This is a genomic window from Vogesella margarita, from assembly GCF_028548475.1.
Taxonomy (GTDB): Bacteria; Pseudomonadota; Gammaproteobacteria; order Burkholderiales; family Chromobacteriaceae; genus Vogesella; species Vogesella margarita.
In genome coordinates this window covers 334290-446229 of sequence record NZ_JAQQLE010000002.1, presented here as the reverse complement: position 1 = coordinate 446229, position 111940 = coordinate 334290, and the positions used below count along the sequence as shown (strand labels likewise).

Below are 111940 nucleotides of genomic sequence, written 5' to 3'. Positions count from 1 at the left end.
TCCAGCTTGCCCTGCCAGCGATACACTGAACGGCACGGCGCCATGATATTGACGCAGGCGGCGAGTTGCTCGCCGACCAGCGTCTCCGCTATTTGTTGTGCCAGTGCCGCATCCGGCACATTGCACAGCACCATGATCACTTCCATCTGGATACCTGTTTTATGCGTGCGTTTCTGATCGTATTGTTGCTATACCCGTTTGCCGAGATCTTCTCGCTGATCACGCTGGCCGACGCCATCGGCGGCGGCTGGACCATCGCCTGGCTGCTGTTCACCCTGCTGCTCGGCGTGTCGATGATGCGCAACAGCAAGCTGGCCAGCCTGCTGACCATCGGCTCGGTGCTCAAGCAGGGCCAGGTGTCGCTGCTCGCCCTGCTGTGGCCGCTGCGTGTCATGCTGGCCGGCCTGCTGTTCGCCATTCCCGGCCTGATCAGCGACGTGCTGGCCCTGCTGCTGATGTTGCCGTGGCGCGGCCCGACACTGGCAAACATGGCACCGCCGTCGCCACCGCCCACCGCGGACGGCAGCGCCGGCGGCGACATCATCGAAGGCGAGTACCAGCGCGTGGACAAGACCGTCGACCCCAATTCACGACTGCATTAAGGACTGCAGGCGCGCCAGCGCCGTGGCGGCATCGATGCCGCGGATGGCGACGATCTTGTGACGGTTGCGCTCGCCGCTGAGCAGCGTCACCGACGACTTGGACACCGCCAGTGCCTGCGCCAGCCACAACAGCAGCGCGGCATTGGCCTTGCCCTCCACCGGCGGTGCGGCCAACCTGATCTTCAGCGCGTCGCCGTGTTCGCCGGCCAACGCCGTCTTGCGTGCGCCGGGCTGCAGGTGCAGGGTCAGCCGGATACCGTCCGGCTGCGAAGTTAACCAGGGGTTCATGGCCTGCCCCACCTCAAAAAGGCCATTGTAAATCGGACGTATACTGCAACGACACCCATAAAAACAGGAGATCACCATGGATATTGGAATCAGCGAACAGGATCGTACCCGTATTGCCGAAGGTCTGTCGAAACTGCTGGCCGACACCTACACCCTGTATCTGAAGACCCACTACTTCCACTGGAACGTCACCGGCCCGATGTTCCAGACCCTGCATCTGATGTTCGAACAGCAGTACAACGAGCTGGCGCTGGCCGTCGACCAGATCGCCGAGCGCATCCGTGCTCTTGGCCACATCGCCCCCGGCAGCTACGGCGACTACGCGCGCCTGACCTCGATCGCCGAAAGCCAGGGCGTGCCCAAGGCACAGGACATGATCCGCGAGCTGGTGCAGGCGCACGAGACGGTCTGCCGCACCGCACGTTCGCTGTTCCCGGTCGCCGAGCCTGCCAGCGACGAGCCGACCGCAGACCTGCTGACCCAGCGCCTGCAAGTGCATGAAAAGACAGCCTGGATGCTGCGCAGCCTGCTGGAAAGCTGAGGCCGCGACGCGCGTGATACACTGCCGCAAAGTGTAACCGCACGCTCACCATGACACGTTTCACACCTACGCCAGCGCCACCGGACAAATCGCTGTTTCATGCCGCGATCCTGGTGTCGCTGGCGCTGCATCTCCTGCTGCTGCTCGCCCTCGGCCGGCACGGCCTGCCCCGCATTCCGTCCTGGCAGCCGGCGGCGCTGCAAGTCACGCTGCTGGCGACCCCGCCGGCCAGCGCCCCACCGCCACTGGCCACGCAGCTGGCACAGCACGACAGCGAGGCCGGCAGCGCCGCCCCGGCAGTCAAACCTGCTCCGGCAACGCTCGCCGCTGCCACGGCCGCCGCCAGCACCAGGGCCACGCCGGCGCCGGCCGCCCCCAAGGCCGAGTCCGCCCCCGTGCTCAGCCGTGCCCAGTCCGGCTACACCACACCACCGCCAAGCCCAGAGCCTGCGCCGCGCAGCGCGCAGGACTGGCTGAGCCAGGCGCGGCAGCTGGGCAGCAGCGCCAATGCCGCCGGCGGCGAGGCGCAGGACAAGGCCAGGGCGATATTCGGCGTCAACGCCACCGGGGTCAGCTGGGCGCGCTACGTCGAAGACTGGCGCCTGAAGATCGAACGCATCGGCAAACGCAACTACCCGGCAGAAGCGCGGGCGCAGAACCTTTACGGCAGCCTGGAGCTGGCGGTGGTGATCCGCGCCGACGGCGCGCTGCAGGAAGTGCGCCTGCTGCGCAGCTCCGGCCAGCCGGTGCTGGATCAGGCCGCGCAGGACATCGTGCGCATGGCCGCCCCCTACGCCCCATTCCCGCCAACGTTGGCCGCAGAATTCCGCAGTCTGGAGGTGGTGCGCAAATGGAGCTTCACCACCGCCAACCAGCTCTCCGCCAATTGATACAGGATCCACCATGTTTGAAGTCAACCGCAGTGTCGTCATTCTGAAACCACGCCAACCGTTCGCCGACTGGCTGGGCAGCCTGCCCGGCGCGCCGACCGTGGCACTGGACGAACTGCGCCGCAACGGCAACGCGCTGCTGATCCCGCACGTCGACGACGTCGACCCCGCCGATTTCCTCGCCGAGCACTACCACGCGCTATTCAGCGCCGAGCTGGCCGACTGGTGCGAGGACGACACGCTGTGGCCGCCGGCGCTCAGCGCGGCGCTGTTCATGGACTGGTTCGACATCGACATCCACCCGGTGCTGACCGATCTGGTCAGCAGCCCGCTGGAACGCGAGGCGTTCCAGCCGTTCGATCTCGGTAGTCAGTAAACCCCGGTGCCGGCGGCTCAGCGCCGGCACGGCAACAACAAACTGACGCCACCTTGCCGGCAACGGCTTTTCCACACGAAGGGGAAATCATGACTCACAGCACCGGCATCAAGGTTCGCGGCTACCACCTCGACCTGTACGGCCACGTCAACAATGCGCGCTATCTGGAATTCCTGGAGGAAGCGCGCTGGACCTTCTTCGAGGAGCGCGCCGACCTGCCCGCCTTCCTCAGCTCCGGCATCGCGCTGATCGTGGTCAATATCAACATCGACTACCGCTACCCGGCGACCATGAACGACCAGCTGGCGATCGAGACCGCGGTCAAGTCGGTCGGCAACCGCAGCGCGGTCATCCACCAGTGCGTGAAGCTGGCCGGTAGCGACACGGTGGTGGCCGAGGCCGACGTCACCTTCGTCGCATTTGACGGCAAGCAGAACAAGGCGGTGGCGATCGAGGGTAAACTGCGGGAACTTCTGACCGGGCTGCAACACCAAGCCTGATCCTTACCGTCTTCGCAACAGGACAGACTCAGTCATGAAAAAATGGATACTGGCACTGGCCGGCATCGCCGTACTCGCCGTTGTCGCCTACCTCGCGCTGTTCAACAAGCCGCAGGCGCCGCAAGTCCACTACACCAACCTGTCGGGCCAGACCGCCAGCACCGACAGCCTGAAGGGCAAGGTGGTGCTGGTCAATTTCTGGGCCACCAGCTGCAGCGGCTGCATGGCCGAGATGCCGAAACTACGCACCACCCATGAGAAGTACGCCCCGCAGGGATACGAAACCGTGGCCGTGGCGATGAGCTATGATCCGCCCAATTACGTGCAGACCTACGTCAAGGACACCGCGCTGCCCTTCTTCGTGACGCTGGACAGCAGCGGCAGCATCGCCAAGGCCTTCGGCGAGGTACAGCTGACCCCGACCTCGGTGCTGATCGACAAGCAGGGCAACATCATCAAGCGCTATGTCGGCGAGCCGGACTTTGCCGAACTGCACCAGCTGATCGAGCAGAACCTGAAGGCCTGATCACACAGGCCGCAAAAAAGCCGTTGCCATCGAAGGATGGCAACGGCTTTTTTCATGCTGCCGTCAGTGGCAACGTTGGCCGCACACCGGGCAATCCGGATCGCGCGGCACCTTCAGCTGACGGAAGCTGCCGTCCAGCGCGTCGTACAGCGTCAGCTGTCCCAGCGCCGGACGGCGCCCGGCCAGCAGCTTGATCGCCTCCACCGCCTGCAGGCTGCCGATCACGCCGACCAGCGGCGCCAGCACGCCGAAGGTGGCGCACGGCCCGTCGCTGGCCTCGCCCTCGTCCGGGAACAGGCAGTGATAGCACGGCGATGCGTCGTCGCGGGTGTCGTACACCGCCAGCTGCCCGCTAAAGCGCACCGCGGCGCCGGACACCAGCGGCACCCCGGCCGCCACGCAGGCGCGGTTGATTGCGTGGCGGGTGGCGAAGTTGTCGGAGCAGTCCAGCACCAGGTCGTGTGCCGCCACTTCCGTCACCAGCCGCTCACCGGCCAGGCGCTCGGCCAGCAGCCGCAACTGCACGTCCGGATTGATGACGGCCAACCTTGCCGCCGCCGATTCCACCTTGCGCTGCCCCAGCGTGCCCATGTCGTGGATGATCTGCCGCTGCAGGTTGGTCAGCTCCACGGTGTCGTCGTCGACCAGCGTCAGCTGGCCAACACCGGCGCTGGCCAGGTACAGCAGCGCCGGCGCGCCGAGACCACCGGCGCCGACCACCAGCACCCGTGCGGCCAGCAGGCGTTGCTGGCCCTCGATGTCGATTTCCGGCAGCAGGATGTGCCGGCTGTAGCGCAGCAGGGCTGCGTCGTTCAGTTCTTGCGTCATGATGCAAAAATGGCCGCAAACGCGGCCATCTCCCTTGATCTTGATTCAGGTTTTATTCTTCCACACCCTTGCGGCTGAACTTGACGCCCAGCTGCTTCAGCTTGCGGTAGAGGTGGGTGCGCTCCAGGCCGACCTTTTGCGCCACCCGGCTCATATTGCCGTTTTCCAGCACGATGTGGTACTCGAAGTAGCGCCGTTCCAGCTGCTCGCGCAGTTCGCGCAGCGGCAGGCTGAAGTCGAAACCGGTTTCTTCCGCCGGCTTGTCGTGGCGGAACTGTGCCAGCACCTTGTTCACTTCCGGCGCGTCCAGCTCGCCGGATTCGGCGGTCAGCGCCAGGCTCTTGATGATGCTGCGCAGCTGCTCCAGGTTGCCCGGCCAGTCGTACTGGCGCAACGCGTTCAGCGCCGCCGTGGTCAGCTTGCGGCTGGGTACCTGCTTCGACTCCACCAGCTCGTGCAGGATCTGCTCGGCGATCGAGGTGATGTCTTCCGGGTGCTCGCGCAGCGCCGGGATCGGCACGATCACGCTGGACAGCGCGGTCAGCATGCGGTTGTCACACTCCGGATCGACCAGCAGCTCCTGCAGCGGACGGCTGCAGGAACAGATCAGCCGCACGTTGAAACGGTCCAGCTTGGACAGCAGGAACAACAAACCCTGCTGCGTGCGGCGGCTGTACTGCCCGATTTCCGGCAGGAACAGCACGCCGTTATTGGCCTTCTGCAGCAATTCCAGCGGCGCATCGGCCAGCTGCTCCACCTTGGCCGGGGTCACCCACGGCGTATTGCCCTGGTGGAAAAAGCGCGCCACCAGCTCGAAGCCGGCGCCGGACTCACCGGTCAGCAGCACCGGCGACTTCAGTTTCGATACCCGCTCCAGCTGCTTCTTCAGCTCCTGCACGGTTTCGCTCTTGCCCATCTTGTCGAGGTTGAGCGAGGTATTGGCCTGCATGTCGCCGTATTTCAGCGCGCGCTGCACCGTGGTCAGCAGTTTCTGCAGGGCGATCGGTTTTTCGAGGAAATCGAACGCGCCGATACGCGTGGCCTCGACGGCGGTGTCGATGCTGGCGTGACCGGACATCATCACCACCGGCATGTTCAGTTGTCCGGATTTGGCCCACTCCTTGAGCAGGGTGACGCCGTCGCAATCCGGCATCCAGATATCCAGCAGCACCAGCGCCGGTCGGGTCTGGTTGCGCAATTGACGAGCCACTTCGGCATTTTCAGCCAGCGCGACGGTATAGCCTTCGTCCTGCAAAATCTCCGAGAGAAGCTCCCGGATACCGATCTCGTCATCAACAATCAGAATATCGCTGCTTCGCATTAAGCCTCCAGCAAGGGCAGGGTGAGAAGGATGCGCGCACCGCCGCTCTGTGCATTGGCAAGGGTGATCTGTCCATGGTGTTCCTCCACTATCTTTTTCACCACGGCCAGCCCCAATCCTGTCCCCTTGGCCTTGTTGGTTACATAAGGCTCAAACGCACGGGGAAGGATGTCCGGACTGAAGCCAACACCGTTGTCCTCTACGCAGACGAGCACGTTCCTTCCTTCTAGTCGGGTGCTAATTTGAATCATCGGGATGTCAGCGTCAAGGATTGCATCTTGTGCGTTCTGCAAAAGATTGTGCAGCACCTGGCGCAGCAAAGCCGCATCCCCCATGACTGGCAAGGGTTGCAGGCTTAAATCCACCTTCAGTGCGGGGTTACTTTCGTACAGCACCAGCACCTCGCGCAGCAGCGTATTCAGCTCCAGTTTGACCAGTTTGATCTTCGGCGCCCGCGCGTAATCGCGGAAAGCGTCGACCATTCCCTTCAGCGCGGTCACCTGTTTGATGATGGTATCGGTGGCGCGCTTCAGCATTTCGGCATCCGACGGCTGCAGCTTGTCGGCCAGCTTCATCGCCAGCCGTTCCGCCGACAACTGGATCGGCGTCAGCGGGTTGCGGATCTCGTGCGCCAGCCGTTTCGCCACCTCGCCCCAAGCCGCATCGCGCTGCGCGCGCCCCAGCTCGGTAATATCGTCGAACACCACCACGTAGCCGGTGGCCGGCTGTTCCGGCAGGATGGCACCGCGCGCCACCAGCTGGCGCGGCCCCTGTGCGCCGAGGTAGTCGATCTGCTGCTGCCAGTCGTGCGGATTGGTGGTCGCCGCCTCGCGCAGGATGGTCTCCACCAGCGGCGACAGCTCCGGGCGCAGCACCGGCCACACCTGCAGCTCGTGGCCGGACAACTCGCCGAAGTCGACGCCGAGAATGCGCGAGGCACTGGTGTTGGCCGCGCGCAGCTGCCAGTTGTAGTCGAAGGCGATCACCCCGGTCGACAGGTTGGCGAGGATACTCTCCAGGTACAGCTTGCCGGACTCCAGCTGGCGCCGGCTCTCGTCGGCGGTCAGTCGCGCCTCGTCCAGCTGCTGCGTCATGCGGTTGAACATGGTGGTCAGGATGCCCAGCTCGTCCTTGCGGTACACCGGATGGCGCTTGGAAAAGTCGCCCTGCGCCACCGCGCGGGTACCGGCGGCCAGCTCCGACAGCGGCGCCGACAGGCGCTCGGAGATGAACAGCGCGAACGCCAGCGCCGCAGTCAGCGCCAGCAGGAACACCAGCGCCAACGTCAGCATGTAGAAGGTTTTCAGGCCGTCACGCGACAGCACCAGCTGCCGGTACTCGGCACGCGCGTCCTCGATCAGCTCGGCGTCGCGGGCAATGTCCACCGGCGCCGGCTGGATGATCTGGATGATCTGGGTCTGGTCGTTGGCGTAGCTGCGGTAGGACAGCAGCACCTTCAGCTCCAGCGTGCCGTCGGGCGCGCTGTCGATGATCTCGTGGCTCTTGCGCTGGCGCAGGCTGCGCAACACGTCCGGGTCCGGCGCCCTCGGCAGGTAGCGCACGTCGTCCGGCCCGGCAAAGCTCAGCAGGCGCCCCTGCTGGCTGTACACCGCGATTTCCTGCACCCCCAGCTGCTCGCGCATGCGCAGCAGCTGGCTGTTGAGGCTGTGCTCGCCGTAGTCGGCGATGTCGCGCGCCACCAGCCGCGACTTGCGGCCCAGATCGGACAGCACGAAGCCGAGCGCGTTGCGCCCCAGCTCCAGCCCGCGGTCGAGCGCGTTTTCCACCTCGACGTTGAACCAGCTTTCGATACTGCGCGTCAGGAACTGTGCGGAGACGGTGAACACCAGCATGCCCGGCAGCAGCGCGATCAGGGTGAACATCACCACCAGCTTCTGCGTCAGCTTGGCGCCGAACTCGCGGCTCTTCACCCGCCGGCGCAGACGCAGCATCTGCCGCGCCACCACCGCCAGCAGGCCGGCCAGGCCGAAAGCGTTGAGGCCGAACACCCACCAGTAGTACTCGGCCAGCTTGGAGGTGTTGCCGGTGGAAATCGCCAGCAGGTACAGCAGCACGAAGCCGAAGGCGGTGGCGATGACGGGATAGCGCATCAGTTGCCTCCCGACGGGGCGATGCCGTTCCAGCCGGAATCCATCGCCCAGTCATCGGCGCCCAGCGCGTTCAGCTGGAACGGGCGCGGCAGCTGGCCGAGGTCCAGCGCCAGCCGCAGCCGGCCGCGCAGCTGTTGCTGTTCCACCGGCGACCAGTCGGCGATGTCCATCACCTTCCAGCCGGCGATGCTGCCGACCGCGGCCAGCGCCTCGTCGAGCGAGGCGTAGTTCTTGGACAGGCCGCCGATGGTGACACGGTAGCGGCCGGTGAGCCCGTAGTAGCTCAGTTTGAAGCTGAGGCTGGCGGTCGGCTCGAACCAGCGCGACAGCTGCAGCCAGTAAGCCGAGCTGCGCGGCCGCGTCAGCTCGAAGGTCAGGCGGAAGGTCAGCGGCACGCCCTGCTGCAGCGCCTGCTGCAGTTGCGCGGGCAGCGTGATGCGGTAACGGCTGGCCACGCTGAGTGCGCCGTCCTGCGCCTCCAGCTGCAGTCGCTGCGCCACGATACCGTCGGCGGCGTGGCACAGCCCGGCCTGCATCAGCAGCAGCAGGCTGGCGAGCAGCAACAGCCGTTGCTTAAGCTTTTTCCAGCAGCGCGTAATAGAAGCCGTCATGGTCTGCCGAAGGCAAGAGTTGTTCGGAGCCGGCCAGGCGTGCATCCGGATGACGCTGCAGGAAGGCGTCCAGCTGTTGCTGGTTCTCTTCCGGCATGATCGAGCAGGTGGCGTACAGCAGCTTGCCGCCGCGGGCCAGCAGCGGCCACAGCGCGTCCACCATCGCCGCCTGTTGCTGCCCCAGCGCGGCGAAGTCTTCCGGCCGGCGCAGCCACTTGATGTCAGGATTGCGGCGCACCACGCCACTGGCCGAGCACGGCACGTCGGCGAGGATGCGGTCGAACGGCACGCCGTCCCACCAGCTGTCCGGCTTGGCGGCATCGGCTGCGGCCAACGTGGCCGTCAGCTGCAGGCGCGCCAGGTTCTCGGCCACCCGTTCCAGCCGTGTCGCGTCGATGTCCAGCGCGGTGAGCTGAATGTCGGCCAACTCCAGCAAATGACCGCTCTTGCCGCCGGGGGCGGCGCAGGCGTCCAGCACCCGCATGCCATCGGCGACCTCCAGCCGCAGCGCCGCCTGTTGCGCGCCGAAGTCCTGCACCGACACGCGGCCTTCGGCAAAACCCGGCAGGTCGCGCACATTGCACGGTGCATCCAGCTTCACCGCGTAGTCGCCGAGCGCCTTGGCGCCGCGACCGGACGCCTGCAGCGTCTCGACGTAGGCGGCGGCGGTGCCGTGACGGCGGTTGATGCGCAGCGTCATCGGCGGATGGCGGTTGCTCTTTTCCAGGATGTCGGTCCAGCGCGTCGGATAGGCGGCGCGCACCTTCTGCACCCACCAGCGTGGGTGGTTGTAGCGCGCCTCGTTGTCGGCCTGGGCATCGGCCAGCAGCTGATCCTTGTTGCGCAGGAAGTTGCGCAGCACGCCGTTAACCAGGCCCTTGAGGCGGCCGGCGGCCAGGTCCTGCGCCAGCGTCACCGCCTGGTCGACCACCGCGTACGGCGCGGCGCGGGTGTGGATCAGCTGGTACAGCGCCACCAGCAGCAGGCGCTCGACATCCACCGCCGGCAGCGGCTTGGGCACCAGTGCCCGCAGGATGAAGCGCAACTGGCCGAGATTGCGCAGGCTGCCGTAAGCGATGTCCTGCAGCGCGCCGCGCTCGCCGGGCGTCAGGGTCTCGCTGCGCTGGATATTGCCCAGCGCCTCGGTCAGGGTACGCCCTTCTTCTACACGCGCGATGATGCCCGCGGCCAACTCCTGGATTCGATGCATGTCAGTCTGGTTCTTTCCAATGAAACCGGCCACCGTTCGCACAGGGAACGGTGGCCGTTTTAAATAATGGTGCAATGATACCGGTCAGCGACCGTTGCGCGCTATCTGATTGAGGCGGGCAATGCGCTCCTCGGTGTGCGGGTGGGTGCGGAACAGGCTGCCGAGGCCGCCACCGGACAGTGGGTTGATGATCATCATCTGCGCCGTTTCCGGATGCGCCTCGGCCGCCGGCATGATGCGGCCCTGCGCGTAGTACTCGATCTTCTGCAGCGCGCTGGCCAGCGCCAGCGGATCGCCACTGATTTCGGCGCCGCCACGGTCGGCCTCGAATTCGCGTGCGCGAGAGATCGCCATCTGGATCAGGCTGGCCGCCAACGGTGCCAGCAGCGCCACCGCGATGCTGGCGATCGGGTTGGCCGGGCGCCCTTCCTCGTCGCGACCGCCGAAGAACATCGCGAAGTTGGCCAGCGCCGAGATGGCACCGGCCATGGTGGCGCTGATGGTGGAGATCAGCGTGTCGCGGTGCCTGACGTGGGCCAGCTCGTGCGCCATCACGCCGCGCAGCTCGCGGTAGTCCAGCATGCGCATGATGCCAGTGGTGGCCGCCACCGCAGCGTGCTCCGGATTACGGCCGGTGGCGAACGCGTTCGGCTGCTCCTCGTGGATCACGTACACCCGCGGCATCGGCATCTGCGCGCGCTGCGCCAGCTCGGCCACCATGTTGTACAGCTCCGGCGCGGTGCGGGCGTCGACCTCCTGCGCGTTGTACATGCGCAACACCATTTTGTCGGAGTTCCAGTAGGCAAACACGTTCATCGCGCCGCCGAACAAGAGCGCCAGCAGCATGCCGCTCTGGCCCCCGATCATGCCGCCTATCATCCCGAACAGCGCCACGATCGCCGCCATCAGGATGGTGGTTTTCAGCCAGTTAAAGCCCATCGCGTCCTCCTTTTTACAAGCCCATGTTCCCGATATGGGGCCATCGGCATTGGAATATCAAGCCCCGAGCAGGGTTCCCGCCAGCGCGCCGCGCCCGGCGACAAAGTCGCGTGCGGCCAACCTTTTGCCGCCGGCGGCCTGCAGCTGGGTCAGCACCAGCAGACCGCTACCTGTGCCGACCACCACGCCGTCGGCGTCGGCACGCAGCACTTCACCGGCCGGCGCCGTGCCGGCGACGGCGTGCGCCTGCCACAGCTTCAGCGCCTCGCCGCCCAAGAGCGTGTGCGCGCCCGGCGCCGGGTTGTAGGCGCGGATGGCGCGGGCGATGTCGGCCGCCGGCTGCATCCAGTCGATGCGCGCTTCTTCCTTGCTCAGCTTGGCGGCGTAGGTGACGCCCTCTTCCGGCTGTTTTCGGGCCACACAGGCATCCAGCCGCGCCAGGGTACCGACGATGGCCTCGGCACCGAGTGCGGCCAGCTTGTCGTGCAGGCTGGCGGCGGAGTCGTCGGCGGCAATCGGCAGCGGGTGGATGCTCAGCATGTCGCCGGTATCGAGGCCGACGTCCATCTGCATGATGGTGATGCCGGTTTCCGCGTCACCGGCGAGGATGGCGCGCTGGATCGGCGCCGCACCGCGCCAGCGCGGCAGCAGCGAGGCGTGGATGTTCAGGCAACCGCGCGCCGGCATGTCCAGCACCGCCTTGGGCAACAGCAGGCCGTAGGCGGCCACCACCATCGCTTCGGCCTGCACCTCGGCCACCAGCGCCTGCGCGTCCGGCGTCTTCAGCGTCAGCGGCTGCTCCACGCGCAGGCCGTGCTTGAGCGCCAGCTCCTTCACCGGGCTGGGCTTCAGCTTCATGCCGCGCCCGGCCGGGCGATCCGGCTGCGTCAGTACCAGCGCGATGTCGTGGCCGGCGTCAATCAGCGCCTGCAAGGCGGCGGCGGCGAATACCGGGGTGCCGGCAAAAATCAGTTTCATCGGGAATCCTCAAATGCGACGGGGCACGACTGGCGTGCCCCGCATCGGACTGCGGCCAACGTTGGCCGCACGCTTACAGGGTGTGCTTCTCGCGCTTTTTCAGCTTGGTGCGGATGCGGTTCTGCTTCAGGTCGGACAGGTATTCGACGAACACCTTGCCGTCGAGGTGGTCCACCTCGTGCTGCAGGCAGATCGCCAGCAGGCCGCCGGTCTCCAGCTCGAAGAACGCCCCCTTCGCGTCCTGCGCACGCACCTTGACGTGCTCGGCGCGGGTCACCTTGTCGTAGATGCCGGGCACCGACAGGCAGCCTTCCTCGTACACCGTCTCGCCGTCCTTTTGCAGGAACTCCGGGTTGATGAACACGCGCGGCTCGTTGCGGTCCTCGGAGATATCGATCACGATCAGGCGCTGGTGGAAGTCCACCTGCGTCGCCGCGAGGCCGATGCCCTTGGCCTCGTACATGGTCTCGAACATATTGTCGATCTGCTGCTGCAGCGCGCTGTCGAAGCTGGTTACCGGTTGCGCAACCTTGTGCAGGCGCGGGTCGGGATAATGCAGAATGTTGAGCAGTGCCATAATCAAACCGTTATTCCAGTTGTAGGATGCCGTGACAGGCAACGATAATGTTGCCAGCATCCGGTTTCACTATAAATTACTGAGCCAGTGCCGGTCAGGTGGGGTCATTCATCAATGTTTAAACCTATTATACCGCTCATCCTCGCGCTGGGCCTGTCCACCGCCGCATTTGCCGACACCCTGCAACTGCGGCCGGATGCGCCGCAACGCTACGTGGTCAAGCGCGGCGACACGCTGTGGGATATCTCCGGTCGCTACCTGACCGCGCCGTGGAAATGGCCGCAGCTGTGGAACATGAACCGCGACGAGGTGAAAAACCCGCACTGGATCTACCCCGGCAACGTGCTGTACCTGGAGATGGTCGACGGCAAGCCGCGCCTGCGCCTGGACCGCAGCGCGCTGCGCGTGGTCAAGCTGTCGCCGCAGGTGCGCGCCGAGCAGCTGGACAGCGCCATTCCCACCATCCCGGCCAAGATCATCGACCCCTTCCTCAAGCGCCCGCTGCTGATCGAGGACGAGGCCAGCTACCTGCAATCGCCCAAGATCATCGCCGGCCCCGACAACCGCGTGATCCTGTCCACCACCGACCGCGCCTACAGCCAGGGGCTGGATGCCGGCGGCCTGTGGCAGGCCTACCGCCTGGGGCGCACCATCACCGATCCGGACAGCGGCGAGGTGCTCGGCCACGAGGCCACCTACGGCGGCGACCTGATGGTTGACAAGCTGGACGAGGTGTCCACCCTCAGCGTGCGCAAGATCGCGGAAGAAGTGCTGGTCGGCGACCACCTGCTGAAGAGCCTGCCCGCACCGCTGCTCAACTACACCCCGCACGAGCCGCCGCCGGAGCTGGAAGGCCGCATCGTCACCAGCTACGCCGGTGTCAACGAGATCGGCCAGCAGTTCAACGTGCTGATCAACCGCGGCGCGCGTGACGGCGTCGAGGTCGGCCACGTGTTCGGCGTCTACCGCGCACCGCGCCAGATCAGCGTCGACAAGAAGCAGCAGGTCACCCTGCCCAGCGAGAAAGTCGGCCGCCTGATCGTGTTCCGCGTGTTCAACAAGGCGTCCTACGCGCTGGTGCTGGACGCCACCCAACCGATCATGATCAAGGACCGCATCGCGCAACCGTGACCCCGCAATCCCTGCTCGACTGGGCCACGCTGGCGCTGACCCCCGGCATCGGCCCGCAACGCTTCCTGCAGCTGCTGCAGCGCTTCGGCGATGCCGGCCACGCCTGCCGTGCCGGCCACGGCCAGCTCCGCGACCTCCTCGACAGCAAGACGCTGGCGGCACTGGACGCCGGTGACGGCGCCCGCGCCGCCGAGGCGGCGCTGCAATGGGCAGAGGGCACAGACTGCCACCTGCTGACGCTCAACGACGACGACTACCCGTGCCAGCTGGCCGAGGCCGGCAGCGCCCCGCCGCTACTGTTCGCCCGCGGCCGACGCGCCCTGCTCGCGCAGCCGATGCTGGCGGTGGTCGGCAGCCGCCACGCCACGCCGCAGGGCGCGGACAATGCCCGCGACTTTGCCCGAAGATTGGCCGCACACGGCTATAGCATCGTCAGCGGCCTGGCCGGCGGCATCGACGCCGCCGCGCACGAGGGCGCGCTGCACGAGGCGGCCAGCACCATCGCCGTGATCGGCACCGGCATCGACCGCGTCTATCCGGCGCGCAACCGCGAGCTGGCGCACCGCATCGCCGGCCACGGCCTGATCCTGTCCGAGTTCGCGCTCGGCACCCCACCCCTGGGCGGCCACTTCCCGCAGCGCAACCGCATCATCGCCGGCCTCGCCCGCGGCTGCCTGGTGGTCGAGGCCGCGCCGCAGAGCGGCTCGCTGATCACCGCGCGACTGGCGCTGGAAGCCGGCCGCGACGTGATGGCCATCCCCGGCTCCATCCACAACCCGCAGGCGCGCGGCTGCCACCGCCTGATCCGGGACGGCGCCCGGCTGGTGGAGAGCGCCGACGACGTGCTGGACGAGATCGGCCGCCTGCCTGCGGCCCCCGCCGCCAAGGCCACGGCCACGCCCGCCGCCAGCGATGCCGACGCACACCCGTTGCTGGCCGCCATCGGCTACGACCCGGTCGACAGCGACACCCTGGCGGCACGACTCAAGTTGACGGCAGGGGAGCTTTACGCGATGCTTCTTGAGCTTGAGCTGGCCGGACACATCGAAAGTCTGGACGGCGGGCGCTACCAGCGCCGATCACCGGCGCCAAGCCGTCCCACCTAACCCGATGATTAAATAACGATGTTTGATGTTCTCGCCTATCTTCTCGAAGAATTCAACGACCCTGCAGCCTGCCCGGAACGTGACGACCTCGGTCGCCAGCTGGCGGCGGCCGGCTTTGAAAACGAGGAAATCAGCGATGCGCTGGACTGGCTGGACGGCCTGAACCAGCTCAATGACGGCAGCTACGACGGCGCCGACGACGGCAGCGGTTTCCGCTGCTTCAGTGCGGAAGAAAACGACCGCCTCAGCGGCGAGATCCGCGGCCTGATCCTGTTCCTGGAAGCCAACGGCGCGCTGTCACCGGCGCAGCGCGAAATGCTGATCGACCGCCTGCTGGCGATGCCGGACGACGAGATCAGCCTGCCCACCGCCAAGCTGGCCGCACTGATGGTGCTGTGGGCACAAGGCGCGGAACTGCCGATCCTGCTAGGCGAAGACTTGCTGTGCGCACTGCACGGCGAACCCACGATGCAGTAAGCCCCGGCTGCGGACCTCAAAGGTTGGCCGCAGCGGAAAAACGCCCGATCAAGAGCGCAAACCTTGCGCTCTTGTTTTGTTTGATGAATACACAATATTGTCGTGCCCCCCGGCGCACTACCGAAAACAGACCGTTATGCCCTCAAACCTGCTGATTGTCGAATCGCCGTCCAAGGCGAAAACGCTGAAAAAATACCTGGGTCCGGACTTCGAAGTCCTCGCCTCCTACGGTCACGTCCGCGACCTGGTGCCGAAGAACGGCGCCGTCGATCCGGAAAAAGACTTCGCGATGAAATACCAGGTGGTGGCGCGCAACAGCAAGCACGTTGATGCCATCGTCAAGGCAGTGGGCGAGGTGGACCACGTCTATCTGGCGACTGACCCGGACCGCGAAGGCGAGGCCATTTCCTGGCACCTGGTCGAAATCCTCAACAAGAAAAAACTGCTCAAGGACAAGACCGCGCAGCGCGTGGTGTTCCACGAGATCACCAAGAACGCGGTGCTGGACGCCATCGCCAACCCGCGCGCCATCGCGCAGGACCTGGTCGACGCGCAGCAGGCGCGCCGCGCGCTGGACTACCTGGTCGGCTTCAACCTGTCGCCGCTGCTGTGGAAGAAGATCCGCCGCGGCCTATCCGCCGGCCGCGTGCAAAGCCCGGCGCTGCGCCTGATCTGCGAGCGCGAGAACGAGATCAAGGCCTTCGTCGAACAGGAATACTGGTCGGTACACCTCGACAGCCACAAGGGCCGCACCAAGTTCAGCGCCAAGCTGACCACGCTGGCCGGCAACAAGCTCGACCAGTTCGCGCTGCCGAACGAAGCGGAACAGGCTTCCGTGCTGGCACGCCTGCAGGGCCACGACGCGGTAGTCAGCAGCATCGAGAAGAAAAAGAAATCGCGCAGCCCGGCCGCGCCGTTCACCACCTCGACGCTGCAGCAGGAAGCAGTACGCAAGCTGGGCATGACCACCGACCGCGCGATGCGCACCGCGCAGCAGCTGTACGAAGGCGTGGACATCGGCCAGGGTACCGTCGGCCTGATCACCTATATGCGTACCGACTCGGTGGCGCTGGCCAATGAGGCGGTCGAGGAGATCCGCGGCTACATCGGCGAGCGCTTCGACGCCGAACACCTGCCGAAGAACCCGATCGCCTACAAGAACAAGTCCAAGAACGCGCAAGAGGCGCACGAGGCGGTGCGGCCAACCTCCATCCTACGCACGCCGGAGGCGATGAAGCCGTTCCTGACCTCCGACCAGTTCAAGCTCTACGACATGATCTGGAAACGGACGCTGGCCTGCCAGATGGCACCGGCCAAGTTCGACACCACCAGCGTGGACATCACCGTCGGCGAGGGCATCTTCCGCGCCAGCGGCCAGGTACTGGTGTTTGCCGGCTTCCTGTCGGTGTACGAGGAAGACGTGGACGACGCCGAGGACGAGGAAAACGCCAAGCTGCCGCTGCTGACCGAAGGCGACGCGCTGCCGGTGGACAAGCTGTACGGCGAGCAGCACTTCACCCAGCCACCGCCGCGCTTCTCCGAGGCCTCGCTGGTGAAATCGCTGGAAGAATTCGGCATCGGCCGCCCGTCCACCTACGCCAGCATCATCTCGACGCTGAAGGATCGCGAGTACGTGATCCTGGACAAGAAGCGCTTCTACCCGACCGACACCGGCGACATCGTCAACAAGTTCCTGACCGAGCACTTCGCCCAGTACGTGGACTACAACTTCACCGCCAAGCTGGAAAACCAGCTTGACGAGATCGCCAGCGGCACGCGCCAGTGGGTGCCGGTGATGGACAGCTTCTGGAAGGGCTTCCACAAGCAGATCGTGGAGAAGGAAGGCATCAGCCGCGCCGAGGTCACTACCGAAAGCCTGGACGAAGCCTGTCCGAAATGCAGCAAGCCGCTGTCGATCAAGTTCGGCAAGCGCGGCCGCTTCATCGCCTGTACCGGCTACCCGGACTGCGACTACACCCGCAACGTCGGTGAAACCGCGGAACAGGCCGCCGCCGAGGCCGAGGCGCCGACCATCATCGAAGACCGCACCTGCCCGGAATGCGGCGGCGAGCTGCACATCAAGAAGGGCCGCTACGGCAAGTTCATCGGCTGCGCCAACTATCCGAAGTGCAAGCACATCGAGCCGCTGGAAAAGCCGCGCGACACTGGCGTACAGTGCCCGGAGTGCAAGACCGGCAGCCTGATCGAGCGCAAGAGCCGCTACGGCAAGCTGTTCTACAGCTGCAATACCTATCCGAAGTGCAAGTACGCGACCTGGAACCCGCCGGTAGCGGAACCGTGCCCGCAGTGCCACTGGCCGATCCTGACCATCAAGACCACCAAGCGCCGCGGCACCGAGAAGGTGTGCCCGCAGAAGGAATGCGGCTACGCCGAGCAGATCGCGCCGCCGGAAGGCAAGGAAGAAGCCTGATCGCAGCCGGATCAGCAAGACAACGCCGCTGGAGCCCAGCGGCGTTTTTTATTGCCCGTCTATTTCCCGTCGCGCGTGCGGCCAACGTTGGCCGCAAAGAAAAACCGCCGCGAGGCAGGGCCGGGCGGCGGTGACGGAGTGAGGCGGGATCAGGCGCGGGGCACGATCTGCTGCACGCTGCCGTCCAGCGCCATCAGATAGCTCTCCACCTGCAACTGCGGATGCTTTTGCAGGATCGCCTTGCGCAGCGACATCAGCGTCTCCGCGTGGACGCGGGTTTCCTTGTCCGGGGCCTGGCCGAAGTCCTCGCCCAGCACCACCTTGTAGGCGCCGCAGTCGCGGTGGTCGAGCAGCATCACCTTGTGGATGTGGTGCAGGCTGATGGCGACGTCGAGGTGCTCCCAGAATGCGGTATTCCACGCCGGGAACTTGTCGGTCACCGCGCCGAGCGAGGCGCCGGCCAGCACGATGTGATCGTACTTGTCCTTCATGCCCTTGCCGGCCATGAAGCGCTCGGTGTCGTCGACCAGCCGGTAGTCCATGCACGACAGCAGCAATGCCTCGGTGCCGCCGGCAGCGTGCGCCGTGCGCGGCAAAAAGCTGCCCAGCAGCGCCGCAGCGCCGCCCATGGCCGCCAGTTTCACGAACTGGCGCCGGCCGACCGGCCGCGCCGCGCTGCCGTGGCAGTCAGCCGCCGGCCTCTGTGCTACTTGGCACATCGCATCCCCTCTCTCGTGTCCGCCCCTGCCGCAGCGTCTGCGGCGCGGCAGATCAGGCTTTCTTGACGAATTCCGACTTCAGCTGCATCGCGCCGATGCCGTCGATCTTGCAGTCGATGTCGTGATCGCCGTCGACCAGGCGGATGCTCTTCACCTTGGTGCCGACCTTGACCACCAAGGACGAGCCCTTGACCTTCAGGTCCTTGATCACGGTGACCGAATCGCCGTCCTGCAGCACATTGCCGTTGGCATCGCGTACCACGCGCTGCGGCTCGGCCTCTTCCGTGGCCGCGGCATCGGCGGACCACTCATGCGCGCACTCTGGGCAGACGAACATCGCGCCGTCCTGGTAGGTGAATTCCGAGCCGCACTGCGGGCATTGGGGCAAATTAGTCATGCTGTACCTATGTTTCTGAATGTGGCGACCGCCGCGCCGGCTGTGGCGACAGCAACAACCCTGCAAATCGTACGGTCTTTACGAGTGCCGTATTATCCGCCAGCCGCCCCCGTTTTCGCCAGCAAAAGGCGCAGCCCCGCCGCTGCCACTCACCGCGCCCGTGCCGCGGCACACCCCGTCCCGGCCCGTCGCCGCCCGACGGGTTTGACAACTTACTGATCAGTAAGTATCTTCGCCAGCAAGGCTGACACATAACCAATAATCAACAACTTGCCTTGCGGCCAACCCTGGCGGCAAGGCCGCAACCCACACGAGGGCAACACCATGACGGCTTATCCGCACCTGCTGGCACCACTGGATCTGGGCTTCACCACGCTGAAAAACCGCGTGCTGATGGGCTCGATGCACACCGGACTGGAAGAAGCGCCGCAGGGCTTCGAGAAGATGGCAGCGTTCTACACCGAGCGCGCGCGCGGCGGCGTCGCCCTGATCGTCACCGGCGGCGTCGGCCCCAACGAGGAAGGCCGTGTCGCCGAAGGCGCCTCGATGCTGGCGGATGCACACGAGGTGCCGCAGCACCGCGTCGTCACCGACGCGGTGCACGCCGCCGGCGGCAAGATCGCGCTGCAGATCCTGCACACCGGCCGCTACAGCTATCAGGAAAACCTGGTATCGGCGTCGCCGATCTGCGCGCCGATCAACTTCTACCGCCCGCGCGAAATGTCGGAAGACGACATCCGCCGCACCATCGCCGATTTCGCCCGCTGCGCCAAACTGGCGCAGGACGCCGGCTACGACGGCGTGGAGGTAATGGGCTCGGAAGGCTATTTGATCAACCAGTTCATCGTACGCCACACCAACAAGCGCACCGACGATTGGGGCGGCAGCTTCGACAACCGCATCCGCTTCGCGCTGGAGGTGCTGCGCGCGGTACGGGCCGCGGTCGGCGCCGAATTCATCATCATCTACCGGCTGTCGATGCTGGACCTCGTCAACGACGGCAGCAGCTGGGACGAGGTGGTGCAGCTGGCGCAGGAAGTGGAAAAGGCTGGCGCCACCCTGATCAACACCGGCATCGGCTGGCACGAGGCGCGGGTACCGACCATCGCCACCAGCGTGCCGCGCGGCGGCTTCGCCTGGGTGACCAAGAAACTGATGGGCAAGGTGGGCATCCCGCTGATCACCACCAACCGCATCAACACCCCCGAGGTGGCGGAAGACATCCTCGCCGGCGGCTGTGCCGACATGGTGTCGATGGCGCGCCCGTTCCTGGCCGACCCGGAATTCGTGCTCAAGGCCGCACAGGGTCGCAGCGACGAGATCAACACCTGCATCGGTTGCAACCAGGCCTGTCTCGACCACATTTTCCAGGGCAAGCTGACCTCCTGCCTCGTCAACCCGCGCGCCTGCCGCGAGACCGAACTCAACTACGTGAAAACCGCCACGCCGAAAAAACTGGCGGTGGTCGGCGCCGGCCCGGCCGGCATGGCGTTCGCCACCATCGCCGCCGAACGCGGCCACGCGGTGACGCTGTTCGATGCCGCCAGCGAGATCGGCGGCCAGTTCAACGTCGCCAAGCGCATTCCGGGCAAGGAAGAGTTTTACGAGACGCTGCGCTACTTCGCGCGCCGCATCGAGCTGACCGGCGTCACGCTGCGCCTGAACACCCGCGTGACGGCGGATGATCTGCAGGACTTTGACGAGGTGATCCTCGCCACCGGCATCGCGCCGCGCCTGCCAGCCATCCCCGGCATTGAGCACCCGAAGGTGCTGAGCTACCTCGACGTGCTCAAGCACGGCAAACCGGTTGGCCGCAGGGTGGCGATCATCGGTGCCGGCGGCATCGGCTTCGACACCGCCGAATTCCTCAGCCATGAGGGCCAGTCCAGCTCGCTGGATGCCGCCGCCTTCATGCGCGAGTGGGGCGTGGACATGGCACTGGCACACGCCGGAGGCCTCGCGCCGCAGGGGCCGCAGCCGCACCCCAGCCCGCGCCAGATTTACCTGCTGCAGCGCAAGAGCAGCAAGGTCGGCGACGGACTGGGCAAGACCACCGGCTGGATCCACCGTGCCAGCCTGCAGATGAAGAAGGTGCAGATGATCGCCGGCGTCGGCTACGACAGGATCGACGATGCCGGCCTGCACGTGACCATCAAGGGCGAGGCGCAGGTGCTGGAGGTCGACACCATCGTGATCTGCGCCGGACAGGATCCGCTGCGCGAACTGCAGCAGCCACTGATCGACGCCGGCAAGACGGTGCACCTGATCGGCGGTGCCGACGTCGCGGCCGAGCTGGATGCCAAGCGCGCCATCGACCAGGGCGCGCAACTGGCGTCGCGCATCTGAGCACCGGGCAGCGCCGCGTAGCCGGCACCGCCCTCCCCCCATTGCGGCCAACCTTGCACCAGGGTTGGCCGCAACACATCATGATTTCGGTATTTTGCGGCAACGCGACATTTCGATAGATTCCGCACCGCGTTTGCGCTAGATCAGTTCCCTTTTTTGCACCCGCTGCGTATTTGCTTCATCATGACAGGGGCAATTGCGCAATTAAATACCAATGTCATCACTTGTTCCCGTGTCCTTAATGCTGCCGTGCCACGCCAACCCGATGCCACCGAGACTGGACGAATGGCCAAGAACCTGCTGACCACCGCCCTGCTGTGGCTGTGCCTGCTGACCAGCGCCCACGCCGCGCTGGTGCTGGGCGTGGTGCCCTATATGTCGGCCCGCAAGCTGGCCACGCTGTACGAACCGCTGCGTGCCGAGCTGGAACGCAGCCTGCAACAAGCGGTGACGCTGGAAAGCGCCGCCGACTACCAGTCTTTCCTGGAGCGCACGCGCCAGGGACGCTACGACATCATCGCCACCTCGCCCTATTTCGGCCGCCTGGCCCAGCTGGAACAGGGCTACCGGCCGCTGGCGCGACCGTTGACCGATCTGGAGCCGCTGCTGGTCACCCGCCTTGACGGCATCCGCGAGCTGGCGCAGCTGCGCGGCCAGACGGTATCGACCAGCGACCGCCTCGCCAACCTGACCCTGGCGGCACAGCGCTACCTGCAGCAGGCTGGTTTTCGCCCCGGCCGCGACATCACCATCCACCCGACCGGCAGCCACGCCAATTCGCTGGCCGCACTGCTGGGCGGCGAGTCGGCCGCCGCCATCGTTTCGGTCACAGCACTGCACCAGTTCGGCGGCGACATCGACGGCAAGATCCGCATCCTGGCCCGGCTGCCGCACACCACGCCGCAGCTCTACCTCGGCCACCAGCGCCTCGGCAGCGTGCAACTGGCGCGCTTGCAGCAACAGCTGCAGACCTTTGCCAATGACACGCTGCAGGGTCGCGCCTTCAGCCGCGACCTCAACCACGGCGGCCTGCGACCGGTCAGTGCGCAGGACATGCGCGCGCTGGATCCTTACGTCCGCGACCTGAAAGGGCTGCTGCGATAATGCGCCTGCCGCTGCGTCCCCGTTCGCTGAAATGGGCCATCATCCCGGTGCTGCTGCTGATCCAGCTGCTGGTCTTTGCCGGCATCGCCTGGCAAAGCGCGCGCGTGCTGCAGGACATGGCGCAGGAGCAGGCAGAGCTGCGCAGCCGCAGCCTGCACAGCGAGCTGCAAGCGGCACTGATCGCGCCGCTGCTGGAGCGCGATTTCATCACCCTGCAAGAGATCGCCGGCGAGCTGACCCACGGCGGCGACATCGCCTACCTGATCATCCGCGACTCCAGCGGCAAGGAGCTGGCGCGCGCCGGCCTCGCCGACGGCGTGCAGCCGCAGGCGGACCGTTCGCTGCAGGACAGCGCCGACGACATACTCGACCTGCGCTTCAACATCAGCCAGGGCCAGATCCAGGCCGGCCTGCACCAGAGCGAAACCGGCCGCCTGCTGGCTGGCCTCGCGCAGCGCACCGGACCGCTGATCGTCGCCGGCATCATCCTCGCCACCGGCTGGATGATCTGGGTCACGCTGTGGCTGAGCCGGCGCCTGCAATACCTGGCGCAGGCCGCCGAGGCGCTGGGGCAAGGCCATCTGCTGACACGGGCGCCGGAAAGCCGCCACGACGAGATCGGCCGCCTCGGCGCCGCCTTCAACCGCATGGCGGCGGCGGTGCAGTCCGCCGACGAGCACTGGGCGAAGAGCCAGCGCTTTGCCGACATGCTGCTGATGGCGATCCCGATCCCGATGTTCTACAAGGACGCGCAGGGGCGTTTCCTTGGCTGCAATCCCGCCTTCACCCGCGCCACCGGCTACGCTCAGGGCGACATCCTCGGCAAGACCCCGGCCGAGCTGTGGCCGGCCGACATCGCCACCGTGCACTGCCTGCACGACAGCGCGCTGCTGGCCGGCCAGCCGCACCTCGACTACCAGGCCAGCATCGTCAGCCGGCACCAGCAGCGGCGCGAGGTGATCCTGTCCAAGGACGTGTTCTACGACGACCACGGCGACATCGCCGGCATCATCGGCGCCTGGAACGACATCACCGAGCAGAGCCGTGCCGAAGAACGGCTGCGGCTGCTGGCCGGCGTGTTCAAGCACTCCCTCGACGGCATCATCATTGCCGATGCCCGCGGCCGGCTGCTGGACGTCAACCGCGCCTGCTGCAGCATCACCGGCTACGAGCGCGACGAGCTGATCGGCCATACCCCGCGCAGGCTGCAGTCGACACGCCACGATCCGGCGTTCTACCTCGCGATGCGCGACAAGCTGCAAAGCAGCGGCCACTGGCAGGGCGAGATCTGGAACCGGCGCAAGAATGGCGAGGTGGCGCCGCTGCTGCTGTCGGTGTCGGTTATCCACGACCAGTCCGGCAATGTGCGCCACTACATCGCGGTATTCGCCGACATCACGGTGATGAAGGCGCAGGAAAGCCGCCTGGCGCAGATGGCGCACCACGACCCGCTCACCCACCTGCCCAACCGCGTGCTGCTGGCCGAGCGCATGCGGGAGGCCATCGCCCAGGCGCAGCGCAGCGGCCACTGGCTGGCGATCTGCTTCATGGATCTGGACGGCTTCAAGGCGGTCAACGACCGCCACGGCCACGAGGTCGGCGACCGCCTGCTGGTACAGGTCGCCGAGCGGCTGCAGCACACGCTGCAGGGCAGCGACACCCTGGCGCGCCTCGGCGGCGACGAGTTCGTGCTGCTGCTGTCCGGCCTGCCCGACCTGCAGACCTGCCGCCACAGCCTGCAGCGGGTGCTGGACACCGTTGCCCAGCCGGTGCAGCTGGGCGACATCCGCATCGAGATCTCGGCCAGCATCGGCGTCACGCTGTACCCGCAGGACGAGCAGGACCCGGACACCCTGCTGCGCCACGCCGACCAGGCGATGTACCAGGCCAAGGAAAAAGGCCGCAACGGCTACCAGATCTTCGACGCCGAGCACGACCGCCAGAGCCGTTTCCGCCAGGAAGGGCTGGGGCGGCTGGCGCAGGCGCTGCAGCAGGGCGAGCTGTGCCTGTTCTACCAGCCCAAGGTCAATATGCGCGACGGCAGCGTGGTCGGCGCCGAGGCGCTGATGCGCTGGCAGCACCCGGAACAGGGCCTGCTGACCCCGGCCCACTTCCTGGCCGACGCCGAAGGCAGCGCGCTGGATATCGCGCTCGGCGAATGGGTGATCCGCAGCGCGCTGGCGCAGATGCAGGCCTGGCAGGCGCAGGGCATGACGCTGCCGGTCAGCGTCAACATCTCCGCCCACCACCTGCAGCAGGACAACTTCGCCGAACGGCTGGCAACGCTGCTGGCGGAATACCCGGCACTGCCGGCCGGGATGCTGGAGATCGAGGTGCTGGAAAGCACCGCGCTGCAGGACATCACCCGCGTCGGCGCGCTGATGGCCACCTGCCGTGCGCTGGGGGTGGAATTCTCGCTCGACGACTTCGGCACCGGCTACTCCTCGCTGCTATACCTGAAACGCCTGCCGGCCGGCAAGCTGAAGATCGACCAGTCCTTCATCCGCGACATGCACGAGGACGGCGACGACCTCGCCATCGTGCAGGGCATCATCGGGCTGTCGGAGGCGTTCAACCGCTCGGTGGTGGCCGAGGGCGTGGAGAGCATCGAGCACGGCAGCCTGCTGCTGCACATCGGCTGCGACCACGCGCAGGGTTTCGGCATCGCGCGGCCGATGCCGGCGGACGCGCTGCCGGGCTGGGCGCAGCAATGGCAGGGCGCTGCCGCGTGGCAGCTGGCCAGCAAGCGGCGCTGGACCGGCGACGACACCCGGCTGTTCAACCTGGAGCTGGCGCACCGCCAGGCCAGCAACCGCCTGATCGACTGCCTGCAGCAAGGCGCGCGCGAGCTGCCGCCGCAGGAGCACGGCAACAGCTACCGCGACTTCGACAACTGGTATCACGGTGCCGGCAGCGCCTACTTCGGCCAGCACCCGCTGTACCGCCGCATCGGCCAGCTGCACCAGCAGCTGTACACCCTCAACGAGCGGGTGCTGACCTGGCGCCAGTTCGAGCTGCAGGACGCCGACGAGCACACCGTGAGCCAGCTGCAGCAGCTGCGCGACGAATTGCAGCAGCAGGTGCGCCTGCTGCTGGATGCGCCGGCTACCGCGGCGGCGGCGGCGAAGAGCGCCGCCGAAGTGATGATCTAAGCAAGCGATGATCTGAACGAGCGATGATCCGGCCCAGCGCCCCCGCCGCATCGGCGCCATCCCTGTCTCCCGCCCCAAGGTTGGCCGCAACGCCGTCAGCGCAGCGGCAGCGCCTTCATCAGTTCCGCCTCGCTCACCAGGCCGGCGATGCGCGCCAGCGGCCGGCCCTGCTCATCCAGCACCACGGTAAACGGCAGCCCGCCGCTGCGGTTGCCCAGCGCGCGCATCAGCGCGATGCCCTCGCCGTCGCTCATCAGCACCGGATAGCTGACCGGCAGCTGCTTCAGGTAGGCCGCCACCTCGCCCGGCTGGTCCAGCGCGATGCCGACGAAGCGCACCTGCCGTGCGGCCAACCTTGGCGCCAGCGCCGACAACAGCGGCATCTCCTTGCGGCACGGCGCGCACCAGGTAGCCCAGAAGTTCACCACCGTGGTCTTGCCCTGGTAGCGGGTAAAGCTGGCCGGCTGGCCGTTCAGCCCGGTCAGCACCGCGCTGTCCAGCAGGCCGCCGGCCACCGCGCCCAGCGGCGCCAGCAACAGGCCGCCCAGCAGCAGGCGGCGCGAAATCATGCGAGTTACAGACATTCTGTTTATTCCGTAGTAATGCGCCAGATAGCGTTAGATCACCGCCAGTACGCCACAGTTCAGCGCGGTGCGGCAGCGGCTTCGTGATAGAATGGTCGATTCCTCACCAGTTGACGCGCGAGCCATGTCCATTCTCGTCTGCGGGGCGCTTGCCTACGACACGCTGTTCCACTTCGAAGACCGCTTCGACAACCATATTCTGCCCGATCAGCTGCACAAGATCTCGACCACCTTCAAGGTGCCGACCATGCGCCGCGAGTTCGGCGGCCCGGCCGGCAACATCGCCTACAGCCTGTGCCTGCTCGGCGAGACGCCGCTGGTGATGGGCGCGGTGGGCGAGGACTTCGAGCCCTACCGCCAGCACCTGAAGCGTGCCGGCGTCGACGACCGCTTCATCCGCACCATCCGCGGCCAGTACACCTCGCAGTGCTTCGGCATCGCAGACAAGGACGGCAACCAGCTGATGGCCTTCCACCCCGGCGCGATGGACCACGCCACCGTCAACCACATCGCCGACGTGCCCGAGCGCGTCGAGGTGGCGATTGTCTCGCCCGGCGGCCACGCCGCCTTCCTGCAACACACCCGCGAGCTGCACGCGGCCGGTATCCCGTTCATCTTCGACCCCGGCCAGGAGCTGCCGCTGTTGTCGCGCGCGGAGCTGAACGAGATCGTGGAGCTGGCGACCTACGTCGCCATCAACGACTACGAGAGCGAGCTGATGCGCGAGCGCGCCGGCCTGCCGGTGGAAGTGCTGGCCGGCAAGGTCGAGGCGCTGATCGTGACCCGCGGCTCCAAGGGTGCCGAGATCTACGCCGACGACACCATCCACCTGATTCCACGGGTGCAGATGCCGATCAAGCCCATCGATCCGATGGGCTGCGGCGACGCCTTCCGCGCCGGCCTGCTGTACGGCATCCGCCAGGGGCTGGACTGGAAAACCACCGGCCGCCTCGCCAACGTCATCGGCGCGATCAAGGTCACCAGCCACGGCCCGCAGAACCACTTCTTCGACTGGGAAAAACTGCGCGCGCTGTACGAGCAGGCCTATAACGAACCGTGGCCGCTGTAAGCCGCCCGCGCTGAGCTCGATCCAGCGGCGCGATGGCAGGCCGGCAAGCACCGCAGACGACGGCGCTTGCCGGCCTGTTTGCATTCCGACTTGAATAAGCCCGGTTTCGACCCCACCATCCTGCAGTTAAACTGACACTCATCGATTGACGGGCAAGAGAGGGATTCATGACTGTACCGCACCTGACCACGGCACTCACCGGACCACTGCTGGAACTGGAGAGCCGCATCCTGGCGGCACAGCCGCACATCGAGCACTGGTTCCGCAAGCAGTGGAACAACCACGCCGCCCCGTTCTACGGCTCGGTGGACCTGCGCAACAGCGGCTTCAAGCTGGCGCCGGTGGACATGAACCTCTTTCCCGGCGGCTTCAACAACCTGAACCCGGACTTCCTGCCGCTGGCGGTCCAGGCGGCGCAAAGCGCGGTGGAGCGAGCCTGCCCGGAAGCCAAAAGCATCCTGCTGATCCCGGAAAACCACACCCGCAACACCTACTACCTGCAGAACGTGGCCGCGCTGGTGCACATCTTCCGGCAGGCCGGACTGACGGTGCGCCTGGGCTCGCTGAACCCGGAAATCACCGAACCGACGCAGCTGACTGCCGCCAATGGCGAGATCATCACCGTCGAGCCGCTGGAGCGGCGCGGCAACCGCGTGGTGCTGGCCGACGGCTTCAGCCCCTGCATCGTGCTGCTCAACAACGACCTGTCCGCCGGCCTGCCCGACCTGCTCAAGGGCATCGAACAGAACCTGCTGCCGCCGCTGCACGCCGGCTGGGCGGTGCGACGCAAGACCAACCACTTTGCCGCCTACGACAAGGTGGTCGCCGACTTCGCGCAGATGCTGTCGATCGACCCGTGGCTGATCAACCCCTACTTCTTCGCCGCCAAGGGCCTCGACTTCCAGTCGCGCCAGGGCGAGGACACGCTTGCCGAGCTGGTGGACCAGATGCTGGACAAGATCCGCGTCAAGTACCGCGAGTACGGCATCAGCCACGAGCCCTACGTGATCGTGAAGGCCGACGCCGGCACCTACGGCATGGGCATCATGAGCGTGAAGAGCGGCGACGAGGTGCGCGGCCTCAACCGCAAGGCACGCAACAAGATGGCGGTGGTGAAGGAAGGCCTGGAAGTGTCCGAGGTCATCGTACAGGAAGGCGTGTACACCTTCGAATGCGTCAACGACGGCGTCGCCGAGCCGGTGGTATACATGATGGACCGCTACGTGATCGGCGGCTTCTACCGCGTGCACACCGGGCGCGGCGTCGACGAGAACCTCAACGCCCCGGGCATGCAGTTCGTGCCGCTGTCGTTCGAAGAGCACTGCCTGCCCGACCACAAGGCGGCGCCGAACGACGCCCCCAACCGCTTCTACGCCTACGGCGTGATCGCGCGACTGGCGATGCTGGCCGCCGCGCTGGAGCTGGAAGACACCGACCCCGACGCCGAGTGAGGCCCGTATGAAAATCCTGTTCATTGCCGACCCGCTGGCCGGCTTCAAGATCAAGAAGGACAGCACCTTCGCGATGATGGAAGCGGCGGCGGCACGCCAGCACGCGATCTACTTCTGCGAGGCGCGCGACATCGCCGTCGAGGGCGGCCGCATCCAGGCCGACGTCGTCAGCGTCAGCCTCACCGGCAAGGACGGCAAGGACTGGTTCCGTGCCAGCGACGGCCAGCGCCTGCCGCTGAACGCGTTCAGCGCGGTGGTGATGCGCAAGGACCCGCCGTTCGACCTCGAATACCTGTACGCCACCCAGCTGCTGACGCTGGCCGAGGCCGAGGGCGCACGCGTGTTCAACAAGGGCCAGGCGCTGCGCGACTTCAACGAGAAGCTGGCCATCCTCAACTTCGCCGACTTCACCGCGCCGACGCTGGTCACCTCGCAGCCGTCGCGTATCCTGGCCTTCGTGCGCCAGCACCAGGACGCCATTCTCAAGCCGCTGGACGGCATGGGTGGCAGCAGCATCTTCCGCGCGCGGCCGGACGACCCGAACCTGAACGTGATCATCGAAACCCTGTCCGAGCAGGGCAAGCGCACCATCATGGCGCAGCGCTACATCCCGGAAATCCGTGACGGCGACAAGCGCATCCTGGTGATCGACGGCGTGCCGGTCGACTACTGCCTGGCGCGCATCCCGCAGGGCGGCGACAACCGCGGCAACCTTGCCGCCGGCGGCCGTGGCGAAGTGCGGCCGCTGAGCGCGCGCGACCGCGAGATCGCCGAGGGTCTGGCGCCGGAACTGAAACGGCGCGGCATCCTGCTGGCCGGGCTGGACGTGATCGGCAACTACCTGACCGAGGTCAACGTCACCAGCCCGACATGTTTCCGTGAAATCATGAACCACAGCGACATCGACGTCGCCGGCCTGTTCATCGATGCGCTGGAGCGCGCGGTGACGGAACGGCGCTGATGCGGCCAACCTTTCGCGGCACAAGGGCGGCACTGGCCGCCCTTGTCGCATCCGGCCTCACCGCCTGCAGCGAAGCGCCGCCGCCGTGGCAGCAGGAAAGCTACGTGTTCGGCACCCGCGTCGAACTGAAGCTCAACGCCGCCACGCCGCAGCAGGCGCAACAGGCCGCCGCGGCAGTGCTGGCCGAGCTGGACCGCCTGCACCGGCTGCTGCACCCGTGGCAGCCGGACAGCGACGCCGGCCGCCTGAACCGCGCCCTCGCCGCCGGCCAGCCGTACCGGCCGTCGCCGGAGCTGCTGGCACTGCTGCGCAGCGGCCAGGCGCTGGAGGCGCGCAGCGACGGACTGTTCTCGCCGGCCATCGGCCGGCTGGTGGCGCTGTGGGGTTTCCACCAGGACACGCCGGTCAGTACGGCCGTCGACATGGCGGCGCTGCAGGCGCTGGTGGCGAGCCGGCCGCGGCTGCGCGACCTCAACATCAGCGCCGACGGCGAGGTGCGCAGCGCCAAGACCACGGTGCAGGTCGACGTCGGCGGCATGGCCAAGGGCTGGGCGCTGGATCGCGCGCGCCGGCAATTGCAGGCCGCCGGCATCCGTTCAGCCTTGCTTAATATTGGCGGCAATATCATCGCGCTGGGGCAGAAAGCTGACGGCACACCGTGGCAGGTCGGCATCCGCCACCCGCGCCGCAACGAGGCGATGGCGACGCTGCCGCTGCACGACGGCGAGGCGATCGGCACCTCCGGCGACTACCAGCGCTACGTGCTGCGCGACGGTCGCCGCCATTGCCATCTGATCGACCCGCGCGACGGCAACAGCGACTGCAAGTTGCAGTCGGCGACGGTGCTGATCGCGCCGGCAAGCGACGCCGGACTGCGTTCCGATGTCGCCAGCAAACCGCTGTATCTGGATGGGCCAGGGTTGGCCGCACGCCATGCGCGCGCGCTGGGCGTGGCCGGCTGGCTGCTGATCGATGGACAGGGCCGCGCGTGGCTGAACCCCGCGCTGGCCGCACGGCTGAACTGGCGCGTGGCGCCGGACAGCATTACCGAAACAGGAAACGGATGACACCGCATCAAGAAAGCCCGTTCAAGGGCAAAACCGGCGTACGCCGCCTGCTGAACGCCTTCGGCTACTCGCTGGACGGCCTGCGCGCCGCCTACCGCCACGAGGACGCCTTCCGCCAGCTGTCGCTGCTGGCGCTGCTGCTGATACCGCTGGCGCTGTTCGTGGTCAACGCCTCCCCGCTGGCGCGAGCGTTGCTGGTGGCCAGCTCCATCGCCACGCTGATCATCGAGCTGTTCAATTCCGCGATCGAGGCGGCGGTGGACCACACCTCGCTGGAACGCCACCCGCTGGCCAAGCGCGCCAAGGACATGGGCAGCGCTGCGCAGCTGCTGGGCCTCGTCAACCTGCTGCTGGTCTGGGGACTGGTGCTATTTGGTTGAACGGCAGACGCGGTTAAGCCAGGCCAGCAGGTCGGCCTCGAACTCGGCGCGGTTGGTCTCGTGGTGCATCTCGTGGCGGGCGCCCGGATACACCGTCACCGTCACGTCGCGCAGCCCGGCCTTGCGGTAGCGCCGCGCCAGCTGGCCGAGGCCGAACTTGCCGAGGCTGACCGGGTCGCGGCTGCCGGCCTGCAGCCACACCGGGCAGTCGTGCAGGCCGCGCGCGGCGGCCTCGCCCTGCTCCAGCGCGATGATGCCGCCGAACAGGTCTATCCACAGCTGCGGCGTCGGAAACTGGCCGCACAGCGGATCGGCGAGAAAGGCGTCCACCTGCGCCGTGTCGCGCGACAGCCAGTCCAGCGTGGTGCGCGTCGGCATGAAGCCGAGATTGAAACTGCCGAATACCAGCGTCGTCATCAGCTGGCTGGGGCGATCGGCACCGCCCAACCTTGCGGCCAACCTTGCCACGCCGCGCATCAGCCGCGCCAGCATCCGCTGGCGATAGCCGGTGGCGGACAGCACCATGCCGGACAGGCGCTGGCCGTAGCGCAGGAAAAAGGCGCGCGCCACGAAGCTGCCCATGCTGTGGCCGTACAGCACCAGCGGCGTCTGCGGATGCTCCGCCGCGGCGTGATCGACCACCTCGCGCAGGTCGTCGACCACCAGCGACCAGCCGTCGTGCGCGGCGAACCAGCCCGGCACCGCCGCCTCGCGGCCGTGGCCGCGATGGTTGTGCGCGTAGACCTGGTAACCGGCGGCGGCCAGCCGCCCGGCCAGCACGTCGTAGCGCTCGGCGTGCTCGCTCAGGCCGTGGGCGATCACCAGCACGCCGCGCGGCGTCTGTTGCGTCGCCCACGACACGCCGTGGATCACGTGGCCATCGCTGGCCGTCAGCTGGAAAGGCTTCATCGCACACCCTGCAAGCGGGAATCAGAACTTGTCGGCACGCAGCACGCCGACATCGGACACGTAGAGGATCAGGCCGTAGTGCGGCAGGTAGGCCTGCTGGCAGTGCGCGGCGATCGCCTCGGCCACCGCCGCGTCGCACACCACGTCGACGCGGATATTGCCCTCGAACGACCAGCCGCCGCCCTGCACGCCATGGCTACCACCGCCGCGGGCATCGCTGACGGTATAGCCGTGGGCGCCGAGCTGCTGCAGCACCTTCACCAGCGGCGCTTCCAGCACCGCCTCGGTCACGATGGTCAACAGTTTCTTGGCATGAAAGGTCATGGCTCGCTCCTCAGGCATACAGCCATTGTGTCAGCATCCAGTACGTCGGGATACCGAGCAGCAGGTTGAACGGGAAAGTCACCCCCAGGCTGGCCGCCAGCGACAGCGCCGGGTTGGCCTCCGGCACCGCGATACGCATCGCGGCCGGGGCGGCGATATAGGATGACGAGGCGCACAGGGTCGCCAGCAGCAGCGCCCCGCCCGCCGACAGCCCCATCGCGTAGGCGCTGCCAAGGCCGATGCAGGCAAAGCCGAGCGGCACCAGCAGCCCGAACAGCACCACGAAGCTGCCCTGACGGCGCAGGCTACCGAGCTTGGCCGCGGTCAGCAGACCCATTTCCAGCAGGAACAGCGACAGCACCGGCTTGAACAGGTCGATATACAGCGGCGACAGGCTGACGATGCCCTTGGGCCCGGCCAGCCAGCCGATCACCAGCCCGCCCAGCAGCAGCACCATGCTCTTGCCGAGGAAGACCTCGTGCGCCAGCTGCCCCCAGCGCAGCTGTTGCCGGTCGCCCAGGCGCGCCAGCAGCACGCCGACCACCAGCGCCGGCATCTCCATCACCGCCAGGAACAGCGTCAGCTGCGGCTCGGCCTCGATGCCCTGCCGCGCGAGGAAGCTGGCGGCGACCGCGAAGGTCACCACGCTGACCGAGCCGTAGTGGGCGGCAGTAGCCGCCGCATCGACACGGCTCAGGCGCCAGCGCAGGACGGCGAAAGCCAGCAGCGTCAGCAGCGTGCCCAGCAGGATCACCAGCAGCACCTGCAGCAAGACCTGCGGGCTGCCGGTCTTCGCCAGCGCCACGCCGCCCTTCAGGCCGATGGCCAGCAGCAGGAATACCGACAGCGTCTCGTACAGCGCCGGCGGCAATTTCAGGTCGGAACGCGCCAGGGCCGCGAACAGCCCCAGCAGGAAAAACAGTACTACCGGATCCAAAGTCATGGCTCTCCTTTCGCCGGGTCAGGGTGTCCGCCGTCCGGCTGACGGCGGCGTCAGCTGGACAGGGCAGAGAGGGGGAAGTTTCATGCCGCGGCTCAGGCCTGCAGCGGCGAGAGGTCGTAGTTGCGGTTGATCAGCGAGGTCAGCACGTGGTCGCGCCAGGCACCGTTGAGGAACAGGTAGTCGCGCGCGTGACCCTCGATCTGGAAGCCCAGCCGCTTCAGCAGACCAGCGCTGCGCTCGTTCTCAGGCTGGTAGTTGGCCTGCACCCGGTGCAGGCGCAGCGTACCGAAGGCAAAGGCGATCACCGCCTCCACCGCCTCTCGCATCAGTCCCTGCCCCTGGTGCGCGTGGTCGATGTTGTAGCCCAGGTGGCAGCCCTGGAACACGCCGCGGTTGATATTGGACAGGCTGACGGTGCCGATCACGCGGCCGGCTTCCTTCTCCGGCATCACCAGGAAAAACGCGCCGCGGCTGTCCTTCCAGTCCATCTCGCGCTGGCGCATGCGCATCGCCCAGAACAGCTCGGTGTAGAACATCCCGCCCGGGATCGGATCCCAGGGTGCGAAGTGCTCGCGGTTGCGCACCTGATAATCCAGCATGGCACGCGCCCACGCACTCTCCGCCGGCAACAGGTGCAGACGCGCGGTGCTGAGCGATGGCTGGGTGGTTGGCATGTCAGTACTCCGGAAAACGCTAGAAATGGGGGGACAAGGTTGGCCGCAGGCCGCCGAAAGTGCGTCAGTATGCCATTGCCGGCGTCACCCCGCATCCGTGGCGCAGCTGGCATAGACAAACGCCCGTACCGGGGTACGGGCGTCAGGCGGCAAGCGACCGGGATCAGGCCTGGCCGGTCAGGCGCTCCAGCGCTTCGCGGTACTTGGCGGCGGTCTTCTCGCGCACGTCCAGCGGCACGGCCGGGGCCGGCGCCTGCTTGTTCCAGCCGGAGGCCTCCAGCCAGTCGCGCACGAACTGCTTGTCGAAGGACGGCGGGGTGCTGCCTTCGGCGTAGCTGTCCGCCGGCCAGAAACGGCTGGAATCCGGCGTCAGCGCCTCGTCCATCAGCACCAGGGTGCCGTCCTCGTCCAGGCCGAACTCGAACTTGGTGTCGCAGATGATGATGCCGCGGCGGGCCGCGAACTCGGCAGCAGTCTTGTACAGCAGGATGGCGGTGTCGCGCACCTTGGCCGCCAGCTCGGCGCCGACGATGGCCTCGCACTGCGCGTAGGTGATGTTCTCGTCATGGTCGCCCACCGCCGCCTTGGTGGACGGGGTGAAGATCGGTTCCGGCAGCTTGCTGGATTCCTTCAGGCCGGCAGGCAGCGCGATGCCGCACACGGTGCCGGACTTCTGGTATTCCTTCCAGCCAGAGCCGGCCAGGTAGCCGCGCACCACGGCTTCGATCATCACCGGCTTCAGGCGCTTGGCCACCACGCCGCGGCCGGCCACCAGCGGCAGGTCTTCCGCCGATACCACGTCTTCCGGCTTGTCGCCGGTCAGGTGGTTGGGCACCACGTCCTTCAGGGTGTCGAACCAGAAGTTGGAGATGGCGGTCAGGATCTGGCCCTTGCCCGGGATCGGGTCGTCCAGGATCACGTCGAACGCCGACAGGCGGTCGGAGGCGATCATCAGCATGCGCTTGTCGTCGATCTCGTACAGATCGCGCACCTTGCCGGAATAGATTTTCTTCAGGCTGGTCAGTTGGGTCATGAAACTTCCTTCACAAAGCAAACGGCGACGCCTTGTGGGCGTCGCCTGGATTCTTACAAGGTATCCTTCAGCGCGCGCGCCTGGTCCAGCGCGTCGTCAACGTTGGCCGCGAGCACGGTGAAGTGCCCCATCTTGCGGCCGGCACGCGCCTCTTTCTTGCCGTACAGGTGCAGGTGCGCGTTCGGAGCTTCCATCAGCACGTCCCACAGCGGCTCGCCGCCATCCTCGCGCCACACGTCGCCCAGCAGGTTGACCATCACCACCGGCGACAGCAGGTCGGTCTTGCCCGGCAACAGGCCGCACATGGCGCGCACCTGCTGCTGGTACTGGTCGGTGACGCAGGCGTCGATGGTGTAGTGGCCGGAGTTGTGCGGGCGCGGAGCGATCTCGTTGACCACCAGGCTGTCGTCGCCCAGCACGAAGAATTCCACCGCCAGCACGCCGATGTAGTCCAGCGCCTCGGCCAGCTTCACCGCGTACTGCTGCACGCGCGCGGCCAGTTCCGGCGCGATGCGCGCCGGAACGATGGATTCGTCGAGGATGCCATCCTTGTGGATGTTTTCCGACACCGGGAACACCGCCACCTGCGCACTGCTGGTGCGGGTGACGATGGCGGACACTTCCAGTTTCAGGTCCAGCATCTTTTCCAGCACACAGGCCTGGCCGCCGAGATCGGCGTAGGCGGCGCGGGCTTCGTCCGCGGTTTTCACGCGCACCTGGCCCTTGCCGTCGTAACCGAGACGCGCGGTCTTGAGGATGCCCGGCAGGTAGGGTTCCAGTTCGACCTGGATGTCGGCGACGCTCTCGATCGCCAGATACGGCGCGGTCGGCAGGCCGGCCTTGCGCACCCAGCTCTTCTCGGCGATGCGGTCCTGGGCGATGGCCACGCAGTCGCCGGACGGCGACACGCGGGTGCTCTTCGCCAGCTGGCGCATCGCGTCGGCGTTGACGTTCTCGAATTCGGTGGTCACCGCGGCGCAGCTTGCGGCCAACGTTTGCAACGCGGCGGCGTCATTGAACGGCGCGCACAGGTGCACGTCGGCAAAGTCGGCGGCCGGCGCGTTCGCGTCCGGGTCCAGCACGGTGACGCGGTAGCCCATGCGCTTGGCTGCGGTGACGAACATGCGGCCGAGCTGGCCGCCGCCGAGTATGCCCAGCATCGCCGGGGGCAGGATCGCCGCCATGTCAGTCCACCTCCGGCAGGCTCATCGCCAGCACGGTCTGTTCCTGTTGCTTGCGGAAGGCCTTCAGCTTGTCGGCCAGCTCCGGACGGGTGGTGGCCAGTTGCGCCACCGCGAACAGCGCGGCATTGGCGGCACCGGCTTCGCCGATGGCGAAGGTGGCCACCGGGATGCCCTTGGGCATCTGCACGATGGACAGTAGCGAATCTTCGCCGCGCAGGTATTTGGACGGCACCGGCACACCCAGCACCGGAACGTGGGTCTTGGCGGCCAGCATGCCCGGCAGGTGCGCGGCACCGCCGGCGCCAGCGATGATGGCCGTAAGACCACGCGCTTCGGCTTCTTCGGCGTACTGGAACAGCAGGTCGGGAGTGCGGTGTGCGGAGACGACGCGGGTTTCGAACGCGACACCGAAGTCCTTCAGCACGCGCGCGGCGTTCTGCATGACTTCCCAGTCGCTGTTGCTACCCATCACGATGCCAACTTCGATCATGGAGGCGGGTTCCATCAAGGAGGGGAAAAACGCGATTTTACCTGATTCGGCAAGGGCTTGCCGAGCTGACTTGCAGCTGGCGCCCGCACTGGCGCCACAAAAAAAGCGGCCGGCGGCCGCTTTTGACGTTTTCGGGGGCCGACCAAGCGACCGATTTACAGTTTTGCCAGCCGCTCGCGCGCCTTGGTCGCCGCCGCGCTGTTCGGGTACTGCTTGATCAGCTTGCGCAGGGTGACCTTGGCCTGGTCCTTCTGCTGCAGCTCGATCTGGTTTTCCGCCATCAGCCGCAGCGCCTCCGGCGCCCGCACGTGCGCCGGATACTGCTCGGCAAAGCGGCGGTGGATGTCGATGGCGGCGTCGTACTGCTTCAGGTAGGTGTGCGCCACGCCCAGCCAGTAGCTGGCTTCCTGCGCCTCGCTGTTGGCCGGAAACTTGTCCATCACCGCCTTCAGCTCCGGCACCGCGCGGGCAAACTCGCGGTTGCGCAGCGTCGCCAGCGCCTTGTTCAGCGCGTCCTGCGCCTGGCTGACCGGTGGTGCCGCCGGGGTCGCGGCAGCGTCCGCCTCGCCGCTCACCGCCGGGCTGCTGGCCGCCTGCTCCAGTTTGCCCAGGCGCAGATCGAGGTCGGCGTAGAGGTCGTTCTGCCGCTTCAGCGTTTCGCCCTGCTGATGCTGCAGCATCTCGTTCTGGCCGCGCAAGGCCGCCATTTCGCTGCGCAGGGAGGCCACTTCCTTGACCAGATCCAGCAGCCGCTCGTTGGACAGGCGCGCCTCGACCTCGGTCAGGCGCGCGCTGGTCTGCTGCTTGGCGGCGTCCAGCTCGCGGCGGGTCTGTTCGATATCGCTGGTGGTGGCGCAGGCACCCAGCAGCAGGCTGAGGGCGGCGACGGGCAACAGGCGGGGCAAGCTCATGGTGGCATCCTGAAATACCGCGCGGGACGGCGTGGCGCCATCCCGCTGGCGGTCAACACATTATTGCGGGTAGACGAAATCGGCGCGGCGGTTCTCGGCGTTGGCCGCCTCGCTGTCACCCTCGGCGCGCGGTTTTTCCTTGCCGAAGCTGACCGCCTCGATCTGTGCCGGCTTCACGCCCAGCACTTCCAGCGACTGCTTCACGCTTTCGGCGCGGCGCTGGCCCAGCGCCAGGTTGTACTCGCGGCTGCCGCGGGCGTCGGTATTGCCCTGCACCAGCACCTTGCTGCTGAAGCGGTTGAGGAAGGCGGCATTGCCTTCCACCACGCCGCGCTGGTCGTCCTTGACCACGGACTGGTCGAAGTCGAAGTACACGCTGTGGCCGTTGAGCAGTGCCTGGGCCGTGCGCTGATCCGGCGCCGCCTTCACTGCGGCCGCCAGCTGTGCAGCGCTGACACGGCCGCCCTGCAGCGCAGGCTCGCTACCGGTGACATCGACGGTGGCCACGCTCGGTGCGCTCGGCACGGTGGCGGCCGGCGGGTTGCTGACGACTGGTGCCGGGGTGCTGGCACACGCGGCCAAGAGCGCCGCCGCGATGGCGACGATAAATGGCGATTTTTTCATATTGCTCTCCTGCCTCGGATGGAATGGATTAACTGGCGCCATGATGCACGCAGCAGCGGGCGCCCATCAAGGATTGAATGGTCCCCAGGCCGGGTCCTGCACTTGGCCGCCGAGGGTGCCCAGCCGCACGCGGCCGGGATAGGCGGTGGCGGCGGCGTACAGCACGCTGCGGCCGCCCTCCTCGCTGGCGTAGAGCACCATCTTGCCGTTGGGGGCGAAGCTTGGCGATTCGTCGAAGGCGCTGTTGCTGATCAGGCGGTTGTCGCCGCTGGCCAGATCGAGCAGCATCACCTTGAAGCGGCCGCCTTCGCGGCGGACGTAGGCGATCTGGCGCCCATCGGGAGAGAACGTCGGCGACACGTTATAGTTCCCCTCGAAGGTGACACGGCGCGCGTTGCGGCCGCCGTCCAGCGCCTGCACGTACAGCTGCGGGCTGCCGCTGCGGTCGGATACGAACACGATCTGGCGGCCATCCGGGCTGAACGCCGGCTCGGTGTCGATGGCGTCGCTATAGGAAAAGCGCTGCAGGCCGCCGCCGTCGGCATTGATCAGGTACACCTGCGAATTGCCGCTGGTGGTCAGCACGATGGCCAGCCGCCGCCCATCTGGGCTCCACACCGGCGCCGAGTTGCTGCCGCGGAAGTTGGCCAGCACGCGGCGCTGGCCGCTGACCAGGTCCTGCACGTAGATCACCGGCTTTTGCAGCTCGAAGGAGACGTAGGCCAGGCGCGTGCCGTCCGGGCTCCACGCCGGCGACATGATGGGCTGGCGCGAGCGCAGCACCGTCTGTGCGCGACGGCCATCCATGTCGGCGATCTGCAGCCGGTATTCCTTGCCGCTCTGAGTGATGAAGGCGATGCGGCTGGAGAACAGGCTCTTCTCGCCCAGCAGCGCCTCGTACACCATGTCCGCCATGCGGTGCGCCATATCGCGCAGCTGCTCCGGCGCCAGGTCGAATTCCGCGCTCAGTTTCTGTTCGCGCGGGCTGACGGTATCGGCCCAGAACGTCAGCCGCACCCGTCCGCCCCCGAGGCTGACCAGCTTGCCGTACACCACCGCGCGCGCGCCGCGCTGCTGCCACGCCGCGGCGTTCAGCTGCGCCGGCGCCGGCAGCGCGTCGCCGGCGGCCGTATCCAGCAGGCTGAAGGCGCCGGTCATCGCCAGATCGCTCTTCACCGTCGCGGTGATCGCCTCCGGCAGCAGGCTCTCGCCCTGCAGCGGCACGATCGCCACCGGGTAGCGGTTGCTGCCGCCACCGATCACTTCCACGCTGAGGTCGGCATGGGCAAGGTTGGCCGCAGCGGTCATGCTCAGCAGTAACAGGGCAAACAGGCGCGGCCAGAAGCCGGAGACGGTGGCGGACAAGGCATTACTCCTTAGGACGGAAAGACATGGTCACGCGCCGGTAGTCGGCAAACGCCGCGCCCTTGGGCAGCGGCGGGAAACGGCGCATCTCGCGCACGGCGGCTTGCACCGCCTCATCGTACTGCGGGTTGCCGCTGCTGCGCAGCAGGCGGATCTGGCGCACTTCCAGCGACGGCAGGATCTCGATCTGCAGCACCACCTCCGGATTGCCTTTCAGCCCGTCGGGGATGACCACATAGGGGCGCACGCGGTTGCTCAGCGTCTGCGCGTACAGCGCCTTGGCGTCGGCCACGCCATTGCTGCTGCCGCCGGCGACGCCGCCCTGACCACCGCGCTGGCTCTGTTTGGCGTTGCCGGGACCGGGCGGCAGGTCCAGTTCCGCCAGCAGGTCGTTGTCCGCGCCTGGCGCCGGCTTGACGCTCGCCTTGCTGGCCGGCTTGGTGGTGGGCACGCTGGCCTTGGCCGGCGCAGGCACCGCTTTGGCGGCGGCCTTGGGCTGCATCTTCTCCGGCACCTTCTCCGGCACTTTTTCTGCCGGTTTCGGCTTGGGTTGCGGTTTTTCCGCGGCTACGGGGGGCGGCGGCGCCTTGGGCTGCGGCAGCGGGCGGCTGGCCTTCAGCTTGATATCGGCATCGGCCAGCAGCGGGGTAGCGGCCTGTGCCACCGGCGCGGCCGGGGGCGCGGCACGCACTTTCGGCGCAGGGGTCGGCGCACTCGGTGCGCCGCCGGCCCACAGCTCCACCGCCAGCGGCGGCGGCGTGTACACCGGCGCCGGCGCGTACAGCCACCACAGCGGCAGCAGCAGCGCCAGATGCAGCAGCAGCGACAGGCCCCATGCGCCGTAACCGATGGTGCTAGTCCGTGGCGGCATCAGTTGCCCTGCCGTACCGTCAGCGCGACGCGGGTGATGCCGGCCTGGTGCAGGCGGTCGGCCACCTTCACCACCTCGCTGTACTTGAGATCGCGGTGCGCGGTAACCACCACCGGGCGGTTGTCGCGCAGCCGTGCCTTGACCTCGGCGATCAGCACGTCAAGGTTGGCCGCAGGCTCGCGCTTGCCGCCCTCGCCCAGCAGGTAGCGACCATCGGCCTCGATGCTGATTTCCAGCGGCGTGCTGTCCACCTGTGCCGCGCGGGTGACGCTGGGCACCTCGATCACGCCGGGGGTGAACATCGGCGCCGTCACCATGAAGATCACCAGCAGCACCAGCATCACGTCGATATAGGGCACGACGTTCATCTGGTTCATCATTCGGCGCGGGCGTCGCTGCAGCATCGGGCATTCCTGTGGCTAGAGGGGGCGGCCGGCACGGCGGGCCGCCGGACAATCGGGTAATGACAGACCGCCGCGGCACGGCATCGGTTCCGCGGCGCCGGCATCAGCGGCGGGTCAGCAGGGTCATGCCGTCGCCGATCGGCAGCACCGACATCACCACCCGCGGGTCGTGTTTCAGGCTGGCATTGAAGGCCTGCATCGCCCGTACTGCCGGCGGGTCACCCGGCTTGGGACTGACCACACGACCGCTCAGGAAAATATTGTCGACCGCGATCACGCCGCCGGGGCGCACCAGCTGCAGGCAGGCTTCATAGTACTGCGGGTAGCTGGTCTTGTCGGCGTCGATGAAGGCGAGGTCGAAGCTGCCGCCCTGGCCGTCGTCCAGCAGCATCTGCAGGGTCTGCACCGCCGGCTGCACGTAGAGCGCTATGCTGTCCTCGACCCCGGCCTGGCGCCAGTAGTCGCGGGCGATGGTGGTGAATTCGACGCTCATGTCGCAGGCCACGGTGCGGCCCTGCTCACCCATGGCCAGCGCCACGGTCAGCGCGCTGTAGCCGGTGAACACGCCGATCTCCAGGTAGCGGCGCACGCCGAGCAGCTTAACCAGCCAGGCGAGGAACTGTCCCTGCTCCGGCGAAATCTGCATCTTGGCCATGCGGTGGGTGGCGGTGAACTCGCGCAGCGCGGTCTGCACCGGGTGCTCGGTGACACCGATCTGCAGCAGGTAGGCGGCAAGCTGGTCGTCAACGGCGATGGTCGTGCGGGTCATGCTTTACTCCAGAAAAGCACAACGCCCTTGCGGGCGTTGGTCGGCGATACGGCGGGCGCAGTTCTCAGTCCGGCTGGTACACGTACGGCTTCTGCGGCACCTTGGACGCGTTCCAGCGGCGCAGGTCCTCCAGATCCAGCTTGCGATCCCACCAGGTCAGGCGCAGCTCGCGGCGTTCGCTGTCTACCTGCGGGTTTTTCGCCAGGAAATCGTTCATGAATTGGGTGAATTCGGACTGGTACATGGTATGACCCCGGAAAATGATGGCCCGATTGTACTGCAAAACCGCGCCGCGTTCAGCTGTCGGCGAGGGGAAGGCCGCGCGCCAGCCGCCAGCGGAACACCGCGCCGACCAGCAGCAGGCCCAAGAGCAGCAGCCACACCAGCAACAGCGGCAGCCACAGCGAAATGCGGAAATCGCTGGCGCGTAGTGGCCGCTGCAGGCCGAGCCAGTAGCGCTGCTCGCCGACGATCACCACCTCGCGCACCTGCAGCATCGCCGGCCAAGCCACCGCCGGATGCGCATCGCCCATCAGCTGCAGCGCACGGTCGATATCCGGCTCCGCCAGCGGCGGCAACCAGCGCTGCGGCCGCAACCACAGCGCGATGAAACGCCGGTCGCTGGCGGCCAGCGGGTAGATGCTCAGTAGCTGCGCCTGCTCGCCCTCGCCTTGCAGCATCTGCACCTGCGGCTGGCCCTGGCGCAAGCGGCCAAGGTTGGCCGCCACCGCCGGCTGCCGCGCCAGATCCTGCCACGGCACCACGCCGGCCCCCAGGCGCAGCGGCACCACCTGTGTCACCAGCAGGCCGTCCTCGCTGTCGCGCAGCAGCGCCACCCGCTCCAGCGCCGGAAAGCGCTGCAGCACCATGCCCGCCTGCCACGACGGGATACGCTCGCCGGGCGTGTCGGCGAACTGCTGCACCAGCTCCAGCAGGTACTGGTGCAGCAGCAAGAGGTCGCGCGTCAGCAGTGCGGACTGCTGCTGCGCCTGCCGCTGCAGCGCCTGCTCGGCGTCGGCACGGCTGGCCTCCAACGCCAGGAAGCCGCTGCTGAACACCAGCGCCAGCCAGCCCAGCAACAACAGCAGCAGCTGCACGCTGCGGCCAACCCTGGCCCACGGCGCGTTCAGAGCAGGAACTCCCGCTTGTCGTGCTTCTCGATCAGCAGCCGCCACGCCTGCATCAGCTTCTGCAGCTTGTTGTTGGTCGGCGCTATCTGCCGCACCTTCTGCAGGTAGTCGTAGGCCTGGCGCACGTGGCTTTCATGCCAGCCCTTGAGGTGCACCTGGGCGATGACCGCGTTGACCAGGTTCAGCATCAGCTGGATGCTGTCCGGCATTTCTTCCAGCGCCTGCCGGAACATGGCGATCGCCTTGTCGTGCTCGCCGGCCTGCGCCTCGCGCACCGCCTTGTTGTTGAGGTCGACCATGCCCTGCACGTTGTGCATGATCAGGTCGGCGCCGGCGTCGGCCATGCCCAGCTGGTCGAACATCGTCGACAGCCGCTGCAGCAGCTGCTCGTTGTCGTGGTTGTTGCGGATCAGTTGGCCGGCGACATCGTCGCCCATCGCCTTCTGCCCCTGCGCGTAGCAGCTGCGCGCGAATTCCATCTTGTCCTCGGCCGACAGCTTGTCCAGCTGCGGCAGGCGCTCGGCGGCGGACTGCAGCAGTCTTTCCGCTTGTGCCTTGTTGCCGCTGTGCTGCTGGATCTGGCTGTCGAGCACGTCGGCCATCCACTCGCCTTCCGGCTTGTACTTGTAGTCGCGGCGCAGCGAGGCCAGCGTCTTTATCGCCTCGCCCTTCTCGCCGCAGGCCAGCTGCGTGCGCGCCAGCGTCGCGTACAGCACCGGGGTGCGGTGCCAGCTGGCCTTGGACAATTCCAGCGTGGTGCCGTAGGCGTCCTTCGCCTGCGCCAGGTCGCCGTTTTGCAGCGCCACCTCGGCCAGCGCCTTGTGGCGGCGCACCGTCGCCGGCGCCAGCTCGGTGGCGCGCTTGAGTACCTGCTGCGCCTGCGCCAGCTCGTGGTTGTCCTGGTACAGCCGCGCCAGCCAGTCGTAGGCCTCCATCACGTGCTCGTTTTCCATCACGATGTGGTGGAACATCGCCAGCGCCGGCTCCACCTGCTTCAGCGCAGCCAGCGACTTGGCCATCCCCAGCTGCGCCCACGGCAGCTCGCGTATCTTCAGCACCTGCTGGTACAGCGCGCGCGCGCTGTCGTAGTCGCCGATCTTCAGACTCAGGCTGCCCTTCAGCTTCATGAAGTCGAGGGTGAACTCGCTGCGCTCGGCGATCTTCTTGTTGCAGGCGTCGATGGCGGCCAGGTACTCGTGGTTCATCAGCGCCTCGTCGACGAAGCGGAAGGCGTCGCGGCGGCGCATCGCGCGCTCCAGGCGCTCGGCCAGCACCTCGCCGGTGAAGGGCTTGAGCAGGTAGTCGTCCGGCACCAGCTCGGCGGCGGAGATCACCTTGGCCGCGCGCCGTTCGCCGCTGACGATCATGAACACGCAGGACTGCTTCAGCAGGTTGCGCTCCTTCGCCTCCTCCAGCAGGTACAGGCCATCGTTGCCGTTGCCGAGGTCGAAATCGCACAGCACCACGTCGAAGTCGTAGCGCATTAGCTTCACCAGCGCGTCGCTGGCCTTGCCGGCGTACTCCACCCTCTCGGCGCCGAACGAGGCCAGTGTCATCGCCAGCGCGCGCTGCATCTCCGGCACGCTGTCGACGATCAGGAACTGCTTCTTGGCGTAAGGATTGTTATATTCCTTGTGATGCCGGCTTTTCTGCACGCTGGTGATGGCGTTGAAGGTCGAAGTGTGGATCGGCTGCTCGCTCATGCTCTGAATTCCCCTTTTCCGCCGTGGCGGATCGCGCTTACTGGACGCTGAGTTTGTCTTTGGCGTAGCGCAAATCCAGCCACTTGATGCCGTGCTCGGCAAAATTGATCTGCAGGCGCACGTCGTCGCCGGCGCCCTCGGCATTGATCACCACGCCGTCGCCGAACTTGGTGTGGTGCAGGCCCTGCCCCATCTTCCAGCCGCCAAGGTTGGCCGCAAGCGGCGCCGCCGCGATGCGGCCCTGCGCGTAGCCGTCGCGCGCCGGCGCGGCCGTCTTTTTCACGGTAGCAGACAAGGTCTGCAACAGCTCGGCCGGCAGCTCGTCGACAAAACGCGAGCGGATCGGGTAGCGGCTCTGGCCGTGCAGCATGCGGCTTTGCGCGCAGGACAGGTACAGGCGCTTGCGCGCGCGCGTCATCGCCACGTACATCAGCCGCCGCTCCTCCTCCAGCCCCTTGCCGTCGTTCATGCTGTTCTCGTGCGGGAACAAGCCCTCCTCCAGCCCGCCGACGAACACCGCGTCGAACTCCAGCCCCTTGGCCGCGTGCACCGTCATCAGCTGTAGCGCGTCGGCGCCGGCGTCGGCCTGGTGGTCGCCCGCTTCCAGGCTGGCCTGGGTCAGGAATTCGATCACCGCCATCGCCGGCTCCTGCGGCATAAAGCCCAGCGCGGCGTTGACCAGTTCGTCGAGGTTGGCGAGGCGCTCCTCGCCGTCTTTCTTGTCGGCCTCGTACATCGCGCGCAGGCCGGAAGCGTCGATGATCAGGCTGATAGTCTCCGCCAGGCTCAGCGCCTCGCAGCGCTGGCGCAGGCTGTCGATCAGGCGCACGAACTCGGCCAGCTTGCCGGCGGTGCGGCCGCCGCCGGCGCCGCACAGCGCCTGCCACAGGCTGACGCCCTGCTCGCGGCTGGCGGTCTGCAGGTTTTCCACGCTGCGCGCGCCGATGCCGCGCGCCGGCACGTTGATCACGCGCAGCAGCGCGTTGTCGTCCTCGGGGTTGGCCACCAGACGCAGATAGGCCAGCGCGTGCTTGATCTCCTGCCGCTCGAAGAAGCGCAGCCCGCCGTAGATGCGGTAGGCGACGCCGCTCTGCACCAGCACGTGTTCGAGGATGCGCGACTGCGCGTTGGAGCGGTACAGCACCGCCATGTCGGCGAGATTCCAGCCGTCGCGCGCCAGTGCCTTGACCTCGTCGACGATGAACTGCGCCTCCTCGCCGTCGGAGTAGGCCTCGTACAGGCGGATCTTGTCGCCGGGGCCGGCGTCGGTCCACAGGCTCTTGCCGAGGCGACCGTCGTTGCGCTCGATCAGCGCGTTGGCCGCGTCCAGGATCGTGCCGGCCGAGCGGTAGTTCTGCTCCAGCCGGATCGGACCGCTGACGCCGTAGTCGGACAGCAGCGCGCGCATATTGCCGACCTCGGCGCCGCGGAAGGCGTAGATCGACTGGTCGTCGTCGCCGACCGCGAACAGCGCGTTGTCCTGGCCGGCCAGCAGCTTCAGCCACGCGTACTGCAGGCGGTTGGTGTCCTGGAACTCGTCGACCAGCACGAAGCGGAAACGGTTGCGATAGTGCTCGGACAGCGCGGCATTGCGGCTGAGCACCTCGTAGCTGCGCAGCAACAGTTCGGCGAAATCGACCACGCCCTCGCGCTGGCACTGCGCGTCGTAGGCGGCGTACAGCTCGATCAGCTTGCGGGTGTACGGGTCGTGCGCCGACAGCTCGCCGGCGCGCACGCCGGACTCTTTCTGGCTGTTGATGAACTGCTGCACCTGCTTGGGCGGGAATTTCTCGTCGGAGATGTCGAGGCTCTTCAGCAGGCGCTTGATCGCCGACGACTGGTCGCCGGAGTCGAGAATCTGGAAGGTCTGCGGCAGGCCGGCATCGCGGTAGTGCACGCGCAGGAAGCGGTTGCACAGGCCGTGGAAGGTGCCGATCCACATGCTGCGCACATTGACCGGGATCATCGCCGCCAGCCGCGTCTGCATCTCGCGTGCCGCCTTGTTGGTGAAGGTCACCGCCAGAATGCCGGCCGGACTGGCCTGTCCGGTCTGCAGCAGCCAGGCGATGCGCGTGGTCAGCACCCGCGTCTTGCCGCTGCCGGCGCCGGCCAGCACCAGCGCGCTCTTGGCGGGCCAGGTGACGGCGGAGAGTTGTTCGGGATTGAGTCCGGCGAGCAGATCGTTATTCATGGGGCAGGCTTCGAGGTGACGCGCAAAACGCCGATTCTACACCAGCACCCGCCCGCACAAGGTTGGCCGCAACGCATTGCGGCCAACCTTGTCGCCGCCGGCACGCTCAATGGGCGTGAAAAAAGCCGTGCCGGCCGGCGCTGGCACGCTCCGGCGCCTCCTGCCGCCGCGCGCGGATGCCGTCCCACACCTTCTCGTGAAAGTAGTAGGCGACGGTGTTCACCAGCGGCTCCACCAGGGCCAGCAGGCTGGCGATGCCGAGGCTGCCGGTCAGCAGCCAGGCGACCGAGAACGCCACGCTGAAGTGGCAGAGGGCGAAGGTGACGGTCTTGAGCATGGTGGCCTCCGGCTGGCGGGCTATGAATCACATGCTGATGATAGCCACCTACACTCAATAGCTAAAATTGAATGTTTTTAGCCAAACGATAGCTGTGAAGTATAAAAGAGCAGACCTCGCGATCTGCCCTCCGGCTTGCCCATCGTCTGCGGCCAACCTTGGCCGCCAGCGGATTACTGCTTCACGCCCAGCTCGCGCAGGCGCTCGTCGAGGTAGGCACCGGCGCTGTAGCGCGCCGACAGCACCACCTCGTCGCGCGGGTGCAAGAACAGCGGTAGCGACACGCGGCTCTTGCTGGCGCCCTCACCGGTGGGGTTCACCACGCGGTGTTGGGTGGACGGGTAGTAGCCCTGCGACGCTTCCTGCAGCATGTCGCCGATGTTGATGATCAGCATGCCGAAGTCGCACGGCACGTCGATCCAGTTGCCGTCCATGTCCTGCACCTGCAACCCCGGCTCGTTGGCGGCGGGCAGGATGGTGAGCAGGTTGATGTCGCCGTGGGCAGCGGCGCGCAGCGAGCCGGCCGGCTCCTGGCCGCTCAGCGGCGGGTAGCGCAGCACGCGCAGTAGAGTCTTGTTGCTGCCCTGGATCATGCCGGACAGCGGCTCGCTGTAGTTGGCCGCAATGTCTGCCGGCGTGTACTGCTCGACCCAGCCCAGCAGCTCGGCCGCCAGCGCGTTGGCAGTATCGTAGTAGCGCATGGCGTCGGCCTGGAGCGGCGCCGGGATGCGCCCCCACGGATAGACGTGGAAGTATTCCTTGATGTCCTTCTGTGTCGCGCCCTTGGCGGTTTCCGAGATCGCGGTGGAGAAGTAGCCGTCCTGTTTCTCGACCGAGAACGCGTAATCGTGCTTCTGCTCGCTGTCGAAGAAGGCCAGCCAGTCGCGATAGATGGTCTCGACCAGCTGCTGCGGGATGGGGTGGTTGACCAGCACGCCGAAGCCGGTTTCGTGCAGGCTGCGGGTGAATTGCTCGGCCGCATCGGCGGCACGGTAGTCTACAACGCGTACATTCATGGGAAGGGTTCCCTTGCGGAAAGTGACCGTCAGGCAATATCGGGACGGGACACCGCGGCCGATTTTACACAGCCGCGACCACGCACGAAAGCACCCGATTCAATTCGCCACTGTCATTTACGTTGCCCGCTACGCGGCATTTTTCACCATTCATGCCAAAAAAATAGCCAGCGCCGTGCGGCCAACCTTGCGGCACAGGCGCCGGCAGCCGGCGCCAGACAACAAAAACGGCAAGCCGCGTGGCTTGCCGTTCGGGGTGATGACGCGGTGCGCTTACACGCGCTGGTCCATGTCCAGCGCCGGTGTCCCCGGCCCCAGCTGCGCCACCACCTTGGCCGGCACACCGGCCACCGTGGTGTGCGCCGGCACGTCGTCCAGCACCACGCTGCCGGCGCCGACCTTGGCACACTCGCCGACACGGATGTTGCCGAGGATGGCGGCACCGGCACCAATCATCACGCCGTCGCCGATTTTCGGGTGACGGTCGCCGCGCTCCTTGCCGGAGCCACCCAGCGTCACGCCGTGCAGGATGGACACGTTGTTGCCGATCACCGCGGTCTCGCCGACCACCACGCCGGTGCCGTGATCCAGCATCACGCCCTCGCCGATGCGCGCCGCCGGGTGGATGTCGGCGCTCATTACCTCGGAGATGCGGTTTTGCAGGAAATACGCCAGTGTCTTTCTGTCCTGCTGCCACAGCCAGTGGGTGATGCGCTGGCTCTGCAGCGCATGGAAGCCCTTGAAGTACAAGAGCGGCGTGGAATAGCGGTCGCAGGCCGGATCGCGGTCGTAGCAGGCGCTGATGTCGGCGCGCATCGCGCGGCTGATCTGCGGATCGGCGGCCAGCGCCTCGCGGAACAGCTCCAGCAGCGCGCGGGCGTCCATCACCGGGCTGGCCAGCTTGCTGGACAGGTGGAAGGCCAGCACGTCTTCCAGCGTGCCGTGCCGCAATACGGTCATGTGCAGAAAGCTGGCCAGCAGCGGTTCGTCACGCACCGCCTGTTCGGTTTCCTGCAGGATGGCGAGCCACAAGGGATCGCGGTTTGCTTCGCTCATTTCTACTGCCTTTCTGTTGCTGCCGCCCCGTCCAAGGTGGCGGCAGCCTTGTGCTTTACAACAGCACCACTTACAGCAACACCACGTCGAACTGCTCCTGGCTGTAGGTGGCCTCCACCGACAGCGAGATCGGCTTGCCGATGAAGTCGATCAGCATCGCCAGGCTCTGCGATTCCTCGTCCAGCAGCATGTCGATCACGCTCTGCGACGCCAGGATGCGGAAGCCCTTGGCCTCGAAGCGGCGCGTCTCGCGCACGATCTCGCGCTGGATCTCGTAACACACCGTCTGCGCGGTCTTGATCTCGCCGCGACCCTGACACACCGGACACGGCTCGCACAGCACGTGCGCCAGGCTCTCGCGCGTGCGCTTGCGCGTCACCTCCACCAGCCCCAGGCTGGTGAAGCCGTTCAGCGTCACGCGGGTGCGGTCGCGCGCCAGCGCCTTGGCCAGCTCGGCCAGCACCGCCTCGCGGTGTTCGGCGTTATCCATGTCGATAAAGTCGACGATGATGATGCCGCCGAGGTTGCGCAGCCGCAGCTGGCGCGCCAGCGCCAGCGTCGCCTCCAGGTTGGTCTTGTAGATGGTTTCGTCGAAGTTGCGGTTGCCGACAAAGCCGCCGGTGTTGACGTCGATGGTGGTCATCGCCTCGGTCTGGTCGATGATCAGGTAGCCGCCGAACTTCAGGTTGACGCGGCGCGACAGCGCCTTCTCGATCTCGGTCTCGATGCCGTGCAGCTCGAACAGCGGCCGCTCGCCGCTGTAGCGCTCGATCTTGTCCACCGCCGACTGCACGTAGTTCTCCGCAAACTCGACCATCTTGCCGTAGTTCTCGGTGGAGTCGACGATCACCTTTTCGGTGTGGTCGCTGACCATGTCGCGCAGCACGCGCACCGCCAGCGGCAGATCATCGTACAGCAGGCTCTTGGCCGGCAGATGCTGCGACTTGTAACGGATGTCGGCCCACAGCTTGGACAGGTACTCGACGTCGGCACGCAGCTCCTCGTCGGTCGCCGTCTCGGCGCTGGTGCGGATGATGTAGCCGCGCGGGCTGCCGTCCGGCAGCAGCTTTTCCAGCCGCGCCTTCAGCGACAGGCGCTCGGCCTCGACCTCGATCTTCTGCGAGATGCCGATGTGCTCTTCCTGCGGCAGGTGCACGAGGAAACGGCCGGCGAGGCTGATCTGCGTGGACAGCCGCGCGCCCTTGGTGCCGATCGGGTCCTTGATCACCTGCACCAGCACGGTCTGGCCCTCGAACAGCATCTTCTCGATGCGCTGCGGCTCGCTCGGGTGCTGGCGCTGTTCCAGCACGTCGGCGATGTGCAGGAAGGCGGCGCGCTCGAAGCCGATCTCGATGAAGGCGCTCTGCATGCCCGGCAGCACGCGCTTGACCTGGCCGAGATAAATGTTGCCGACGATGCCGCGGCTGGCGGAACGCTCGATGTGCAGCTCCTGCACGATGGCGTCTTCCAGCACCGCGACGCGGGTTTCCTGCGGCGTAATGTTGACCAGGATCTGCTCTTTCGGACGCGGCAGGTCGCGTGGCAGGGGAATCGGTTGTTGCAGCATGGTGGCCTCTCGCGCTCAGGGCAGGGTGATGTCAAAGGCCGCCAGCAGTTGCGCGGTTTCAAAGACGGGTAAACCGACGACGCCGGTGAAGCTGCCGGCGATGTGCTGCACGAACACCGAGGCCTTGCCCTGGATGCCGTAGGCGCCGGCCTTGTCGAACGGCTCGCCGGTATCGAGATAGCGCTCGATCTCGGCGTCAGTCAGCAGCTTGAAGGTGACGTCGGTGCAGCTGGTGGCGATCTCGGTGCGTTCGCCCTCGCGGATCGCCACGCTGGTCAGCACCTGGTGGGTACGTCCGGAAAAGGCGCGCAGCATGCGGAAGGCGTCGTCGGCATCGGTCGGCTTGCCGAAGATCTCGCCATCCAGCACCACGGTGGTATCGGCCGACAGCAGCGGCCGCGACGGCAGCCCCAGCGCCATCGCCACGCTCCAGCCTGCGGCCGCCTTCTCCACGGCCAGGCGCTGGGTGTAACTGGCGGCATCCTCGCCCGGCTGCACCGTCTCGTCGATGTCGGCGTGCACGCGCTCCAGCTGGAAACCAAGTTGTTCGAGGATCTCGCGGCGGCGCGGGCTGCCGGAGGCCAGATAAAGACGGATCTTTCGGGAGTTCATGAGCGGGCTATCTGCAAAGGAAAACGCAATGGCCGCAAGATTACCAGAGCGGGCCAGAGCCGGATATGTTGGCCGCAGGCAGCGGCGCCGTCCGGCGGCAAGCGCGACCGTCATTTTCAGACAACATTAACAATGTCATTTAATTCAAAAATTGTTGTGACAAATCAGAAAAGTGGCAATATCGCGTCTCTGGTGCATAAGTCATGAAAAAATACTACCGCACACCGCATCTTCCCCCTGCGAAACAAGGATGGCGACCCCATGAAACTGCTGCACGACATCAGCCTGCGCACCAAGCTGGCCTGCCTGTTCCTGCTCCTGAACATCGTCACGGTGCTGGCATTTTGCACTCACACCTACCTGCGCAGCAGCGAACAGGCGATGGCGTTGATCGACACCCGCCTCAACGCCAGCGCACGAGCGGTACCGGCCCTGCTCGGCGACCAGTTCCTCGCCAGCATGTTCAGCCCCGGCAGCATCAGCCAGGCGCAGATGGTCAGCAACGCCCGCAAGCTGGACGCCTATGCCAAACAGTTCAATGTGGTGTACCTGTACCTGTTGTGGCAAAAGGACGGCAAGATCGTCTATCTGGCCGACGGCGCCGGCGAGAAGGAGCTGAAAGAGAACTCCTTCGGCCACCATCTGGAAGAGTACGAGCCCAGCGAAGGCCTGAAGCGCAGCTTCCGGCAGAACAGCATCGAATTCGACGAATACACCGACAAGTACGGCACCTTCCGCTCGATCTTCATCCCGCAGACCATAGGCGGCCAGCAGGTGGTGATCGCCGCCGACATCCTGCTCAGCGACGCCCTGGCCTCGCGCCAGCGCGTGCTGGAGGAAACCCTGCTCATCGGCGGCCTGAGCCTGCTACTCGGCACCCTGGTCGCGTGGTGGCTGTCCGGCCTGGTATCGCGCGCCATCCTGCGCATCTCCAGCCACATCGCGCTGCACGCCGAGGAGTGCCAGCTGAACGCCCCGCTGCACCCGCAGGGCCGCGACGAGATCGCACAGATCGCGAACAGCTTCAACCTGCTGTGCCAGCGTTTCCGCGACACCCTGCTCGACGTCGCCAGCCACGCGCGCGACACCTTCCACAGCGCCGAGAACGTGCGCCAGAACGCGCACGACACGCAAAGCTCCAGCAGCAGCAGCCGCGAGCAGCTGAGCCAGCTGGCACAGCGCAGCGAGCGCATCCACGGCCTGGCGGAAAACAGCCGCCACACCATCGACGAGGTACAGCAGCACCTGGAGTCGGTACAGCAGCAGCTGCAGCAGTCGCGCAGCCAGGTCGGGGTGATGGCGCAGGACATGCAAAGCCACGTCGCCGCCAACCGCGAGCTGGCGCAGCGCTTTGACGCGCTGTCCAGCGACGTGCAGCACATCACCCAGATCCTGCAGCGCATCGCCGGCATCTCGGAGCAGACCAACCTGCTGGCGCTGAATGCGGCAATCGAGGCGGCGCGCGCCGGCGAGGCCGGGCGCGGCTTTGCCGTGGTCGCCGACGAGGTGCGCAAGCTGGCCGGCCAGACACAGAACACGCTGTCGGAGACCGACAGCTTTGTCGCCAAGCTGCTGAACACCATCCACGACACCGCCGGCATCATCACCCACCAGGCCGACGAGGCCGCCACCCTGTCCGGCAACTCGACCGCAATGGAACAGGCGCTGGAACAGACGCGGCAGGTGCTGGCGTCGCTGGAAAGCCGCTTCGGCCAGATCGTCAGCGAACAGCAGTCCATCCGCAGCGACCTGCAGCAGATGCACCACGCCATGCAGCAGCTGGACCAGCAAAGCACGCAGCAGGGACAGACCAGCCAGCAGCTGTCGGATGAAGCCGGCAGCCTGGAGCAGACCGCGCGCCTGCTCAACCTGTCGCTGGCACGCTTCAAGATGTAACGGTCAGTTAGCTGTCATTTTGCTTTTGATCTAGTCTGGAGACTACGCCCCGCCAATGACAGAACGGTCCCGCATGTTGCGCCTGCTCCTGATCTGCTGCCTGTTCGCGGCCGGCGCCCATGCCGACATCGTGCGGCTGGCCGTCGGCCTCGCCAAACCGCCGTATGTCGAGGCGGGGGGCATGAGCGGGCTGGAGGCGACGCTGGCGCTGGCAACCTTGCGGCAGGCCGGCCACCAGCCACTGGTGGTGCAGCTGCCGCAGGCACGCGGGCTGGCGATGCTGGGCAGCGGCCGGGTGGACGCGATGCTCGCGCTGGTGCCGGGCGCGCTGGAGGGGATCTTCTATTCGCAGCCGCTGTTGCACTACCGCAACCGCGCCATCGTGCTGCAGGGCAGCGGCATCGTACTGACGCAGCTGTCGCAGCTGTCACAGTACCGGGTGGTGGCGTTCCAGAACGCGCGCCGCCTGCTCGGCGACGACTTCCGCCGCGCGGTGGAACGCGCACCCAACTATATCGAGCAGGGTGAGCAGGACATCCAGAACAGGATGCTGTTCAATCACCGCGTCGACGTGGTGATCGCCGACGAGCTGATCTTCCACGCCAACCCGACGCAGCGCGACCTCAACAACCGCAGCCAGGCGGTCGTCAGCTACGCGCTGTTCCCCAGCTCGCCGCGCCATGTCGGCTTCCGTAGCGAGCGCCTGCGCCAGGACTTCGACGCCGCGCTGCTGCAGCTGAAAAGCAGCGGCGAATACGAGCGTATCTACCGCTTCTACCGCGACAAATACCAGCTGCCGCGCGACTAGCGTTTGGCCGCGCGCGCCAGCTGGTTCAGCACCTGCGACGCGGCAAACAGGCCGAAGCTGGCCGTCACCACCATGCTGGCGCCAAAGCCCGCGCAGGACAGCCCCTGAGGCCCACGCGCCTCGTCCATGTCGCAGGCCGCCGCCTGCGGATACACCAGCGGCTCGGTCGAGTACACGCACGGCACGCCCAGCTTCTTGCCCGGCTCCCGCGTGAAACCATGGTGGCGGCGCAGGTTGTAGCGCAGCTTGGACAGCAGCGGGTCTTCCGTCACCTGCGACAGATCGGCCAGCGCGATGCGCGACGGATCCATCTGGCCGCCGGCGCCGCCGGAAACCACGAACTTCTGCCGCCGTCGCACGCACCAGGCCACGATCGCGGTCTTGATCTTCAGGCTGTCGATGCAGTCGATGATGTAGTCGTAGCCCTGCCCCAGCAGCGCTTCCAGATTGTCCTCGGTGACGAAGTCTTCCACCTCGGTCACCACGCAGGCCGGGTTGATGGCGCGCACGCGCTCGGCCAGCGCGGTCACCTTGGCCATGCCGTAGTACGGATCCAGCGCCGGCAGCTGGCGGTTGGTGTTGGACTCGGCGATATTGTCGAGGTCGATCAGCGTCAGCTGGCCGATGCCGCTGCGCGCCAGCGCCTCCACCGCCCACGAGCCGACGCCGCCGACGCCGATCACGCACACCCTGGCCGCAGCAAAACGCTGCAAGGCCGCGTCACCATACAAACGGGCAATACCGCCAAAGCGGCGTTCCAGATCGGCACTCATCTTCGCTCGACATTCATCAGGAAAAAACGGCCAAGCATACCGAAAACGCCCCCCTGCTGCCAAGGCGCCTCCTGCCGGCGCAATCCGTCCTTGCCAACACAAACCGTTGATCTACCATGAAAATTCTGCCACCCGCGTCCTGCGGGCGGCGCCGACAACCGGGAGATTGCGCATGAAGTTGCCGCGTTTTGACATCGATCTGGACAAGCACTACAAGGCCACGGTGGTGATTGCCTGCCCGCAGTGCAGCCACCAGACCCGCCAGCATCTGGCCAGCATGGCCCCCGACCAGCCGCTGCGCTGCAGCTGCGGCGCCGACATCAGCATGCCCGGCAGCGCGCTGGCGGCCGCCCGGCAACAGGCCGACGCCATCAAGGCCGCCTACCACGTTCGCTGACCCCGCGCGGAACACACTGATCCGAAATAGGCCTCTACAGGCTCGATGACGGCTGGCACAATCGTGTCATTGCCGATCAACCCCGACACGGCAGCCCCACGGCTGCCGTGTGTCATTGGAGCCCGCCATGTCCGTGCTTGACGTCCGCAGCGACACCGTAACCCAGCCCACCCTCGCCATGCGCCAGGCCATGTTCGACGCCGTGGTCGGCGACGACGTCTACGGCGACGACCCCACCGTGCGCGAGCTGGAAACGTTGGCCGCAAGCATCCTCGGCAAGGAAGCCGCGCTGTTCGTGCCGTCCGGCAACTTCGGCAACCAGCTGGCGCTGTACACCCACTGCCAGCGCGGCGACGAAGTCATCCTCGGCGACGACTGCCATATCGTGTGGCACGAAACCGGCGGCGCCGCGGTGATCGCCGGCGTGCAGCTGCGCACCATCGCCAGCGCCGACGGCGTGCTGCGCGCCGACGAGGTGAAAAAGCGCATCCGTGTCGGCGACGACATCCACTGGCCGCGTACCGGCCTGATCTGCGTCGAGAACGCACACAGCAACGGCCGGGTGATTCCGCTGGCCGACATGGCGGCGGTGTGGGACGTCGCTCAGCAGCACGGCGTGCCGGTGCATCTGGACGGCGCGCGCGTGTTCAACGCCGCCGTGCACCTGGGCTGCGACGTGCGCGACATCACCCGCTACAGCGACACGGTGATGTGCTGCCTGTCCAAAGGCCTGGCCGCGCCGGTCGGCTCCATCCTCGCCGGCCCGGCGGCCTTCATCGCCCGCGCCCGCAAGAATCGCAAGCTGCTCGGCGGCGGCCTGCGTCAGGCCGGCGTGCTGGCCGCGCCCGGCATCCTGGCGCTGACCGAGATGGTGGAGCGCCTGCCGGAAGACCACGCCAACGCGCGCTATCTGGCGGAGCAGCTGGCCGCGCTGCCCGGCATCGACGTCAATCTGGACGACGTGCACATCAACATGGTGTGGTTCCGCCTGCCGGACACGCTGGACAGCGGCAAGCTGATGGCGGCGCTGCTTGATGCCGGCATCAAGGCCAACGGCCCCGAGCACGGCCTGATGCGCCTGGTCACCCACTGGCAGATCGGCCGCGCCGACATCGACCGCCTCGTCGCCGTGTTCGCCGGCGTGCTGGCGGCATGACGCTCACCCTCGCGCTGGCGCTGTTTGCGGCGGCGTTTGCCGCCGGTACGCTCAACGCGGTCGCCGGCGGCGGCACGCTGATCACCTTCCCGGCGCTGGTCGCCGCCGGCCTGCCACCCATCGTCGCCAACGCCACCAGCTCGGTATCGCAATGGCCGGGCTACGTCGCCAGCAGCCTCACCTTCCGCCACGAGCTCTCCGGCCAGCGCCAGTTTGCCGGCATGAGCGGCGCCAGCCTCGCCGGCGGGCTGGTGGGCGCTTATCTGGTGACGGTGGTGTCGCCACGACTGTTCGACGTGCTGATCCCGTGGCTGATCCTGCTCGCCACCGCCATGTTCGCCTTCAGTGCCACCCTCACCCGCTGGATGGGCGCCCATGCGGCCAACGTTGGCCGCAGCACCGCCGCGCTGCTGGTCGGGCAGTTCGTGGTCAGCATCTACGGCGGCTTCTTCGGCGGCGGCATGGGCATCATGATGCTGGCGCTGTACAGCCTGTTCGCACTGGACACGCTGACGCGCATGAACGCGCTGAAAACCTGGCTGTCGGTGGTGATCTCCGGCGTGGCGGTAGTGACCTTCATCGTCGCCGGCATCGTCGACTGGCCGGTCGCCCTCGTAATGCTGGCCGGCACCATCGCCGGCGGCGTGGCCGGCGCCCGCCTCGCCCGCCGCCTGCCGGCCGTCTGGCTCAAGCGCGTGGTGGTGGCACTGGGCAGCGTGCTGACGCTGGCGTTTTTCTGGAAGGTGTATGGTTGAGGTGGCTGCGGTCAGCGAGGAGCAGGCATGATTGGGGAGCTATCGGCCAGACAACGGCAACACATCAACTAAGACAAACTCACATCTCGTTGGAATAGCAAGACGGCAATCAGCCAGAAGCGACCGTTTTCTATTTCTTACAACCAAACTATCGGGATGTCTGCTTTGGGGTAATGAGCCGAACCGAATTTGCCATTATCATTCCATCAGCTCATTTTCTAGATATCCAAACTATGAATATCCCCATCCCCACTACAGAGTCACGTGTTGCTGTACTTGTTGATTGCGATAACACCACGCCAGAGATTCTTGAATTCGCACTACTAGTAGTTGCCCAATTTGGACGCGTTGTTCTTCGTCGAGGTTACGGCAACCACAGTACGCTTGCTAAAACATGGCAGGAGGCACTTGTCCGTCAAGCTTTTACGCCATGCCTGCAATATCAATATGCGGCGGGAAAGAACACAGCAGACATTGCCTTGGCCTTAGATGCTCTTGAAGCAATGTTCGATCATCGAGCTGATAAGTTCTGCCTCGTGACTAGTGATTCGGATTTTGCCTATCTCTGCAGAAAGCTTAGAGAACGAGGAGCTACGGTTTGCATCGTTGGCGAGGCAAAAACACCTGAAGCATTACGTAATGCTAGTGACCAGTTTTATGAGTGGGTACCAACTCCGGATTCACACCCAGAGCCTGCTACAGCCAAAGCGGCTCAACCAAAGGTCGAGCAATCAAAGCCAGTCGCAGTGAAACGACGACCGAAATTAATTGTTGATGCCGTCGCACTGCTTGCCAGCAACACATCTGAAGGTTATGTGCATCTAGGAGCCTTAGGCTTATATCTCAAACGTACCGACCCCAGTTTTTCACCTGCAACCTACGGACACTCCGGTTTGCTAGACATGGTAAAAACATACGACCTTTTGGCTCTAAAACAAGAGGAAGGTGGGAATTACACAGTAGGGCTAAGCTCATTAGCGATGGCTGAAACCAACTCAGTTTCCTAGGTTCAGGCTGAGTCGCAGCCCCCCTCAGCAGATAACGCAGCCCCTTGCAAAGGAAGCGGTCAATGGCTACTTAGTCTCGGTAATGGGGATATCGCATCTGGGGCTAGTCGCGGCAACCAATAAACAAGATTCCGCTACCTGCACAAAATAGCCAATCCTCACGTTGACCATAGTCATACTAAAATACAAACCAACTGACAACTACACTCCCCTACATCCCGCGTGACCGCCGTCCCCTTCTGCCGCACAATCCCGCCATCGCTGCCCTTGCGGCCAACCTTTGCCTGTCCCGACATGACCGATCACACTTCCGATGACTTCCAGTGGCTGGAAAGCCTCGACGACGCCGCCGCGCTGGAATGGGTTGAGCGCCAGAACGACGCCACCCGTGCCCTGCTCGACAGCGACCCGCGCTTTGCCGGGCTGCAGCAGTCCATCCTCGCCAACCTGCGCGATACGCGACAGATTCCGTTCTTCGCCGAGTACGACGGCTGGCTGTACAACTTCCACCAGGACGGCGAGCATCCGCGCGGCATCTACCGCCGCTGCACGCTGGACGCCTACCGCGCCAACTCGCAGGAGTGGCAGACGGTGCTGGACATCGACGCGCTGGCAGCCACCGAGGAGGTGGACTGGTATCTGGACGGCGTGGCGCACTACACCGAACAGCCGGCGCGCGTGATGCTGAGCCTGACGCCGGGCGGCTCCGACGCCACCGTCAGCCGCGAGTACGACGTCGAGGCACAGGCCTTCGTCGCCGGCGGCTTCAGCTTCCCCTACGGCAAGAACCACATCGCGTGGCGCGACCTCAACAGCGTGTTCGTGTGCCCGGCGTGGGAGGAGTCGCAACTGACCCGCGCCGGCTATCCGCGCGAGGTGTGGCTGCTTGAGCGCGGCCAGAGCTGGGATGAGGCGCGCTGCCTGCTGCAGCTGGACGACGAGGCGATGATGGCGGCGGCGTGGCGTTTTCTTGACGCCGACGGCACGCCGTTCGACATGATCGAGGCCTCCGACAGCTTCTACAGCAAGACCTACCACCACGTTGCGGCCAACCTTGCGCTGACCGCGCTGCCGCTGCCGCCGCGCGCCGAGATCGAGGCCTACAGCCACGGCGACCTGATCGTGAAACTGGCCGAGGACTGGGAGGTTGCCGGGCAGAGCTACGCCGCCGGCAGCCTGCTGGCAGTAGCCTGCGACGCGGCCAGCGGCAAGCTTGGCCGCATCCAGCCGCTGTTCGTGCCCGGCGCGCGGCAATCGGTGGAGATGGTGGAGGCGACGCTGCACCTGTTGGCCATCATCGTCATCGACAACGTGAAGAGCCGCCTCGTGACGCTACGCCGGCAAGGCGCGGACTGGCTGCCGCACGCCAACCCGCTGCCCACCGGCGGCGTGATCGAGTTCGCCGACCAGCCGTGGCAGAGCGACCTCTTGTACTACAGCTACAGCGATTTCCTGACCCCGGCCGCGCTGTACCGGCTGGACCTGCTGGCAGGCGGTGAGCCGGAGGTGCTGCGTGCGCAACCGCTGGCCTTCGACGCGACCGGCTTTGTTGCCGAGCAGCTGCACGCGACCGCCGGCGACGGCACCGAGATCCCCTACTTCATCGTCCATCGCGGCGGCCTCGCCCGTGACGGCAGCGCGCCGACGCTGCTGTACGGCTACGGCGGCTTCGAAGTGCCGATGATGCCCTACTACATGGACAACTTCGGCCCGCAGTGGCTGGAAAAGGGCGGCGTGTTCGTGGTCGCCAACATCCGCGGCGGCGGCGAGTTCGGCCCCGCCTGGCACCAGGCGGCGCAGGGCATCAACCGCCAGGTCAGCTTCGACGATTTCATCGCGGTGGCGGAAGACCTGATCGCGCGCGGCATCACCAGCGCGCGGCGCCTAGGTATCGAGGGCGGCAGCAATGGCGGCCTGCTGGTCGGCGCCTGCATGGTGCAACGGCCGGAGCTGTTCAACGCGGTGGTGTGCGAGGTGCCGCTCCTGGACATGCTGCGCTACACCGAGCTGTTGGCCGGCGCCAGCTGGATCGACGAATACGGCGACCCGCAGGACGAGGACGAGCGCGCGGCGCTGGCGGCGTACTCGCCCTATCACCACGTCCGCGCCGACGCGCGCTACCCGCTGGCGCTGTTCACCACCAGCAGCAAGGACGACCGCGTGCACCCGGCGCACGCGCGCAAGATGGTGGCGCGCATGCAGTCCTTCGGCCACCAGGTGTTGTTCCTCGAAACCAGCGGCGGCGGCCACGGCGGCAATACCGGCCAGGAGCAAACCGCCGAGGAGCTGGCGCGGGTGCTGGTCTATCTCTACCGCCAACTGATGGATTGAACCCTTGCGGCCAACCTTGCGCTGGCCGCAAACCCACAGCCCCGTTACCATAGCCCGGCCCGTTTGCCGGGCTTTTCTTCACCTCTACACTCCGGAACGTTCATGAAGATCGTCGTCCTCGGTGCCGGCGTGGTCGGCGTCGCCAGTGCCTGGTACCTGTCCCGCGCCGGGCACGAGGTCACCGTCATCGACCGCCAGAGCGCCGCCGCGCAGGAAACCAGCTTCGCCAACGGCGGCCAGATCGCGGTGTCGCACGCCGAGCCATGGGCCAACCCGGCCACGCCGCGCAAGATCTGGCAATGGCTGGGACAGGAGGACGCGCCGCTGCTGCTGCGCCTGCGTGCCGATCCGGCGTTGTGGCGCTGGAGCTGGCGCTTCCTGCTGGAGTGCCGTGCGCGGCGCACCCGCGCCAATATCGGCCCAATCACCACGCTGGCGCAGTACAGCCGCAGCTGCCTGCAGGCGCTGCGCGCCGAACTGGCACCGCAGGGCGGCCTGCACTACGACCAGCTGCAGCGCGGCATCCTGCACCTGTACACCGACGCGAAGGAATTCGAACAGGCGCTGCACGCCGCCGCCATCATGCGCGACTACGGCTGCGACAGGCGCCCGCTGACGGCGGACGAGTGCGTGGCGATCGAGCCGGCGCTGGCCAGCGCGCGCGGCCGGCTGGTGGGCGGCGATTTCTCCGCCGAGGACGAATCCGGCGACGCCCAGCGCTTCAGCAGCCAGCTGGCAGCATTCTGCCGCCGCGCTGGCGTCAGCTTCCGCCTCGATACCGTCATCCGCCGCCTGGAGCGCGACGGCGACCGCGTCGTTGCCGCGCACACCGACAGCGGCGAGCGCATCACCGCCGACGCCTTCGTGCTGGCGCTGGGCAGCTACAGCCCGCAGCTGTTGCGCCCGCTGGGGCTGTCCTTGCCGGTCATTCCGGCCAAGGGCTACTCCGCGACGCTGACGCTGCCGGAAGACAGCGTCGCGCCGGTGACCAGCCTGACCGACGACCAGTACAAACTGGTGTTCTCGCGCCTGGGGCAGCGGCTGCGCATCGCCGGCACCGCCGAATTCGCCGGCTTCGACCTTGCGCTCAACCCGGTGCGCTGCGATGCGCTGCTGCGCCGCACGCGCCAGCTGTTCCCCGAGCTGCGCGACAGCGCGCCGCCGCAGTTCTGGTGCGGGCTGCGGCCGGTGACGCCGTCCAGCGTGCCCTTCATCGGCGCCAGTCGCTACCGCGGCCTGTGGCTGAACACCGGCCACGGCACGCTGGGCTGGACCATGGCCTGCGGCTCCGGCCGGCTGCTGGCCGACCTGATCGCGGGGCGCACGCCGGACATCGCCTTCCCCGCGCCGGCACTGTAAGCGCCTGTTCACGATCTGCTGCAGCGGATCTCAATGGGGCGATAGCGCGTTAAGCAGCGGGTGCGCGCGGCGGCAAAGGTTGGCCGCAACGCACACGCTGCCTTACCATGCAGCCATCGCCCACCCGAGACCCGCCGCACCATGTCGCACCACCCCAACCAGTTCGACCTGTTCCGCACCCGGCGCTTCCTGCCGCTGTTCGTCACCCAGTTTTTCGGCGCCTTCAACGACAACCTGCTGAAAAACGCGGTGATCGTGCTGATCAACTTCCACGGCATGCAGATGCTGGGGCTGGCGCCGGAGCTGATGATCCAGCTGGCGGCGGCGCTGTTCATCCTGCCCTTCTTTTTGTTCTCCGCCACCGCCGGCCAGCTGTGCGAGAAGTACGACAAGGCCGCCATCGCGCGGCTGGTGAAGCAGATGGAGATCGCCATCATGCTGCTGGCGGCGCTGGGCTTCTGGCGCAACAACGGTGTGATCCTGATGTCCACCATTTTTTTAATGGGCATACACTCCACGCTGTTCGGGCCGCTGAAATTCAGCGTGCTGCCACAGTACCTGCGCCCCGGCGAGCTGGTGGGCGGCAACGGCCTGATCGAGATGGGCACCTTCGTGTCCATCATCCTCGGCCAGGTGGCCGGCACCGTGCTGGTGGCGGCCGACGACAGCCGCATCAGCATCGTGCTGGCGCTCCTGGGCTGCGCGCTGGCGGGCCTGGCCGCGGCGCGGGCGATGCCGCCGGCGCCGCCGACCGCCGCCGCGCTGCCGATAGACTGGAACATGGCGCGCCAGACCTGGCAGATCATCAGGCAGGCCAGACAGAGCCGGCCGGTGTGGCTGAGCCTCTTGGGCATCTCCTGGTTCTGGTTCCTCGGCGCCATCTACCTGTCCAAGCTGCCGACCTACGCGTCCGAGGTGCTGGGCGGCGACGCCACCGTGTACACGCTGCTGATGACGCTGTTTTCGCTCGGCGTCGGCATCGGCTCGATGCTGTGCGAGAAGCTGTCTGGCCGCAAGGTGGAGCTGGGGCTGGTGCCCTTCGGCTCGCTGGGGCTGTGCCTGTTCGGCATCGACCTGTACTTCGCCACCCCGCCGCACCCGGCCGCCACGCTTAACTGGCTGGCCTTCGTCGCCGGCGCCGGCAACTGGCGGCTGATGGCCGACTTCGCGCTGATCGGCGTATTCGGCGGCTTCTACATCGTGCCGCTGTACGCGCTGGTGCAGTCGCGCTCGGCACCGGAATTCCGCTCGCGCGCCATTGCCGCCAACAACATCCTCAACTCGCTGTTCATGGTGGGGTCGGCGGCCTTTGCCGCGGTGCTGGCGGCGAACGGCGTCGGCATCCCGACGGTGCTGCTGATCGCGGCGCTGCTGAACCTGGTGGTGGCCGCCTACATCTACAGCCTGCTGCCGGAATTCCTGATGCGCTTCGTGATCTGGCTGCTGACCCACACCCTGTACCGCGTGCGTCATCAGGGGCTGGAACAGATTCCGGAGCACGGCCCCTGCGTGCTGGTCTGCAACCACGTCAGCTTCATGGACGCGCTGATCCTCGCCGGCGCGGTGCGCCGCCCGATCCGCTTCGTGATGGATCACCACATCTTCAACACCCCGCTGCTCGGCTTCGTGTTCCGTACCGCACGCGCGATCCCGATCGCGCCGGCGAAGGAAGACCCGCAGGCCAAGGCGCGCGCCTTCGACGAAGTGGCGGCGGCGCTGGCCGAGGGCGAGGTGGTGTGCATCTTCCCGGAGGGCAAGATCACCTACGATGGCGAGATCAACCTGTTCAAGCTCGGCATCGAGGAGATCGTGGCGCGCACGCCGGTGCCGGTGGTGCCGATGGCGCTGTGCGGCATGTGGGGCAGCTTCTTCTCGCGCCGCTACGGCAAGGCGATGCTCAGCTGGCCGCGCCGCTTCTGGTCGCGCATCGCGCTGAAGGCAGCGCCGCCGCTGGCGGCGAACGAGGTCAGCGCTGCCGCGCTGCAGCGGACGGTGACGGAATTGCGCGGCGACTGGCGCTGAGCCGCCCGGAAAATTTGATCACAATCAGGCGCCGTGGCTTGCCGCCACGGCGCGGCTGTGCCAAAGTGTCAAACATAATCAACACGTTGTAGAAAATAAGACTACAAAGGAGCGTGCCATGTCCAGCGCCAAAGATATCGTCCTGTTCCATCAGCAGGACATCACCCCGGATTCGTTTTCCGCGCCGCAGGAGCGTCGCCTGGCCGGCGAGTGCCAGCAGACCGTCGAGATGCACTACAGCGACCCGACCGGCCAGTTCCACGCCGGCCTGTGGTCCGGTGGCGTCGGCGCGTGGCGGGTGAAGTACACCGAGTGCGAGTTCTGTACCCTGCTGGAAGGCCGCGTGCGCATGCACGACGACAACGGCGGCATGGTCGAGATCGTCGCCGGCCAGCACTTCGTGATCCCGGAAGGCTTCGAGGGCATCTGGGAAGTGGTGGAACCGGCGAAGAAGACCTTCGCCGTGTTCGAGGAAGACCGCCTGGCGCGCAAGGACTGAGCCTGATCGCGCCCAAGGTTGGCCGCAGCGGCGTTGCGGCCAACCTTGGGGCCTTCCGGCGCGTGCCGCCGCGAAGCGCACAGCAAAAACCCCCTGTCACGGCAGGGGGTTTTGTCATGCAGCCGGCAAGCGGCGCCGCGTCAGAATTTCTCGTTTTCGCCCAGGTAGCGCCACTGCCCCTGCTGCAGATCGCCCAGCCGCACGCGGCCGATGCGGATGCGGCGCACCGCCTTCACCTGCAGCCCGACCGCGGCGCACATGCGCTGGATGTGGCGGCGCTGCATGTCGCGCAGCACGAAGCACAGCTGGCTGTCGCTCTGGCGGCTGACGCGCAGTGCGGTGAGGCGGTCGCCGTCGCTGTTGACGCCGGCCTTCAGCGCGGCGAGGCCGGCGTCGTCCAGCGGCCGGTCTATCCACACCAGCAGTTCCTGCTCGCAGTCGCCGGACAGCAGCTTGCGCGCCACACGGCCGTCCTGGGTCAGCACCAGCAGGCCGGAGGCGTCGACGTCCAGCCGTCCGGCGGCGGCCAGGTGCAGCTGGTGCTTGCGCAGGAAGGTATAACCGGAGCGGTCGTTCGGCGACAGGGTGTCGGCCTTGATCAGCTGCCACGCCGGGCGCTCGCCGGACACCTCCGCCGCGCCGCTGACGTAGCCGACCGGCTTGTGCAGCAGCAGGGTGACGCGCTCGGCCTGCTCGTTCAGCGCGCGCGCTTCCAGCTCGATGCGCTGCTCCGGACGCACGCGGCTGCCGAGCACGTCGACCACCACGCCATCGACCTTCACCAGCCCCTGCTCGATGAATTCGTCGGCCTCGCGGCGGGAGCACAGGCCGAGTTCGGTCATGCGTTTGGAAAGGCGGATGGTGTCGTCGGACATGGCGGCAATCTGGAAAATGGGAATCGGGCAACGATTATCCGCTGTTTTGCCGCCGTTGTGCGGCCAACGTTGGCCGCAGGCGCAGAAACGGCCGGCGCCGGGCAACAAAAAACCGCGACGGCGGCCGGCGTGGCCATCCGTCGCGGCGCGCCGCTCTGCCGGCTCAGGCCTGGGCGATGCTCTGCCGGATCTGCTCGATGCCGGCCGGATCGTCCAGCGTGGTCAGGTCGCCCGGGTCACGCCCTTCGGCCAGTGCCTGGATGGAGCGGCGCAGCACCTTGCCGGAACGGGTCTTGGGCAGCTGGTTGACGAAGTACACCCGCGCCGGGTTGGCGATCGCGCCCAGTTGCGCCGCCACCTGGGCGATGACCTCTTTTTCCAGCGCCGCACGCTGCGCCGGATCGTCCAGCAGCGCCGGGTTCTTCACCACCGCGAACGCCTTCGGCACCTGGCCTTTCAGGCTGTCTTCCACCCCCACCACCGCCACCTCGGCAATGGCGCTGTGGCTGCTGACCGCCTCCTCGATCTCGCGGGTGCCGAGGCGATGGCCGGCGACGTTGATCACGTCGTCGGTGCGGCCGAGGATGGTGAAGTAGCCGTCCTGATCCTTGATGCCCCAGTCGAAGCTGGAGTACACCAGCTTGTCCGGAAACAGGCTGAAGTAGGTATCGACAAAGCGCTGGTCCTGCTGCCAGATGGTGCTCATGCAGCCCGGCGGCAGCGGCGGGATCACGCCGATCACGCCCTTCTCACCGGGGCCGACCTCCTCGCCGGTGGCCTCGTTGAACAGTTTCACGTTGAAACCGTACACCGGCAGGCCGGGGCTGCCGTATTTCACCGGCTTGGGCTCCACGCCGTTGCACAGCGTCAGCATCGGCCAGCCGGTCTCGGTCTGCCAGTAGTTGTCCAGCACCGGGATGTCCAGTTCACCGGCGATCCAGGTGGCGGTCGGCTCGTCCAGCGGCTCGCCGGCGAGGAACAGCGCGCGCAGGCTGGAGAGGTCGTACTTGTGCAGCCAGGCCGGGTCCTGCTTCTTCAGCACGCGGATGGCGGTCGGCGCCGAGAACATCACCGTGACCTTGTACTTTTCCACCAGCTGCCACCAGATGCCGGCGTCGGGGCGGATCGGCAGGCCCTCGTACACCAGCGTGGTCATGCCGTTCAGCAGCGGGCCGTACACGATGTAGGAGTGGCCGACCACCCAGCCGATGTCGGAAGTGGAGAAGTAGCACTCGCCCGGCTTGCCGCCGTAGATGTAGTCCATGCTCGCCGCCAGCGCCACCGCGTAGCCGCCGGTGTCGCGCTGCACGCCCTTCGGTTTGCCGGTGGTACCGGAGGTGTACAGGATGTAGCTCGGGTGGTTGGATTCCACCCACGTCACGTCGGCGCGCTCTTCCAGATGTGCTTCGCGCAGCGCGGCGTAGTCGAGGTCGCGCCCCGGCTTCATCATCGGCGCCTCGGCCAGACCACGATTGACCACGATCACCTTGCCCGGCGCGCTGCTGCCGGCCAGCGCCAGCGCCTCGTCCACCAGCGGCTTGTAGGCGATCACCTTGCCGCCGCGCATGCCAGCGTCGGCCGTCACCATCACCTTGGGCGTGGCGTCCTCGATGCGGGTGGCGAGGCTGGCGGAGGCGAAGCCGCCGAACACCACCGAGTGGATGGCGCCCAGGCGCACCGTGGCCAGCATCGCGAAGATCGCCTCCGGGATCATCGGCATGTAGATCAGCACCCGGTCGCCCTTTTCCACGCCCTGCGCCTGCAGGATGGCGGCGAAGCGCGCGACTTCGGCGTGCAGCTCGCGGTAGCTGTAGCTGGTCTCGATGCCGGTCTCGCTGGACACATAGGCCAGCGCCGCCTGCTCGCCGCGCGCGGCCAGGTGGCGGTCGACGGCGTTGTAGCACAGGTTGGTCTCGCCGCCGGCGAACCAGTCGCGGAACGGCGGTTCGTCGTAGCGCAGCGCTTGGTCGAAGGGCTTGTGCCAGTGGATGCGTTGCGCCTGCTCCGCCCAGAAGCCGGCCGGATCGTCGATGGAGCGGCGATGGAAGTCGTGGTACGAGGTCATGTCGGGTCTCTCTTGTGTCTGCCGCGTCTGGCGCGCGGTCTGGCGTCAAGCAACCAAGCGGTTGCTTGTCAGACAAATTAAGCCCTTTACCGGACAAGGTCAATGCGCGCGCCCGCTGCCGGCGGTGGCCGCGAAACGGGACGTTGCGGAAATGCCGAGCCGGCGCCGCTTCCCGCTCCGGCACCCGCTCGCCGCGGCGGCGCTTGGCTGTGCGCGACACTGGCCGAAAGCGGGGCAGATGCGTTACGCTGTAACGCTAGGAAAACGCCCGCAGGACAGGACAAAGCCATGGACATCAAACACTACATGAACGTCGTCGGCCAGGCCGCGCGCAAGGCCAGCCGCGCCGTCGCCCGCGCCGACACCAACCAGAAGAACAAGGCACTGCTGGCCATCGCCGACGCCATCGAGCGCGATCTGGAACGGCTGGTTGCGGCCAACATGGTGGATCTGGAAAACGCGCGCCAGAACGGACTGGAAGAAGCGCTGATCGACCGCCTGACGCTGTCTGAAAAAACCGTGCGCGGCATGGCCGAGGGCCTGCGCCAGATCGCCGCACTGCCGGACCCGGTCGGCGAGATGGACGACTTCACCTACCGTCCGTCCGGCATCCAGCTGGGCAAGATGCGCGTGCCGCTGGGCGTGGTCGGCATCATCTACGAGGCGCGGCCGAACGTGACCGCCGACGCCGCCGGCCTGTGCCTGAAATCCGGCAACGCGGTGATCCTGCGCGGCGGCTCCGAAGCCTTCCACAGCAACCAGGCGATCGCCGCCTGCGTGCACGAGGGCCTGCGCGTGGCAGACCTGCCGCTGCATGCGGTGCAGGTGCTGGAAACCACCGACCGCGCCGCGGTGGGCGAGCTGATCACCATGAGCGAGTTCGTCGACGTGATCGTGCCGCGCGGCGGCAAGGGCCTGATCGAGCGCATCAGCCGCGAGGCGCGCGTGCCGGTGATCAAGCACCTGGACGGCAACTGCCACGTCTACATCGACGACACCGCCAACCCGGAAAAAGCCTTCAACATCGCGCTGAACGCCAAGACCCACCGCTACGGCACCTGCAACACCATGGAAACGCTGCTGGTGCACACCGCGTTTGCCGAGTTCATCCTGCCAAGGTTGGCCGCAGCGTACTGGGAAAAAGGCGTCGAGCTGCGCGGCTGCGAGCGCACCCAGGGCATCCTCGGCGACAAGGTGATCGCGGCGACCGAGGCCGACTGGGAAACCGAGTACCTGGCACCGGTGCTGGCAATCAAGGTGGTCGGCGGCATCGACGACGCCATCGAGCACATCAACCACTACGGCAGCCACCACACCGACGCCATCGTCACCGATGACTACGGCCGCGCGCGCCGCTTCCTGCGCGAGGTGGATTCCGCCAGCGTGATGGTCAACGCCAGCACCCGCTTTGCCGATGGCTTCGAGTACGGCCTCGGCGCCGAGATCGGCATCTCCACCGACAAGATCCACGCCCGCGGCCCGGTCGGCTTGCACGGCCTCACCAGCCAGAAGTGGATCGTGCTCGGCGACGGCCAGATCCGCCAGTAAGACCGCACCAGTTTCACCCTCCGATGCGCCGCCGGCAGTCCTGCCCGCGGCGCATTGTCTTGTCCGCCGTTCCTTGTCCGCCGTTCCTTGTTCACCACCACGGCCGGCAGCGCGACTCACCCACAGCCTGCTGTGGATAACTTGTGCACAAGACCGCGCCTGCCGCACCGGCTGGTCGCCGCCGGCACGAAACCGGCTCATCGGGCGCCCGCCACTCGTCGGGAAGCGCTTTGCCGCCAAGCACTTGCCCCTGCGTCGCGGCGGCCGCCAGCTGCGGAGCACAGCCGGCGTGCTGCTACAGTGAAAGCAAGGCGCTGTGGACAACTTCACAGGATAAATTCCGCTTTTGGCGGCCGATGGTGGGGTATTTCAATTTTTTGAAATACAGTCCCGCCATGCGGAACGAAATGCTTGCCCCGCATTACCGCACAGGCATAATCGTCTGGCCCGTTGGCACCGCGCTTGCGCCCCGCCATCCCGTTCAGGAGTCGTGCATGTACCCCGTCGTCCCCAATACCGAACAGAGCCAGTGGCTGCGCGAGCGCGGCTGTCGTGATGTGGAACTGTGTTTTGCCGATGTCAGCGGTTTTGCCCGTGGCAAGACGCTGCCGCGTGAGGCCTTCATCGGCGGCCAGACGCTGCGCATCGCGCGCGCGGTGGCGATCCAGAGCTGCGTCGGCGAATTCCCCGACTACCACTTCTACGGCGAAAACGACCCCGACGCCACGCTGCGCCCGGACCTGGCCACACTGCGCCCGGTGCCATGGGCCGCGACGCCGCGCGCGCTGGTGCTGTGCGACTGTGTCGATCTGGATGGCGAACTGACCCCCTTCGCGCCGCGCTCGGCGCTGAAGCGGGTGCTGGCCGGCTACGCCGCACGCGGGTTGCAGCCCATCGTGGCACCGGAGCTGGAGTTCTACATCTTTGCGGCCAACCCTGACCCGGCGCAACCGTTCCAGGCGCCAGCACTGCGCAGCGGCCGGTGCGAGGTCGGCTTCGACTCGTTCAGCTTTACCACCCTCAACGATCTGGAGGCGTTTTTCGACGACGTCTACCGCGGTTGCGAACAGCTTGGCATCGCCACCGATACCTGGGTACACGAGATGGGCCCCAGCCAGTTCGAGATCAATCTCAAGCACGGCGACGCGCTGGCACTGGCCGACCAGACCTTTTTGTTCAAGACCCTGCTCAAGGAAACCGGCAATCGCCACGGCCTGAACGTGGTGTGCATGGCCAAACCGCTGGCCGGCCAGCCCGGTAGCTCGATGCACCTGCACCAGAGCCTGGTCGACCGCGACGGCAACAACGTGTTCAGCGACCGCCACGGCAACGAGAGCGCGCTGTTCCACCACTTCATCGCTGGTCTGCAGGCCCATCTGCCCAAGCTGATGCCGCTGTTCTGCCCCAGCCCCAACTCCTACCGCCGCTTCGTTAAGGGGCTGGCGGCACCGGTCAACGTGTCGTGGGGGCTGGATAACCGCTCGGTCGGGCTGCGCATCCCGCAGGGCGGCCCGGAGGCGCGGCGGGTGGAAAACCGCCTGCCCGGCTGCGACGCCAACCCCTACCTGTCGCTGGCGGCCAGCCTCGGCGCCGGCCTGCTCGGCATCGAGGACGGCCTGCAGCCTAGCGCGCCGGCGCAGGGCAACGTGTTCAAGCAGGCCGACTGCGAGTTGCTGCCCAATACGCTGGACGCGGCGCTGGCGGCGATGCAGGGCGCCGACAGCGTCGGCCGCCTGTTTGGCGAGGCGTTCAGCCTGGCCTACGCTGCGGTGAAGGAAGTGGAATTGCAGCATTTTCACGGCGAGATCACACCGTGGGAGCGTCGCTACCTGTCGGTACTGGCCTGAAGCCGGTCCAAAACGGCACAGGCCACGGCAATGCCGTGGCCTGTTCGGGGCAAGACGGGAGTGCGCTTAGGCGGTGGCGGCCATCGGCGCCGCGGTGCGCTCGGCCAGCAACTCGATGGCGTCACTGCGCGACAGGCTGGGCATCTGGCGTTGCACCTCAATGATCCAGAATTCGACCTTCTGCCGGTCGCCGTGTGCCATGCGCAGCAGCGCACCGTAGGCAGGACCGGTGAGGTGGACATCCTGCTGCAGCGGCTGCGTCTGCGCGTGTACCGCCCGGCGTGCCGTGTCGACACGGGCCGCGGCCTTGGCGCTGGCTCGTTGTTGCGCCGGCTTGACGAAGAACAACCAGTACAGGGCAGCAAATACCAATAATGCAGAGACAGCGAACCAGGCGAACACGGCATATCCTCCTCTGATAATGACATAATTCTAATCTGCAATCGCAGGCCAACCTATCCGTGAAAACACCTATAAATGGCATGAGGAACAGCCTTGCTACAGCCCGCCATCCGGTGCACCATTCATGCCAAATACATCAAGGTGGACGGCATGGCCGCCACAACCGGAACGCCCTCAACCGCTAAAGGAGAAATGCATGTACCAGCATCTGACGGTTGCCCTCGACGGCAGCCATAACGCCCGCCCGGCCCTGATCGAGGCGGTTCGTCTTGCCGCCGCCGGCAAGGCCCGCCTGTCCCTGGTGCATGTAGTGTCGCTGCACGATTTCGCCATCGAGAGCGTCGGTCTGCTCGACAGCGGCGCGCTGCTGGCGGAGGCACGCGGTCGCGGCCAGGCCATCCTCGACGAGGCCGCCGACTACGCGCGACAAATGGGCGTGGGCCAGGTTGACTGCTTCCTGCTGGAAGCGCCGGAAGGCGGCAGCAGCATGTCGCAGACGCTGGTCGACTGCGCCACCCAGGTCGCCAGCGACCTGCTGGTGATTGGCACCCACGGCCACCGCGGCTGGCGTCACCTGCTGATGGGTAGCTTCGCCGAGGACATCATGCGCAAGACCACGCTGCCGCTGCTGGTGGTGCGCAATCCGGAAGACGACGACAACCCGTTGCCGAGCATAGGCTGAGCACTCAGGCGGGATGGCGCTGCGCGAAGATGAAGAACTCGCGGTTGCCGTCGCCGCCCTTGATCGGGCTGTCGAACCAGTCCAGGCGCTGGAAGCCCAGCTCGGCCACCAGCGCGCTGATCTTCTGCTCCACCCCGGCGTACAGCTGCGCGTCGCGCACGATGCCGCCATGGCCCAGCCCCTCGCGGCCAACCTCGAACTGCGGCTTGACCAGGCTCAGCAGGTAGCCGCCCGGCCGGATCAGCGGCAGCGCCGACGGGTACACCAGCGCCAGCGAGATGAACGATACGTCGCACACCATCAGGTCGAACGGCGCACCGTCGTTGGCGGCCAGCAGCGCCGCGTGGTCCAGCGCGCGGGCGTTGATGCCCTCGAAGGCGACGATGCGCGGATCGGCGGCCAACCTTGGCGCCAGCTGGTCGTGGCCGACGTCGACCCCCACCACCCGCCGCGCGCCGGCCTGCAGCAGGCAATCGGAAAAGCCGCCGGTAGACTGTCCGACATCCAGCGCCGTCCAGCCGTCTATCCGCAAGCCGGCCTGCGCCAGCGCGCCGGCCATCTTCAGCCCGCCGCGCGACACGTAGCGGTCGGCCTCGTCCGGCACGATCACGAAGCGGCTGTCGGCCGGCAGTTTCTGGCTGGCCTTGCCGATGTCGCGCAACTGGCCGCCCTCGTCGACGCTGACCCGCCCGGCGGCGATCAGCGCCTGCGCCGCGGTGCGCGATGGCGCCAGGCCCAGCTCGACCAGTAACAAATCAACACGTTGCATCAGGCGCACTCCACAAACAGGCTATCGGGCGGCAAGGGTGCGCAATGCGCCGCGGGCTGTCAAGACTGCCGCAGCGCCGCCATAAGATGCGATGATGGCCGCAGCCATCGTCAAAAGGAGAACAAAATGGACACCCTGACACTGGAGCCGCACGCGGTACGCGTCCTCGGCGCGCTGATCGAGAAACAGGCGCTGACCCCGGACAGCTATCCGCTGACCCTCAACGCGCTGCTGTCCGCCTGCAACCAGCTGACCAGCCGCGAGCCGGTGATGCAGCTGAGCGAGGCCGATCTCAGTGCCACGCTGGACAGCCTGCTTGCCGCCAAGCTGATCAACGAGCGCCTGCCGGCCGGCAGCCGCGTCGCCAAGTACGAGCACCGCCTCAACTACGCGTGGAACATCGACGGTGCAAGGTTGGCCGCACTGGCGCTGCTGATGCTGCGCGGCGCGCAGACTGCCGCCGAGCTGCGCACCCGCGCCGGCCGCCTGTACAGCTTTGGCAGTGTCGAGGAGGTGGAGACCGCGCTGAATGCGCTGGCCGACAAGTACCCGCCGCTGGTGCTGAAGCTGGCACGCCAGCCGGGCGAGCGCGAGGCGCGCTGGGTGCATACCCTGCATCCGATGACACAGCCCGCCGCCACCACCGCGCCCGCCAGCGGCGACGACAGCCTCGCCGAGCGCGTCAGCGCGCTGGAGCAGACCGTCGCCAGCCTGCTGCAACGCGTCACCGAGCTGGAAGGTGGCGCCGGACAGGCGTAACATCGCTCCCCTTTTTCCGGAGAACATCATGCTGAAACCCGTCCTGCTGGCGCTGGCCGCCTGCCTGCCACTGTCCGCCGTTGCCGGCGATACCACCCTCGCCCGCGGCAGCGACTACGACTTCCTCACCCGCATGCCGACCGGCCTCGGCCCCGGCATCAGCCTCGACCACATCGTGGCGCGCAAGGACGTGCCGCAGGGCGACAAGCCACAGGCCAGCGCCATCGGCGTGATGTTCGGCCTGCCGGTGCCGGCGCTGATGCGCCTGGATCTGGGCGGCAAGCTCGCCTACCTGGAGTCGGACGGCTACGCCAGCGCCGCCATGGTCGGCGGCCGCCTGACCATCGACCTGCCGGCCAGCACCGAGCTGTTCGCACAGGGCTTCTACGCGCCGTCGTCGGCTGCCAGCGGCAGCGTGAAATCGGTGAGCGACAGCATGGTCGGCCTGCGCTGGAGCCCGCTGAAGCTGGTCGGCGTCGAGGCCGGCTACCGCGTGTTCGAGGTCAAGCGCAACGACAGCCAGCGCGACCGCAGCATCGCCGACGGTGCCTACGCCGGGGTCAGCGTCGCGTTCTGATCGCCCCGCCCCCGATAAACAAACCGGCCCGACAGCACACGCTGTCGGGCCGGTTTGCATTGCGGCCAACCTTGCGGCCTGGAGTGACTCAATGCAGCACGGTGCGCTTCAGCCGCCGCATGCCCCACCACACCGCCAGCGCCACCAGCGGCACCGACAGCCCGGTGGCCAGCTCGGCATTGATCGGCGCGCCCAGCGCCTTGCCGGCCTTGAACAGATAGGACAGCAGGCCGATCGCGTAGTAGGTCAGCACGCCGACCGACAGCCCTTCCACCGTCTCCTGCAGCCGCAGCTGCAGCGCGGCGCGCTTGTTCATGCTCGCCAAGAGCGCGCGGTTCTGCGCCTCGTGCATCACTTCCACCCGCGTGCGCAGCAAGGCGGTGCTGCGCTGCAGCCGTGCCATCAGCCGCTCCTGGCGCTTGGCCGCGGTGTCGCAGGTTTCCATCGCCGGCACCAGCCGCCGCTCCATGAATTCGCGGAACGGCTGCAGCCCGGACAGCCGGCTCTCGCGCAGCTCGGTGATGCGCCGCTCCACCAGCTTGTAGTAGGCGCGCGCGGCGGCGAAGCGGTACTGGCTCTCGGCAATCAGCTGTTCGCCCTGTGCCGCCAGATCGGTCAGCTCGTCCAACAGCAGCGCGTCGGTGTCGCTCTGCTCCGCCATTCGCTGGGTGACGCTGCGCAGCTGGGTGCCGAGGCGGCTCAGCTCCGGCGCCTGCCGCTTCGCCTCCGGCAACGCCAGCAGCGCCAGCAGACGGTAGGTCTCGATCTCAAACAGGCGCTGCAGCATGCGGCCGGACTGCGACGGTCCCATGTCGCGGTCGATCACCACGTAGCGGCTGAAGCCGTCGCTCAGGCGCGCGTCCGGGTGCAGGCGCAGGTCGGTGTAGGCGACGCCGTTGCCGTCGCCGATCTCGGCGCCGATCAGGTCGTAGCCGCCGAACCAGCGTTGCGAGATCTCGCTGGCCGGCGCCTCCTGCGACGCTGGCAGCAGCACGGCATGGATCGCCACCATCAGCTCGCCGGGCAGGCTGGCCAGCCAGTCCTTCGGCAGCCGGTCCAGCGCGGTGCGTTCGAACGGGTCGACGCAGTCGCCGGACAATACGAAGGTGTAGCGTACGAATTCGGTATGCAGCGCCCAGCGCACGGTGAGGTCGCCGGCGATGCCGGTATGGTGTGCGCCGCGCGGGTCGGGCAGCGGCAGGCCGAGGCGGCGGAACAGGTCGACGAAGGCGGCGCGCTGCGCGGTGTCGTCGTCGTCGAACAGCAGGGTCAGCGTGGTCAGTCGCGCCGGCGACGGAATGGCGATCGGGGGACGAGCGTGGGCTTCGTCGTTGAGCACCCGTCGCAACGGGTGGCTGGTGAGGGTTGTCATGATCTGGGTAATGTCCGGTTGACGATGCTCTGTCGGCATCTGCACCGCAGCATAAACGGCGGCACCGGCCTCCGCCAGCTTGCCCGCCGTGGCGGGGCGGCAATCGCTCAGGAATACCACACCCGCCGCCAGATCATGCACAAGGCATGCTTCGTCAGCGTGATTTGTGGTGGGCCAGCAGGGCCAGCATCGCCTCGCGCACCACCGGGTTGCGGATCTGGCGCGCGGCGTCGTCGAAGGCGCTGACGCCGGCCTCGGACAGGGAAAAGGATTTCGGCTTGCGCAGCTTGGGCGGCGTCGGCAGCACCTTGACGCGCAGGGTGCGCAGCGGGTGGCCCTGGCGCTGCAGCGGCGCCAGCAGGCTGTTGCCGAGCAGCTTCAGGCGTGCGGCCACGGTGCTGTTGTGCGCGTAGACCACCAGCTCGCCGTCGCGTACGCAGGCCACCTGGCAGAACTGGCCGAGCTGCCCCGGCAACAGGCGCTTGAACGCGCGGTCCAGCGCCAGGATGGCGTGGGCGGCGGCGGTCAGGTCGGCCAGCTGCTTGTCGCGGCGGCTGAAGGCGGTGAGGTGCAGGCTGCTCATGATCGGATCGGACAAAAGGGATAAGCGCAGTTTAGCGCCAAACCGCCCCGCCCGCCCCGTCATCCGCAGCGGGCGCAAGGTTGGCCGCAAGGGCCGGCAATTCATCGCCATGCATCTTGATTCCGCTCAGAATCGGCCCCATCTATCCCGCTTGTTCGTGTGCTACACTTTAAGCCATTTTTTTCGGCCCGCTGGCCGCTGGATGTTCAGACAATGATTTCGACGCTCCTTAAGAAAGTATTCGGCAGCCGCAACGAACGCCTGCTGAAGGAATACCGACAGGTTGTGGCGCGCATCAACGCCATGGAAAGCACCATGACCGCGCTGTCCGACGCAGCGCTGGCGGCCAAGACCACCGAATTCCGGGAGCGTCATGCCAAGGGCGAAACGCTGGACGCGCTGCTGCCGGAGGCGTTCGCCGTCTGCCGCGAAGCGTCGCGCCGCGTGCTGAACATGCGCCACTTCGACGTGCAGCTGATCGGCGGCATGGTGCTGCACCAGGGCAAGATCGCCGAGATGCGTACCGGCGAGGGCAAGACCCTGGTCGGCACCCTGCCGGTGTACCTGAATGCGCTGTCCGGTAACGGCGTGCACGTGATCACCGTCAACGACTACCTGGCCAGCCGCGACGCCGGCATCATGGCCAAGCTGTACAACTTCCTCGGCCTGTCGGTCGGCGTCAACCTCAGCCAGATGCCGCACGACGCCAAGAAGGCCGCCTACGGCAGCGACATCACCTACGGCACCAACAACGAATTCGGCTTCGACTACCTGCGCGACAACATGGTGTTCTCGCTGGGCGAGAAGGTGCAGCGCAAGCTCAACTTCGCCGTGGTCGACGAGGTGGACTCCATCCTGATCGACGAGGCGCGCACACCGCTGATCATCTCCGGCCCGGCCGATGACAACGTCGCCATGTACCAGCTGATCAACCAGGTGCCGCCGCGCCTGCAGAAGCAGGAAACCGAAGACGGCGACGGCGACTACTGGGTCGACGAGAAGGCGCACAGCGTGCTCTTGTCCGAAGCAGGCCACGAGCGCGCGGAACAGATCATGGCCGAGATGGGCCTGCTGCAGGAGGGCGACAGCCTGTACTCGGCGGCCAACATCTCGCTGATGCACCACCTGGGCGCCGCGCTGAAGGCGCACGCGCTGTTCATGCGCGACCAGCACTACGTGGTGCAGGACGGCGAGGTGATCATCGTCGACGAATTCACCGGCCGCCTGATGTCCGGCCGCCGCTGGTCCGACGGCCTGCACCAGGCGGTGGAAGCCAAGGAAGGCGTGCAGATCAACCGCGAGAACCAGACGCTGGCCTCGATCACCTTCCAGAACTACTTCCGCCTGTACGGCAAGCTGTCCGGCATGACCGGTACCGCCGACACCGAGGCCTTCGAATTCCAGAGCATCTACGGCCTGGAGACGGTGGTGATCCCGACCAACCGCCCGATGGTGCGTATCGACAGCCAGGACAAGATCTACCGCTCCAGCCGCGAAAAGTACGCGGCCATCCTCGCCGACATCCGCGACTGCCAGCAGCGCGGCCAGCCGGTGCTGGTCGGCACCACCAGCATCGAAAACTCGGAAATCGTTGCCAAGCTGCTTAGCGACGCCGGCCTCACCCACAACGTGCTGAACGCCAAGGAACACGCGCGTGAAGCCGACATCATTGTGCAGGCCGGCCGCCCCGGCGTGATCACCGTCGCCACCAACATGGCCGGCCGCGGTACCGACATCGTGCTCGGCGGCAATCCGGAACCGGAAATCAAGGCCGTGGAAGCCGACGAGTCGCTGTCCGACGCCGACAAGGCCGCGCGCATCGACGCCATCCGCGCCGACTGGAAACAGCGCCACGAACAGGTGCTGGCCGCCGGCGGTTTGCACATCATCGGCACCGAACGCCACGAATCGCGCCGTATCGACAACCAGCTGCGCGGCCGTGCCGGCCGCCAGGGCGACCCCGGCTCCAGCCGCTTCTACCTGTCGCTGGAAGACCCGCTGCTGCGCATCTTCGCCGGCGAGCGCGTGGCGATGATCATGGACAAGCTGAAGATGCCGGACGGCGAGGCGATCGAGCACACCTGGGTGACCCGCTCCATCGAGAACGCACAGCGCAAGGTGGAAGGCCGCAACTTCGACATCCGCAAGCAACTGCTGGAGTACGACGACGTCGCCAACGACCAGCGCAAGGTGATCTACCAGCAGCGCAACGAAATCCTGGAAGACCAGGACGTGTCCGCCATCGTCGCCAACATGCGCGACGACGTACTGTCCGACCTCGTCGACCAGCACCTGCCGCCGGAATCGCTGGAAGAACAGTGGGACCTGCCGGGCCTGGAAAAGGCACTGGAAAGCGAATTCCTGCTCGCCGCGCCGGTGGCGCAGTGGATCCAGGAACAGCCGACGCTGGACATTCCGGACATCAAGCAACGCATCCTGGAGCTGGCTGCGGCCGCCTACCAGGACAAGGTCGAGCAGGCCGGCGAAGAGGCGATGCGCCAGTTCGAGCACGGTCTGGTGCTGCAGATGCTGGACAACAACTGGCGCGAACACCTCGCTGCCATGGACCACCTGCGTCAGGGCATCCACCTGCGCGGCTACGCGCAGAAGAACCCGAAGCAGGAGTATAAGCGCGAGGCGTTCGAGCTGTTCGCAGGTATGCTGGACCGCATCAAGCGCAGCGTGGTCGGCGTGCTGATGACGGTGCAGGTGCGCAGCGAAGCCGACGTCGAGGCGGTTGCCCCGCATCAGGTGTCCGGCATGGAGCTGCACCACGACGAGCTGCCGTCCGCGGTCTCCGGCGACGACAACCCGTTCTCCGCCGCCGCGCTGGCGGCGCAGGGTCTGCGCGTCGGCCGCAACGACGCCTGCCCGTGCGGCAGCGGCAAGCGCTACAAGCAGTGCCATGGCCAGCTGAGCTGATCCGTAGCAAACGCCCTCACCACGCCGCCGTGACCTCGGTCACGGCGGCGTTTTTCATGGTGCCGCGCCGGCGCGGGCGGTCAGTACACACGCAGCAAGGTTGGCCGCAGTGCGCAGCGTGATAACGCTGGCGGTGCCCGCCCGGTCACGACCGCGCCGGATAGTGGCACCACCGGCAGGCCTTGCGGCCAACCTTGCCGCCTGCTGCACAGGACAGGCCCGCCCGCCACCGTAAGCAGCGCAGCCCGGCCTGCGCGTCAGCCATGAAAAAGCCCTGCCACCGTTTGCGCGGTGACAGGGCGGTGTCGACAAGGTTGGCCGCAGGCTTGCGGCCAACCTTGCCTCAGGCCAGCAGGCAGGACGACTGGGTGTCGGCGCTCAGGCGGCGCAATGCCGGGCGTTCGCCGGCGCACTGCGCCTCCGCCAGCGGGCAGCGGGTACGGAACACGCAGCCGGACGGCGGGTTGATCGGGCTGGGCAGGTCGCCCTGCAGGATCTGGATCTGCTTGCTGCGCTCCAGTTTCGGGTCCGGAATCGGGATCGCCGACAGCAGTGCGCGGGTGTACGGGTGCGATGGCAGGTCGTACAGCGCGTGCTTCTCCGCCAGCTCCATCTCGCGGCCGAGGTACATCACCAGGATGCGGTCGGAGATGTGCTTCACCACCGCCAGGTCGTGGGCGATGAAGATCAGCGCCAGGCCCATCTCGCGCTGCAACTCCTTCAGCAGGTTGATGATCTGCGCCTGGATGGACACATCCAGCGCCGACACCGGCTCGTCGCAGATGATCAGTTTCGGCTCCAGGATCAGCGCGCGGGCGATGCCGATGCGCTGGCACTGGCCGCCGGAGAACTCGTGCGGGTAGCGGTTGATCATCTGCTCGCGCAGGCCGACCTTGACCATCATCGCGCGCACGCGCTTCATCACCTCGTCGGACGACAGCTCCGGGCGGTGCACGCGCAGCGGCTCGCCGATGATCTGGGCGATGGTCATGCGCGGATTGAGCGAGGCCAGCGGGTCCTGGAAGATCATCTGGATGTCGCGGCGCACCGCCAGCCAGTCCTTCTCCGTGCCCTGCCGCAGATCACGGCCCATCCACACGATCTCGCCGGCGGTGGCCGGGATCAGGTTGAGGATGGAGCGCGCCAGCGTCGACTTGCCGCAGCCGGACTCGCCGACCACGCCCAGCGTCTCGCCTTCGTACAGGTCGAAGCTGACGCCATCGACCGCCTTCAGCGTTTTCTTCGGCGTCCACGGCCAGTCGTTGCCGCCCTTGACCTTGAAGTGCACCTTGACGTCGCGCACCGAGAGAATCAGTTTCTTGTCAGACATGGGCCACTACCTCGACGGACGGTTTCAGCTCGGCCGGCGCCTTGTGACAGGCGCGCAGCACGGCAGGGTTGGCCGCAGAGGCGGCCAGTGGCGGCAGCGTGCCGACGCACAGCTCGCTGACGTGGGTGCAGCGTTCGGAGAACGGGCAGCCCTTGGGCATGTTGGCCATGTTCGGCGGATTGCCGGGGATGCTGACCAGCTCGCTGCCGTCGTGGTCCAGCCGCGGCAGCGCGCCAAGCAGGCCGATGGTGTACGGGTGCGAGGGCTGGTAGAAGATGTCGTTGGCGCTGCCGTATTCCATCACGCGGCCGCCGTACATCACCATCACCTTTTCGCACAGGCCGGCCACCACACCCAGGTCGTGGGTGATCATCACGATGGCGGTGCCGAAGTCGCGCTGCAGGTCTTTCAGCAGGCTGAGAATCTGCGCCTGCACCGTCACGTCCAGCGCGGTGGTCGGCTCGTCGGCGATCAGCACTTCCGGCTCGCACAGCAGCGCCATCGCGATCATCACGCGCTGGCGCATGCCGCCGGAGAACTCGTGCGGGTACATGTCGATACGGCGCGCGGCCTCGGGGATGCGCACCGCTTCCAGCAGGCTGATCGCGCGCTTTTTCGCCTCGCGCCGGGTCATGCCCTTGTGCAGCTCCAGCACCTCGGTCATCTGCCGCTCCACCGTCAGGTAGGGGTTCAGCGAGGTCATCGGGTCCTGGAAGATCATCGACACGCGGTCACCGCGGATGCCGTTGAGCTGTTTCGGGCTCATGGTCAGCAGGTTCTGGCCGTTGTACAGCGCTTCGCCCGTGGCTTTGCCGTTTTTGGCAAGCAGCCCCATCATCGCCAGCACGCTCTGGCTCTTGCCGGAGCCGGATTCGCCGACGATGCCCAGGGTCTGTCCGGCCTGCAGCTCGAAGCTGACGCCGTTGACGGCGCTGACCAGACCGTCGGGGGTCTGGAACTGCACGCCGAGATTGTTTACTTGTAACAGGCTCATGCCGTTCTCCTCTTATCGGTCTTTCGGGTCCAGCGCGTCACGCATGCCGTCGCCGATATAGTTGGCGCAGTACAGGGTGAGCGACAGCATGGCCGCAGGGAACAGCAGCATCCACGGTGTGGTTTCCATCACCCCGGTGCCGTCTTCGATCAGTACGCCCCAGCTGGTCATCGGCTCCTGCACGCCAAGGCCGAGGAAGGACAGCACCGATTCGGTAAGGATCACGCCCGGCACCGTCACCGTGGTGTAGATCACCACGATGCCCAGCAGGTTGGGTACCACGTGGCGGAAGATGATGCTGCCGGTGGACACGCCGATGGCGCGCGCCGCCTCGACGAACTCCTTCGACTTCACCGACAGCGTCTGGCCGCGCACCACGCGCGCCATGTCCATCCACGAGAACACGGTGATGGTGAGCACCACCAGGTAGAACTCGCGACCGAGCAGGGTCACCATCAGGATGGCGATCAGCAGGTAGGGCACCGCGTACATCATGTCGACGATACGCATCATCACGGTGTCGACCTTGCCGCCGAGGAAGCCGGCGGTGGCGCCCCACACGATGCCGATGGTGACCGAGGCGATGGTGGCCAACAGGCCGACCATCAGCGAGATGCGGCCGCCGATCAGGGTGCGCACCAAGAGGTCGCGGCCGAGGTCGTCGGTGCCGAACAGGTGCAGGTTGTGCCAGGTCGGCGCCATCGCCATCGCATCCCAGTCGGTGTCCTCGTAGCTGTGCGGCAGCAGCATCGGCCCGAAAACACAGGCCAGCACCACCAGCACCAGCAGGATCAGGCTGACCACGGCCGCCTTGTTACGCAGGAAGCGTTCGCGGGCATCGGCCCACGGGCTGCGGCCTTCGACCGCGGCCATGCTCAGGTTGGCCGCCATGGCCTCGGCCATGGCCTTTTGTTTACTTCTGAACAGCATGTGCAAGCCCTCGCTCAGTAGCGGATTTTCGGGTCGAGATACGCGTAGGCGAGGTCAACCAGCAGATTGAGAATCACCGCGAACACGGTCACCAGTACCACCAGCCCCAGCACCAGCGTGTAGTCGCGGTTGGAGGCGCCGTTGATGATCAGCTTGCCCAGCCCCGGCAGGGAAAACACCGACTCGGTGACCACCGCCGAGGTGATCGACGAGATCGCCAGCGGGCCGAGCACCGACACCACCGGCATCAGCGCCGGTTTCAGCGCGTGGCGGAACACGATGGTCCGCAGAGGCAGGCCCTTGGCGCGCGCGGTGCGGATGAAGTTGCTGTTCAGCACCTCAATCAGGCTGCCGCGCATCACGCGGCCGATGGTGGACACGTTGATGAAGGTCAGCAGTGCGATCGGCAGCACCATGTAGCGCGGGTCGAAGTCGTTCCAGCCGCCGGCTGGCAGCACGCTCAGCCAGATGGCGAACAGCAGGATCAGCACCGGGCCGATCACGAACGAGGGGAAGGCGCTGCCGAGGTTGCCGACCAGCATCACGAAGTAGTCGATCAGGCTGTTCTGGCGCAGCGCGGCGACGATGCCCAGCGCCACACCGATAAACACCGAAATTAGCAGGGAGCCGCCGCCGATGGCCAGCGACACCGGCAGCGCATTGCCCACCAGCTCGTTGACGCTCCAGTCGGCGTAGCGGAAAGAGGCCCCGAGATCGCCTTGCAGCAGGCTCTTGAGGTAGAGCAGGTATTGTTGCCACAGCGGCAGGTCCAGATGGTACTTGGCCTGCAGGTTGGCCATCACCGCCGCGGAAACCTTGCGTTCGGTGTCAAACGGGCCACCGGGGGTGGCGTGCAGCATCAGGTAACAGACGGTGATGACGAGCAGCAACGTGGGGATCGTCATCAGCACGCGTCGTAAAGCGTAAGACCACATGGGAGTACTCCAGGGACAGATAGCGCTTTGCATTGCAGCAATGCGGGTGGGCAAGCGGCAGCAGCGCCGCGGATCGCGGCAGTGCAGCAATCGCCATCGCTTCAAACCAGACCGGGTGGCTCCGTCACGGAGCACACCCGGTCTGCGCACATCAGGGGCAAGCCCCGTCAGACTGCCATCAGCTCAGCTTAGTGCTTGATGATGTACAGGTCCTTGCTGCGGTAGCGGTCCATCGGATTCCTGGTGGTGTAGCCGCCGACGTAGGATTTCACCAGGCGCGGTACGGTGTACTGCAAGAGCGGGATCATCGGGTAGTCGTCCATGATCATCTTGGTGGCCTGGGTCAGCAGCTGCTTGCGCTGGGCCGGGTTCTGCGCCAGGTTGCCCTGCTTGATCAGCGCTTCGGCCTTCGGATTGCAGTTGAAGTTGTCGTTCTGCTCGGAGCCGCACTGCACCAGGGTCAGGAAGGTGCTGGCGTCGTTGTAGTCGGCTACCCAGCCGTTGCGGCCGATCTGGTAGTCGCCGTCATGGCGCTTCTTCAGCAGTACCTTGAACTCCATGTTTTCCAGCTCGGTATTGAGACCCAGCTTGCTCTTCCACTCCGAGGCCGCGAAGATCGCCATCTTCTTGTGGTATTCACTGGTGTTGTAGCTGAACTTGATCTTGCTGCCCGGCTTCACGCCGGCGGCGGCCAGCAGCTTCTTGGCTTCGGCCACGCGCTGCGCCATCGGCCACTTGGCCCAGTCGTAGCTGGTCACGTCGGCGCCGCTGGTGCCGCGCACGATGGCGCTGTAGGCCGGTACCTGGCCGTCGGCGGTGATCTTGGTGGCGAGGATGTCACGGTCGATGACCATGCTCAGCGCCTTGCGCACGCGCACGTCCTTCATCACCGGGTCCTTGTGGTTCAGGCCGTAGTAACGCAGGCCCAGCATCGGCGCGTTGCGGATGTCTTTCGGCAGCTCGGCCTTGTACTTCTCGTAGGTGCCTGGCGGCAGCTGGTACACCCAGTCGTTCTCGCCGGACAGGAACATCTTCACGTCGGCAAAACCGTCTTCGATCGGCAGGTAGGTGACGCGGGTCAGCTGCACGTTCTTGTTGTCCCAGTACTGCGGGTTCTTGGCCAGCACCACCTTGCTGTTAACCTGCCACTCCTTCAGCACGAAGGCGCCGTTGCTGACCATATTGCCCGGCTTGACCCAGTCCTTGCCAAACTTGTCGACGGCCGCTTTCGGTACCGGGCCCAGCTGGCCGTTGGACACCACTTCCGGCAGGAAGGCCACCGGGTACGGGGTCTTGATTTCGAGGGTGAACTTGTCCAGCGCCTTGACGCCGACATCGGCGACCGGCTTCTTGCCTTCGGCAGCTTCCACGCCGTTGAGCAGGAAAGCGCCGTAGGTGGTGGCGTAGGTGGAGGCAGTCTTCGGATCAAGGAAACGACGAATACCATAGACAAAATCATCGGCGGTCACGGTGCTGCCATCCGACCACTTCGCGTTCTTGCGCAGGGTGAATACCCAGGTGGTCGGATCTTTCTGCTTCCAGGATTCGGCCACACCCGGCACGACCTTGCCTTCGTTGTCGGTGGCGGTCAGGCCTTCGAACAGGTCGCGGACGAGGTTGTTGGCACCCACCGATTCGGCGATGGCCGGATCCAGCGATTCCGCCTCGGAACCGTTGTTGCGCACGATTTCCTGCTTGGCCGCCAGCGGCGTGCCGGCCGGTACCTTGGCGGCAAACGCGGCGCCGGATACGCCCAGGCCCAGGGCAACGGACGCTGCCAACACACTGATTGTCATGGTTTTTTTCATATTCTCCTGCTCTCCTTGAAACGACGAGGGCCAACCCAAGGCTGGCCCTCCGCACGATATGGATACAACACGCAAAGGCGGGGCAATTATGCCCAGCCATAAAGTGCGTCACAAGCACAAAAACACGAATTAGCCACCAAGACAAACAAAAAGCGTGGCATTTTTTTCACGCAACTAGAACAATTGCACCAAATTTATGCCAAGGCATGAGTCATACTCATGCCAGGCATTTCCAATGCACATGCTCGCCGGCGCGCAGCGGCACCAGCGTGTCGTTGCCGTAGACGATTTCCGCCGGCACCTGCCAGCTTTCCTTCACCAGGGTGATGGTGTCGCCGTTACGCGGCAGACCGTAGAACGCCGGGCCGTTGAAGCTGGCGAACGCCTCCAGCTTGTCCAGCGCGCCGGCCGCCTCGAACGCCTCGGCATACAGCTCGATCGCGGCATTGGCGGTGTACATGCCGGCGCAGCCGCAGGCGTTTTCCTTGGTGTGGCGCGCGTGCGGCGCGCTGTCGGTGCCGAGGAAGAACTTGTCGCTGCCGCTGGTCGCCGCCTTGAGCAGCGCCTCGCGGTGCCGTTCGCGCTTGAGCACCGGCAGGCAGTAGTGGTGCGGACGGATGCCGCCGGTGAACAGCGCGTTGCGGTTCATCAGCAGGTGATGGGCGGTGATGGTGGCGGCAACGTTGGCCGCAGCGCCGGCGACGTACTCCGCCGCCTGTTGCGTGGTGATGTGCTCGAACACCACGCGCAGTTGCGGCAAGCGCGCCATCAGCGGCTCGAACACGGTGTCGATGAACACTGCCTCGCGGTCGAACACGTCCACGGCAGGGTCGGTCACTTCGCCGTGCACCAGTAGCGGCATGCCGACTTCGGCCATCGCTTCCAGCGCCGCCATCGCGTTGTTCACGTCGCGCACGCCGGCGTCGGAGTTGGTGGTGGCGCCGGCCGGGTACAGTTTGATGCCGTGCACAAAACCGCTTTCCCTGGCCTTGCGCACTTCATCCGCGGTGGTGGTTTCGGTCAGGTACAGCGTCATCAGCGGCTCGAAGTTGCTGCCGGCCGGACGCGCGGCCAGGATGCGCTCACGGTAGGCGGCGGCCTGCGCCACGGTGGTCACCGGCGGCTTCAGGTTCGGCATGATGATGGCGCGGCCCATCTGGCGACAGGTATCCGGCAGCACCGCCGCCAGCGCCTCGCCATCACGGATGTGCAGGTGCCAGTCGTCGGGGCGGGTAAGAGTCAGTTGCATGGCAAAACCTTTCTGGAATAAAAAGCGGGCGCCGCCGTGGCGACGCCGGTGGTGTCTTATTTGCGGCGGATAACCAGCAGGAAGCGGCCATCCTCGCCGGTGGAGGACTCCAGCAATACGTTGCCGGTCTGGCGACAAAAGGCCTCGAAATCCTTGGGCGCACCGGGGTCGGTGGCGATGGCGGACAGCACCTGCCCGCTAGTCAGCCCGGCCAGCGCCTTTTTCGCGCGCAGGATCGGCAGCGGACAATTGAGACCGGACAGGTCGAGGTGAAGATCTGGCTGCATGAAAACTATCCCCTGCCATTACACGTTACAATGAAGCGGTCCATTTTAAGGTGCGCCGGCTGATTGCCCAAGTGCGCAATACCATTATATGTGTGTGATCGCCCTCGCCTACCAGACCGCCGCCTGCGGGCCGCTGCTGGTGGCGGCCAACCGTGACGAGTACTACGCCCGCCCCACTGCGGCGCTGGATTTCTGGCGCCCGGAGCACCCGGACGTGCTCGGCGGGCGCGACCTGCAGGCCGGCGGCAGCTGGCTGGCGATCGACGTGCGCGGTCGCTTTGCCGCCGTCACCCACATCCGCGAAGGCCGCACCCGCCCCGCGGCGCGCTCGCGCGGCGAGCTGGTCAAGCGCTTCGTCAGCGGCAACGAGTCGGCGCTGGAGTTCGCCGCCTGGCTCAAGGCCGAGCACGGCCAGTTCGCGCCGTTCAACCTGCTGTTCGGCGAGATCCGCAACCTGTTGCACTTCAACAGCCGCAGCGGCATGCTCAACCGCGTGCCGCCGGGCATCCACGTGCTGTCCAATGCCGACATGAACAGCCGCTGGTTCAAGTGTGAACAGCTGCGCACAAAGCTGCAGCAACAGGCGCGACCGCCGGTGGAGAACGACATCCTGCGCTGGCTCAGCGACCCGACCCCGGCACCGGTGGAACAATTGCCCAATACCGGCGTCGGCCTGGCCATGGAAAAAATGCTGTCGCCGGTGTTCATCAACGGTCGCGACTACGGCACCCGCGCCTCGTCGGTGCTGACGCTGAATGCGCGCGGCGAGTTAAGCTTTACCGAAGTCAGCTGGGGACTGGGCGGCCGTGAAAGCGGTCGCCGTCGCCAGACCATGCGCCTCACTCCCAACAGGAACCCATGATCGTGAAATACCTTGCCCCTGCCCTTCTCATCGCCCTTGCGGCCAACCTTGCACTGGCCGGCGCCCTGGGTAAAGACCGCCCGGTCCACAACAAGCAGAACTGGTACGAGGAAGAAGCCCCGTGGCAGGAAGCCAGCGTGCCGCTGCCCGAGTATCCGGCCAGCTTCGACTGGCGCGAGATCGAGATGCCCGGCGAGGTCAAACAGCGCGTGTTCATCGACGCCGGCTCGATCCAGATCGGCAGCGACGGCGTCACCCGCTTCACCCTGCGCCAGCTGAGCAGCAAGGGTGCAGAGAACATCAGCCGCGAAGGCGTACACTGCGACCAGCGCAGCCTGCGCAGCTACGGTTTTGCCGACGCGGCGGGCAAGCGCTGGATCGAATCGACCCGTGCCAAGTGGCAGAAAGCCAGCTTTGGCGATGCTTTCCGCCAGACCATGCTGAAAAACCTGTGCCCGGACGGTCCGGCGCCACGCAGCAGCGACGCGCTGCTGACCAACCTCAACAAGCCGGACGCCAAACCCCGCAAAGACTAATACCGCCATGACCGCCTCAGCCCCCACCCTGTCAGCCGGCCACAAGCTGCTCGGCCCCGCCCAGATCCTGCTTTCTGCAGTGGCCTTCGGCGCAATGGCGATCTTTGCCAAGCAAGCCTATGCCGATGGCGTCAGCACCGGCAGCCTGCTGTTCCTGCGCTTCCTGGTTGCCGGGTTGCTGTTGCTGCCGTGGGTGCTATGGCAGAGGCTGCCGTGGCCGCGCGGTCGCAGCCTGCTGACCCTGATCGCGATGGGTGCGGTCGGCTACGCCGGCATGTCGGCCTGCTATTTCAATGCGCTGCACTACGCGTCGGCCGGCACCGTGGCGCTGCTGCTGTACCTGTTCCCGGTGATCGTGATCCTGCTCTCCAGCCTGCTTGGCGAGCCGCTGACCCGGCGCCGCCTGCTGGCACTGCTGCTGGCACTGGGCGGGCTGACGGTCACCATCGGACTGGAGTGGTCGACCTCGCTGCACGGCCTGCTGCTGGGGCTGGGGGCGGCGCTGATCTACGCGCTATACATCCTGGCCGGTAGCCGTCTGCGCGAGCGTGGCCATCCGCTCACCTCGGCCTGCGTGGTGACGCTGTCGGCGGCGGTGTGCAATGGCGTGGTGGTCAGCCTGCAGGGACTGCAGCTGCCCGCGAGCGGCAACGGCGTACTGGCCATCGCACTGATCGCGCTGATTTCCACCGTTCTCGCCATCGCGCTGTTTCTCGCCGGACTGGAAAAGACCGACGCCACCCAGGCCTCGCTGCTGTCGACGGTGGAACCGGTGGTGACCGTGCTGCTGGCGGCGGTCTTTCTGGGCGAGGCCATCACCCTGTCGCAGCTGGCCGGCGGCGCGCTGATCCTGGCGGCGGTGGTGGTGATCAGCCGGGAACGCAAACCGGCGGAGCTGACGCTGACCGAGTGACACGCGGCCAGCCGACACGGTTTTTCCCGACAGCGACGGTGGCACCGGTATAATCTGCCGCTGTTTTTCGAATTAGGGTGTCATCGTGTCCGATCGTCTTGCCGTATTGCCGCAATACCTGCTACCCAAGCAGGCGCTGACCGCCTTTGCCGGCCGGGTCGCCAATGCCCGTGGCGGCGAGCGCACCACGCGGCTGATCCGCTGGTTCGTGCGCCGTTATCAGGTCAATATGGCAGAAGCCGCCAATCCGGACATCGCCAGCTACGACACCTTCAACGCCTTCTTCACCCGCGCGCTGCGCGACGGTGTGCGCCCGCAAGCGGACGCGGTGCTGACCTGCCCGGTGGATGGCGCCATCAGCCAGTTCGGCCGCATCGAAGACGACCAGATCTTCCAGGCCAAGGGCCACCACTACTCCACCACCGCGCTGCTGGGTGGCGACGCCGCGCTGGCCGCGCAGTTCGCCAATGGCCAGTTCGCCACTATCTACCTCAGCCCGCGCGACTACCACCGCATCCACATGCCGTGCGACGGCACGCTACGGCGCATGATCTACGTACCTGGTGCGCTGTTCTCGGTCAACCCGACCACCGCGCGCGGCGTGCCCGGCCTGTTCGCGCGCAACGAGCGCGTGGTGTGCGTGTTCGACACCGCGTTCGGCCCTATGGTGCTGACCCTGGTCGGCGCCACCGTGGTCGGCAGCATGGCCACCACCTGGCACGGCGTGGTCAACCCGCCGCGCCGCGGCGAGGTCACCGAGTGGACTTATGAAGGCCAGAATATCCGTCTGAGAAAAGGCGAGGAGATGGGCCGCTTCCTGCTCGGCTCCACCGTGGTGCTGCTGTTCCCGCAGCACAGCATGACCTTCAATCCGGCCTGGCTACCGACCAAACCGGTACGCCTCGGCGAGGCGATGAGCGCGCCGCGCTAGGACGGACACACTCCAACGCAAAACCGCGCGGCGATCACTCGCAGCGCGGTTTTTTCATGCGGCCAACCTTCAGGCCACGTCGGGCAGGCGGTGGAAGCTGGACGGCACGTCGTGCTCGTCGCCGAAGCTGACGAACTCCCACGCGTCCGGCGTCTCCAGCAGCACGCGCAGCAGCTTGTTGTTGAGCGCGTGGCCAGACTTGTGGCCGCTGAAGGCGGCAATCAGCGGATGACCGACGATGTACAGGTCGCCGATGGCATCCAGAATCTTGTGGCGCACGAACTCGTCCGGGAAGCGCAGCCCCTCCGGGTTGAGTACGTACTCGTCGTCGATCACGATGGCGTTGTTCAGGTTGCCACCGCGACCGAGGCCGTGGCTGCGCATGTACTCGACCTCGTGCATGAAGCCGAAGGTGCGCGCGCGGCTGATCTCGTCGATGTAGGAACGGTTGGCGAAATCGATGTGCACCGTCTGCGGCGCGCGGTTGAACGCCGGATGGTTGAACTCGATCGACAGCTCGACACTGAAGCCGTCGTGCGGCGCCAGCCGCACCCACTTGTCGCCTTCCACCACCTCGACCACCCGCTTGACGCGGATGAAGCGCTTGGGCTTGTCCTGGTCGACGATGCCGGCGCTTTGCAGCAGGAAAATGAACGGCGCGGCGGAGCCATCCATGATGGGCATCTCCGCCGCGGTGACGTCGATCAGCAGGTTATCGATGCCTAGCCCGGCAAAGGCGGACATCAGGTGTTCGATGGTGCCGATACGCACGCCGGTCTCGGAGACCAGCGTCGAGGAGAGGCGCGTATCGTTCACCAGCGAAGGATGCACTTTGACACTGACCGGCTCGGGCAGGTCGGTACGGCGAAACACGATGCCGGTATCGGGTGCCGCCGGGTTCAGGGTCAGTTTCACCCTTTCCCCCGAATGCAGGCCAACGCCGGTCGCGCTGATCGCTTTTTTCAAGGTGCGCTGCAAAATCATCACGTGCTTTCAGGCCGTTACAGTAACACCGATTCTAGCACAGCTCGCGCTAGTGCTTTATTGATTGACCGGATGCCGACTATAGGTCTGCGCTATCAGTCCGCCTGCTTGCGCAGGAAGGCCGGGATGTCGAACGACTCGCTCACCGACGGATCGGAGAAGTCGGCCGGGCCCGTGGCACGACGACGGTTATTGCGGATCACCGGCGGAATGTCGTAGTCCACATCCATCGCGAGATTGTCGGTGCCGGTCTTCACGATCTTGATGTATTCCGGACGCTCGTCGCGGCTGGTCTGCGGCTTCTGGCCGAGGCCGGTGGCGATTAGGGTCACGCGGATGGTGTCTTCCGGCATGTCTTCCACCTCGGCGGTACCGAACTTCACTTGCGCATCGTCGTCGGCGTACTGGCGGATGATGGACATGATTTCGCGGTATTCGCTCATCTTCAGGCAACCCGGCGCGGTGGAAATGTTCACCAGTACGCCACGCGCGCCTTCCAGCGTGATGTTGTCCAGCAGCGGGCTGGCCACGGCCTGTTCGGCGGCGACGCGGGCGCGGTCGATGCCGGAGGCAAACGCCGACCCCATCATCGCCAGACCCATCTCGCCCATTACCGCACGCACGTCGGCAAAGTCGACGTTGATCAGGCCCGGGCAGGTAATCACTTCCGAGATCCCGGCAACCGCACCCTTGAGCACGTCGTCAGCGGCACGGAAGGCGTCGCGCATCGACACGTCGTCACCCAGCACGTCCATCAGCTTCTCGTTCGGGATCACGATCAGCGAGTCGACGTGCTTCTTCAGCAGCTCGATGCCGTCGTTGGCGACGCGCATGCGCTTGCCTTCGTGATCGAACGGGCGCGTCACCACACCGACGGTGAGGATGCCCATTTCCTTGGCCACTTCCGCCACCACCGGCGCGGCGCCGGTACCGGTACCGCCGCCCATGCCGGCGGTCACGAACACCATGTTGGCACCGCGCAGCATCTCGGCGATGCGTTCGCGGTCTTCCAGCGCGGCGCTGCGGCCAACCTCCGGATTCGCACCGGCACCCAGACCGCGGGTCAGGTTGTTACCCAGCTGCAGCTTCTGCGCGGCCTTGTTGCGCTTCAGCGCCTGGGCGTCGGTGTTGGCGCAGATGAATTCCACGCCGTTCACCAGATTGTCGATCATGTTGTCGATGGCGTTGCAGCCGCCACCGCCGACACCGATCACCTTGATCACCGCCTCGGAGGCGGTTTCCTGCATTACTTCGAATACCATGCTCATTTTTTCTCTCCTGTTAAAAGATGAGCGAACCCGAGACCCTGGTCATGCTCAGAAATTTCCGGCAAACCAGGCTTTCATTTTTTGAAACATCTGTCCTACGCCGCCATCGTCCACCTTGTGGTGCACGCGCGGATTCATCTGATCCTTGCCGTACTGCAACAGGCCGACGCCGGTCGAGAAGCGTGGATTCTTCACCACTTCCGACAGACCGCCGACGTACTTCGGCACGCCGATACGCACCGGCATGTGGAACACTTCCTCGGCCAGCTCGACCATGCCCGGCATCAGGCTGGCGCCGCCGGTAATGACCATGCCGGACGACAATACTTCCTCGAAACCGCTGCGGCGCAGCTCCTGCTGCACCAGCTGGAACAGTTCTTCCACCCGCGGCTCGATCACTTCGGCCAGCGTGGCGCGCGACATCTGGCGCGGGCCGCGCTCGCCCACGCCCGGCACCTCGATCATCTGCGAGGCGTCGGCCAGCGACACCAGCGCCACGCCGTGCTGGATCTTGATGTCTTCCGCTTCCTTGGTCGGGGTGCGCAGTGCCATCGCGATGTCGTTGGTGATCTGGTCACCGGCAATCGGGATCACCGCGGTATGGCGGATCGCGCCGTTGGTGTACACCGCGATGTCGGTGGTGCCACCGCCGATGTCGATCAGGCAGACACCCAGTTCCTTCTCGTCCTCGGACAGCACCGCCATCGCCGACGCCATCGGCTGCAGCACCAGGTCGGACACTTCCAGCCCGCAGCGGCGCACGCACTTGGCCACGTTCTGCGCCGCGGATACCGCGCCGGTGACGATGTGCACCTTGGCCTCCAGCCGCACGCCGCTCATGCCCAGCGGCTCGCGCACGCCCTCCTGGCCGTCGATGCTGTACTCCTGGGTCAGGATGTGCAGCACCTGGTGATCCGGCGGAATGGTCACCGCGCGCGCGGTTTCGATCACGCGCTCGATGTCCATCGCGGTCACCTCGCGGTCCTTGATCGCCACCATGCCGTGCGAGTTGACGCTCTTGATGTGGCTGCCGGCGATGCCGGTAAACACCTGGTGTATCTTGCAGTCGGCCATCAGCTCGGCCTCCTCCAGCGCGCGCTGGATCGCCTGCACCGTGGACTCGATGTTGACCACCATGCCGCGCTTCAAGCCGCGCGACGGCACCTGGCCCATGCCGATGATGTTGATCTGGCCTTCTTCCAGCACCTCGGCGACGATCGCGACGATCTTCGAGGTCCCGATATCCAGGCCGACCAGCATGTTCTTGCTTTCTTTAGGTTTGCTCACCTGTCGCTCCAACACTCAAAGCTTGTTTGCTGTTGCCGTGCTTGCCGCCTTGTAATCCGGCATCTTCACGGCAAATCCATTGGGGTAACGCAGGTCGATGTACTCGATGCGATACGGCATGTTGGCCAGGCTGCGCGGCCAGTATTCGACAAAGCGCGCCAGGCGTTCCTTCACCGGGCCACGTCCCAGCTCCAGCATTACCCCGTTATCCAGTTCCATCTTCCAGGCGCGGCGCTCGCTCAACCACAATTGCCGCACTTTCAGCCTGGCCTGCCCCAGTACCGACCCGAACGTGTGCAGGGCCTGTACCATTTCCTTCTCACTGCCCGCCGGCCCGAACAGCACCGGCAACGGCTGGTCGCTGGCCGCATCGAACCAGCGGCCTTCCTTGCTGATCAGCCCGTTTTCTCCCCAGCGCGCCACCGCGACGTGTTCCGCGATGGTGATCTGCAGGCTGTCCGGCCACGTCCGTCTCACCTGCGCCTCGCGCACCCACGGCAGCTTCTCGAACGCCGCACGCGTCTTGCTGATGTCCAGCGTGAAGAAGGTGCCGGACAGCTCGTGCTTCGCGATGTACTTCAACTGCACCGGTGTCACCTTCACGAACTGGCCGCCGATCGCGATACGCTTGACCGGAAACAGCGGCGAATGCGTCAGCCACACCCCGGCGCTGTACAGCAACATCAGCAGCGCGGCCAGCAACAACATGTTCGCCAGCGCGCGCAATACCGCATGGTTATCCCACATGAGCTGCCGCCAGCACCTGTACGCACAGATCCTCGTAGGACAAGCCCTCGGCCCGCGCCGCCATCGGCACCAGACTATGACTGGTCATGCCCGGGTTGGTATTGGCCTCAAGCAAATAAATGCCACCTTGTTCGTCCATCAGGAAGTCGATGCGCGCCCAGCCGCGGCAACCCAGCACGCGGAAAGCCTGCAGCGCCAGCTCGCGCGCACGCTGCTCGACGTTGGCCGCAAGGCCGGACGGGCAGCGATACACGGTGTCGTCGCGGAAATACTTGGCCTGGTAGTCGTAGTACTCGGTGGCCGGCTCGATCTTGATGGTCGGATAGGCCTTGCCGTCGATCACCGCGCAGGTGTACTCGCCGCCGCCGATGAACTGCTCGGCAATCACGATCTCGTCGTACTGACGCGCCTCTTCGTACGCCGCCTTCAGGCCACCGTGTTCCTTCACCTTGGTCACGCCGATGCTGGAGCCCTCGGTGGACGGCTTGACGAAGATCGGCAGGCCGAGGCGGGCCTCGATGGCGTCGAAGTCGCTGTCATCGTTCAGCAGCTCGAAGTCCGGGATCGGCAGGCCGGCGCCCTTCCACAGCAGCTTGGTGCGCCACTTGTCCATGCAGATCGCCGACGCCATCACGCCGCAGCCGGTATAGGGAATGGCCATGCTCTCCAGCGCGCCCTGCAGCGTGCCGTCCTCGCCGAACGGGCCGTGCAGGATGTTGAACACGCGGGCAAAACCTTCCGTCTGCAGCGCCGACAACGGCTTCTCTGACGGGTCGAACTTGTGCGCGTCCACGCCCTTGCTCTGCAGCGCGGCCAGCACGCCGTTGCCGCTCATCAGCGACACTTCGCGTTCGGCGGAGCTGCCGCCCATCACCACTGCCACCTTGCCAAATTGCTTCATCATGTTTCCTTGCTGCCGCGTGAGCCGCACGCGGCCAACCTTGTCCTGGGTTATGCCTTGCTCGCCGCGACCAGCTTGGCCGGGATGCCGCCGATGGAACCGGCGCCCATGGTGATCACCACGTCGCCGTCGCGCACCATGTCGCTGATGGTCTGCTGCATGTCGGCGATCTGCTCGACGAATACCGGCTCCACCTTGCCGCCCACACGCACGGCACGGGCCAGCGCGCGGCCGTCGGCGGCCACGATCGGCGCCTCGCCGGCGGCGTACACCTCGGCCAGCAGCAGGCAGTCGACGCCGTTCAATACCTTGACGAAGTCCTCGAACAGGTCGCGGGTACGGCTGTAGCGGTGCGGCTGGAAGGCCAGCACCAGCCGCTTGTCCGGGAAGGCGCCGCGCACCGCAGCCAGCGTCGCCGCCATTTCCACCGGATGGTGGCCGTAGTCGTCGATCAGGGTGTAGCTGCCGCCATCCCTGGCCGGCAGCTCGCCGTAGCGCTGGAAGCGGCGGCCGACACCGGCAAACTCGGCGAGACCGCGCTGGATCGCCTCCACCTCGGCGCCGCACTCCAGGCCGATGGCGGTGGCCGCCAGCGCGTTCAACACGTTGTGGCGGCCCGGCATGTTCAGCGTCACCGGGAAGCGCAGACCCTCGGCCTTGACCACCACGTCGAAGTGCATGCGACCGGCGTCGGCAACCACGTTCTCGGCGTAGACATCGGCGCTGTCGTCCAGGCCGTAGGTGGTCACCGGTTTTTTCAGTTGCGGCACGATACTGCGTACGTGCTCGTCGTCGACGCACAGCACCGCGCGGCCGTAGAACGGCAGGTGGTGGATGAAGTCGACGAAGGCCTGCTTCAGCTTGTCGAAGCTGTGGTCGTAGGTGTCCATGTGGTCGGCGTCGATATTGGTCACCACCGACATCACCGGCTGCAGATACAGGAAGGAGGCGTCCGACTCGTCGGCCTCGGCCACCAGGTACTCGCCACTGCCCAGGCGGGCATTGGTGCCGGCCGCGGTCAGCTTGCCGCCGATCACGAAGGTCGGGTCAAGGTTGGCCGCACCCAGCACCGACGCGGTCAGGCTGGTGGTGGTGGTCTTGCCGTGGGTGCCGGCGATGGCGATGCCCTGCTTGAAGCGCATCAGCTCGGCCAGCATCATCGCGCGCGGAATCACCGGCACGTGATTGGCCTGTGCTTCCTGCACTTCCGGGTTGTCGGCCTTCACCGCGGTAGAGGTCACCACCACGTCGGCGCCCTTGATGTAGGTGGCGTCGTGACCAAAGAAGATGCGCGCGCCCTGCTCGGTCAGGCGCTTGGTCGCGGCGTTGTCGGCCATGTCGGAACCGGACACGGTATAGCCCAGGTTCAGCAGCACCTCGGCGATGCCGCACATGCCGACGCCGCCGATGCCGACAAAGTGTATGTGTTTGACGCGATGTTTCATGGTGTCTTCTCTTGCTCGGGTCCCGTCGGGCCCCTGTTCTATTCGTTATCCGCCAGCGCCTGGCACAGGTCGGCCACCCGGGCTGCCGCGGCCGGCTTGGCCAGCGTTCGCGCCTGCTCGGCCATCTGCAGCAGCTGCGGACGGGTGAGACCGCCCAACAGCTCAGCCAGTTGCTGCGGATTCATGTCTTGTTGCGGCAGGTGGATGGCCGCGCCATGGGCCGCCATCCACGCCGCGTTGTCGCGCTGGTGCGAGGTGGTAGACACCACCAGCGGCACCAGGATGCTGGGCACACCGGCGGCGCACAGTTCGCTGACGGTGATCGCGCCGGCACGGCACAGGATCACGTCGCAGTCGGCCAGCAGAGCGGCCATATTGTCGATGAAGGGCAGCAGCGTCACGTCGCGGCCAACCTTGAGGCCGGCGGCGGCGTACGCCTGCTGCACCGCGTCGAAGTTCTTGTCGCCGGTCTGGTGCGTGAGCAGCGGCCGTGCCTCGGCCGGCAGCAGCGCCAGCGCCTGCGGCAGGGTATCGTTCAGCACCTTGGCGCCCAGGCTGCCGCCCACCACCAGCACGCGCAGCGGGCCAGTACGACCGGCAAAACGCTCGGCCGGCGGTGTCATCTGCTCGATCTCGGCGCGCACCGGGTTGCCGGTAACCACCGCCTTGTTCAGGCGCGCGGCCTCGCCGTCGAAGCCGCAGGCCAGATGGTCGGCAAACGGCAGCAGCGCCTTGTTGCTCAGCAGCAGGCCGGCGTCGGCGTTGACCATCACCAGCGGCTTCCACAGCAGCGCGCCGGCGAGACCGGTCGGCAGGCACACGTAGCCGCCCATGCCCAGGATCACGTCCGGGCGGTGTTCGAACATCAGCTTCAGGCTGCGCACGAAGGCGGCGCCCAGCTGCAGCACACCCTTGAACGAACCGAACAAACCCTTGCCGCGCACGCCGTGGAACGCCAGCCGGATCAGCGGGATGCCGGTCGGCGGCACCAGCTTGTTTTCCATGCCACGCTCGGTGCCGATCCACAGCACTTGCCAGCCGCGCCGTTGCAGCTCGCGGGCAACGGCGATGCCGGGGACGATGTGTCCACCCGTGCCTGCCGCCATTACCATCACCGTGCGTTTTGTCATCTCTTGCTTTCTCTTGCTCCGGCCCTGCCGGTTATTCATTGCCGTTGCGGCCAACGTTGGCCGCAACGTGATTCTTTAAATCTTGAAACCTCGCATGAGGCGTCAATTTTTCCTTCGCCGCTACGCGCCTCGGACAACCCGCCGGCTACGCCGCTGCGCGGCTTGCTGCCTTGCGGCAGCCTGATGCGCGACCTTAAACCTTGAAGCCGCGCATGAGGCGTCGGTTTTCATAATCCACTCGCAGCAGCACCGCCAGCGACGCGAGGTTGCACAGCATGGCCGAGCCGCCGAAGGACATCAGCGGCAGGGTCAGGCCCTTGGTCGGTAATAGCCCCATGTTCACGCCGACATTGAAGAAGGTCTGGATGCCCAGCCAGATGCCGATGCCCTGCGCCACCAGCGACGGATAGTAGCGTTCCAGCTTCTTCGCCTCGGTACCGATATGGAAGGCTCGGCGCACGATCCACGCGTACAGCCCCAGCACCACGCAGATGCCGATGAAGCCGAATTCCTCCGAGATCACCGCCATGATGAAGTCGGTGTGCGCCTCCGGCAGGTAGAACAGCTTCTCGATGCTGCCGCCGAGGCCGACCCCCAGCCACTCACCACGGCCGATGGCGATCAGCGAGTGCGACAGCTGGTAGCCCTTGCCGTACGGGTCTTCCCACGGATCGAGGAAACCCAGCACCCGCTTCACGCGGTACGGCGAGGTCACGATCAGCAGCACGATCGCCACCACCGCCATCGCGGCCAGACCGGCAAAGATGCGCAGGTTGATGCCGCCCAGAAACACGATGCCCATGGTGATGCTCATCACCACCATCAGCGCGCCGAAGTCCGGCTCCGCCAGCAGCAGGAAGGCCACCACCACGATCGCCATCAGGATGGGCAGGAAGCCCTGGCTGAAACTGTGCAGCTTGGCCGCCTTGCGCACGGTGTAGTCGGCGGCGTAGATCACCGCCGCCAGCTTCATCACTTCCGACGGCTGCAGGTTCAGCACCAGCAGGTTGATCCAGCGCCGCGAGCCGTTCACCACCTTGCCGATGCCCGGGATCAGCACCAGGATCAGCAGGAAGCCGGCCAGCAGGAAGAACTTGCCCGCGTACTGCTGCCACATGCTGGTCGGTATCTGGAAGGTGATGTAGGCGCCAACCAGGCCAATGGTCATGAAGATCATGTGGCGGAACAGGTAGAAGTAGCGGCTGTTGGTGGCCGGATCGGCCTCGGCATAGGCAATCGATGCCGAGAACACCATCACCAGGCTGATCGACAGCAACAGCGCAATCGCCCACATCAGCGCCTCGTCCATGACGGTGATGGCGCTGCCGTGGGAATAGTGGCTGCGTGCGGCGTTCATCACGACGGTTGCTCCGCTTGCAGTTGCGCGACGCTGTCGATGAACACCTGGGCGCGATGCGCGTAATTCTTGAACATGTCCAGGCTGGCGCAGGCCGGCGACAGCAGCACCACGTCGCCGCTTTGCGCCTGTGCGGCGGCGACGCGGGTCGCCTCCTCCAGCGTGGCGCAATCGGTGAGCGGCACGCCGCTGCCGGCCAGTGCGGCGCGGATGGCCGGTGCGTCGCGACCGATCAGCACCACCGCGCGGGCGATGCGGGCACAGGCCGGCGCCAGCGGCGCGAAATCCTGGCCCTTGCCGTCGCCGCCGGCGATCAGCACCACCTTGCGGGTCATGCCGTTCAGCGCCGCCTCGGTGGCGCCGACGTTGGTACCCTTGGAGTCGTCGATGTACATCACGCCGCCGAATTCGGCGACGAACTCGACGCGGTGCGCGAGGCCACGGAAGGTTTTCAGTGCCGGCAGCAGCTGTTCGCGCGCAAGGCCGATCGCCTCGCACAGCGCCAGCGCCGCCAGCGCGTTAGCCGCGTTGTGCAGGCCCTGCAGCGGCATGTCGGCGCAGTCGAACACCGGCTGTCCGGCGATGGCCAGCCGATAACAGCCATCCGTCTGCTGCAGCGCGTAATCGGCCTGCTCGCGCAGCGAGAACCACGCGATGCGACGCCCGGCGCGCGCCATCGCGCGGCAGAAAACGTCGTCGCGGTTCAACACCTGCACGCCGTCGCCGTTGAAGATGGCGGTCTTGCTGTGCGCGTAATCGAGCAGGTCGTGGTAACGGTCGAGATGGTCTTCGGAAATGTTCAGCACCGTGGCGGCATCAGCGCACAGACTGGTGGTGGTTTCCAGCTGGAAGCTGGACAGCTCGACCACCCACACGTCAGGATGCTTGCCGGCGGCTTCGCGCTCGGCCAGCGCGGTCAGCACCGGCAAGCCAATATTGCCGCAGACAACCGTATCCAGTCCGGCGGCCTCGCACAGGTGACCGACCAGGCTGGTGACGGTGCTCTTGCCGTTGGAACCGGTAATGGCGATGACCTTGGCGCCGCTGCCGGCAATGGCGCGCGCCCACAATTCCACGTCACCCACCACCTCGCCGCCACGACGGGCGAAGTCGGCGATGGCCGGGCTGCGGCAGCTCACGCCGGGGCTGACCATCAGCATGTCGGCGTCGGCGAAGGTGGCATCGGCGAAGGCCCCCAGGCGCAGCGACACGCCCAGCTCGGCCGCAACGTTGGCCGCATTGGCCGGCTGATCGCGACTATCGGCGATGGTGACGTGCGCACCGTGCGCCAGCAGCCAGCGCGCGGCGGAAACGCCGGTGTCGCCCAGGCCGATAACGATGACGTGACGCTTAGCCAGATCCATGGTCGCTTTCCTTAACGCAGTTTCAGCGTGGCAAGACCTGCCAGCACCAGCATCATGGTGATGATCCAGAAGCGGACCACGACCTGGGTCTCCTTCCAGCCTTTGAGTTCGTAGTGGTGATGCAGCGGCGCCATGCGGAACACGCGCTTGCCGGTGAGCTTGAACGACGCCACCTGGATCATCACCGACAGCGCCTCGACCACGAACAGGCCGCCCATGATCAAGAGCACGATTTCCTGGCGCACGATCACCGCCACGGTGCCCAGCGCGGCGCCCAGCGCCAGCGCGCCGACGTCACCCATGAATACCTGCGCCGGGTAGGCGTTGAACCACAAGAAGCCGAGGCAGGCGCCGCAGATGGCGGCGCAGAACACCACCACCTCGTGCGCACCGGGCACGAAAGGCATGCCCAGGTATTTGGAGAACACCGCGTGGCCGGCGACGTAGGCGAAGATGGACAGGCCGGCGGCCACCATCACTACCGGCAGCGCGGCGAGGCCGTCCAGGCCGTCGGTGAGGTTGACCGAGTTGGAGGTACCGACAATCACGAAATAGGTCAGCACGCAGAAACCGATGCCGCCCAGCGGATAGATGATGTTCTTGAAGAACGGGATGATGAATTCGGTGGAAGCCGGCAGCTTGGCGGTGGTAATCAGGAACACGCCGGCCGCGATGGCGATGGTCGATTGCCACGCCATCTTGAAGCGGGCGGACACCCCGTTCGGGTCCTTGTACACCACCTTGCGCCAGTCGTCGTAGAAACCCAGCGCGCCGGTGCCCAGCGTCACCGCCAGCAGCAGCCACACGTACTGGTTGGACAGGTCGGCCCACAGCAGCGTGGTGACGCTCATCGCCAGCAGGATCAGCGTACCGCCCATGGTCGGGGTGCCGGTCTTCACCAGATGGGTCTGCGGGCCGTCGCTGCGCACCGCCTGGCCAACCTTGAGCTCGGTCAGCTTGGCGATCACCCACGGTCCCAGCCACAGCGAGATCCCCAGCGAGGTCAGCGCCGCCATCACCGCACGCAGCGTGACGTAATTGAGGACGTTGAAAGCCCGGATGTGGTCCTTCAGCAATTCAGCCAGTAACAGCAGCACGTTCAGCCCTTCCCGTTTTCTTGTTGTGATGTTTGCAGGTGCGCAACGACCCGTTCCATGCGCATGAAGCGCGACCCCTTGACCAGCACCGTGCTGGCCGGGGTGAGCACGACATCCAGCCGCGCCAGCAGCGCGTCGATGCCGTCGAAATACTCGGCACCGGTGCCATAGGCGGTGGCGGCATTGCGCGCCAGTTCGCCCAGGCACAGCAGCGCCTCGATGCCGCTCGCGCGGGCGTGGGCGCCGACCTCGGCGTGCAGTGCCGGCGCGGTGTCACCCAGCTCGCCGATCTGCCCCATCACGAACACGCGTGGCGCCGGATAGGCGGCCAACACGTCGATACCGGCCTTCATCGAGTCCGGATTGGCGTTGTAGGTGTCGTCGATCACGCAGGCGCCGCAGGCGGCCTGCTTCAGCTGCAGACGGCCCTTCACGCCGGCAAAGGCGGCGAGGCCGGCGGCGATGGCGGCCAGCGGCACATCCAGCGCCAGCGCCACCGCGGCGGCGGCCAGCGCGTTGCGCACATTGTGTTCGCCGGCGGCCGGCAGCTCGATCGCCTGCTCGCCCTGCGGGCAGACCAGCACAAAGCGGCTACCGCTAGCGCTGGCGGCGATGTCGCGGGCGCTGACGTTGGCCGCAGCATTCAGGCCAAAGCTCAGCTGGCGATGCGCTCCGGCGGCAGCGGCGAAGACCGGCTGCTGCGCGTCGTCGGCGTTGATGATGGCCACGCCTTCAGGGGTAAGGCCTTCGAAGATCTCGCTCTTGGCGCGGGCGATGTCGGCGGTGCTGTCGAAGCCGCCGCCCAGATGCGCGCGCATGGCGTTATTGACCAATGCCACCTGCGGCCGCGCGAGGCCGGTCAGGTAGCGGATCTCGCCGAAATGGTTCATGCCCATCTCGATCACCGCGTAGCGGTGTGCGGCGGCCAGCGCCAGCAGCGTCAGCGGCAGACCGATGTCGTTGTTGAAGTTGCCGGCGGTGGCGTGCACGGCGTCGTCGCCAGCATGGGCACGCAGGATGGCAGCCACCATTTCCTTGACCGTGGTCTTGCCGTTGGAGCCGGTGATGCCGACGCGCTTCACGTCCAGACGCGCGCACCAGGCGGCGGCCAGGGTGCCCAGCGCCAGGCGCGGGTCGTCGACGCGGATCACGCTGCCGCCAGCCGCCGCGAAATCACGACGCACCAGCGCGAAGGCACCCTTGGCCAGCACGTCGGCTACGAAGTCGTGCGCGTCGAAGTTGTCGCCCTTCAGCGCCACGAACAGGTCGCCGTCCTGCACCGCGCGGCTGTCGGTGACCACGCGCTTGAACACGGCATCGCTGCCGGCCAGCTCGCCGGACAGGATGCGGGCGGCTTCACTCAGCTGCAGCATGTTTGGCTCCCCAGGCGGTCAGCGCGTCTTCGGCAACGCGGAAGTCGGAGAACGGCTGCTTCACGCCGGCGATGTCCTGGTACTCCTCGTGACCCTTGCCGGCGATCAGCACCACGTCGCCGACGCGCGCCTGCAACACCGCCCAGTGAATGGCGGCGGCACGATCGACTTCGACATGACCCGGCGCCTGCATGCCGGCCAGGATGTCGTCGATGATGGCCTGTGGCTCTTCGTTGCGCGGGTTGTCGCTGGTCACTACCGCCACGTCGGCGATGCGCTCGGCGATCCCGCCCATGATTGGACGCTTGCCCTTGTCGCGATTGCCGCCACAACCGAACACGCAGAACAGCTTGCCGCCGGCGGGGCGGATCTCGGCCAGGGTCGCCAGTGCCTTGTCCAGCGCGTCCGGGGTGTGCGCGTAGTCGACCACCACCAGCGGCTCCAGGCTGCTGCCGATGCGCTGCATGCGGCCGCGGGCCGGCTGGATCTTGCCCAGCACGCGCGCAGCGTCGTCCAGCGCCACGCCGTTGGCGCACAGCACCGCGAGGCAGGCCAGCATGTTGGCCGCATTGAAACGGCCCAGCAGCGGACTCTTGATCTCTGCCTCGCCCCACGGCGTGGTCACGGTCAGCTGCAGACCGTCAAGGTTGGCCGCAAGGCTCAGCGGGCGCACGTCGCCCTGCTCCAGGCCGTAGGTGATCACGCGGGTCTTGCTGGCGTCGATGCCGGCAGCCAGGGTGCGGCCGAAGTCATCGTCGGCATTGATCACCGCGTGCTGCAGGCCTTCCCAGTGGAACAGCTTGGCCTTGGACGCGCCGTACTCGGCCATGCTGCCGTGGTAGTCCAGGTGGTCGCGGGTCAGGTTGGTGAACACCGCGCTGCGGAAGGCCACGCCGTTGACGCGGAACTGGTCGAGGCCGTGGCTGGACACCTCCATGCTCACCACGCTGGCGCCCTGGCGGCGGTATTCCGCCAGCTTCTGCTGCACGGTGATCGGATCGGGGGTGGTGTGGGTGGTTTCGGTCAGTTCGCCGTAAAAGCCGTTGCCGACGGTGCCGATCAGCGCCGCCTTCTCGCCCAAGAGCGCGTAGGCCTGCGCCAGCCAGTGCGAGATCGAGGTCTTGCCGTTGGTACCGGTGATGCCGATCACCGCCATGTCGCGGCTGGGGTAGCCGTAGACGTGGGCGGCGACGATGCCGGCACGCTCGCGCAGATGCGGCACCGCCAGATTGGGTACCTGCCACGCCGGATTCCACTGGAAACCGTCGGCGTCGTCCCACAGCACTGCGGCGGCGCCCTTTTCCAGCGCGGCAGCGATGAAGTCGCGGCCGTCGCTGTACTCGCCGCGGCAGGCGAGAAATACGTCGCCGGGGAACACGCGGCGGCTGTCCGCCTCGACGCGGGAAATCGCGACGCCCAAACCCTGCAACACGGCAGGGTCCCAGTCAGGCAAGTCGATCAGGCTTGTTTTCATGTTTCTTCCCGCACTTCCGAAATCTGGTGTTCCGGAATCAATGTATTGTTGGAGGGAGCATCCGGCTCGACCCCCATAATCCGCAAACTGCCGGCCATGATGTTGGAGAACGCCGGCCCGGCCACCGCACCACCGTAGTAGGAACCGGCGCCCGGCTCATCGATCATGATGGCCACGATCAAACGTGGCGCAGTCGCCGGCGCAAAACCGACAAATAAACCAATATGCTTGTTGGCCGCATAGGCGCCACCGACCAGCTTGCGCGCGGTCCCGGACTTGCCGCCGACGCGGTAGCCCAGCACTTGGGCACGCACCGCGGTACCGCCTTCTTCCGTCACCGACACCATCATGTCCCGCATTTTTTTCGCAGATTCAGGCTTGATCAGGCCCTTGCCTGGCAGCGGCGAGGCGAGACGGGTAAACGACACCGGCAGCAGCGCGCCCCCGTTGGTAAACACCGTGTACGCACGCGCCAGCTGCAACAGGCTGACCGAGACGCCATAACCGAACGACATGGTGGCCTGCTCGATCGGGCGCCAGTTCTGCCAGTCGCGCAGGCGGCCGGCGCTTTCACCCGGGAAGCCCGTCTGCGGGCTTTGCCCGAAGCCGGCCTGCCGGTAAAACGTCCACATATCCTCCGGCGAGAACATCGCCGCCATCTTCGAGGCACCCACGTTCGACGATTTCTGGATGATCTGCGTCACCGTCATCGCTGGCTTCGGGTGCGTGTCGCGCACCGTGGCCGGACCGATACGGTAGGTCTGGGTGTCGAACACCGTGTCCGGCGTCACCTTGCCGGCATCTAGCGCCATCGCGATCGGGAACGGCTTCATGGTCGAGCCGGGCTCGAACATGTCCACCACCGCGCGGTTGCGCCGCATTTCCGGCTCCAGCACCGCACGGTTGTTCGGGTTGTACGACGGGGTGTTGGCCAGTGCCAGCACCTCGCCGGTACGGGCATCCAGCACCACCACGCCGCCGGCTTTTGCCTTGTTCACGTCCATCGCCGCCTTCAGCTCGCGGTAGGCGAGGTACTGAATGCGCTTGTCGATCGACAGCTGCAGCGTCTGGCCGTCACGCGGCGGCTCGATCACCGCCAAGTCTTCCACGATGTGGCCGCGGCGGTCTTTCAGCACCGTGCGGCTGCCGTGCCTGCCGGCGAGCATCTTCTCGCGCGTCAGCTCGAAACCTTCCTGCCCCTTGCCGTCCACGCCGGTAAAACCGACCACGTGCGCCAGCATCTCGCCGGCCGGATAGTAGCGGCGGAATTCCTGCTGCTTCGCGATCCCCGGAATCTCCAGCGCCATCACCTGCTGCGCCAGCGCCGGACTGATCTGGCGCTTGAGATAGACAAACTCGCGCTTGTTGTCCGACAGCTTGTGCATCACTTCGTCCAGCGGCATCTCCAGCAGCCGTGCCAGCTGCTGCAGCTTGGCGGCCGGCACCGTGCGCAGATCCATGTCCACCGGGCTGGCCCAGATCGACTGCACCGGGGTGCTGATCGCTAGCGGCTCGCCGTTGCGGTCGGTAATCTCGCCGCGGTTGGCCTCCAGCAGCAGCGAGCGGCGGAAGCGCGCATCGCCCTGGTTCTGCAGGAAATCCTGCTGCACCACCTGCAGATAGATCGCCCGCGCCAGCAAGGCCAGCAGCAGCGCCCCCAGCAAGGACAGCACCACGGCGACCCGTCCCGGTGCCAGTCGCATCGCCGGCTTCAGGTTCTGCTGGTAACGTGGCGTGTACACACGGCTCATCGCACACCCTCAGGCGTGATCACGTGCACCTGGCGCTGGCTCGGCGTCAGCATCTGCAAGCGCGCGGCGGCGGTCTTCTCGATCAGCGCATGCGCGCCCCAGGTGCTCTGTTCCAGCGTCAACTGCCCGTACTCCACATCCAGCTGGCGTGCCAGCTTTTGTTCTTTTTCCAGCTCGTAGTACAGCTTGCGCGCCACGTGGGTGGAGCTCACTACCGACATCGCACACAGGATCAACATCAGCAGCAAAACTGCATTCAGCTTGTTAAGGCTCACGCTGTACCCTGCCACTGCCCGCCGATGCGCTCGGCCACGCGCATGATCGCGCTACGCGCACGCGGGTTGGCGGTCACTTCCGCCTCGCTGCAGCGGATGGCCTTGCCCACCGGCTTGATCGCCGCCTCGGGAATATCGCAGGCGCGCACCGGCACCCACGACGGCAGCTTGTCGGTGGTGCTGGCATCGCGGATGAAATTCTTCACGATGCGGTCTTCCAGCGAATGGAAGCTGATCACCGCCAGGCGTCCGCCCGCGGCCAACCTTGCCACCGTCTGCGGCAGGATTTCCTTCAGTTCGTCCAGCTCGCGGTTGATGTAGATCCGGATCGCCTGGAAGGTACGCGTCGCGGGGTCCTGACCCTGTTCGCGAGTACGGACGTTTTTCCCAACGAGCACAGCGAGCTCACGCGTCGTTTCGAGGGGCCGTTCAGCCCTGTGCGCAACAATGGCTGCTGCGATCTTGCGAGCAAACCGCTCTTCACCATAAGTCTTGATAACCTCTGCAATATCCGCCTCGTCTGCCGTGGCCAGCCACTGTGCGGCTGTCTGGCCGCGGGTGGTGTCCATGCGCATGTCCAGCGGCGCGTCAAAACGGAAGCTGAAACCGCGGCGTCCGTCGTCAATTTGCGGGGACGAAATCCCCAGGTCCATCAGCACGCCGTCGACCTGGCCCACGCCCAGCGCGTCCAGCTCGGCGGCAAAGGCGGCAAAGCCGTTGTGCACGATGGTAAAGCGGGCATCGCTGGCCGCAAGGGCGGTGGCGACCGCAATCGCCTCCGGGTCCTTGTCGAAGGCGATCAGCCGGCCGTTCGGGCCCAGCTGCGACAAAATCAAGCGACTGTGGCCGCCGCGCCCGAAGGTGCAATCAACGTAAACGCCATCCTTGCGGATGGCGAGCGCCTCTACGGCTTCGTCGAGCAGCACCGTGCGGTGAACAAAAACTGCGTCGGTCAAAGTGTGAAATCTCCAAGGTGCTGCGCCAGTTCGGCCGGATCAAGCGCCAGCGCAGCATCGGTCTGCGCGTCCCACTGGGCGGCATCCCACAATTCAAATCGGTTACCCATGCCCACCAGCGCCACGTCCTTGTCCAGCTTGACCAGCTCGCGCAGGCGAGCCGGCAGCAGGATGCGGCCGGCGGCATCCATTTCCAGCAGGTCGGCGTGGCCAAGCATCAGGCGCTGGTAGCGCTTCAGGGCAGGATTGGAGGCCGGCAGCTTCAGCAAGCGCTCTTCCACCGGCTTCCAGTTGGCTTCGGGGTACAACAGCAGGTGCTCGGACGACTCCAGCGTGATGACCAGGCGATGACCGAACGCGGACAACAGTGTCTCCCGGTGCTTGGCCGGAATGGCCAGACGCCCCTTGCTGTCGAGAGAGACAAGACTTACGCCGCCGATCATTTTTTTGTCACATCACCTGAAATTATTGCGCCGATTCTCCACAATTACCCACATTACCCCACTTTCCGCCACTATAGGGAAACGACATCGGCCGGTCAATATCGATTTGCGGCATTTCGCCTTTCGCGACAAAGACTTAGGGCAGGACAAAGCGGAGGGAAAACAAGAGAAATCAGCGGCTTACAGCATCATCTGCAGGCGGAGTGTCAAGTCATGCCATTGACAATGGCGTACCACAAAACGAAAAACGGCGGCCGCCCTGCGAAAATCACAGGACAGCCGCCGCAACGGCGACCTTAAGCCAGTTTCTGCTTCAGGATTTCCTGCACCTGCGCCGGGTTGGCCTTGCCCTTGGACGCCTTCATCACCTGTCCGGCCAGCGCGTTGAGCGCCTTTTCCTTGCCGGCGCGGAATTCTTCCACCGCTTTCGGGTTGGCGGCCAGCACCTCGTCCACCATCTTCTCGATGGCACCGACGTCGGACACCTGCTTCAGGCCGTCGCGCTCGATGATGACATCAGCAGACAAGCCGCTGTCCCACATCGCATCAAATACCTGCTTGGCCAGCTTGTTGGACAAAGTACCGTCGGCAATGCGCACCAGCAGGCCGGACAAGCGCTCGGCATCGATCGGCAGCTCGGCAACATCCTTGCCTTCGCGGTTGAGACGCGCGGCAACGTCGCCGATCAGCCAGTTGGCGGCCAGCTTGCCCTGGCCGGAAGCGGTCGCCACCGCCTCGAAATAGCCGGCCAGCGCGCGGCTGCCGGTCAGCACCGCCGCGTCGTACGGGGTGACGCCGAAGGCGTCGACGAAGCGTGTCTTCATCTGCGCCGGCAGTTCCGGCATCTCGCTGCGCACGCGCACGATCTGCTCGTCGCTGATGCGCACCGGCAGCAGGTCCGGGTCCGGGAAGTAGCGGTAGTCGTGCGCGTCTTCCTTGCTGCGCATCATGCGCGTCTCGCCGGAATCCGGGTCGAACAGCACCGTCGCCTGCTGCACCTTGCCACCGTCCTCGATGGTTTCGATCTGCCACTGCGCCTCGTACTTGATCGCCTGCTCCAGGAAGCGGAAGGAGTTCAGGTTTTTCACCTCGCGGCGGGTGCCGAATTCGGCCTGGCCGAACGGGCGCACCGACACGTTGGCATCGACGCGGAAGCTGCCTTCCTGCATGTTGCCGTCGCAGATGCCCAGCCAGGTCACCAGCGTGTGCAATGCCTTGGCGTAGGCGACCGCCTCTTCCGCCGAGCGCATGTCCGGCTCGGACACCACTTCCAAGAGCGGGGTGCCGGCACGGTTGAGGTCGATGCCGGTCATGCCGTGGAAGTCTTCGTGCAGCGACTTGCCGGCATCCTCTTCCATATGCGCGCGGGTGACGCGAACGGTTTTTTCCTCGTCGCCGACCAGAATATTCAGCTTGCCGTGCTCGACGATGGGCAGCTCCATCTGGCTGATCTGGTAGCCCTTGGGCAGGTCGGGATAGAAGTAGTTTTTGCGCGCGAACACGTTCTTCTGGTTGATGGTGGCGTCCAGCGCCAGACCCAGACGAATGGCCTTGTCCACCACCGCCTTGTTCAGCACCGGCAGCACGCCCGGCAGCGCCAGCTCCACCAGCGAGGCCTGGGTGTTCGGTTCGGCGCCGAAAGCGGTGCTGGCGCCGGAGAAAATCTTGGATACGGTGTTGAGCTGCACGTGCACCTCAAGACCGATAACGACTTCCCATTTCATGTTTGGAAAATCCTTCTTGTTTTAAAGCTTGGCCGCAGAGTGCGGCCAACCTTTGTTGATCGCGTAATTACAGTGCCGGAGCCTTGCTGTGCCAGTCGGTGACCTGCTGGAACTGGTGTGCCACGTTCAGCATCTTGGCCTCGGCAAAATAGTTGCCGATGATCTGCAGCCCCACCGGGCGGCCGTTGTCGCTGAAGCCGGCCGGCACGCTCATCGCCGGCAGGCCGGCGAGGTTCACCGACAGCGTGTAGATGTCCGACAGGTACATCTGCACCGGGTCGCCGGACTTCTCGCCCAGGTTGAAGGCGGCGGTCGGCGCCACCGGCCCCAGGATCACGTCGCAGCCGGCGAACGCGGCCTTGAAGTCGTCGGCGATCAGGCGGCGGATCTTCTGCGCCTTGATGTAGTAGGCGTCGTAGTAGCCGTGACTCAGCACATAAGTGCCGACCATGATGCGGCGCTTCACCTCGCTGCCGAAGCCTTCGGCGCGCGACTTCTCGTACATGTCCACCAGGTCCTTGTACTCGCTGGCGCGGTGGCCGTAGCGCACGCCGTCGAAGCGCGACAGGTTGGCGGAGGCTTCGGCCGGCGCGATCACGTAGTAGGCCGGGATCGACAGCTGGGTGTTGGGCAGACTCACTTCCACCACCTCGGCGCCCAGCTTCTTCAGCTCGCTCACGGCGTTGTCGATGATGCGGCCAACGTCGGCGGCCAGACCCTCGGCAAAGTATTCGCGCGGCAGGCCGACACGCAGGCCGGCCAGCGGCTGCGCCAAGTCGCGACTGTAGTCTTCCTTGGCGCGCTCCAGGCTGGTGGAATCGCGCTCGTCGAAGCCGGCGATCACGTTCAGCATCAGTGCGCAGTCTTCGGCGGTCTGCGCCATCACCCCGCCCTGATCCAGCGAGCTGGCGTAGGCGACCATACCGAAGCGAGACACCACGCCGTAGGTCGGCTTGATGCCGGTCACGCCGCAGTGGCTGGCCGGCTGGCGGATGGAGCCGCCGGTATCGGTGGCGGTGGCCACCGGCGCCAGGCGCGCGGCCACGGCAGCAGCGGAACCGCCGGAGGAGCCGCCCGGGATGGCGTTCAGGTCCCACGGGTTCTTCACCGCGCCGTAGAAACTGTTCTCGTTGGACGAGCCCATCGCGAACTCGTCCATATTGGCGCGGCCCAGCGTCACCAGGCCGGCGGCCTGGCACTGCTCGATCACGTGTGCGTTGTACGGCGAGATGAAGTTGTCCAGCATCTTCGAGCCGCAGCTGGTCTTCCAGCCCTGCTGGCAGAAGATGTCCTTGTGCGCGATCGGCGCACCGGTCAACAGCCCGGCCTGGCCGGCGGCGCGGCGCGCATCGGCGGCGGCGGCTTCGAGCAGGGTCTTGTCGCGGTCGACGGTGATGAAGGCGTTCAGTTGCGGGTTGAGCGCGTCGATGCGCTGCAGGTACTCGGTAGCCAGCTCGACGGCAGAAACCTGCTTGTCGGCCAGCTGTTGCGACAATTGTTTTAGCGTAGCGTGAATCATCGTGTAGAGAGCTTCCGTAGAGAAGGCCCGCCTCGGCGGCAGGGCAGATACGGCAAAGGTTGGCCGCAGCGGCTTATTCGATGACTTTCGGCACCAGGAACAGGCCTTTTTCCACCTGCGGCGCCACCGCCTGGCATGCCTCGCGCCGGTTCGGCTCGGTGACGACGTCTTCGCGCAGGCGCAGGCTGACATCCTGCGGGTGCGCCATCGGCTCGATGCCGTCGGTATCGACCGCCTGCATCTGCTCGATCAGGCCGAGAATACTGTTCAACTGGCGGTTTACCGCGTCGATTTCGGCGTCTGTTACCGCGATGCGGGACAGGCGCGCAATACGTGCAACATCCTGATGGCTCAACGACATGGCGTCCTCGTCAAAATCTTTAATATTTCAAGCGTTGTAGGGTATCATAATTGGTTACATTAGCCCAAGAACCAAGGGGCCAGACCTGCTTGGCAAACGAGACCGCTACGGGCAGTGAATCTTTACCTGTCCGCCCTGTCCCAAACACGATTTAATTACGCGTGCCGCCGTTTTCGATAAGGCAACGTTCAAAAAACATTTCAGGACCGCCCCCATGCTCCGCTCGCTCACCGGATACTTTTCCAACGACCTGGCTATCGACCTCGGTACTGCCAACACCCTGATCTACATGCGCAACAAGGGCATCGTGCTGGACGAGCCGTCGGTGGTTGCCATTCACAGCGACATTCCCAGCAACAAGAAGTCCATCCTGGCCGTCGGCCTCGAAGCCAAGAAGATGCTGGGCCGCACCCCGGGCAGCATCCAGGCCATCCGCCCGATGAAGGACGGCGTGATCGCCGACTTCACCGTGACCGAGCAGATGCTCAAGCAGTTCATCAAGAAGGTCACCCCGAACCGCTTCTTCGCCGCCAGCCCGCGCATCGTGATCTGCGTGCCGTGCGGCTCGACCCAGGTCGAGCGCCGCGCGATCAAGGACTCGGCGCTGGCCGCCGGTGCCCGCCGCGTCGAGCTGATCGAGGAAACCATGGCCGCGGCCATCGGCGCCGGCCTGCCGGTGGAAGAGCCGACCGGCTCGATGGTGGTCGACATCGGCGGCGGCACCACCGAGGTCGGCGTGATCTCGCTGGGCGGCGTGGTGTACTCCAATTCGGTACGCGTCGGCGGCGACAAGTTCGACGAATCCATCATCAACTACATCCGTCGCAACTACGGCATGCTGATCGGCGAAGCCACCGCCGAGGAAATCAAGAAGACCATCGGCTCCGCCTTCCCCGGTGCCGAAGTGAAGGAAATGGAAGTCAAGGGCCGCAACCTGGCCGAAGGCATCCCGCGCGCCTTCACCGTGTCCAGTAACGAGATCCTGGAGGCGCTGACCGAACCGCTGAACCAGATCGTGTCCGCGGTGAAGATCGCACTGGAACAGACCCCGCCGGAGCTGGGCGCCGACATCGCCGACAAGGGCATGGTGCTGACCGGCGGCGGCGCGCTGCTGAAGGACATCGACCGCCTGCTGGCCGAAGAAACCGGCCTGCCGGTGTTCATCGCCGAAGAACCACTGACCTGCGTGGTGCGCGGCTCCGGCAAGTCGCTGGAAAAAATGGACAAGGTCGGCACCATTTTCACCAGCGTTCCCTGATTTCCTGACCAGACGTCACCTCGCAAGAGGTGACGTGGTGCTGCATGAACTTTGCCAACACCCCCAGCTTTGCCAACCAGGGCCTGCAGCCCGGCAGCCGCCTGCTCCTGTGCGTGCTCGCCTCGCTGGCGCTGCTGGTCGGCGACAGTCAGTACGGCCTGATGGAAAAGGCGCGCGACGCCGTTTCCGTGGTGCTGTATCCGCTACAGCGTGCGGCCAACGTGCCGCTCAACCTCGCCATGCAGGCCGGCGACTACTTCA

The 111940-nt window shown here is 66.1% G+C and carries 107 protein-coding genes and 1 pseudogene (2 of these 108 only partly in view); 40 read left to right on the top strand and 68 right to left on the bottom strand.

Annotated elements, in window-relative coordinates; genetic code table 11:
* Nucleotides 1-146, bottom strand: partial view of a divalent-cation tolerance protein CutA gene (cutA, locus tag PQU96_RS04630; protein ID WP_047966605.1) — the start only. It extends 178 nt beyond the left edge of the window; 146 of the gene's 324 nt are visible here — the first part of the coding sequence; its start codon is at nucleotides 144-146; the stop codon falls past the left edge of the window.
* A gap of 15 nt (nucleotides 147-161) precedes the next feature.
* Between cutA and PQU96_RS04625 the strand changes: the two genes are divergently transcribed.
* Nucleotides 162-602 carry an FxsA family protein gene (locus PQU96_RS04625; protein ID WP_272771073.1) on the top strand — a complete coding sequence of 147 codons (441 nt, stop codon included), beginning with the start codon at nucleotides 162-164 and terminating at the stop codon, nucleotides 600-602.
* Here the strand turns inward: PQU96_RS04625 and PQU96_RS04620 are convergent.
* Nucleotides 588-890 carry a DUF167 domain-containing protein gene (locus tag PQU96_RS04620; RefSeq protein WP_272771072.1) on the bottom strand — a complete coding sequence of 101 codons (303 nt, stop codon included), beginning with the start codon at nucleotides 888-890 and terminating at the stop codon, nucleotides 588-590. The two genes, PQU96_RS04625 and PQU96_RS04620, sit on opposite strands and share 15 nt — an antisense overlap.
* Nucleotides 891-966: 76 nt before the next feature.
* Between PQU96_RS04620 and PQU96_RS04615 the strand changes: the two genes are divergently transcribed.
* The 5 genes from PQU96_RS04615 (at nucleotide 967) to PQU96_RS04595 (ending at nucleotide 3723) form a co-directional block, all read left to right on the top strand.
* Nucleotides 967-1431: a Dps family protein gene (locus PQU96_RS04615; RefSeq protein WP_272765399.1), complete on the top strand. Its 465-nt coding sequence runs from the start codon at nucleotides 967-969 to the stop codon at nucleotides 1429-1431.
* A gap of 50 nt (nucleotides 1432-1481) precedes the next feature.
* Complete coding sequence (locus tag PQU96_RS04610) at nucleotides 1482-2321, top strand: energy transducer TonB (RefSeq protein ID WP_272771071.1); 840 nt, start codon at nucleotides 1482-1484, stop codon at nucleotides 2319-2321.
* A gap of 13 nt (nucleotides 2322-2334) precedes the next feature.
* Complete coding sequence (locus PQU96_RS04605) at nucleotides 2335-2697, top strand: VacJ (protein WP_272771070.1); 363 nt, start codon at nucleotides 2335-2337, stop codon at nucleotides 2695-2697.
* 89 nt (nucleotides 2698-2786) lie between these two features.
* Nucleotides 2787-3197: an acyl-CoA thioesterase gene (locus PQU96_RS04600; protein WP_373316265.1), complete on the top strand. Its 411-nt coding sequence runs from the start codon at nucleotides 2787-2789 to the stop codon at nucleotides 3195-3197.
* Between the two features lie 34 nt (nucleotides 3198-3231).
* A complete protein-coding gene (locus PQU96_RS04595; protein ID WP_272771068.1) occupies nucleotides 3232-3723 on the top strand; it encodes a TlpA family protein disulfide reductase in 492 nt (163 codons plus the stop codon).
* A 63-nt stretch (nucleotides 3724-3786) separates the two neighbouring features.
* Here the strand turns inward: PQU96_RS04595 and PQU96_RS04590 are convergent, their stop codons facing one another.
* The 8 genes from PQU96_RS04590 to def form a co-directional block, all read right to left on the bottom strand.
* Complete coding sequence (locus PQU96_RS04590; RefSeq protein WP_272771067.1) at nucleotides 3787-4551, bottom strand: HesA/MoeB/ThiF family protein; 765 nt, start codon at nucleotides 4549-4551, stop codon at nucleotides 3787-3789.
* 52 nt (nucleotides 4552-4603) lie between these two features.
* Nucleotides 4604-5872: a sigma-54-dependent transcriptional regulator gene (locus PQU96_RS04585; RefSeq protein WP_120810170.1), complete on the bottom strand. Its 1269-nt coding sequence runs from the start codon at nucleotides 5870-5872 to the stop codon at nucleotides 4604-4606.
* Nucleotides 5872-7983: a sensor histidine kinase gene (locus PQU96_RS04580; RefSeq protein ID WP_272771066.1), complete on the bottom strand. Its 2112-nt coding sequence runs from the start codon at nucleotides 7981-7983 to the stop codon at nucleotides 5872-5874. The genes PQU96_RS04585 and PQU96_RS04580 overlap by 1 nt, the downstream gene beginning before the upstream one ends.
* Nucleotides 7983-8594, bottom strand: a complete 612-nt coding sequence (locus PQU96_RS04575) for a DUF4390 domain-containing protein (RefSeq protein ID WP_272771065.1) — start codon at nucleotides 8592-8594, stop codon at nucleotides 7983-7985. The genes PQU96_RS04580 and PQU96_RS04575 overlap by 1 nt, the downstream gene beginning before the upstream one ends.
* On the bottom strand, nucleotides 8557-9804 hold the full coding sequence (gene rsmB / locus PQU96_RS04570) for a 16S rRNA (cytosine(967)-C(5))-methyltransferase RsmB (protein WP_272771064.1): 1248 nt from the start codon (nucleotides 9802-9804) through the stop codon (nucleotides 8557-8559). The genes PQU96_RS04575 and rsmB overlap by 38 nt, the downstream gene beginning before the upstream one ends.
* 84 nt (nucleotides 9805-9888) lie before the next feature.
* Nucleotides 9889-10743: a zinc metalloprotease HtpX gene (gene htpX / locus PQU96_RS04565; RefSeq protein ID WP_272771063.1), complete on the bottom strand. Its 855-nt coding sequence runs from the start codon at nucleotides 10741-10743 to the stop codon at nucleotides 9889-9891.
* 57 nt (nucleotides 10744-10800) lie between these two features.
* Nucleotides 10801-11721 (bottom strand): methionyl-tRNA formyltransferase, encoded by a 921-nt coding sequence (fmt, locus tag PQU96_RS04560; protein ID WP_272771062.1) that lies wholly within the window; start codon nucleotides 11719-11721, stop codon nucleotides 10801-10803.
* Nucleotides 11722-11794: 73 nt separating this feature from the next.
* Nucleotides 11795-12298: a peptide deformylase gene (def, locus tag PQU96_RS04555; RefSeq protein ID WP_272771061.1), complete on the bottom strand. Its 504-nt coding sequence runs from the start codon at nucleotides 12296-12298 to the stop codon at nucleotides 11795-11797.
* 114 nt (nucleotides 12299-12412) lie between these two features.
* Here def and PQU96_RS04550 point away from each other — a divergent pair, with 114 nt between their 5' ends.
* The 4 genes from PQU96_RS04550 (at nucleotide 12413) to topA (ending at nucleotide 17443) form a co-directional block, all read left to right on the top strand.
* Nucleotides 12413-13429 (top strand): LysM peptidoglycan-binding domain-containing protein, encoded by a 1017-nt coding sequence (locus PQU96_RS04550; RefSeq protein WP_272771060.1) that lies wholly within the window; start codon nucleotides 12413-12415, stop codon nucleotides 13427-13429.
* Entirely contained in the window at nucleotides 13426-14535 is a 1110-nt protein-coding gene (gene dprA, locus PQU96_RS04545; protein ID WP_272771059.1) for a DNA-processing protein DprA, read from the top strand. The genes PQU96_RS04550 and dprA overlap by 4 nt, the downstream gene beginning before the upstream one ends.
* A gap of 18 nt (nucleotides 14536-14553) precedes the next feature.
* On the top strand, nucleotides 14554-15012 hold the full coding sequence (locus tag PQU96_RS04540) for a Smg family protein (RefSeq protein WP_272771058.1): 459 nt from the start codon (nucleotides 14554-14556) through the stop codon (nucleotides 15010-15012).
* A gap of 136 nt (nucleotides 15013-15148) precedes the next feature.
* Entirely contained in the window at nucleotides 15149-17443 is a 2295-nt protein-coding gene (topA, locus tag PQU96_RS04535) for a type I DNA topoisomerase (RefSeq protein ID WP_272771057.1), read from the top strand.
* Between the two features lie 149 nt (nucleotides 17444-17592).
* Here topA and PQU96_RS04530 read toward each other — a convergent pair whose 3' ends face one another.
* Both PQU96_RS04530 and PQU96_RS04525 read right to left on the bottom strand, forming a co-directional pair.
* Nucleotides 17593-18162 (bottom strand): carbonic anhydrase, encoded by a 570-nt coding sequence (locus PQU96_RS04530; RefSeq protein WP_272771056.1) that lies wholly within the window; start codon nucleotides 18160-18162, stop codon nucleotides 17593-17595.
* 52 nt (nucleotides 18163-18214) lie between these two features.
* Nucleotides 18215-18559 carry a zinc ribbon domain-containing protein YjdM gene (locus PQU96_RS04525; protein ID WP_189373382.1) on the bottom strand — a complete coding sequence of 115 codons (345 nt, stop codon included), beginning with the start codon at nucleotides 18557-18559 and terminating at the stop codon, nucleotides 18215-18217.
* A 324-nt stretch (nucleotides 18560-18883) separates the two neighbouring features.
* Between PQU96_RS04525 and PQU96_RS04520 the strand changes: the two genes are divergently transcribed.
* The 3 genes from PQU96_RS04520 (at nucleotide 18884) to PQU96_RS04510 (ending at nucleotide 25161) form a co-directional block, all read left to right on the top strand.
* Complete coding sequence (locus PQU96_RS04520) at nucleotides 18884-20905, top strand: NADPH-dependent 2,4-dienoyl-CoA reductase (protein WP_272771055.1); 2022 nt, start codon at nucleotides 18884-18886, stop codon at nucleotides 20903-20905.
* 285 nt (nucleotides 20906-21190) lie between these two features.
* Nucleotides 21191-22009 carry a phosphate/phosphite/phosphonate ABC transporter substrate-binding protein gene (locus PQU96_RS04515; protein WP_272771054.1) on the top strand — a complete coding sequence of 273 codons (819 nt, stop codon included), beginning with the start codon at nucleotides 21191-21193 and terminating at the stop codon, nucleotides 22007-22009.
* On the top strand, nucleotides 22009-25161 hold the full coding sequence (locus PQU96_RS04510; protein WP_272771053.1) for an EAL domain-containing protein: 3153 nt from the start codon (nucleotides 22009-22011) through the stop codon (nucleotides 25159-25161). Before PQU96_RS04515 ends, PQU96_RS04510 begins: the two co-directional genes overlap by 1 nt.
* A 95-nt stretch (nucleotides 25162-25256) precedes the next feature.
* On the opposite strand, the gene PQU96_RS04505 is transcribed toward PQU96_RS04510, so the two are convergent.
* On the bottom strand, nucleotides 25257-25745 hold the full coding sequence (locus PQU96_RS04505) for a TlpA disulfide reductase family protein (protein ID WP_272771052.1): 489 nt from the start codon (nucleotides 25743-25745) through the stop codon (nucleotides 25257-25259).
* Nucleotides 25746-25869: 124 nt separating this feature from the next.
* On the opposite strand from PQU96_RS04505, the gene PQU96_RS04500 reads away from it, so the two are divergent.
* The 5 genes from PQU96_RS04500 to PQU96_RS04480 all read left to right on the top strand — a co-directional run bounded on the left by PQU96_RS04500 (nucleotide 25870) and on the right by PQU96_RS04480 (nucleotide 30673).
* Nucleotides 25870-26814 (top strand): carbohydrate kinase family protein, encoded by a 945-nt coding sequence (locus tag PQU96_RS04500; protein ID WP_272771051.1) that lies wholly within the window; start codon nucleotides 25870-25872, stop codon nucleotides 26812-26814.
* Between the two features lie 167 nt (nucleotides 26815-26981).
* Nucleotides 26982-28265: a glutamate--cysteine ligase gene (gene gshA / locus PQU96_RS04495; RefSeq protein WP_272771050.1), complete on the top strand. Its 1284-nt coding sequence runs from the start codon at nucleotides 26982-26984 to the stop codon at nucleotides 28263-28265.
* Between the two features lie 7 nt (nucleotides 28266-28272).
* A complete protein-coding gene (gshB, locus tag PQU96_RS04490) occupies nucleotides 28273-29226 on the top strand; it encodes a glutathione synthase (RefSeq protein ID WP_272771049.1) in 954 nt (317 codons plus the stop codon).
* Nucleotides 29226-30293, top strand: a complete 1068-nt coding sequence (locus PQU96_RS04485) for an FAD:protein FMN transferase (protein ID WP_272771048.1) — start codon at nucleotides 29226-29228, stop codon at nucleotides 30291-30293. The genes gshB and PQU96_RS04485 overlap by 1 nt, the downstream gene beginning before the upstream one ends.
* Nucleotides 30290-30673, top strand: a complete 384-nt coding sequence (locus PQU96_RS04480) for a diacylglycerol kinase (RefSeq protein WP_272771047.1) — start codon at nucleotides 30290-30292, stop codon at nucleotides 30671-30673. The genes PQU96_RS04485 and PQU96_RS04480 overlap by 4 nt, the downstream gene beginning before the upstream one ends.
* Here the strand turns inward: PQU96_RS04480 and PQU96_RS04475 are convergent.
* From PQU96_RS04475 to PQU96_RS04370, 22 genes are all read right to left on the bottom strand, one after another.
* Nucleotides 30662-31582 (bottom strand): alpha/beta hydrolase, encoded by a 921-nt coding sequence (locus tag PQU96_RS04475; RefSeq protein WP_272771046.1) that lies wholly within the window; start codon nucleotides 31580-31582, stop codon nucleotides 30662-30664. The genes PQU96_RS04480 and PQU96_RS04475 overlap by 12 nt on opposite strands.
* Nucleotides 31583-31603: 21 nt before the next feature.
* Complete coding sequence (locus tag PQU96_RS04470; protein WP_189373371.1) at nucleotides 31604-31906, bottom strand: P-II family nitrogen regulator; 303 nt, start codon at nucleotides 31904-31906, stop codon at nucleotides 31604-31606.
* 10 nt (nucleotides 31907-31916) lie between these two features.
* Nucleotides 31917-32849, bottom strand: coding sequence for a sodium-dependent bicarbonate transport family permease (locus tag PQU96_RS04465; RefSeq protein ID WP_272771045.1), 933 nt, complete (start codon nucleotides 32847-32849; stop codon nucleotides 31917-31919).
* Between the two features lie 92 nt (nucleotides 32850-32941).
* Nucleotides 32942-33523, bottom strand: a complete 582-nt coding sequence (locus tag PQU96_RS04460) for a GNAT family N-acetyltransferase (protein ID WP_272771044.1) — start codon at nucleotides 33521-33523, stop codon at nucleotides 32942-32944.
* 163 nt (nucleotides 33524-33686) lie between these two features.
* Entirely contained in the window at nucleotides 33687-34556 is an 870-nt protein-coding gene (locus PQU96_RS04455) for a phosphoribosylaminoimidazolesuccinocarboxamide synthase (RefSeq protein WP_272771043.1), read from the bottom strand.
* Nucleotides 34557-34609: 53 nt separating this feature from the next.
* Nucleotides 34610-35740: a 5-(carboxyamino)imidazole ribonucleotide synthase gene (locus PQU96_RS04450; protein ID WP_272771042.1), complete on the bottom strand. Its 1131-nt coding sequence runs from the start codon at nucleotides 35738-35740 to the stop codon at nucleotides 34610-34612.
* A gap of 1 nt (nucleotide 35741) precedes the next feature.
* Nucleotides 35742-36230: a 5-(carboxyamino)imidazole ribonucleotide mutase gene (gene purE, locus PQU96_RS04445; protein WP_272771041.1), complete on the bottom strand. Its 489-nt coding sequence runs from the start codon at nucleotides 36228-36230 to the stop codon at nucleotides 35742-35744.
* Between the two features lie 155 nt (nucleotides 36231-36385).
* Entirely contained in the window at nucleotides 36386-37141 is a 756-nt protein-coding gene (locus PQU96_RS04440) for a YbgF trimerization domain-containing protein (RefSeq protein ID WP_272771040.1), read from the bottom strand.
* A gap of 60 nt (nucleotides 37142-37201) precedes the next feature.
* The gene (locus tag PQU96_RS04435) at nucleotides 37202-37765 is read right to left on the bottom strand and encodes an OmpA family protein (RefSeq protein ID WP_272771039.1); all 564 of its coding nucleotides are present in this window, start codon (nucleotides 37763-37765) and stop codon (nucleotides 37202-37204) included.
* Nucleotides 37766-37831: 66 nt separating this feature from the next.
* Nucleotides 37832-39130: a Tol-Pal system beta propeller repeat protein TolB gene (gene tolB / locus PQU96_RS04430; protein ID WP_272771038.1), complete on the bottom strand. Its 1299-nt coding sequence runs from the start codon at nucleotides 39128-39130 to the stop codon at nucleotides 37832-37834.
* A gap of 4 nt (nucleotides 39131-39134) precedes the next feature.
* Complete coding sequence (locus tag PQU96_RS04425) at nucleotides 39135-40001, bottom strand: energy transducer TonB (protein WP_272771037.1); 867 nt, start codon at nucleotides 39999-40001, stop codon at nucleotides 39135-39137.
* Complete coding sequence (locus PQU96_RS04420) at nucleotides 40001-40405, bottom strand: ExbD/TolR family protein (RefSeq protein WP_272771036.1); 405 nt, start codon at nucleotides 40403-40405, stop codon at nucleotides 40001-40003. Before PQU96_RS04420 ends, PQU96_RS04425 begins: the two co-directional genes overlap by 1 nt.
* Before the next feature lie 103 nt (nucleotides 40406-40508).
* Entirely contained in the window at nucleotides 40509-41174 is a 666-nt protein-coding gene (locus PQU96_RS04415) for a class I SAM-dependent methyltransferase (protein WP_272771035.1), read from the bottom strand.
* Between the two features lie 64 nt (nucleotides 41175-41238).
* On the bottom strand, nucleotides 41239-41418 hold the full coding sequence (locus PQU96_RS04410; RefSeq protein ID WP_272771034.1) for a DUF3460 family protein: 180 nt from the start codon (nucleotides 41416-41418) through the stop codon (nucleotides 41239-41241).
* A 52-nt stretch (nucleotides 41419-41470) separates the two neighbouring features.
* Entirely contained in the window at nucleotides 41471-42271 is an 801-nt protein-coding gene (locus PQU96_RS04405; protein WP_272771033.1) for a hypothetical protein, read from the bottom strand.
* A gap of 29 nt (nucleotides 42272-42300) precedes the next feature.
* Entirely contained in the window at nucleotides 42301-44007 is a 1707-nt protein-coding gene (locus PQU96_RS04400) for a response regulator (protein WP_272771032.1), read from the bottom strand.
* 37 nt (nucleotides 44008-44044) lie between these two features.
* Nucleotides 44045-46198, bottom strand: coding sequence for a UvrD-helicase domain-containing protein (locus PQU96_RS04395; protein ID WP_272771031.1), 2154 nt, complete (start codon nucleotides 46196-46198; stop codon nucleotides 44045-44047).
* A 106-nt stretch (nucleotides 46199-46304) separates the two neighbouring features.
* Complete coding sequence (locus PQU96_RS04390; RefSeq protein ID WP_272771030.1) at nucleotides 46305-46535, bottom strand: DUF2061 domain-containing protein; 231 nt, start codon at nucleotides 46533-46535, stop codon at nucleotides 46305-46307.
* Nucleotides 46536-46708: 173 nt separating this feature from the next.
* On the bottom strand, nucleotides 46709-47551 hold the full coding sequence (locus tag PQU96_RS04385) for an isopenicillin N synthase family dioxygenase (RefSeq protein ID WP_272771029.1): 843 nt from the start codon (nucleotides 47549-47551) through the stop codon (nucleotides 46709-46711).
* 273 nt (nucleotides 47552-47824) lie between these two features.
* A complete protein-coding gene (cysE, locus tag PQU96_RS04380) occupies nucleotides 47825-48607 on the bottom strand; it encodes a serine O-acetyltransferase (RefSeq protein WP_272771028.1) in 783 nt (260 codons plus the stop codon).
* Between the two features lie 70 nt (nucleotides 48608-48677).
* Nucleotides 48678-50174: a ribonuclease G gene (gene rng / locus PQU96_RS04375; protein ID WP_272771027.1), complete on the bottom strand. Its 1497-nt coding sequence runs from the start codon at nucleotides 50172-50174 to the stop codon at nucleotides 48678-48680.
* A gap of 15 nt (nucleotides 50175-50189) precedes the next feature.
* Nucleotides 50190-50786 (bottom strand): Maf family protein, encoded by a 597-nt coding sequence (locus PQU96_RS04370; RefSeq protein ID WP_272771026.1) that lies wholly within the window; start codon nucleotides 50784-50786, stop codon nucleotides 50190-50192.
* Nucleotides 50787-51047: 261 nt separating this feature from the next.
* On the opposite strand from PQU96_RS04370, the gene PQU96_RS04365 reads away from it, so the two are divergent.
* A complete protein-coding gene (locus tag PQU96_RS04365) occupies nucleotides 51048-52682 on the top strand; it encodes a methyl-accepting chemotaxis protein (protein ID WP_272771025.1) in 1635 nt (544 codons plus the stop codon).
* A gap of 73 nt (nucleotides 52683-52755) precedes the next feature.
* Entirely contained in the window at nucleotides 52756-53490 is a 735-nt protein-coding gene (locus PQU96_RS04360) for a substrate-binding periplasmic protein (RefSeq protein WP_272771024.1), read from the top strand.
* Here PQU96_RS04360 and tcdA read toward each other — a convergent pair.
* Nucleotides 53487-54263, bottom strand: coding sequence for a tRNA cyclic N6-threonylcarbamoyladenosine(37) synthase TcdA (gene tcdA, locus PQU96_RS04355; RefSeq protein WP_272771023.1), 777 nt, complete (start codon nucleotides 54261-54263; stop codon nucleotides 53487-53489). The two genes, PQU96_RS04360 and tcdA, sit on opposite strands and share 4 nt — an antisense overlap.
* A gap of 172 nt (nucleotides 54264-54435) precedes the next feature.
* Between tcdA and PQU96_RS04350 the strand changes: the two genes are divergently transcribed.
* The 8 genes from PQU96_RS04350 to PQU96_RS04315 all read left to right on the top strand — a co-directional run bounded on the left by PQU96_RS04350 (nucleotide 54436) and on the right by PQU96_RS04315 (nucleotide 63789).
* The gene (locus PQU96_RS04350; RefSeq protein WP_189373350.1) at nucleotides 54436-54660 is read left to right on the top strand and encodes a hypothetical protein; all 225 of its coding nucleotides are present in this window, start codon (nucleotides 54436-54438) and stop codon (nucleotides 54658-54660) included.
* 127 nt (nucleotides 54661-54787) lie between these two features.
* Complete coding sequence (gene ltaE / locus PQU96_RS04345; RefSeq protein ID WP_272771022.1) at nucleotides 54788-55816, top strand: low-specificity L-threonine aldolase; 1029 nt, start codon at nucleotides 54788-54790, stop codon at nucleotides 55814-55816.
* On the top strand, nucleotides 55813-56571 hold the full coding sequence (locus PQU96_RS04340) for a sulfite exporter TauE/SafE family protein (protein WP_272771021.1): 759 nt from the start codon (nucleotides 55813-55815) through the stop codon (nucleotides 56569-56571). Before ltaE ends, PQU96_RS04340 begins: the two co-directional genes overlap by 4 nt.
* 173 nt (nucleotides 56572-56744) lie before the next feature.
* Nucleotides 56745-57578 (top strand): NYN domain-containing protein, encoded by an 834-nt coding sequence (locus PQU96_RS04335; protein ID WP_272771020.1) that lies wholly within the window; start codon nucleotides 56745-56747, stop codon nucleotides 57576-57578.
* A gap of 294 nt (nucleotides 57579-57872) precedes the next feature.
* Nucleotides 57873-59909: a prolyl oligopeptidase family serine peptidase gene (locus tag PQU96_RS04330; protein WP_272771019.1), complete on the top strand. Its 2037-nt coding sequence runs from the start codon at nucleotides 57873-57875 to the stop codon at nucleotides 59907-59909.
* 102 nt (nucleotides 59910-60011) lie between these two features.
* Complete coding sequence (locus PQU96_RS04325; RefSeq protein ID WP_272771018.1) at nucleotides 60012-61268, top strand: D-amino acid dehydrogenase; 1257 nt, start codon at nucleotides 60012-60014, stop codon at nucleotides 61266-61268.
* A 141-nt stretch (nucleotides 61269-61409) separates the two neighbouring features.
* Nucleotides 61410-63290 carry an MFS transporter gene (locus tag PQU96_RS04320; protein WP_272771017.1) on the top strand — a complete coding sequence of 627 codons (1881 nt, stop codon included), beginning with the start codon at nucleotides 61410-61412 and terminating at the stop codon, nucleotides 63288-63290.
* A gap of 118 nt (nucleotides 63291-63408) precedes the next feature.
* Nucleotides 63409-63789 carry a cupin domain-containing protein gene (locus tag PQU96_RS04315; protein WP_189373338.1) on the top strand — a complete coding sequence of 127 codons (381 nt, stop codon included), beginning with the start codon at nucleotides 63409-63411 and terminating at the stop codon, nucleotides 63787-63789.
* A 140-nt stretch (nucleotides 63790-63929) separates the two neighbouring features.
* Here the strand turns inward: PQU96_RS04315 and PQU96_RS04310 are convergent, their stop codons facing one another.
* Both PQU96_RS04310 and PQU96_RS04305 read right to left on the bottom strand, forming a co-directional pair.
* Nucleotides 63930-64664, bottom strand: coding sequence for a pseudouridine synthase (locus PQU96_RS04310; RefSeq protein WP_272771016.1), 735 nt, complete (start codon nucleotides 64662-64664; stop codon nucleotides 63930-63932).
* A gap of 163 nt (nucleotides 64665-64827) precedes the next feature.
* Nucleotides 64828-66741 (bottom strand): annotated as a pseudogene (locus PQU96_RS04305) (propionate--CoA ligase); the annotation flags it as partial.
* Nucleotides 66742-67017: 276 nt separating this feature from the next.
* Between PQU96_RS04305 and PQU96_RS04300 the strand changes: the two are divergent.
* Together PQU96_RS04300 and PQU96_RS04295 are read left to right on the top strand one after the other, a co-directional pair.
* Complete coding sequence (locus PQU96_RS04300; protein WP_272771015.1) at nucleotides 67018-68277, top strand: glutamate-5-semialdehyde dehydrogenase; 1260 nt, start codon at nucleotides 67018-67020, stop codon at nucleotides 68275-68277.
* A gap of 494 nt (nucleotides 68278-68771) precedes the next feature.
* Nucleotides 68772-70124: a glutamine synthetase family protein gene (locus PQU96_RS04295; RefSeq protein ID WP_272771014.1), complete on the top strand. Its 1353-nt coding sequence runs from the start codon at nucleotides 68772-68774 to the stop codon at nucleotides 70122-70124.
* 66 nt (nucleotides 70125-70190) lie between these two features.
* On the opposite strand, the gene PQU96_RS04290 is transcribed toward PQU96_RS04295, so the two are convergent.
* The gene (locus PQU96_RS04290) at nucleotides 70191-70526 is read right to left on the bottom strand and encodes a hypothetical protein (protein ID WP_272771013.1); all 336 of its coding nucleotides are present in this window, start codon (nucleotides 70524-70526) and stop codon (nucleotides 70191-70193) included.
* A gap of 196 nt (nucleotides 70527-70722) precedes the next feature.
* On the opposite strand from PQU96_RS04290, the gene PQU96_RS04285 reads away from it, so the two are divergent.
* Entirely contained in the window at nucleotides 70723-71208 is a 486-nt protein-coding gene (locus PQU96_RS04285; RefSeq protein WP_272771012.1) for a universal stress protein, read from the top strand.
* Nucleotides 71209-71212: 4 nt separating this feature from the next.
* Here PQU96_RS04285 and PQU96_RS04280 read toward each other — a convergent pair whose 3' ends face one another.
* Nucleotides 71213-71977, bottom strand: coding sequence for a TlyA family RNA methyltransferase (locus PQU96_RS04280; protein WP_272771011.1), 765 nt, complete (start codon nucleotides 71975-71977; stop codon nucleotides 71213-71215).
* 126 nt (nucleotides 71978-72103) lie between these two features.
* On the opposite strand from PQU96_RS04280, the gene PQU96_RS04275 reads away from it, so the two are divergent.
* Nucleotides 72104-72736 (top strand): YceH family protein, encoded by a 633-nt coding sequence (locus tag PQU96_RS04275; RefSeq protein ID WP_272771010.1) that lies wholly within the window; start codon nucleotides 72104-72106, stop codon nucleotides 72734-72736.
* Between the two features lie 28 nt (nucleotides 72737-72764).
* Nucleotides 72765-73313, top strand: coding sequence for a YfaZ family outer membrane protein (locus PQU96_RS04270; protein WP_272771009.1), 549 nt, complete (start codon nucleotides 72765-72767; stop codon nucleotides 73311-73313).
* 88 nt (nucleotides 73314-73401) lie between these two features.
* Here PQU96_RS04270 and PQU96_RS04265 read toward each other — a convergent pair whose 3' ends face one another.
* The gene (locus PQU96_RS04265; protein WP_272771008.1) at nucleotides 73402-74685 is read right to left on the bottom strand and encodes a DUF3422 family protein; all 1284 of its coding nucleotides are present in this window, start codon (nucleotides 74683-74685) and stop codon (nucleotides 73402-73404) included.
* Between the two features lie 154 nt (nucleotides 74686-74839).
* On the bottom strand, nucleotides 74840-75268 hold the full coding sequence (locus PQU96_RS04260; protein WP_272771007.1) for a DciA family protein: 429 nt from the start codon (nucleotides 75266-75268) through the stop codon (nucleotides 74840-74842).
* Between the two features lie 213 nt (nucleotides 75269-75481).
* On the opposite strand from PQU96_RS04260, the gene secA reads away from it, so the two are divergent.
* Nucleotides 75482-78190, top strand: coding sequence for a preprotein translocase subunit SecA (secA, locus tag PQU96_RS04255; protein ID WP_272771006.1), 2709 nt, complete (start codon nucleotides 75482-75484; stop codon nucleotides 78188-78190).
* Between the two features lie 343 nt (nucleotides 78191-78533).
* Here the strand turns inward: secA and oppF are convergent, their stop codons facing one another.
* The 7 genes from oppF to PQU96_RS04220 form a co-directional block, all read right to left on the bottom strand.
* Complete coding sequence (gene oppF, locus PQU96_RS04250; RefSeq protein ID WP_272771005.1) at nucleotides 78534-79520, bottom strand: murein tripeptide/oligopeptide ABC transporter ATP binding protein OppF; 987 nt, start codon at nucleotides 79518-79520, stop codon at nucleotides 78534-78536.
* Nucleotides 79513-80514, bottom strand: a complete 1002-nt coding sequence (locus PQU96_RS04245) for an oligopeptide/dipeptide ABC transporter ATP-binding protein (protein ID WP_272771004.1) — start codon at nucleotides 80512-80514, stop codon at nucleotides 79513-79515. Before PQU96_RS04245 ends, oppF begins: the two co-directional genes overlap by 8 nt.
* A gap of 12 nt (nucleotides 80515-80526) precedes the next feature.
* Nucleotides 80527-81444 (bottom strand): ABC transporter permease, encoded by a 918-nt coding sequence (locus PQU96_RS04240; protein WP_272771003.1) that lies wholly within the window; start codon nucleotides 81442-81444, stop codon nucleotides 80527-80529.
* A gap of 14 nt (nucleotides 81445-81458) precedes the next feature.
* Nucleotides 81459-82379 (bottom strand): oligopeptide ABC transporter permease OppB, encoded by a 921-nt coding sequence (oppB, locus tag PQU96_RS04235; RefSeq protein WP_272771002.1) that lies wholly within the window; start codon nucleotides 82377-82379, stop codon nucleotides 81459-81461.
* 188 nt (nucleotides 82380-82567) lie between these two features.
* Nucleotides 82568-84175, bottom strand: a complete 1608-nt coding sequence (locus PQU96_RS04230; RefSeq protein WP_272771001.1) for a peptide ABC transporter substrate-binding protein — start codon at nucleotides 84173-84175, stop codon at nucleotides 82568-82570.
* 229 nt (nucleotides 84176-84404) lie between these two features.
* Nucleotides 84405-85436, bottom strand: a complete 1032-nt coding sequence (gene pyrC, locus PQU96_RS04225; protein WP_272771000.1) for a dihydroorotase — start codon at nucleotides 85434-85436, stop codon at nucleotides 84405-84407.
* A 56-nt stretch (nucleotides 85437-85492) separates the two neighbouring features.
* On the bottom strand, nucleotides 85493-85723 hold the full coding sequence (locus PQU96_RS04220; RefSeq protein WP_272770999.1) for a sulfurtransferase TusA family protein: 231 nt from the start codon (nucleotides 85721-85723) through the stop codon (nucleotides 85493-85495).
* 88 nt (nucleotides 85724-85811) lie between these two features.
* On the opposite strand from PQU96_RS04220, the gene PQU96_RS04215 reads away from it, so the two are divergent.
* The 4 genes from PQU96_RS04215 (at nucleotide 85812) to asd (ending at nucleotide 88965) form a co-directional block, all read left to right on the top strand.
* Nucleotides 85812-86585 carry an NRDE family protein gene (locus PQU96_RS04215; protein WP_272770998.1) on the top strand — a complete coding sequence of 258 codons (774 nt, stop codon included), beginning with the start codon at nucleotides 85812-85814 and terminating at the stop codon, nucleotides 86583-86585.
* Nucleotides 86586-86587: 2 nt separating this feature from the next.
* Nucleotides 86588-87121 carry a CNP1-like family protein gene (locus PQU96_RS04210; RefSeq protein ID WP_272770997.1) on the top strand — a complete coding sequence of 178 codons (534 nt, stop codon included), beginning with the start codon at nucleotides 86588-86590 and terminating at the stop codon, nucleotides 87119-87121.
* 7 nt (nucleotides 87122-87128) lie between these two features.
* Nucleotides 87129-88034 carry a DMT family transporter gene (locus PQU96_RS04205; protein ID WP_272770996.1) on the top strand — a complete coding sequence of 302 codons (906 nt, stop codon included), beginning with the start codon at nucleotides 87129-87131 and terminating at the stop codon, nucleotides 88032-88034.
* Nucleotides 88035-88119: 85 nt separating this feature from the next.
* Nucleotides 88120-88965 carry an archaetidylserine decarboxylase gene (asd, locus tag PQU96_RS04200; RefSeq protein ID WP_272770995.1) on the top strand — a complete coding sequence of 282 codons (846 nt, stop codon included), beginning with the start codon at nucleotides 88120-88122 and terminating at the stop codon, nucleotides 88963-88965.
* Between the two features lie 69 nt (nucleotides 88966-89034).
* Here the strand turns inward: asd and lpxC are convergent, their stop codons facing one another.
* The 19 genes from lpxC to gatC form a co-directional block, all read right to left on the bottom strand.
* Nucleotides 89035-89946: a UDP-3-O-acyl-N-acetylglucosamine deacetylase gene (lpxC, locus tag PQU96_RS04195; RefSeq protein ID WP_272771118.1), complete on the bottom strand. Its 912-nt coding sequence runs from the start codon at nucleotides 89944-89946 to the stop codon at nucleotides 89035-89037.
* A 98-nt stretch (nucleotides 89947-90044) separates the two neighbouring features.
* Nucleotides 90045-91217 carry a cell division protein FtsZ gene (gene ftsZ / locus PQU96_RS04190; RefSeq protein ID WP_272770994.1) on the bottom strand — a complete coding sequence of 391 codons (1173 nt, stop codon included), beginning with the start codon at nucleotides 91215-91217 and terminating at the stop codon, nucleotides 90045-90047.
* Between the two features lie 48 nt (nucleotides 91218-91265).
* On the bottom strand, nucleotides 91266-92477 hold the full coding sequence (gene ftsA / locus PQU96_RS04185; protein ID WP_272771117.1) for a cell division protein FtsA: 1212 nt from the start codon (nucleotides 92475-92477) through the stop codon (nucleotides 91266-91268).
* Nucleotides 92478-92519: 42 nt separating this feature from the next.
* The gene (locus PQU96_RS04180; protein WP_272770993.1) at nucleotides 92520-93251 is read right to left on the bottom strand and encodes a cell division protein FtsQ/DivIB; all 732 of its coding nucleotides are present in this window, start codon (nucleotides 93249-93251) and stop codon (nucleotides 92520-92522) included.
* Nucleotides 93241-94152 (bottom strand): D-alanine--D-alanine ligase, encoded by a 912-nt coding sequence (locus tag PQU96_RS04175; RefSeq protein ID WP_272771116.1) that lies wholly within the window; start codon nucleotides 94150-94152, stop codon nucleotides 93241-93243. The genes PQU96_RS04180 and PQU96_RS04175 overlap by 11 nt, the downstream gene beginning before the upstream one ends.
* A gap of 50 nt (nucleotides 94153-94202) precedes the next feature.
* On the bottom strand, nucleotides 94203-95597 hold the full coding sequence (gene murC / locus PQU96_RS04170; protein ID WP_272770992.1) for a UDP-N-acetylmuramate--L-alanine ligase: 1395 nt from the start codon (nucleotides 95595-95597) through the stop codon (nucleotides 94203-94205).
* 38 nt (nucleotides 95598-95635) lie between these two features.
* Nucleotides 95636-96727: an undecaprenyldiphospho-muramoylpentapeptide beta-N-acetylglucosaminyltransferase gene (murG, locus tag PQU96_RS04165; protein ID WP_272770991.1), complete on the bottom strand. Its 1092-nt coding sequence runs from the start codon at nucleotides 96725-96727 to the stop codon at nucleotides 95636-95638.
* Between the two features lie 193 nt (nucleotides 96728-96920).
* Nucleotides 96921-98084 carry a putative lipid II flippase FtsW gene (gene ftsW, locus PQU96_RS04160; protein ID WP_272771115.1) on the bottom strand — a complete coding sequence of 388 codons (1164 nt, stop codon included), beginning with the start codon at nucleotides 98082-98084 and terminating at the stop codon, nucleotides 96921-96923.
* Nucleotides 98084-99448: a UDP-N-acetylmuramoyl-L-alanine--D-glutamate ligase gene (gene murD / locus PQU96_RS04155; protein ID WP_272770990.1), complete on the bottom strand. Its 1365-nt coding sequence runs from the start codon at nucleotides 99446-99448 to the stop codon at nucleotides 98084-98086. The genes ftsW and murD overlap by 1 nt, the downstream gene beginning before the upstream one ends.
* 11 nt (nucleotides 99449-99459) lie before the next feature.
* Nucleotides 99460-100542 carry a phospho-N-acetylmuramoyl-pentapeptide-transferase gene (gene mraY / locus PQU96_RS04150; RefSeq protein WP_373316270.1) on the bottom strand — a complete coding sequence of 361 codons (1083 nt, stop codon included), beginning with the start codon at nucleotides 100540-100542 and terminating at the stop codon, nucleotides 99460-99462.
* A gap of 5 nt (nucleotides 100543-100547) precedes the next feature.
* On the bottom strand, nucleotides 100548-101918 hold the full coding sequence (locus tag PQU96_RS04145) for a UDP-N-acetylmuramoyl-tripeptide--D-alanyl-D-alanine ligase (protein WP_272770988.1): 1371 nt from the start codon (nucleotides 101916-101918) through the stop codon (nucleotides 100548-100550).
* Complete coding sequence (locus PQU96_RS04140; protein WP_272770987.1) at nucleotides 101902-103392, bottom strand: UDP-N-acetylmuramoyl-L-alanyl-D-glutamate--2,6-diaminopimelate ligase; 1491 nt, start codon at nucleotides 103390-103392, stop codon at nucleotides 101902-101904. The genes PQU96_RS04145 and PQU96_RS04140 overlap by 17 nt, the downstream gene beginning before the upstream one ends.
* On the bottom strand, nucleotides 103389-105143 hold the full coding sequence (locus tag PQU96_RS04135; protein ID WP_272770986.1) for a peptidoglycan D,D-transpeptidase FtsI family protein: 1755 nt from the start codon (nucleotides 105141-105143) through the stop codon (nucleotides 103389-103391). The genes PQU96_RS04140 and PQU96_RS04135 overlap by 4 nt, the downstream gene beginning before the upstream one ends.
* A complete protein-coding gene (ftsL, locus tag PQU96_RS04130; RefSeq protein ID WP_272770985.1) occupies nucleotides 105140-105418 on the bottom strand; it encodes a cell division protein FtsL in 279 nt (92 codons plus the stop codon). Before ftsL ends, PQU96_RS04135 begins: the two co-directional genes overlap by 4 nt.
* Nucleotides 105415-106374: a 16S rRNA (cytosine(1402)-N(4))-methyltransferase RsmH gene (rsmH, locus tag PQU96_RS04125; protein ID WP_272770984.1), complete on the bottom strand. Its 960-nt coding sequence runs from the start codon at nucleotides 106372-106374 to the stop codon at nucleotides 105415-105417. The genes ftsL and rsmH overlap by 4 nt, the downstream gene beginning before the upstream one ends.
* Nucleotides 106371-106817 carry a division/cell wall cluster transcriptional repressor MraZ gene (mraZ, locus tag PQU96_RS04120; protein WP_272770983.1) on the bottom strand — a complete coding sequence of 149 codons (447 nt, stop codon included), beginning with the start codon at nucleotides 106815-106817 and terminating at the stop codon, nucleotides 106371-106373. Before mraZ ends, rsmH begins: the two co-directional genes overlap by 4 nt.
* Before the next feature lie 296 nt (nucleotides 106818-107113).
* Nucleotides 107114-108541, bottom strand: a complete 1428-nt coding sequence (gatB, locus tag PQU96_RS04115) for an Asp-tRNA(Asn)/Glu-tRNA(Gln) amidotransferase subunit GatB (RefSeq protein ID WP_272770982.1) — start codon at nucleotides 108539-108541, stop codon at nucleotides 107114-107116.
* A 67-nt stretch (nucleotides 108542-108608) separates the two neighbouring features.
* Nucleotides 108609-110060 (bottom strand): Asp-tRNA(Asn)/Glu-tRNA(Gln) amidotransferase subunit GatA, encoded by a 1452-nt coding sequence (gene gatA / locus PQU96_RS04110; RefSeq protein WP_272770981.1) that lies wholly within the window; start codon nucleotides 110058-110060, stop codon nucleotides 108609-108611.
* Nucleotides 110061-110133: 73 nt separating this feature from the next.
* On the bottom strand, nucleotides 110134-110421 hold the full coding sequence (gene gatC, locus PQU96_RS04105; RefSeq protein ID WP_272770980.1) for an Asp-tRNA(Asn)/Glu-tRNA(Gln) amidotransferase subunit GatC: 288 nt from the start codon (nucleotides 110419-110421) through the stop codon (nucleotides 110134-110136).
* Between the two features lie 214 nt (nucleotides 110422-110635).
* Here gatC and PQU96_RS04100 point away from each other — a divergent pair, with 214 nt between their 5' ends.
* A complete protein-coding gene (locus PQU96_RS04100) occupies nucleotides 110636-111679 on the top strand; it encodes a rod shape-determining protein (protein ID WP_272770979.1) in 1044 nt (347 codons plus the stop codon).
* A gap of 44 nt (nucleotides 111680-111723) precedes the next feature.
* A protein-coding gene (mreC, locus tag PQU96_RS04095) for a rod shape-determining protein MreC (RefSeq protein WP_272770978.1) crosses the window boundary here: on the top strand, nucleotides 111724-111940 show its start. It continues 677 nt past the right edge of the window; the window shows 217 of its 894 coding nt (coding positions 1-217); the start codon lies at nucleotides 111724-111726; the stop codon falls past the right edge of the window.

Excerpts from the sequence above, each read along its gene's own strand:
- PQU96_RS04520 (WP_272771055.1), top strand. The coding sequence starts at position 18,884 with ATGACGGCTTATCCGCACCTGCTGGCACCACTGGATCTGGGCTTCACC.
- PQU96_RS04175 (WP_272771116.1), bottom strand. The coding sequence starts at position 94,152 with ATGAAGCAATTTGGCAAGGTGGCAGTGGTGATGGGCGGCAGCTCCGCC.
- PQU96_RS04385 (WP_272771029.1), bottom strand. The coding sequence starts at position 47,551 with ATGAATGTACGCGTTGTAGACTACCGTGCCGCCGATGCGGCCGAGCAA.
- PQU96_RS04605 (WP_272771070.1), top strand. The coding sequence starts at position 2,335 with ATGTTTGAAGTCAACCGCAGTGTCGTCATTCTGAAACCACGCCAACCG.
- PQU96_RS04400 (WP_272771032.1), bottom strand. The coding sequence starts at position 44,007 with ATGAGCGAGCAGCCGATCCACACTTCGACCTTCAACGCCATCACCAGC.
- PQU96_RS04410 (WP_272771034.1), bottom strand. The coding sequence starts at position 41,418 with ATGTACCAGTCCGAATTCACCCAATTCATGAACGATTTCCTGGCGAAA.
- htpX (WP_272771063.1), bottom strand. The coding sequence starts at position 10,743 with ATGGGCTTTAACTGGCTGAAAACCACCATCCTGATGGCGGCGATCGTG.
- gshB (WP_272771049.1), top strand. The coding sequence starts at position 28,273 with ATGAAAATCCTGTTCATTGCCGACCCGCTGGCCGGCTTCAAGATCAAG.
- PQU96_RS04440 (WP_272771040.1), bottom strand. The coding sequence starts at position 37,141 with ATGAGCTTGCCCCGCCTGTTGCCCGTCGCCGCCCTCAGCCTGCTGCTG.
- PQU96_RS04415 (WP_272771035.1), bottom strand. The coding sequence starts at position 41,174 with ATGACCCGCACGACCATCGCCGTTGACGACCAGCTTGCCGCCTACCTG.
- gatB (WP_272770982.1), bottom strand. The coding sequence starts at position 108,541 with ATGAAATGGGAAGTCGTTATCGGTCTTGAGGTGCACGTGCAGCTCAAC.
- PQU96_RS04180 (WP_272770993.1), bottom strand. The coding sequence starts at position 93,251 with ATGTGGGATAACCATGCGGTATTGCGCGCGCTGGCGAACATGTTGTTG.
- murG (WP_272770991.1), bottom strand. The coding sequence starts at position 96,727 with ATGACAAAACGCACGGTGATGGTAATGGCGGCAGGCACGGGTGGACAC.
- PQU96_RS04370 (WP_272771026.1), bottom strand. The coding sequence starts at position 50,786 with ATGAACTCCCGAAAGATCCGTCTTTATCTGGCCTCCGGCAGCCCGCGC.
- PQU96_RS04460 (WP_272771044.1), bottom strand. The coding sequence starts at position 33,523 with ATGCCAACCACCCAGCCATCGCTCAGCACCGCGCGTCTGCACCTGTTG.
- ltaE (WP_272771022.1), top strand. The coding sequence starts at position 54,788 with ATGTCCGTGCTTGACGTCCGCAGCGACACCGTAACCCAGCCCACCCTC.
- PQU96_RS04330 (WP_272771019.1), top strand. The coding sequence starts at position 57,873 with ATGACCGATCACACTTCCGATGACTTCCAGTGGCTGGAAAGCCTCGAC.
- PQU96_RS04230 (WP_272771001.1), bottom strand. The coding sequence starts at position 84,175 with ATGACAATCAGTGTGTTGGCAGCGTCCGTTGCCCTGGGCCTGGGCGTA.
- gshA (WP_272771050.1), top strand. The coding sequence starts at position 26,982 with ATGACTGTACCGCACCTGACCACGGCACTCACCGGACCACTGCTGGAA.
- PQU96_RS04240 (WP_272771003.1), bottom strand. The coding sequence starts at position 81,444 with ATGCTGTTCAGAAGTAAACAAAAGGCCATGGCCGAGGCCATGGCGGCC.
- PQU96_RS04435 (WP_272771039.1), bottom strand. The coding sequence starts at position 37,765 with ATGAAAAAATCGCCATTTATCGTCGCCATCGCGGCGGCGCTCTTGGCC.
- PQU96_RS04270 (WP_272771009.1), top strand. The coding sequence starts at position 72,765 with ATGCTGAAACCCGTCCTGCTGGCGCTGGCCGCCTGCCTGCCACTGTCC.
- def (WP_272771061.1), bottom strand. The coding sequence starts at position 12,298 with ATGGCACTGCTCAACATTCTGCATTATCCCGACCCGCGCCTGCACAAG.
- PQU96_RS04350 (WP_189373350.1), top strand. The coding sequence starts at position 54,436 with ATGAAGTTGCCGCGTTTTGACATCGATCTGGACAAGCACTACAAGGCC.
- PQU96_RS04220 (WP_272770999.1), bottom strand. The coding sequence starts at position 85,723 with ATGCAGCCAGATCTTCACCTCGACCTGTCCGGTCTCAATTGTCCGCTG.
- PQU96_RS04260 (WP_272771007.1), bottom strand. The coding sequence starts at position 75,268 with ATGAGCAGCCTGCACCTCACCGCCTTCAGCCGCCGCGACAAGCAGCTG.
- PQU96_RS04420 (WP_272771036.1), bottom strand. The coding sequence starts at position 40,405 with ATGCTGCAGCGACGCCCGCGCCGAATGATGAACCAGATGAACGTCGTG.
- PQU96_RS04425 (WP_272771037.1), bottom strand. The coding sequence starts at position 40,001 with ATGCCGCCACGGACTAGCACCATCGGTTACGGCGCATGGGGCCTGTCG.
- PQU96_RS04135 (WP_272770986.1), bottom strand. The coding sequence starts at position 105,143 with ATGAGCCGTGTGTACACGCCACGTTACCAGCAGAACCTGAAGCCGGCG.
- PQU96_RS04575 (WP_272771065.1), bottom strand. The coding sequence starts at position 8,594 with ATGACGGCTTCTATTACGCGCTGCTGGAAAAAGCTTAAGCAACGGCTG.
- PQU96_RS04310 (WP_272771016.1), bottom strand. The coding sequence starts at position 64,664 with ATGTCCGACGACACCATCCGCCTTTCCAAACGCATGACCGAACTCGGC.
- PQU96_RS04450 (WP_272771042.1), bottom strand. The coding sequence starts at position 35,740 with ATGGCGGCGATCCTGCCCCCGGCGATGCTGGGCATACTCGGCGGCGGC.
- PQU96_RS04455 (WP_272771043.1), bottom strand. The coding sequence starts at position 34,556 with ATGACCCAACTGACCAGCCTGAAGAAAATCTATTCCGGCAAGGTGCGC.
- PQU96_RS04265 (WP_272771008.1), bottom strand. The coding sequence starts at position 74,685 with ATGACAACCCTCACCAGCCACCCGTTGCGACGGGTGCTCAACGACGAA.
- PQU96_RS04395 (WP_272771031.1), bottom strand. The coding sequence starts at position 46,198 with ATGAATAACGATCTGCTCGCCGGACTCAATCCCGAACAACTCTCCGCC.
- PQU96_RS04550 (WP_272771060.1), top strand. The coding sequence starts at position 12,413 with ATGTTTAAACCTATTATACCGCTCATCCTCGCGCTGGGCCTGTCCACC.
- PQU96_RS04485 (WP_272771048.1), top strand. The coding sequence starts at position 29,226 with ATGCGGCCAACCTTTCGCGGCACAAGGGCGGCACTGGCCGCCCTTGTC.
- PQU96_RS04500 (WP_272771051.1), top strand. The coding sequence starts at position 25,870 with ATGTCCATTCTCGTCTGCGGGGCGCTTGCCTACGACACGCTGTTCCAC.
- pyrC (WP_272771000.1), bottom strand. The coding sequence starts at position 85,436 with ATGCAACTGACTCTTACCCGCCCCGACGACTGGCACCTGCACATCCGT.
- PQU96_RS04610 (WP_272771071.1), top strand. The coding sequence starts at position 1,482 with ATGACACGTTTCACACCTACGCCAGCGCCACCGGACAAATCGCTGTTT.
- rng (WP_272771027.1), bottom strand. The coding sequence starts at position 50,174 with ATGCTGCAACAACCGATTCCCCTGCCACGCGACCTGCCGCGTCCGAAA.
- ftsW (WP_272771115.1), bottom strand. The coding sequence starts at position 98,084 with ATGAACGCCGCACGCAGCCACTATTCCCACGGCAGCGCCATCACCGTC.
- PQU96_RS04275 (WP_272771010.1), top strand. The coding sequence starts at position 72,104 with ATGGACACCCTGACACTGGAGCCGCACGCGGTACGCGTCCTCGGCGCG.
- PQU96_RS04145 (WP_272770988.1), bottom strand. The coding sequence starts at position 101,918 with ATGCTGCAGCTGAGTGAAGCCGCCCGCATCCTGTCCGGCGAGCTGGCC.
- PQU96_RS04365 (WP_272771025.1), top strand. The coding sequence starts at position 51,048 with ATGAAACTGCTGCACGACATCAGCCTGCGCACCAAGCTGGCCTGCCTG.
- PQU96_RS04620 (WP_272771072.1), bottom strand. The coding sequence starts at position 890 with ATGAACCCCTGGTTAACTTCGCAGCCGGACGGTATCCGGCTGACCCTG.
- topA (WP_272771057.1), top strand. The coding sequence starts at position 15,149 with ATGCCCTCAAACCTGCTGATTGTCGAATCGCCGTCCAAGGCGAAAACG.
- PQU96_RS04280 (WP_272771011.1), bottom strand. The coding sequence starts at position 71,977 with ATGCAACGTGTTGATTTGTTACTGGTCGAGCTGGGCCTGGCGCCATCG.
- PQU96_RS04600 (WP_373316265.1), top strand. The coding sequence starts at position 2,787 with ATGACTCACAGCACCGGCATCAAGGTTCGCGGCTACCACCTCGACCTG.
- PQU96_RS04335 (WP_272771020.1), top strand. The coding sequence starts at position 56,745 with ATGAGCCGAACCGAATTTGCCATTATCATTCCATCAGCTCATTTTCTA.
- PQU96_RS04615 (WP_272765399.1), top strand. The coding sequence starts at position 967 with ATGGATATTGGAATCAGCGAACAGGATCGTACCCGTATTGCCGAAGGT.
- PQU96_RS04580 (WP_272771066.1), bottom strand. The coding sequence starts at position 7,983 with ATGCGCTATCCCGTCATCGCCACCGCCTTCGGCTTCGTGCTGCTGTAC.
- PQU96_RS04340 (WP_272771021.1), top strand. The coding sequence starts at position 55,813 with ATGACGCTCACCCTCGCGCTGGCGCTGTTTGCGGCGGCGTTTGCCGCC.
- PQU96_RS04300 (WP_272771015.1), top strand. The coding sequence starts at position 67,018 with ATGGACATCAAACACTACATGAACGTCGTCGGCCAGGCCGCGCGCAAG.
- PQU96_RS04320 (WP_272771017.1), top strand. The coding sequence starts at position 61,410 with ATGTCGCACCACCCCAACCAGTTCGACCTGTTCCGCACCCGGCGCTTC.
- PQU96_RS04295 (WP_272771014.1), top strand. The coding sequence starts at position 68,772 with ATGTACCCCGTCGTCCCCAATACCGAACAGAGCCAGTGGCTGCGCGAG.
- PQU96_RS04505 (WP_272771052.1), bottom strand. The coding sequence starts at position 25,745 with ATGTCTGTAACTCGCATGATTTCGCGCCGCCTGCTGCTGGGCGGCCTG.
- PQU96_RS04475 (WP_272771046.1), bottom strand. The coding sequence starts at position 31,582 with ATGAAGCCTTTCCAGCTGACGGCCAGCGATGGCCACGTGATCCACGGC.
- murC (WP_272770992.1), bottom strand. The coding sequence starts at position 95,597 with ATGAAACATCGCGTCAAACACATACACTTTGTCGGCATCGGCGGCGTC.
- purE (WP_272771041.1), bottom strand. The coding sequence starts at position 36,230 with ATGATCGAAGTTGGCATCGTGATGGGTAGCAACAGCGACTGGGAAGTC.
- PQU96_RS04315 (WP_189373338.1), top strand. The coding sequence starts at position 63,409 with ATGTCCAGCGCCAAAGATATCGTCCTGTTCCATCAGCAGGACATCACC.
- cysE (WP_272771028.1), bottom strand. The coding sequence starts at position 48,607 with ATGAGCGAAGCAAACCGCGATCCCTTGTGGCTCGCCATCCTGCAGGAA.
- PQU96_RS04590 (WP_272771067.1), bottom strand. The coding sequence starts at position 4,551 with ATGACGCAAGAACTGAACGACGCAGCCCTGCTGCGCTACAGCCGGCAC.
- gatC (WP_272770980.1), bottom strand. The coding sequence starts at position 110,421 with ATGTCGTTGAGCCATCAGGATGTTGCACGTATTGCGCGCCTGTCCCGC.
- PQU96_RS04325 (WP_272771018.1), top strand. The coding sequence starts at position 60,012 with ATGAAGATCGTCGTCCTCGGTGCCGGCGTGGTCGGCGTCGCCAGTGCC.
- mraZ (WP_272770983.1), bottom strand. The coding sequence starts at position 106,817 with ATGATCGGCGGCGTAAGTCTTGTCTCTCTCGACAGCAAGGGGCGTCTG.
- PQU96_RS04515 (WP_272771054.1), top strand. The coding sequence starts at position 21,191 with ATGGCCAAGAACCTGCTGACCACCGCCCTGCTGTGGCTGTGCCTGCTG.
- oppB (WP_272771002.1), bottom strand. The coding sequence starts at position 82,379 with ATGTGGTCTTACGCTTTACGACGCGTGCTGATGACGATCCCCACGTTG.
- PQU96_RS04530 (WP_272771056.1), bottom strand. The coding sequence starts at position 18,162 with ATGTGCCAAGTAGCACAGAGGCCGGCGGCTGACTGCCACGGCAGCGCG.
- ftsA (WP_272771117.1), bottom strand. The coding sequence starts at position 92,477 with ATGCTGGTCGGCCTGGATATCGGGACCTCGAAGATCGTCGCGATCGTC.
- PQU96_RS04480 (WP_272771047.1), top strand. The coding sequence starts at position 30,290 with ATGACACCGCATCAAGAAAGCCCGTTCAAGGGCAAAACCGGCGTACGC.
- PQU96_RS04470 (WP_189373371.1), bottom strand. The coding sequence starts at position 31,906 with ATGACCTTTCATGCCAAGAAACTGTTGACCATCGTGACCGAGGCGGTG.
- PQU96_RS04205 (WP_272770996.1), top strand. The coding sequence starts at position 87,129 with ATGACCGCCTCAGCCCCCACCCTGTCAGCCGGCCACAAGCTGCTCGGC.
- PQU96_RS04285 (WP_272771012.1), top strand. The coding sequence starts at position 70,723 with ATGTACCAGCATCTGACGGTTGCCCTCGACGGCAGCCATAACGCCCGC.
- fmt (WP_272771062.1), bottom strand. The coding sequence starts at position 11,721 with ATGAAACTGATTTTTGCCGGCACCCCGGTATTCGCCGCCGCCGCCTTG.
- rsmB (WP_272771064.1), bottom strand. The coding sequence starts at position 9,804 with ATGCATCGAATCCAGGAGTTGGCCGCGGGCATCATCGCGCGTGTAGAA.
- oppF (WP_272771005.1), bottom strand. The coding sequence starts at position 79,520 with ATGTCTGACAAGAAACTGATTCTCTCGGTGCGCGACGTCAAGGTGCAC.
- PQU96_RS04215 (WP_272770998.1), top strand. The coding sequence starts at position 85,812 with ATGTGTGTGATCGCCCTCGCCTACCAGACCGCCGCCTGCGGGCCGCTG.
- PQU96_RS04245 (WP_272771004.1), bottom strand. The coding sequence starts at position 80,514 with ATGAGCCTGTTACAAGTAAACAATCTCGGCGTGCAGTTCCAGACCCCC.
- PQU96_RS04390 (WP_272771030.1), bottom strand. The coding sequence starts at position 46,535 with ATGCTCAAGACCGTCACCTTCGCCCTCTGCCACTTCAGCGTGGCGTTC.
- PQU96_RS04510 (WP_272771053.1), top strand. The coding sequence starts at position 22,009 with ATGCGCCTGCCGCTGCGTCCCCGTTCGCTGAAATGGGCCATCATCCCG.
- PQU96_RS04595 (WP_272771068.1), top strand. The coding sequence starts at position 3,232 with ATGAAAAAATGGATACTGGCACTGGCCGGCATCGCCGTACTCGCCGTT.
- PQU96_RS04140 (WP_272770987.1), bottom strand. The coding sequence starts at position 103,392 with ATGAAAACAAGCCTGATCGACTTGCCTGACTGGGACCCTGCCGTGTTG.
- PQU96_RS04585 (WP_120810170.1), bottom strand. The coding sequence starts at position 5,872 with ATGCGAAGCAGCGATATTCTGATTGTTGATGACGAGATCGGTATCCGG.
- PQU96_RS04625 (WP_272771073.1), top strand. The coding sequence starts at position 162 with ATGCGTGCGTTTCTGATCGTATTGTTGCTATACCCGTTTGCCGAGATC.
- PQU96_RS04360 (WP_272771024.1), top strand. The coding sequence starts at position 52,756 with ATGTTGCGCCTGCTCCTGATCTGCTGCCTGTTCGCGGCCGGCGCCCAT.
- PQU96_RS04465 (WP_272771045.1), bottom strand. The coding sequence starts at position 32,849 with ATGACTTTGGATCCGGTAGTACTGTTTTTCCTGCTGGGGCTGTTCGCG.
- PQU96_RS04540 (WP_272771058.1), top strand. The coding sequence starts at position 14,554 with ATGTTTGATGTTCTCGCCTATCTTCTCGAAGAATTCAACGACCCTGCA.
- murD (WP_272770990.1), bottom strand. The coding sequence starts at position 99,448 with ATGGATCTGGCTAAGCGTCACGTCATCGTTATCGGCCTGGGCGACACC.
- secA (WP_272771006.1), top strand. The coding sequence starts at position 75,482 with ATGATTTCGACGCTCCTTAAGAAAGTATTCGGCAGCCGCAACGAACGC.
- ftsZ (WP_272770994.1), bottom strand. The coding sequence starts at position 91,217 with ATGAGCATGGTATTCGAAGTAATGCAGGAAACCGCCTCCGAGGCGGTG.
- gatA (WP_272770981.1), bottom strand. The coding sequence starts at position 110,060 with ATGATTCACGCTACGCTAAAACAATTGTCGCAACAGCTGGCCGACAAG.
- PQU96_RS04525 (WP_189373382.1), bottom strand. The coding sequence starts at position 18,559 with ATGACTAATTTGCCCCAATGCCCGCAGTGCGGCTCGGAATTCACCTAC.
- PQU96_RS04100 (WP_272770979.1), top strand. The coding sequence starts at position 110,636 with ATGCTCCGCTCGCTCACCGGATACTTTTCCAACGACCTGGCTATCGAC.
- tcdA (WP_272771023.1), bottom strand. The coding sequence starts at position 54,263 with ATGAGTGCCGATCTGGAACGCCGCTTTGGCGGTATTGCCCGTTTGTAT.